The sequence below is a fragment of the Streptosporangium oxazolinicum genome (assembly GCF_039537505.1).
Taxonomy (GTDB): domain Bacteria; phylum Actinomycetota; class Actinomycetes; order Streptosporangiales; family Streptosporangiaceae; genus Streptosporangium; species Streptosporangium oxazolinicum.
On sequence record NZ_BAABAQ010000013.1, the window covers coordinates 226271 to 341613 of the forward strand.

At 71.8% G+C, this 115343-nt stretch carries 98 protein-coding genes and 3 pseudogenes (2 of these 101 running past the window's edge); 52 read left to right on the forward strand and 49 right to left on the reverse strand.

The genetic code is table 11. The features are described 5' to 3' along the window. The 3 genes in view from ABD817_RS30645 to ABD817_RS30655 are tightly spaced (each overlapping or abutting the next) and all read left to right on the forward strand, a layout consistent with a single transcriptional unit that may run on beyond the window. Window positions 1-589 carry the 3' portion of an ABC transporter permease gene (locus ABD817_RS30645; protein WP_344921720.1) on the forward strand. It extends 365 nt beyond the left edge of the window, so the window shows 589 of its 954 coding nt (coding positions 366-954); its start codon lies beyond the left edge, outside the window; the stop codon is at window positions 587-589. Further along, entirely contained in the window at window positions 586-1452 is an 867-nt protein-coding gene (locus tag ABD817_RS30650; RefSeq protein WP_344921721.1) for an ABC transporter permease, read from the forward strand. The genes ABD817_RS30645 and ABD817_RS30650 overlap by 4 nt, the downstream gene beginning before the upstream one ends. Continuing rightward, on the forward strand, window positions 1449-3002 hold the full coding sequence (locus tag ABD817_RS30655; protein ID WP_344921722.1) for an ABC transporter ATP-binding protein: 1554 nt from the start codon (window positions 1449-1451) through the stop codon (window positions 3000-3002). Before ABD817_RS30650 ends, ABD817_RS30655 begins: the two co-directional genes overlap by 4 nt. A gap of 37 nt (window positions 3003-3039) precedes the next feature. On the opposite strand, the gene ABD817_RS30660 is transcribed toward ABD817_RS30655, so the two are convergent. Further along, a complete protein-coding gene (locus tag ABD817_RS30660; protein ID WP_344921724.1) occupies window positions 3040-4680 on the reverse strand; it encodes a (2,3-dihydroxybenzoyl)adenylate synthase in 1641 nt (546 codons plus the stop codon). Window positions 4681-4862: 182 nt separating this feature from the next. Between ABD817_RS30660 and ABD817_RS30665 the strand changes: the two genes are divergently transcribed. The 11 genes from ABD817_RS30665 to ABD817_RS30715 all read left to right on the forward strand — a co-directional run bounded on the left by ABD817_RS30665 (window position 4863) and on the right by ABD817_RS30715 (window position 28547). Beyond that, window positions 4863-11552, forward strand: coding sequence for an amino acid adenylation domain-containing protein (locus ABD817_RS30665; RefSeq protein WP_344921725.1), 6690 nt, complete (start codon window positions 4863-4865; stop codon window positions 11550-11552). After that, window positions 11549-17065, forward strand: coding sequence for an amino acid adenylation domain-containing protein (locus ABD817_RS30670; protein WP_344921726.1), 5517 nt, complete (start codon window positions 11549-11551; stop codon window positions 17063-17065). The genes ABD817_RS30665 and ABD817_RS30670 overlap by 4 nt, the downstream gene beginning before the upstream one ends. Beyond that, the gene (locus ABD817_RS30675) at window positions 17062-18225 is read left to right on the forward strand and encodes a saccharopine dehydrogenase NADP-binding domain-containing protein (RefSeq protein WP_344921727.1); all 1164 of its coding nucleotides are present in this window, start codon (window positions 17062-17064) and stop codon (window positions 18223-18225) included. Before ABD817_RS30670 ends, ABD817_RS30675 begins: the two co-directional genes overlap by 4 nt. Continuing rightward, window positions 18222-20114 carry a Gfo/Idh/MocA family oxidoreductase gene (locus ABD817_RS30680; RefSeq protein ID WP_344921728.1) on the forward strand — a complete coding sequence of 631 codons (1893 nt, stop codon included), beginning with the start codon at window positions 18222-18224 and terminating at the stop codon, window positions 20112-20114. The genes ABD817_RS30675 and ABD817_RS30680 overlap by 4 nt, the downstream gene beginning before the upstream one ends. A gap of 58 nt (window positions 20115-20172) precedes the next feature. Further along, entirely contained in the window at window positions 20173-21423 is a 1251-nt protein-coding gene (locus ABD817_RS30685) for a cytochrome P450 (RefSeq protein ID WP_344921729.1), read from the forward strand. After that, on the forward strand, window positions 21420-22262 hold the full coding sequence (locus ABD817_RS30690; RefSeq protein WP_344921730.1) for a thioesterase II family protein: 843 nt from the start codon (window positions 21420-21422) through the stop codon (window positions 22260-22262). The genes ABD817_RS30685 and ABD817_RS30690 overlap by 4 nt, the downstream gene beginning before the upstream one ends. Window positions 22263-22287: 25 nt before the next feature. Then, the gene (locus ABD817_RS30695; protein WP_344921731.1) at window positions 22288-23016 is read left to right on the forward strand and encodes a class I SAM-dependent methyltransferase; all 729 of its coding nucleotides are present in this window, start codon (window positions 22288-22290) and stop codon (window positions 23014-23016) included. Between the two features lie 74 nt (window positions 23017-23090). Further along, window positions 23091-24866, forward strand: a complete 1776-nt coding sequence (locus tag ABD817_RS30700; RefSeq protein WP_344921733.1) for an ABC transporter ATP-binding protein — start codon at window positions 23091-23093, stop codon at window positions 24864-24866. Next, on the forward strand, window positions 24863-26632 hold the full coding sequence (locus ABD817_RS30705; RefSeq protein ID WP_344921734.1) for an ABC transporter ATP-binding protein: 1770 nt from the start codon (window positions 24863-24865) through the stop codon (window positions 26630-26632). The genes ABD817_RS30700 and ABD817_RS30705 overlap by 4 nt, the downstream gene beginning before the upstream one ends. A 65-nt stretch (window positions 26633-26697) precedes the next feature. Next, window positions 26698-28089 carry a salicylate synthase gene (locus tag ABD817_RS30710; protein WP_344921735.1) on the forward strand — a complete coding sequence of 464 codons (1392 nt, stop codon included), beginning with the start codon at window positions 26698-26700 and terminating at the stop codon, window positions 28087-28089. 155 nt (window positions 28090-28244) lie between these two features. Then, on the forward strand, window positions 28245-28547 hold the full coding sequence (locus ABD817_RS30715; RefSeq protein ID WP_344921736.1) for a hypothetical protein: 303 nt from the start codon (window positions 28245-28247) through the stop codon (window positions 28545-28547). Window positions 28548-28752: 205 nt separating this feature from the next. Here the strand turns inward: ABD817_RS30715 and ABD817_RS30720 are convergent, their stop codons facing one another. Further along, on the reverse strand, window positions 28753-29712 hold the full coding sequence (locus ABD817_RS30720; protein ID WP_344921737.1) for an acyltransferase domain-containing protein: 960 nt from the start codon (window positions 29710-29712) through the stop codon (window positions 28753-28755). A gap of 130 nt (window positions 29713-29842) precedes the next feature. Between ABD817_RS30720 and ABD817_RS30725 the strand changes: the two genes are divergently transcribed. Then, on the forward strand, window positions 29843-30484 hold the full coding sequence (locus ABD817_RS30725) for a TetR/AcrR family transcriptional regulator (RefSeq protein WP_344921738.1): 642 nt from the start codon (window positions 29843-29845) through the stop codon (window positions 30482-30484). A gap of 9 nt (window positions 30485-30493) precedes the next feature. Here ABD817_RS30725 and nhaA read toward each other — a convergent pair whose 3' ends face one another. The 6 genes from nhaA to ABD817_RS30755 all read right to left on the reverse strand — a co-directional run bounded on the left by nhaA (window position 30494) and on the right by ABD817_RS30755 (window position 34889). Then, window positions 30494-32392: a Na+/H+ antiporter NhaA gene (gene nhaA, locus ABD817_RS30730; RefSeq protein ID WP_344921739.1), complete on the reverse strand. Its 1899-nt coding sequence runs from the start codon at window positions 32390-32392 to the stop codon at window positions 30494-30496. Between the two features lie 160 nt (window positions 32393-32552). Continuing rightward, complete coding sequence (locus tag ABD817_RS30735; RefSeq protein ID WP_344921740.1) at window positions 32553-32822, reverse strand: hypothetical protein; 270 nt, start codon at window positions 32820-32822, stop codon at window positions 32553-32555. Between the two features lie 150 nt (window positions 32823-32972). Further along, window positions 32973-33521, reverse strand: coding sequence for an NUDIX domain-containing protein (locus ABD817_RS30740; RefSeq protein WP_344921741.1), 549 nt, complete (start codon window positions 33519-33521; stop codon window positions 32973-32975). Continuing rightward, window positions 33518-33865, reverse strand: a complete 348-nt coding sequence (locus ABD817_RS30745; protein WP_344921742.1) for a DUF952 domain-containing protein — start codon at window positions 33863-33865, stop codon at window positions 33518-33520. Before ABD817_RS30745 ends, ABD817_RS30740 begins: the two co-directional genes overlap by 4 nt. Before the next feature lie 73 nt (window positions 33866-33938). After that, window positions 33939-34499, reverse strand: coding sequence for a GNAT family N-acetyltransferase (locus ABD817_RS30750; protein WP_344921743.1), 561 nt, complete (start codon window positions 34497-34499; stop codon window positions 33939-33941). A gap of 63 nt (window positions 34500-34562) precedes the next feature. Further along, a complete protein-coding gene (locus tag ABD817_RS30755; RefSeq protein WP_344921744.1) occupies window positions 34563-34889 on the reverse strand; it encodes a DMT family transporter in 327 nt (108 codons plus the stop codon). A gap of 141 nt (window positions 34890-35030) precedes the next feature. On the opposite strand from ABD817_RS30755, the gene ABD817_RS30760 reads away from it, so the two are divergent. Continuing rightward, window positions 35031-35993 (forward strand): radical SAM protein, encoded by a 963-nt coding sequence (locus ABD817_RS30760; protein WP_344921745.1) that lies wholly within the window; start codon window positions 35031-35033, stop codon window positions 35991-35993. A 15-nt stretch (window positions 35994-36008) separates the two neighbouring features. On the opposite strand, the gene ABD817_RS30765 is transcribed toward ABD817_RS30760, so the two are convergent. The 3 genes from ABD817_RS30765 to ABD817_RS30775 form a co-directional block, all read right to left on the reverse strand. Continuing rightward, entirely contained in the window at window positions 36009-36608 is a 600-nt protein-coding gene (locus ABD817_RS30765) for a TetR/AcrR family transcriptional regulator (protein WP_344921746.1), read from the reverse strand. Window positions 36609-36830: 222 nt separating this feature from the next. Beyond that, window positions 36831-37523, reverse strand: a complete 693-nt coding sequence (locus tag ABD817_RS30770; RefSeq protein ID WP_344921747.1) for an HAD family hydrolase — start codon at window positions 37521-37523, stop codon at window positions 36831-36833. 174 nt (window positions 37524-37697) lie between these two features. Further along, window positions 37698-38900 carry a L,D-transpeptidase gene (locus ABD817_RS30775; protein ID WP_344921748.1) on the reverse strand — a complete coding sequence of 401 codons (1203 nt, stop codon included), beginning with the start codon at window positions 38898-38900 and terminating at the stop codon, window positions 37698-37700. A 371-nt stretch (window positions 38901-39271) separates the two neighbouring features. Here ABD817_RS30775 and ABD817_RS30780 point away from each other — a divergent pair, with 371 nt between their 5' ends. From ABD817_RS30780 to ABD817_RS30790, 3 genes are read left to right on the forward strand one after another with little or no spacing between them, the layout of a single operon-like run. Next, window positions 39272-40948: a PP2C family protein-serine/threonine phosphatase gene (locus tag ABD817_RS30780; RefSeq protein ID WP_344921749.1), complete on the forward strand. Its 1677-nt coding sequence runs from the start codon at window positions 39272-39274 to the stop codon at window positions 40946-40948. Beyond that, complete coding sequence (locus ABD817_RS30785) at window positions 40945-42075, forward strand: cobalamin B12-binding domain-containing protein (RefSeq protein ID WP_344921750.1); 1131 nt, start codon at window positions 40945-40947, stop codon at window positions 42073-42075. Before ABD817_RS30780 ends, ABD817_RS30785 begins: the two co-directional genes overlap by 4 nt. Before the next feature lie 6 nt (window positions 42076-42081). Then, window positions 42082-42417: an STAS domain-containing protein gene (locus ABD817_RS30790; RefSeq protein ID WP_344921751.1), complete on the forward strand. Its 336-nt coding sequence runs from the start codon at window positions 42082-42084 to the stop codon at window positions 42415-42417. A gap of 64 nt (window positions 42418-42481) precedes the next feature. On the opposite strand, the gene recD2 is transcribed toward ABD817_RS30790, so the two are convergent. Then, window positions 42482-44701, reverse strand: coding sequence for an SF1B family DNA helicase RecD2 (gene recD2, locus ABD817_RS30795; protein WP_344921752.1), 2220 nt, complete (start codon window positions 44699-44701; stop codon window positions 42482-42484). Window positions 44702-45052: 351 nt separating this feature from the next. On the opposite strand from recD2, the gene ABD817_RS30800 reads away from it, so the two are divergent. The 3 genes from ABD817_RS30800 to ABD817_RS30810 all read left to right on the forward strand — a co-directional run bounded on the left by ABD817_RS30800 (window position 45053) and on the right by ABD817_RS30810 (window position 47876). Then, window positions 45053-46042, forward strand: a complete 990-nt coding sequence (locus tag ABD817_RS30800) for a DUF4394 domain-containing protein (protein WP_344921753.1) — start codon at window positions 45053-45055, stop codon at window positions 46040-46042. Window positions 46043-46221: 179 nt separating this feature from the next. Next, entirely contained in the window at window positions 46222-46629 is a 408-nt protein-coding gene (locus ABD817_RS30805; RefSeq protein ID WP_344921836.1) for a YciI family protein, read from the forward strand. 8 nt (window positions 46630-46637) lie between these two features. Beyond that, complete coding sequence (locus ABD817_RS30810) at window positions 46638-47876, forward strand: RNA polymerase sigma factor (RefSeq protein WP_344921754.1); 1239 nt, start codon at window positions 46638-46640, stop codon at window positions 47874-47876. 57 nt (window positions 47877-47933) lie between these two features. Here ABD817_RS30810 and ABD817_RS30815 read toward each other — a convergent pair. Then, window positions 47934-48053, reverse strand: a pseudogene (locus tag ABD817_RS30815) (hypothetical protein); the annotation flags it as partial. Between the two features lie 30 nt (window positions 48054-48083). Beyond that, a complete protein-coding gene (locus ABD817_RS30820) occupies window positions 48084-49304 on the reverse strand; it encodes a cytochrome P450 family protein (RefSeq protein ID WP_344921755.1) in 1221 nt (406 codons plus the stop codon). Between the two features lie 103 nt (window positions 49305-49407). On the opposite strand from ABD817_RS30820, the gene ABD817_RS30825 reads away from it, so the two are divergent. Beyond that, entirely contained in the window at window positions 49408-50544 is a 1137-nt protein-coding gene (locus tag ABD817_RS30825; protein WP_344921837.1) for a TetR/AcrR family transcriptional regulator, read from the forward strand. Between the two features lie 124 nt (window positions 50545-50668). Here ABD817_RS30825 and ABD817_RS30830 read toward each other — a convergent pair whose 3' ends face one another. Continuing rightward, the gene (locus tag ABD817_RS30830; protein ID WP_344921756.1) at window positions 50669-51394 is read right to left on the reverse strand and encodes a phosphonatase-like hydrolase; all 726 of its coding nucleotides are present in this window, start codon (window positions 51392-51394) and stop codon (window positions 50669-50671) included. Then, the gene (locus ABD817_RS30835) at window positions 51385-52152 is read right to left on the reverse strand and encodes a GntR family transcriptional regulator (protein ID WP_344921757.1); all 768 of its coding nucleotides are present in this window, start codon (window positions 52150-52152) and stop codon (window positions 51385-51387) included. The genes ABD817_RS30830 and ABD817_RS30835 overlap by 10 nt, the downstream gene beginning before the upstream one ends. Before the next feature lie 144 nt (window positions 52153-52296). Between ABD817_RS30835 and ABD817_RS30840 the strand changes: the two genes are divergently transcribed. The 3 genes from ABD817_RS30840 (at window position 52297) to ABD817_RS30850 (ending at window position 54734) form a co-directional block, all read left to right on the forward strand. Next, window positions 52297-53436 (forward strand): TIGR03364 family FAD-dependent oxidoreductase, encoded by a 1140-nt coding sequence (locus ABD817_RS30840; protein ID WP_344921758.1) that lies wholly within the window; start codon window positions 52297-52299, stop codon window positions 53434-53436. A gap of 107 nt (window positions 53437-53543) precedes the next feature. Next, window positions 53544-53720, forward strand: coding sequence for a hypothetical protein (locus ABD817_RS30845; protein WP_344921759.1), 177 nt, complete (start codon window positions 53544-53546; stop codon window positions 53718-53720). Between the two features lie 279 nt (window positions 53721-53999). Next, a complete protein-coding gene (locus tag ABD817_RS30850) occupies window positions 54000-54734 on the forward strand; it encodes a sensor histidine kinase (RefSeq protein ID WP_344921760.1) in 735 nt (244 codons plus the stop codon). A 138-nt stretch (window positions 54735-54872) separates the two neighbouring features. On the opposite strand, the gene ABD817_RS30855 is transcribed toward ABD817_RS30850, so the two are convergent. Further along, window positions 54873-55994: an alpha-D-ribose 1-methylphosphonate 5-triphosphate diphosphatase gene (locus tag ABD817_RS30855; RefSeq protein WP_344921761.1), complete on the reverse strand. Its 1122-nt coding sequence runs from the start codon at window positions 55992-55994 to the stop codon at window positions 54873-54875. Between the two features lie 47 nt (window positions 55995-56041). Here ABD817_RS30855 and ABD817_RS30860 point away from each other — a divergent pair, with 47 nt between their 5' ends. Continuing rightward, the gene (locus ABD817_RS30860; RefSeq protein ID WP_344921762.1) at window positions 56042-56761 is read left to right on the forward strand and encodes a GntR family transcriptional regulator; all 720 of its coding nucleotides are present in this window, start codon (window positions 56042-56044) and stop codon (window positions 56759-56761) included. Between the two features lie 5 nt (window positions 56762-56766). On the opposite strand, the gene ABD817_RS30865 is transcribed toward ABD817_RS30860, so the two are convergent. From ABD817_RS30865 to ABD817_RS30885, 5 genes are read right to left on the reverse strand one after another with little or no spacing between them, the layout of a single operon-like run. Then, on the reverse strand, window positions 56767-57831 hold the full coding sequence (locus ABD817_RS30865) for a zinc-binding dehydrogenase (protein ID WP_344921764.1): 1065 nt from the start codon (window positions 57829-57831) through the stop codon (window positions 56767-56769). Next, window positions 57807-59402, reverse strand: a complete 1596-nt coding sequence (gene phnE / locus ABD817_RS30870; protein ID WP_344921765.1) for a phosphonate ABC transporter, permease protein PhnE — start codon at window positions 59400-59402, stop codon at window positions 57807-57809. Before phnE ends, ABD817_RS30865 begins: the two co-directional genes overlap by 25 nt. Then, entirely contained in the window at window positions 59399-60181 is a 783-nt protein-coding gene (gene phnC / locus ABD817_RS30875) for a phosphonate ABC transporter ATP-binding protein (protein WP_344921766.1), read from the reverse strand. The genes phnE and phnC overlap by 4 nt, the downstream gene beginning before the upstream one ends. Then, entirely contained in the window at window positions 60169-61116 is a 948-nt protein-coding gene (locus ABD817_RS30880; protein ID WP_344921767.1) for a phosphate/phosphite/phosphonate ABC transporter substrate-binding protein, read from the reverse strand. Before ABD817_RS30880 ends, phnC begins: the two co-directional genes overlap by 13 nt. 15 nt (window positions 61117-61131) lie before the next feature. Further along, window positions 61132-63351 (reverse strand): alkaline phosphatase family protein, encoded by a 2220-nt coding sequence (locus tag ABD817_RS30885; RefSeq protein ID WP_344921768.1) that lies wholly within the window; start codon window positions 63349-63351, stop codon window positions 61132-61134. A gap of 644 nt (window positions 63352-63995) precedes the next feature. Between ABD817_RS30885 and ABD817_RS30890 the strand changes: the two genes are divergently transcribed. Next, a complete protein-coding gene (locus ABD817_RS30890; protein WP_344921769.1) occupies window positions 63996-64733 on the forward strand; it encodes a sulfite exporter TauE/SafE family protein in 738 nt (245 codons plus the stop codon). 49 nt (window positions 64734-64782) lie between these two features. Here the strand turns inward: ABD817_RS30890 and ABD817_RS30895 are convergent, their stop codons facing one another. After that, window positions 64783-65358 (reverse strand): MerR family transcriptional regulator, encoded by a 576-nt coding sequence (locus ABD817_RS30895; RefSeq protein ID WP_344921771.1) that lies wholly within the window; start codon window positions 65356-65358, stop codon window positions 64783-64785. A gap of 65 nt (window positions 65359-65423) precedes the next feature. Between ABD817_RS30895 and ABD817_RS30900 the strand changes: the two genes are divergently transcribed. Further along, window positions 65424-66875, forward strand: a complete 1452-nt coding sequence (locus tag ABD817_RS30900) for an MFS transporter (RefSeq protein ID WP_344921772.1) — start codon at window positions 65424-65426, stop codon at window positions 66873-66875. A gap of 115 nt (window positions 66876-66990) precedes the next feature. On the opposite strand, the gene ABD817_RS30905 is transcribed toward ABD817_RS30900, so the two are convergent. From ABD817_RS30905 to ABD817_RS30925, 5 genes are all read right to left on the reverse strand, one after another. Further along, on the reverse strand, window positions 66991-67749 hold the full coding sequence (locus ABD817_RS30905; RefSeq protein WP_344921773.1) for a glycosyltransferase family 2 protein: 759 nt from the start codon (window positions 67747-67749) through the stop codon (window positions 66991-66993). Further along, entirely contained in the window at window positions 67746-68372 is a 627-nt protein-coding gene (locus ABD817_RS30910; protein WP_344921774.1) for a class I SAM-dependent DNA methyltransferase, read from the reverse strand. Before ABD817_RS30910 ends, ABD817_RS30905 begins: the two co-directional genes overlap by 4 nt. A gap of 49 nt (window positions 68373-68421) precedes the next feature. Next, window positions 68422-69171 (reverse strand): PIG-L deacetylase family protein, encoded by a 750-nt coding sequence (locus ABD817_RS30915; RefSeq protein WP_344921775.1) that lies wholly within the window; start codon window positions 69169-69171, stop codon window positions 68422-68424. Next, window positions 69168-70166: an acyl-CoA dehydrogenase gene (locus tag ABD817_RS30920; protein ID WP_344921776.1), complete on the reverse strand. Its 999-nt coding sequence runs from the start codon at window positions 70164-70166 to the stop codon at window positions 69168-69170. Before ABD817_RS30920 ends, ABD817_RS30915 begins: the two co-directional genes overlap by 4 nt. A 372-nt stretch (window positions 70167-70538) precedes the next feature. Next, complete coding sequence (locus ABD817_RS30925) at window positions 70539-71435, reverse strand: alpha/beta fold hydrolase (RefSeq protein WP_344921777.1); 897 nt, start codon at window positions 71433-71435, stop codon at window positions 70539-70541. An 87-nt stretch (window positions 71436-71522) separates the two neighbouring features. Between ABD817_RS30925 and ABD817_RS30930 the strand changes: the two genes are divergently transcribed. After that, window positions 71523-73526: an AfsR/SARP family transcriptional regulator gene (locus tag ABD817_RS30930; protein ID WP_344921778.1), complete on the forward strand. Its 2004-nt coding sequence runs from the start codon at window positions 71523-71525 to the stop codon at window positions 73524-73526. Between the two features lie 570 nt (window positions 73527-74096). Here ABD817_RS30930 and ABD817_RS30935 read toward each other — a convergent pair. After that, on the reverse strand, window positions 74097-74519 hold the full coding sequence (locus tag ABD817_RS30935) for a GtrA family protein (RefSeq protein ID WP_344921779.1): 423 nt from the start codon (window positions 74517-74519) through the stop codon (window positions 74097-74099). A gap of 119 nt (window positions 74520-74638) precedes the next feature. On the opposite strand from ABD817_RS30935, the gene ABD817_RS30940 reads away from it, so the two are divergent. Continuing rightward, window positions 74639-76303: a hypothetical protein gene (locus ABD817_RS30940; RefSeq protein ID WP_344921780.1), complete on the forward strand. Its 1665-nt coding sequence runs from the start codon at window positions 74639-74641 to the stop codon at window positions 76301-76303. Window positions 76304-76548: 245 nt separating this feature from the next. On the opposite strand, the gene ABD817_RS30945 is transcribed toward ABD817_RS30940, so the two are convergent. Next, window positions 76549-77424 carry a tyrosine-type recombinase/integrase gene (locus tag ABD817_RS30945; protein WP_344921781.1) on the reverse strand — a complete coding sequence of 292 codons (876 nt, stop codon included), beginning with the start codon at window positions 77422-77424 and terminating at the stop codon, window positions 76549-76551. A 187-nt stretch (window positions 77425-77611) separates the two neighbouring features. On the opposite strand from ABD817_RS30945, the gene ABD817_RS30950 reads away from it, so the two are divergent. After that, window positions 77612-78232, forward strand: coding sequence for a hypothetical protein (locus tag ABD817_RS30950; protein WP_344921782.1), 621 nt, complete (start codon window positions 77612-77614; stop codon window positions 78230-78232). 279 nt (window positions 78233-78511) lie between these two features. On the opposite strand, the gene ABD817_RS30955 is transcribed toward ABD817_RS30950, so the two are convergent. The 4 genes from ABD817_RS30955 to ABD817_RS30970 all read right to left on the reverse strand — a co-directional run bounded on the left by ABD817_RS30955 (window position 78512) and on the right by ABD817_RS30970 (window position 82412). Continuing rightward, entirely contained in the window at window positions 78512-78949 is a 438-nt protein-coding gene (locus ABD817_RS30955; RefSeq protein WP_344921838.1) for a Tn3 family transposase, read from the reverse strand. A gap of 55 nt (window positions 78950-79004) precedes the next feature. Continuing rightward, window positions 79005-79814, reverse strand: coding sequence for a Tn3 family transposase (locus ABD817_RS30960; protein ID WP_344921783.1), 810 nt, complete (start codon window positions 79812-79814; stop codon window positions 79005-79007). 208 nt (window positions 79815-80022) lie between these two features. After that, window positions 80023-81354 (reverse strand): aspartate--tRNA(Asn) ligase, encoded by a 1332-nt coding sequence (aspS, locus tag ABD817_RS30965; protein ID WP_344921784.1) that lies wholly within the window; start codon window positions 81352-81354, stop codon window positions 80023-80025. Window positions 81355-81719: 365 nt separating this feature from the next. After that, complete coding sequence (locus ABD817_RS30970; protein WP_344921785.1) at window positions 81720-82412, reverse strand: TetR/AcrR family transcriptional regulator; 693 nt, start codon at window positions 82410-82412, stop codon at window positions 81720-81722. Between the two features lie 54 nt (window positions 82413-82466). Between ABD817_RS30970 and ABD817_RS30975 the strand changes: the two genes are divergently transcribed. The 3 genes and pseudogenes from ABD817_RS30975 to ABD817_RS39665 all read left to right on the forward strand — a co-directional run. Further along, window positions 82467-83627, forward strand: coding sequence for an FAD-dependent oxidoreductase (locus tag ABD817_RS30975; RefSeq protein ID WP_344921787.1), 1161 nt, complete (start codon window positions 82467-82469; stop codon window positions 83625-83627). A gap of 289 nt (window positions 83628-83916) precedes the next feature. Continuing rightward, on the forward strand, window positions 83917-84444 hold the full coding sequence (locus ABD817_RS30980) for a pyridoxamine 5'-phosphate oxidase family protein (RefSeq protein WP_344921788.1): 528 nt from the start codon (window positions 83917-83919) through the stop codon (window positions 84442-84444). Between the two features lie 65 nt (window positions 84445-84509). Further along, window positions 84510-84737: pseudogene (locus ABD817_RS39665) on the forward strand (hypothetical protein); the annotation flags it as partial. Between the two features lie 21 nt (window positions 84738-84758). On the opposite strand, the gene ABD817_RS30985 reads toward ABD817_RS39665, so the two are convergent. The 5 genes from ABD817_RS30985 to ABD817_RS31005 all read right to left on the reverse strand — a co-directional run bounded on the left by ABD817_RS30985 (window position 84759) and on the right by ABD817_RS31005 (window position 89135). After that, on the reverse strand, window positions 84759-85598 hold the full coding sequence (locus ABD817_RS30985; RefSeq protein ID WP_344921790.1) for an alpha/beta fold hydrolase: 840 nt from the start codon (window positions 85596-85598) through the stop codon (window positions 84759-84761). Between the two features lie 381 nt (window positions 85599-85979). Continuing rightward, a complete protein-coding gene (locus ABD817_RS30990) occupies window positions 85980-86126 on the reverse strand; it encodes a hypothetical protein (protein WP_344921791.1) in 147 nt (48 codons plus the stop codon). Between the two features lie 207 nt (window positions 86127-86333). After that, the gene (locus tag ABD817_RS30995) at window positions 86334-87020 is read right to left on the reverse strand and encodes an SDR family NAD(P)-dependent oxidoreductase (protein ID WP_344921792.1); all 687 of its coding nucleotides are present in this window, start codon (window positions 87018-87020) and stop codon (window positions 86334-86336) included. Between the two features lie 209 nt (window positions 87021-87229). Next, window positions 87230-87622 (reverse strand): ester cyclase, encoded by a 393-nt coding sequence (locus tag ABD817_RS31000; RefSeq protein WP_344921793.1) that lies wholly within the window; start codon window positions 87620-87622, stop codon window positions 87230-87232. 643 nt (window positions 87623-88265) lie between these two features. After that, window positions 88266-89135 (reverse strand): TIGR03619 family F420-dependent LLM class oxidoreductase, encoded by an 870-nt coding sequence (locus ABD817_RS31005; RefSeq protein ID WP_344921794.1) that lies wholly within the window; start codon window positions 89133-89135, stop codon window positions 88266-88268. Window positions 89136-89543: 408 nt separating this feature from the next. Between ABD817_RS31005 and ABD817_RS31010 the strand changes: the two genes are divergently transcribed. Next, a complete protein-coding gene (locus ABD817_RS31010; protein WP_344921795.1) occupies window positions 89544-90899 on the forward strand; it encodes a serine hydrolase domain-containing protein in 1356 nt (451 codons plus the stop codon). Here ABD817_RS31010 and ABD817_RS31015 read toward each other — a convergent pair. Next, window positions 90842-91771, reverse strand: coding sequence for a LysR family transcriptional regulator (locus ABD817_RS31015; protein ID WP_344921796.1), 930 nt, complete (start codon window positions 91769-91771; stop codon window positions 90842-90844). The two genes, ABD817_RS31010 and ABD817_RS31015, sit on opposite strands and share 58 nt — an antisense overlap. Before the next feature lie 77 nt (window positions 91772-91848). Between ABD817_RS31015 and ABD817_RS31020 the strand changes: the two genes are divergently transcribed. From ABD817_RS31020 to rox, 4 genes are all read left to right on the forward strand, one after another. Beyond that, window positions 91849-92553: a CTP synthase C-terminal region-related (seleno)protein gene (locus tag ABD817_RS31020; RefSeq protein WP_344921797.1), complete on the forward strand. Its 705-nt coding sequence runs from the start codon at window positions 91849-91851 to the stop codon at window positions 92551-92553. A 313-nt stretch (window positions 92554-92866) separates the two neighbouring features. Next, complete coding sequence (locus tag ABD817_RS31025; RefSeq protein WP_344921798.1) at window positions 92867-93757, forward strand: cytochrome P450 family protein; 891 nt, start codon at window positions 92867-92869, stop codon at window positions 93755-93757. Continuing rightward, window positions 93754-94569 carry an isocitrate lyase/PEP mutase family protein gene (locus tag ABD817_RS31030; protein ID WP_344921799.1) on the forward strand — a complete coding sequence of 272 codons (816 nt, stop codon included), beginning with the start codon at window positions 93754-93756 and terminating at the stop codon, window positions 94567-94569. The genes ABD817_RS31025 and ABD817_RS31030 overlap by 4 nt, the downstream gene beginning before the upstream one ends. Window positions 94570-94954: 385 nt before the next feature. Continuing rightward, on the forward strand, window positions 94955-96382 hold the full coding sequence (gene rox, locus ABD817_RS31035) for a rifampin monooxygenase (RefSeq protein WP_344921800.1): 1428 nt from the start codon (window positions 94955-94957) through the stop codon (window positions 96380-96382). 122 nt (window positions 96383-96504) lie between these two features. Here the strand turns inward: rox and chrA are convergent, their stop codons facing one another. Next, window positions 96505-97629 carry a chromate efflux transporter gene (gene chrA, locus ABD817_RS31040; RefSeq protein ID WP_344921801.1) on the reverse strand — a complete coding sequence of 375 codons (1125 nt, stop codon included), beginning with the start codon at window positions 97627-97629 and terminating at the stop codon, window positions 96505-96507. 465 nt (window positions 97630-98094) lie between these two features. On the opposite strand from chrA, the gene ABD817_RS31045 reads away from it, so the two are divergent. From ABD817_RS31045 to ABD817_RS31060, 4 genes and pseudogenes are all read left to right on the forward strand, one after another. Next, window positions 98095-98421 carry a PadR family transcriptional regulator gene (locus ABD817_RS31045; RefSeq protein WP_344921802.1) on the forward strand — a complete coding sequence of 109 codons (327 nt, stop codon included), beginning with the start codon at window positions 98095-98097 and terminating at the stop codon, window positions 98419-98421. Then, window positions 98418-98774: a DUF1048 domain-containing protein gene (locus ABD817_RS31050; RefSeq protein WP_344921803.1), complete on the forward strand. Its 357-nt coding sequence runs from the start codon at window positions 98418-98420 to the stop codon at window positions 98772-98774. Before ABD817_RS31045 ends, ABD817_RS31050 begins: the two co-directional genes overlap by 4 nt. Before the next feature lies 1 nt (window position 98775). After that, window positions 98776-99102 (forward strand): DUF1048 domain-containing protein, encoded by a 327-nt coding sequence (locus ABD817_RS31055; RefSeq protein WP_344921804.1) that lies wholly within the window; start codon window positions 98776-98778, stop codon window positions 99100-99102. Window positions 99103-99144: 42 nt separating this feature from the next. Further along, window positions 99145-99279: pseudogene (locus ABD817_RS31060) on the forward strand (VOC family protein); the annotation flags it as partial. 163 nt (window positions 99280-99442) lie between these two features. Here the strand turns inward: ABD817_RS31060 and ABD817_RS31065 are convergent. Further along, entirely contained in the window at window positions 99443-100378 is a 936-nt protein-coding gene (locus tag ABD817_RS31065) for a LysR family transcriptional regulator (protein ID WP_344921805.1), read from the reverse strand. A 132-nt stretch (window positions 100379-100510) separates the two neighbouring features. Here ABD817_RS31065 and ABD817_RS31070 point away from each other — a divergent pair, with 132 nt between their 5' ends. The 7 genes from ABD817_RS31070 to ABD817_RS31100 all read left to right on the forward strand — a co-directional run bounded on the left by ABD817_RS31070 (window position 100511) and on the right by ABD817_RS31100 (window position 106248). Further along, a complete protein-coding gene (locus ABD817_RS31070; protein ID WP_344921806.1) occupies window positions 100511-101749 on the forward strand; it encodes an MFS transporter in 1239 nt (412 codons plus the stop codon). Next, window positions 101746-102456, forward strand: a complete 711-nt coding sequence (locus tag ABD817_RS31075; protein ID WP_344921807.1) for a cysteine hydrolase family protein — start codon at window positions 101746-101748, stop codon at window positions 102454-102456. Before ABD817_RS31070 ends, ABD817_RS31075 begins: the two co-directional genes overlap by 4 nt. A 267-nt stretch (window positions 102457-102723) precedes the next feature. Further along, window positions 102724-103059 carry a PadR family transcriptional regulator gene (locus tag ABD817_RS31080; RefSeq protein ID WP_344921808.1) on the forward strand — a complete coding sequence of 112 codons (336 nt, stop codon included), beginning with the start codon at window positions 102724-102726 and terminating at the stop codon, window positions 103057-103059. Continuing rightward, window positions 103056-103469 carry a DUF1048 domain-containing protein gene (locus tag ABD817_RS31085; RefSeq protein WP_344921809.1) on the forward strand — a complete coding sequence of 138 codons (414 nt, stop codon included), beginning with the start codon at window positions 103056-103058 and terminating at the stop codon, window positions 103467-103469. Before ABD817_RS31080 ends, ABD817_RS31085 begins: the two co-directional genes overlap by 4 nt. Next, complete coding sequence (locus ABD817_RS31090; RefSeq protein WP_344921810.1) at window positions 103466-104233, forward strand: ABC transporter ATP-binding protein; 768 nt, start codon at window positions 103466-103468, stop codon at window positions 104231-104233. Before ABD817_RS31085 ends, ABD817_RS31090 begins: the two co-directional genes overlap by 4 nt. 9 nt (window positions 104234-104242) lie before the next feature. Beyond that, entirely contained in the window at window positions 104243-105004 is a 762-nt protein-coding gene (locus ABD817_RS31095) for an ABC transporter permease (protein WP_344921811.1), read from the forward strand. A gap of 35 nt (window positions 105005-105039) precedes the next feature. Beyond that, complete coding sequence (locus tag ABD817_RS31100) at window positions 105040-106248, forward strand: cytochrome P450 (protein ID WP_344921812.1); 1209 nt, start codon at window positions 105040-105042, stop codon at window positions 106246-106248. 129 nt (window positions 106249-106377) lie between these two features. Here ABD817_RS31100 and ABD817_RS31105 read toward each other — a convergent pair whose 3' ends face one another. The 4 genes from ABD817_RS31105 to ABD817_RS31120 all read right to left on the reverse strand — a co-directional run bounded on the left by ABD817_RS31105 (window position 106378) and on the right by ABD817_RS31120 (window position 110899). After that, window positions 106378-106686, reverse strand: a complete 309-nt coding sequence (locus tag ABD817_RS31105; RefSeq protein ID WP_425583426.1) for an Rv3488 family transcriptional regulator — start codon at window positions 106684-106686, stop codon at window positions 106378-106380. 677 nt (window positions 106687-107363) lie between these two features. Beyond that, complete coding sequence (locus ABD817_RS31110) at window positions 107364-108527, reverse strand: coiled-coil domain-containing protein (RefSeq protein WP_344921814.1); 1164 nt, start codon at window positions 108525-108527, stop codon at window positions 107364-107366. A 595-nt stretch (window positions 108528-109122) separates the two neighbouring features. Continuing rightward, the gene (locus tag ABD817_RS31115; protein WP_344921815.1) at window positions 109123-110145 is read right to left on the reverse strand and encodes a site-specific integrase; all 1023 of its coding nucleotides are present in this window, start codon (window positions 110143-110145) and stop codon (window positions 109123-109125) included. Window positions 110146-110557: 412 nt separating this feature from the next. Further along, the gene (locus ABD817_RS31120) at window positions 110558-110899 is read right to left on the reverse strand and encodes a hypothetical protein (protein WP_344921816.1); all 342 of its coding nucleotides are present in this window, start codon (window positions 110897-110899) and stop codon (window positions 110558-110560) included. Window positions 110900-111144: 245 nt separating this feature from the next. Between ABD817_RS31120 and ABD817_RS31125 the strand changes: the two genes are divergently transcribed. Beyond that, complete coding sequence (locus ABD817_RS31125) at window positions 111145-111651, forward strand: helix-turn-helix domain-containing protein (RefSeq protein ID WP_344921817.1); 507 nt, start codon at window positions 111145-111147, stop codon at window positions 111649-111651. A 266-nt stretch (window positions 111652-111917) separates the two neighbouring features. Here the strand turns inward: ABD817_RS31125 and ABD817_RS31130 are convergent, their stop codons facing one another. The 3 genes from ABD817_RS31130 to ABD817_RS31140 form a co-directional block, all read right to left on the reverse strand. Then, window positions 111918-112214: a DUF6355 family natural product biosynthesis protein gene (locus ABD817_RS31130; protein ID WP_344921818.1), complete on the reverse strand. Its 297-nt coding sequence runs from the start codon at window positions 112212-112214 to the stop codon at window positions 111918-111920. Between the two features lie 230 nt (window positions 112215-112444). Continuing rightward, a complete protein-coding gene (locus tag ABD817_RS31135; RefSeq protein WP_344921819.1) occupies window positions 112445-114196 on the reverse strand; it encodes an ABC transporter ATP-binding protein in 1752 nt (583 codons plus the stop codon). After that, window positions 114193-115343: the 3' portion of an ABC transporter transmembrane domain-containing protein gene (locus ABD817_RS31140; RefSeq protein WP_344921820.1), read on the reverse strand. 610 nt of this gene lie beyond the right edge of the window; only the last 1151 of its 1761 coding nucleotides appear in the window; its start codon lies off the right edge, out of view; it ends in the stop codon at window positions 114193-114195. Before ABD817_RS31140 ends, ABD817_RS31135 begins: the two co-directional genes overlap by 4 nt.

A 115343-nucleotide genomic window follows, 5' to 3' on the forward strand; every position in this document is an offset into this window, starting at 1 on the left:
CGGGCTGCGGGCGGGCGGCATCACCGACCGTCTGGTCTCCTTTGCCGCCCAGGGGGCGGCGGGGATACCGGAGTTCGTGTCGGCGGCGCTGCTGATCGCCGTGCTGTCGGTGTGGCTGGAGCTGCTGCCGAGGGTCTCCCTGGTGCCGTTGGGCGGCACCCCGCTGCAGGCTCCGGCAGGCCTGGTGCTGCCGGTGCTCACCCTCACCGCGGTCGCCCTGGCCACGGCCACCCGGCTGATTCGCGTCTCGGTGGCGGACGTGGCGGCTTCCCCGTATGTGGAGACGGCCCGGCTCAACGGGGTGCGTGGCCCGCGCCTGGCGCTGCGTCATGTGCTGCCCAACGCCGCCGGTCCGGCCGTGCAGGCCCTCACGCTCATCACCGGTGTGCTGGTCGGCGGGGCCGTGGTCGTGGAGAGCGTCTTCGACTATCCCGGGATCGGCCGTGAGCTCCAGCAGGCCGTCGCGGCCAGGGATGTCCCGATGGTGCAGGGCATCGCCACGGTTCTGGCCGCGGTGATGCTGCTGATCCTGCTGCTGGGCGACATCTGCGGGCGGCTGCTCGATCCGGTGGGCGGGGATCGGCGATGACGGGAGTCCTGGCGCGGGAGGGGCGGTTGCGGTTTCGGGCGGGTGGCTCTCCCGTACGGCCGCGCCGCCGATGGCTGCCGTTACTGGCCGGGGCCGGGATGTTGGTCGTGGTCGCGGTCGGGGTGTGCGGGCCGCTGCTCGCCCCCTACAGCCCGACCGAACGGCTGGGGCTGCCTTTTCAGGTGCCGGACGGCACCCATCGGCTGGGGACCGATGTTCTGGGCCGGGACGTGCTGAGCCGGGTGCTGTGCGGCGGACAGGTGATCGTCCTCACCGGGGTTGGCGCGACGCTGGTCGCCGGGGCCGCGGGGATGGTCGCGGGCGTGCTGGCGGGGCTCGCGCCCCGCCGCGTCGGTGATCTCGTGCTGCGGTTCGTGGACGCTGTGGCGGTGTTTCCCGCGTTGCTGCTCGTTCTCGTGCTGGCGGCCGGTTTTCCCGGTAGTGATCTGGCGGTCGTGGCCGCCGTCGCCCTGGCCACCGCTCCGTTCTCGGTGCGTGTGCTGCGCGCGGCCACCCGGCGGGTCGTCGTCACCGGCTACGCCGAGGCCGCCTATGCCCGTGGTGACAGCAGGTGGGCCGTGCTGGGCCACGACGTCCTGCCCAACATCGCCGGACCGGCACTGGCGGACGCGGCCCTGCGGCTGGTCGCCTCCATCCATCTCACCGCTACCGCCGGTTTCCTCGGTCTCGGCCGCGGCGCGCCGGCCCCGAACTGGGGACGCATGATCAACGAGAACATACCCGGCGCCTCCTTGACGGTCGCGCCTTTTGTGGCGCCCACCGTGCTGATCGTGCTGCTGTCGGTCTGCGTCGGGCTGCTGGCCGACTGGTTCGCCGACGCGGTCTGCGGGCAGCGGCGGTGAACGCCACCGAGGAGCTGCTCCGCGTCACGGGGCTGACGCTGGGGCCGGTCGGTGGCGGTCCTCCCGTGCTGCGGGAGGCGACGCTGGCCCTCGGCTCCGGGCGGGTGCTGGGGGTGGTCGGACGGTCCGGCTCCGGCAAGAGCAGTCTGGCGCTGAGCCTGCTCGGCCACGTGCGTCCCGGTCTGGAGCGGCGCTCCGGCACGGTGGAGGTGGCCGGTCTCGATCCGTTCGACCGGGCGGCGGCCCGCCGGTTGCGGGGCCGGGTGGTGGCGTACCTGGGGCAGGATCCGGCGGCCTGCCTCAACCCCGCGCTGCGGATCGGTACCCAGGTCGCCGAGGCGGTACGGCTGCGCTCTTCCGGACGCTCCGACGTCGCCGGGCAGGTCCGGTCGCTGCTGGAGTCGGTGCGGCTGCCGGCTGACAGGGCGTTCCTGCGGCGTCGTCCCCATCAGGTCTCCGGGGGGCAGGCGCAGCGGGTGGCCCTCGCCGCCGCCCTGGCCGGTGGCCCGCGGCTGCTGGTCCTGGACGAGCCGACGGGCAGCCTGGACACCGTGCTGGCCCACCAGATGCGTGAGCTGCTGACCGCACTGATGCGAGACGGCGACCGCGCGGCGGTGCTGGTCAGTCATGACCCGGACTGGGTCGCCGCGTTGGCGGACGAGGTGATCCGGCTGCGGGACGGGCGGGTCATCGCCTCAGGTTCGCCGCGGGCGGTGCTGCCCAAGGCGCACGCCACCGCGCCCGCCGGTCGCGGGGATGGCGGCGTCGCCCGGACGGCCGACGCCGGGAGCCGGGGTGAGCTGCGGGTGTGCGACCTGTCGGCCGCGCACGGCCGAGGCGTCGTCCTGCACGGGGTTTCGCTGACCGTTCCCGCCGGTACGTGCATGGCCGTGGTGGGGCCGTCCGGTTCGGGTAAGACCACCCTCGCCCGCTGTCTGGTGGGCCTGCACCGCGTGGTGCGGGGCACGGCCGGTTGGAGGGACGGCTCCGGCGGGCCGCCGGGCGGCTCGGGGCGCGCTCGTGCGGTGCAGCTGGTGGCTCAGGACTCCCGGGGGGCACTCAATCCGCGCGAGTCGGTGCGCACCGCGCTGACCCGACCGCTGACCGGTTTGCGGGGAATGTCGGCTGATGAGGCTGCCGTCGAAGCCAGGCGGATACTCGGGCTGGTCGGCCTGGCACCGGTGATGCTGTCACGCCGGCCAGGGGAGTTGTCCGGGGGTGAGCGCCAGCGGGTCAACCTGGCGCGAGCCCTGGCCGGCGCGCCACGGGTGCTGGTCTGTGATGAGATCACCTCGGCGCTGGACCCGGAGATCGGGGCCGGCGTCCTGGAGTCGCTGACCGCGCTGCGCCGGAGCCTGGGGCTGACGGTATTGCTGGTGACCCACGATCTGACCGAGGTGGCGCGGTACGCGGATCAGGTTGTCGTCCTGGACGGCGGGCGGGTGGTCGAGTCGGGTCCAGCGGGCCGGGTGCTGACCTGGCCGCGGCACCCGGTGACACGGGAGTTGGTCGGCCGCTCCCCCACGGGCCCGGCGCGCGACCCGGTGTAGGCGCGTGAGGGGACAGGGGCTTCCCCTCACGGCCCTGTCATGTGGGTGCGAGTGTTCCGGCCAGGAGCTTCTTGTCGATCTTTCCGACCGGGGTCAGCGGCATGGCCGTGATTCCCACCACCTGGTCGGGTGCCTTGTAGCGCGCCAGTCCTCGTTCCTGGAGGAAGAGGGCCAGCTCCCGTGTCCCCGGGGCCGGCCCGGCGCAGACCAGGAACGCCACCGACCGCTCGCCCCACGTCTCGTCGGGAACGCCCACCAGTGCCGCCTGCGTGATGAGCGGGTGGGTGAGCAGGTGCTCCTCCACCTCCGGTGCCGCGATCTTCTCACCGCCTCGGTTGATCTGGTCCTTGATCCGTCCGACGACGACCAGGTGGCCCGAGGGAAGGCGGCGTACCAGGTCCCCGCTGCGGTAGAAGCCGTCGGGGGTGAAGGCGACGCGGTTGTGTTCTGGGGCGCGGTAGTAGCCGCGCGGGGTGTAGGGGCCCCGGGTGAGTAGTTCGCCGGGCAGACCGTCGGCGACGGGCCGGCCGTCGGGGCCGACGATGAGGACTTCGTCGTCCGGGGAGATCGGGCGCCCCTGGGAGGTGCAGATGAGATCTTCGGGGTCGTCCAGACGGGTGAGACAGATCAGTCCCTCGGCCATGCCGAAGACCTGCTGGAGCGTCACCTCCAGGGCGGGGCCGAGCCTGCGGGCGACGTCGTCGGCGAGCCGCGCACCCCCGACCTGGAGCACGGTGAGGCTGTCGAGGTCTGCCGCGCGGCGGGCTCCTTCGTCCATCCAGTGCGGGACCAGGGGCGGGCTGAGCGAGGTGATGCTCACGCGCTCGCGCTCGATCAGCGTGAAGGCGGTCTGCGGGCTCGGATCGGGTGAGACGACGACGGTGCCGCCCGCGGCCAGGGTGCCCAGTACGCCGGGGCAGGCGAAGGTGAAGTTGAAGGCGATCGGCAAAACCGCGAGATAGACCGAATGCTCGTCGAGCCCGCAGATCTCGGCGGCGGCACGGGCGTTGTAGGCGTAGTCGTCGTGGGTGCGCGGGATGAGTTTGGGCAGGCCGGTGGTGCCGCCGGAGTGCAGCAGCAGGGCCAGGTCGGCGGCGTCGGGATCCTCCTGGCCACTTTCGAGGGGTAAGGGTGCGGCGTCGGCCCTCAGGTCCTCGAAACGGGTGAAGTCCCGGTGCGCGCCGGGGTCGCCGAGCACTATCACGTGGCGCAGTGGGCCGCTTCCCGTTTGGTCGGTGAGGATGTGGCGCAGCAGCCCGCGGTGGTCGAAGCGGGCGTGCCGGTCGGGGATGACGCAGGCCACCGCGCCCGAGATGCGAATCAGGTGGCCGATCTCGGCGCGGCGGTGGCCCGGCATGGCGTGGACGGGCACCGCGCCGAGGCGCTGGAGGGCGAACCAGAGCTGGACGAACTCCGCGCGGTTGGGCAGCTGCACCACGACGCGGTCGCCCTTGCGCAGGCCCAGGTGTCGCAGTCCGCGCGCGAGCCGGTCGGCTTCGGCGTCGAGGTCGGCGTAGGTCCAGCGGCGCTCGCCGTCGACGAGCGCGGTTCGCCGCGGGTGCCGAGCGGCCCAGTCACGAAGGTGCGCGCCGAACGTCCGGCCGCTCCAGTGGCCGGCGCGGCGGTAGCGCTCCGCGTCGGGGCGCGGCCAGAGCGGGTGGGTCTGGGGCTGGGTCATGGCGATCTCCTCCGTTGTCTTCCGGTGGGAGTGGCATCTGTCTCGTTCATCCGTTTAGGATGCGCGTGTAGAAATGATAATCATTTCTACTATATTGCTGCATCGCCACGCCTTTCACCGACGCGACGCCACGGGCGGGCACCACGAACGTCCGAGAGCCCACACCGGAGGGAAACCCACCCTTGAGTGACGAACACTCCGTCCCAGAACAGATGCCGCCCCCCGCGCAGCCGCCTTCGCAAGCACCGGCGTTCGCGCCCGACGACGTACGTGAGGTGGTCGCTCAGGCATTGGGGATACCGGCGGACGAGATCGACCAGGAGCGTGACCTGTTCGAGCTCGGTCTCGACTCCCTCACCGTGATGAGACTCGCCGGCCAGTGGCGCCGCCACGGTGTCGCCGTCACCTTCCACGACCTGGTCCAGGACCCGGTGCTCGACTCCTGGAGCGTCCTGCTGACGCAAAAAGCGCGGCAGACCCCCCTCGACGTCCCCTCCCCGCCCCCGGACCCCGGTCACGAGGAGGAGGCGCCGTTCGCGCTGGCGACGATGCAGCACGCTTACTGGATCGGCCGCCAGGACGGCCAGCCGCTGGGCGGCGTCGCCGCCCACTTCTACGTTGAACTCGACGGCGAGGGAGTGGATCCGGTACGGCTCGGCCGCGCGCTGCGCGCTCTGACCGGGCGGCACGGCATGCTGCGGGCCCGCTTCGACGACGAGGGCCGCCAGCGCTACGGCGCGCCCGGCACCGGCCTGGTCGTCCACGACCTGCGCGAACTGCCCGCCGAGGAGGCCAGCGCCACGCTGGAGACGTTGCGCGAACGCCACACCCACGGCCACCTCGACATCGCGGCGGGCGAGGTCTTCCGGGTCTGCCTGTGCCTGCTGCCCGGCGGGCGCACCCGGCTCCAGCTCGACCTGGACATGATGGCCGGCGACGCGGTGAGCCTGCGCGTCCTGCTCACCGACCTGCGCCGGCTGTACGAGCGCCCCGAGGTGTCACTGCCCGCCCTTGGCCTCGACTACGGCCGCTACCTCGCCGAACACGCCCGGCGTCGCGGCGCCGAACGCGAGCGGGCCGCCCGGTGGTGGCGCGACCGGCTCCCCGATCTTCCCCGGGCGCCCCGGCTGCCCACGACGGTGGACCCGCTGCGGCCGGTGTCGGCTGCCGACACCGCGCTCACCCACTCCAGGCGCCTGCACCACTGGCTGGACCCGGACGCCAAGGCCGCCCTCCTGTCCCAGGCACGGCTGCACGCCATCACCCCCGCCGCCGCCCTGGCCACCGCGTTCGCCGAGGTCATCGCCGCCTGGAGCGACACCCACCGCTTCCTGCTCAACCTTCCGCTGTTCGACCGGGAGATGATCACTGCCGATGTCGCCGGTCTCGTCGGCGACTTCAGCGGCTCCGTCCTGCTCGACGCGGACATGAGCGCCCCGCTGCCCTTCGCCGAGCAGGCCCGGCGGCTGCAGGACGGCCTGCGGGCGGGGGTCGCCCACGGCGCGTACGGCGGCGTCGAGGTGTTGCGCGACCTGTCGCGCCTGGACGGCGCCCCCGTCCTGGCGCCGGTCGTCTACACCAGCGCCATCGGGCTGGGCGAGATCTTCGCGCCGGACGTCCAGGCGACCTTCGGCCGCCCGGTGTGGATCATCTCCCAGGGGCCCCAGGTCTTCCTGGACGCCCAGGTCACCGAACTCGACGGCGGGCTCCTGCTCAACTGGGACGTCCGTGACGGCGTGCTCGCGCCCGGCGTGCCGGAGGCGGCCTTCGACGCCTACCGCCGCCTGGTCACCGACCTTCTCACCACCTCACAGGCCTGGCTGCGGCCCGTCGGGCCGCTGCTGGCCGCCGACCGGCTTGCGGCCCGCGCCGTCGCCGCCCTGCCCCCGTCCCCGCCCTCCGGCCACGCCCTGCACACGCGTTTCTTCGCCCTCGCCGACGAGCGGCCCGGCCGCGTCGCCGTCGTCGCCGAGGACGGCTCCACGCTGACCTACGGCGATCTCGCCCTGGTGGCGCGCAAGGTGGCGACCCTGTTGCGAGGGCACGGTGTGCGGGAGGGCGACACCGTGGCGATCACCCTGCCCAAGGGCGCCGGCCAGATCGCCGCCGTCCTCGGGGTGCTCGCCGCGGGAGCCGCTTACGCGCCCGTCGGGGTGGAGCAGCCCGCCGTCCGGCGCGCCCGCATCCACGCCCTGGCCGGCGCGGCCGTCGTGCTCACCGACGACGCGCACGCCCACCTGTGCGCCGACCTGCCCGGGGTGAGCGTGCTGCGCCTGGCCGACGCCGAGGGGCTGGCCCCCGGGCCCGTCGCCCACCCCGCAGGCGACAGCACCGCGTACCTGCTGTTCACCTCCGGCTCGACCGGGTCGCCCAAGGGGGTGGAGGTCTGCCACCGCGCGATCGTCAACACCGTCGACGCGATCGGGGATCAGTTCGGTGTCGGGCCCGGCGACCGCACGCTGGCGATCTCCGCCCTGGACTTCGATCTGGCCACCTACGACATCTTCGCCCCGCTGTCGGCCGGCGGGCAGGTGGTCGTCGTCGGCCAGGAGCACCGGCGCGACGCCCACCACTGGGCCCACCTGGTCCGCGAGCACGACGTCAGCGTCCTCCAGTGCGTGCCCGCGCTGCTGGACCTGCTCATGGCGGCCGGCGGGGACGGCGGGCTCGGCGACGCGCTGCGCCTGGTCCTGCTCGGCGGCGACTGGGTCGGGCTCGACCAGCCCGCCCGGCTGCGCGCCCTCGTCCCGGGCTGCCGTTTCGTGGCCCTGGGCGGCATGACGGAGGCCGCCGTGCACTCCACCGTCTTCGAGGTCGGCGAGGTCGATCCGGCGTGGAAGTCCATCCCCTACGGCGTGCCGCTGCGCAACACGCGGGCCCGCGTCGTGGACGGCCGTGGACGCGACCGCCCCGACCAGGTGCCCGGCGAGCTGTGGATCGGCGGGCCGAGCGTCGCCACCGGCTACCGCGGCGACCCCGAGCGCACCGCGTCCCGGTTCGTCGAGCACGACGGCGAGCGCTGGTACCGCAGTGGCGATGTGGCCCGCTACCGGCCGGACGGCGTGTTGGAGTTCCTCGGCCGCGCCGACCACCAGGTGAAGATCGGCGGGCACCGTATCGAACTCGGCGAGGTCGAAGCGGCCCTGGAGGAGCACCCGGAGGTGCTGCACGCGGTGGCCACCGTACTGGAGAGCCCGGTGCGCCGCCTCGCGGCGGCCGTCTCCCCCGCATCGCCCGAGGGCGGCGCCCTCCTGGACCTCGACGCCCTGCGCAGCCGGGCGGCCGAACGGCTGCCCGCCTACATGCTTCCCGAGCACATCCTGGTCATGGACACGATGCCGCTCACCTCCAACGGCAAACTCGACCGGGCGGCCGTGCGGCACCTGCTGACGGCCTCCGCACGTGAGCGTCCCGTGGCGGCCGAACCCCCGTCCGGGCCGGTGGAGAGCGTGGTCGCGGGTGTGTGGGCCGAGCTCCTCGGGGTGGGTGAGGTGAGCCGCGGCGACGGCTTCTTCGCACTCGGCGGCGACTCGCTCATCGCGACCCGCGTGATCGGCCGGCTGCGCGCCGCCGGCATCGGCGGGGCCCGGGTGGCCGCGCTCTTCGCCCACCCGGTCCTGCGGGAATTCTGCGCGCCGCTGACCCTTCTGGCCGAGGTCCCCGGCCCGGACGCCGCACCGGCTCCCATCCTTACGGCCGACCCCGGCCGCGCCCACGAGCCCTTCGCGCTCACCGACGTCCAGGCCGCCTACCACACCGGACGCGACCCCGGCTTCACCCTCGGCGGCGTCGGAACCTGGCACTACAGCGAGTTCGACGGCGCCGACGTCGACCTGGGACGGCTGGAGCGGGCCTGGCAGGCCCTCATCCGGCGGCACGCCATGCTGCGCGCCGTCGTGGAAGAGGGCACACAGCGGGTACTGGAAAGCGTCGCACCGTACCGGATCGACTGCCGGGAAACCGACGAGGCCGGAGCCGACCAGGCCCTGGCCGCCCTGCGCGAGCGGATGTCGCACCAGGTCCGCGACCCCGGCCGCTGGCCGCTCTTCGACCTCGCGGCGGTGCGCTACCCCGGCCCCGCCGGATCGGTCCGCACCAGGCTCGCCGTCGGCCTGGACTACCTCGTCCTGGACGCGTTGTCGATCACCACCCTGTACGCCGAGCTCAACGCCCTCTACGCCGACCCCGGCGCCTCGCTGCCGGCGATCGAGCTGTCGTTTCGCGACTACCTCACCCAGCTGCCGGCCGACCCCCGTTCTGCCGAACGGGCCCGCGCCCACTGGCGGGCGCGGCTGGAGGAACTGCCGCCCGTCCCCGCCCTGCCCCTGGAGCGGGATCCGGCGCTGCTGGAAAGGCCCCGGTTCACCCGCAGGCAGCTGCGCCTGGACGCCGCCGCCTGGCGCACCGTCAAGGAGCGCGCCGCCGGGCACGGCCTGACGCCCTCCACCGTGCTGCTCGCCGTCTACGGGGAGGTCCTGGCGACCTGGAGCGGAACCGACGCCCTCACCCTCACCCTCACCCTGTTCAACCGGCGGGAGGCGCACCCGCACGTCCACCGCGTCCTGGGCGACTTCACCTCCCTGTCGCTGGCCGCCTACCGCCGCTCCGGCGACGGCTGGCTGCCGGCCGCCGCCGCGCTACAGCGGCGGCAGGCCGAGGACCTCGACCACCAGGACGTGCCGATCGCCTGGCTGCTGCGGGAGTTCGCCCGCCGCAGCGGCACCCTCGACGCCGCAGCGCCGGTGGTGTTCACCAGCGCGCTCGGCGTCGGCGACGCCGCACTGTCCGACCCGGCCTCGGGCTTCCCGCCCAAGGTGTGGGGAATCTCCCAGTCCCCCCAGGTCATCCTGGACAACCAGGTCACCGAGGAATCCGGCGAGCTCATCGTCACCTGGGACGCGGTGGAGGAACTGTTCAGCGACGGCGTCCTCGACGCCATGTTCGACGCCCACACCCGGCTGATCCACCACCTGGCCGACGGCGACTGGAGCGCGCCGATCCCGGACCCGCTACCGGCCGCGCAGCGGCGTCGGCGTGTGGAGGTGGCGCTGGAGGAGGAGGGCGACCCCGTCATTCCCCGGCCGCTGCACGAGGCGTTCTTCGAACGCGCCGCCGCCGAACCGGACCGGACGGCGCTGGTCACCTGCGAGGGCGGCACCATCGGCTACGGCGCGCTCGCCGACGGGGCGCTGCGTGTCGCCGCCGCCCTGCTGGAGCGCGGCGTACGGCCAGAAGACCTCGTCGCGGTCAGCCTGCCCAAGGGGCCCGAGCAGATCACGGCCGTGCTGGGGGTGCTGGCCGCGGGCGCCGCCTACGTCCCGATCGGCCTGGACCAGCCCGCCGCCCGCCGCGACCGGATACGGGCGGCCGCGGGAATCGGCCTGACCCTCGGTGAACGATCCGAACCGCCGCAAGCCGGGGCGCACCAGGTGATGTCCCTTCGGGAGGCGCTGAGCCACGAACCGCTGGAGCGAGCACGTCACGCGCCGGTCGAGGCACTCGCCTACGTGATCTTCACGTCCGGGTCGACGGGCGAGCCCAAGGGAGTGAAGATCTCCCACGCCGCGGCCTGGAACACCGTCGCCGACATCGGGGCGCGCCACGACATCGGCCCCGGCGACCGCGTGTTCGCCCTGTCCGCACTCGACTTCGACCTGTCGGTCTACGACATCTTCGGGCTGCTGTCGGCCGGTGGGTCACTGCTGCTGCCCGCCGACGAACTGCGGCACGAACCCGAGCGCTGGCCCGAGCTCGTGCGCCGTCACGAGGTGACGGTGTGGAACACCGTGCCGGCGCTTTTGGACCTGCTCCTGGACGCGGCGGAGCACGCCGCGGCCGACAGCGGAGCACTGCGGGGGTTGCGCGTCGCGCTGGTCTCCGGCGACTGGATCGGCCTGGACCTGCCGGGCCGGTTGCGGGCCCTCACCGTAGGGCCCTGCCGGTTCGTCGCCATGGGCGGCGCCACCGAGGCGTCGGTGTGGTCCAACACCCTCACCGTCGAGAAGGTGGACCCCGGCTGGGCGTCCATCCCCTACGGGCGCCCGCTGACCGGTCAGCGCTACCGCGTCGTCGACGGTTTCGGCCGCGACTGCCCCGACTGGACACCCGGCGAGCTGTGGATCGGCGGCGCCGGGCTGGCCATGGGATACCTGGGCGATCCACGGCGCACCGCGGAGAAGTTCCCCACCCACGACGGGCAGCGCTGGTACCGTACCGGCGACCTGGGCCGCTACCGCTCGGACGGGCTCCTGGAGTTCCTCGGCCGGCTGGACACCCAGCTGAAGATCGCCGGGCATCGCATCGAGGCCGGCGAGGTCGAGGCGGCCATCGAATCCCACCCCGACATCTTCCGGGCCGCCGTGGTGGCCGTGGGAGAGCGCACCGCCCGGCGGCTGGTCGCCTTCGCCGTCCCCCGCGAGCTGCCCGGCGGCTCCCCCACCGGCCCTGACGCGCCAGGACTGTCGGAGCGGCTTCATCGCCGGCTCGGTGAGCGCCTGGCCGCCTACGCCGTCCCCTCCCGGGTGCTGCTGCTTCCCGCGCTGCCGCTGACCGCCAACGGCAAGGTCGACCGCGCCGCGCTGGCCCTGCTGGCCGCCCAAGGCACCTCCCCGGCCGGCGAGCCGCCCCGGGGAGAGGTGGAGACCGCGCTGGCCGAGCTGTGGGAGGCCCAGCTGCCCGGTTCGGCGCCGGACCGCGACGCCGGCTTCTTCACCGCCGGCGGGGACAGCCTGTCGGCGATCCGCCTGGTGTCGGCGATCGAACGCCGTTTCGGGGCCGGTATCACGATCCGCACCCTCCTGGCCGCACCGACCATCGCCGCGCTCGCCGCGAAGATCACCGCCGCGGCCGACATCGAAATCGGAGAACTGTGAACATCACCGAACTGCTGGCCCGATACGCACGTGACGGCGTGGTCCTGTGGGCCCAGGACGGGCACCTGCGCTTCCGGGCCCCCACGGGTTTTCTCACCGACGAGCGGCGCGCCGAGCTGCGCGCCCACAAGGACGCGATCCTGCGCCACCTGGCCGACTCGGCCGATGAGCAGGAGGGCCGTCCCCTGCAGCACGACGAGGAAGGCCGCCACGACCCCTTCCCCCTGACCGGCATACAGGCCGCCTACCTGATCGGCCGGGCCGACGCCTACGCCTACGGCGGTGTCGCCTGCCACGCCTACGTCGAGCTGGACTACCCCGACCTCGACACCGGCCGCGTCGCCGCCGCCTGGCAGCACCTGATCGAACGGCACGACATGCTGCGCGCGGTCGTCCACACCGACGGATACCAGCGGGTGCTGCCGAAGACCCCCAAGCTGCGCGTCACCGACACCGACACCACCGACCCGGCGCGGGCCGAGGCCGCCCTGAACGACGCCCGCGCCAGGATGTCGCTACGCCGGGGGCCCACCGACCGCTGGCCGCTGTTCGACGCGCACATCACCCGGGCCCCCGGGCGGGCCGTGCTGCACCTGTCGTTCGACATGCTCACCGTCGACCACGCCAGCCTGCGCCTCCTGCTGGCCGAGTTCCACCACCTGTACCGCGGCGGCGGCGTACCGGCCCCGCTGGGCATCACCTTCCGGGACTACGTCCTGGCCCGGCGGGCCCTGACCGACACCCCCGCCTACCTGCGGGATCGGGAGTACTGGACGGCGCGGCTGCGGGAGCTGCCGCCCCCGCCGGAGCTGCCGAGAGCCGAACCCTGGGCCGCTCCCGAAGACCCCGGCGACGGTGACGTCCGGTTCCGCCGCCTGGAGCGGTTGCTGCCGGAAGCGGCCAGGCGGCGGCTGAGCGAGCGCGCCAGGCGGCGTGGGCTGACCGTCTCGACGGTGCTGCTCACCGCGTACGCCGAGATCGTCGGCCGCTGGTCGCGCGCCGCGCGCTTCACCCTCAACGTGCCGACCGTGGACCGCCCGGCGCTGCACGAGGACATCGGCCGCCTCGTCGGTGACTTCACCACGGTGGAACTGCTCGCCGTGGACCTGAGCGCACCGGCCTCCTTCACCGGCCGGGTCAAGGAGATCGGCGCCCAGCTGCTGGAGGACCTGCGCCACCCGCTGTTCACCGGCTCGGAGGTACTGGCCGAGCTCTCACGCCGGGCCGGAGCCCCCGTGCTGATGCCGGTCGTCTTCACCAGCGCCCTGGGCGGCGCCGGAACGCCGGACGGCATCCCGCCGGAGGTCTCCTACGCCCTCACCCAGACCCCGCAGGTGTGGCTGGACTGCCAGGTCATGGAGCGGGGCGAGAGGCTGGTCACGTCCTGGGACGTCCGCGAGGGCGCCCTGCCCGACGGCGTCGCCGAGGACATGTTCGGCGCCTACGCAGCGCTGGTCGAACTGCTGGCGGCCGACGGCGACGACGCCGAGGACGCCTGGGAGCGGCCGGCCCGCGTCGAACTGCCCGCGGCGCAGACGGCCCGCCGCGTCGAGGTCAACGCGACGCGGGGCCCGTTGCCGGAGGAACTGCTTCACGAGCCGGTCCTGGCCCGCGCCCTGGCCACCCCCGAAGCGGTCGCGGTGCGCTCCCCCGAGCGCACCCTGACCTACCGCCAGCTGCTCGGGCGAGCGGCGCGGGTGGCCGATCTGCTGGTCGCGGCCGGGTTGCGCCCGGCCGAACCGGTCGCCGTCTGGATGGACAAGGGCTGGGAGCAGGTCGTCGCCGTGCTGGGCACGCTGCTGGCCGGTGGCGCCTACCTGCCCGTCGACACCGCGCAGCCCCCGGCCCGCCGCGACGCGATCCTCGCCGACGCCGCCGTCCGTACCGTGCTGACCCAGTCCTGGCTGGCGGAGATCGACGATCTGCCCGGCGGCGTGTCGGCCGTCGTGGTGGACCGGCTGCCCGAAGCGGACACCCCCGACGCCGTCCCGGCGCGGCGCGCCGCCCCCGACGATCTGGCCTACGTCATCTACACCTCCGGCTCCACCGGCACCCCCAAGGGGGTGATGATCAGCCACCGGGCCGCCCTCAACACGGTCCAGGACATCAACCACCGCTACGCCGTCACCGACGGCGACCGTGTCCTCGGCATCGCCTCGCTGGGCTTCGACCTGTCGGTCTACGACATCTTCGGCCCGCTGTCGGCGGGCGGCGTGCTGGTGCTGCCCGAGGCCGGGCGCCGCGGCGACCCCTCGCACTGGGCCGACCTCATCTCCACCTGCGGCGTCACGGTGTGGAACTCGGTGCCCGGCCAGTTGCAGATGCTCTGCGACTGGCTGCGCTCGGAACCCCCCGGCCCGCACAGCACACTGCGGCTGGCCCTGCTGTCGGGCGACTGGATCCCGGTCACCCTGCCCGGCGAGGCGCGGACGATCCTGCCCGGCCTGGAGGTCATCTCCCTGGGCGGCGCCACCGAGGGCTCCATCTGGTCGATCGCGCACCCGATCGGCGCGGTGGACACCGCCCGGCCCAGCATCCCCTACGGCCGTCCGCTGACCAACCAGCGTTTCGCCGTGCTCGACCACGCCCTGCGGCCCCGGCCCGACTGGGTCGCCGGTGAGCTCCACATCGGCGGGGCCGGAGTGGCCATGGGCTACTTCGGCGACCAGGCCCGCACCGCGGAGCGTTTCATCACCGACCCGGCCACCGGTGAGCGGATCTACCGCACCGGCGACCTGGGCCGCTACCTGCCCGACGGGGACATCGAGTTCCTCGGCCGCGAGGACGCCCAGGTGAAGATCCGCGGCTACCGGGTGGAACTCGCCGAGATCGAGGCCGCCGTGCAGGCCCACCCCTCGGTCGGCGCGGGGGCCGTCCTGGTCGACGACTCCGCCTCGGGCGGGCGCCGCCTGGCCGCGTTCGTCGAAACCGCGCACCACGGGTCCGGCGAACCCGCACCCCCGTCCGCCGCCCGCGCACGCCAGGCCGCGGCGCACGCCGTAGGCGAGGCCTCCGCGCGGATCGACGCCGAACGGCTGACCGCCTTCCTCGACGCCCTCGACGAGGTCGCGCTCTCGGTGATGAGCCGGGTGCTCACCGGCGCCGGGCTGTTCGCCGGCAGCGCCGGGCACAGCGCCGAGGAGATCTACGCCGCGCTGCGCTCCACCCCGCGTCACCGCCATGTCCTGCGCCGCTGGCTGCGCGCGCTCACCGGCCGGGGCCGCCTGGGGTACGAGGAGGCCACCGCGACCTTCGGCGGGCTGCGCCCGGTCTCCGTAGCCGACCTGGAGCACACCTGGCGGCACGCCACCGCGCTGGAGCGGGAGGTCGGCTGGAGCAGCTCGCTGCTCGAGGTCATGCGCACCTGCGCCGAGCGGCTGCCCGACCTCATCTCCGGCGACCTCGACATCCGCGCGCTGCTCTTTCCCGGGGCGAGCGTGGAGGCGGCCGACGCCGCCTACCGCGACAACCTGGCCATCCGCCACCTCAACCAGGCCCTCGTGGCCGCCGTACGGGAGATCGCCGCCGGTCATGCGGGCGAGGAGCGGCTGCGCGTGCTGGAGGTCGGCGGCGGTGTCGGCGGCACGACCGGCGAACTGGTGGCGGCCCTGGCCGAATACGGCGTGGACTACGTGTTCAGCGACCCGTCGGCGTTCTTCCTCAACGAGGCGCGCGAGCGCTTCGCCGACCACCCCTGGGTGCGCCACGAACGCCTCGACGTGGACGACGACCCGCGCGGGCAGGGGTTTCTCCCCAACTCCTTCGACGTCGTGGTGTGCGCCAACACCCTGCACGCCACCTCCGACACCGAGGCCGCGCTCGCCCGGCTTCGTGAGCTGCTGGTACCCGGCGGCCACCTGATGTTCGTGGAGAACACCCGCGACGACCACTACCCGCTGCTGGTGTCCATGGAGTTCCTGGAGGTCGCCGGACGCGCCTGGAGCGACCACCGGGCGCACAACGGGCAGTCCTTCCTCACCCGGCCGCAGTGGCTGGACCTGCTGGACCGGCACGAAGCGGTCGACGTCCTCTCCCTTCCGGAGGCGGGCGACCCGCTGGCCGCCACCGGCCAGGAACTCTTCCTCGCCCGCCTGAAGGCCGACCGCGCCCACGTCACGGCGGGCGAGCTGACACGCGAGGTGTCCACCCGGCTGCCCGAGTACATGGTTCCGTCGCTGTGGCAGATCGTCGACGCCCTGCCCCGCACGGCCAACGGCAAGACCGACCGTAACCTGCTGCGCTCCTGGCTGCCCCGCGAGAGCACGCAGACGGCTCCGGCCGCCGACGAGCGGCCGATGGACGAGTTGGAGAGCAGGCTCGCCGAGCTGTGGGCGGGGTTGCTGGCCGTGGAGCACGTCGGGCGCAGCGACGACTTCTTCGCCCTGGGCGGAGACTCCCTGCTGGTGGCCCGCATGGTCGGCCGGCTGCGGGAGCGGATCGCACAGGCCGCCGACCTGGAGTGGGAGGTCGTGCTGCGGCACATGCTGCGGCGCCCCACGGTGGCCGGTCTGGCCGCCTTCCTGCGCGGCCTCACCGGCGAGTCGCCGGCCGACCGGCCCGGCGCGCCGGTCGATCCCGTCATCCACCTGCACGGCGCCCGCTCGGTGGACGAGCCCACCACCGTCCTCGTCCACGCCGGAACCGGGACGATCATGCCGTACCGGGCGCTGGTCACCGAGATCAGGCGGCGCTCCCCCGGGGTCGCCGACGTCGTAGGCCTGGAGGTCCCCGGCCTCGATGGCTATCTGGCCGCCCCGCCCGAAGGGCTCATCGAACAGCTCGCGGCCGGCTACGCCCGCGCGCTGACCGCGGGCGGCGAAAGGCGTTTCCACGTCGTGGGGTACTGCCTTGGCGGTCTGATCGCCACCGAGGTGGCCCGTAACCTGACCGAGTCCGGCGCCCGGGTGGAGAGCCTGACGGTGATCAGCAGCCACAGCCCGAGGTTCCGCCTCGACGACGAACTGCTGTCGGAGTACTCCTTCGCGGTGATGATGGGCATCGACCCGGCCGACCTGGGCTTCCCCGGCGACCAGTACCGGGTGGCGGCCGCCACCGACGCCGTACTGGCCGGCAGCCCCGGCGTGCTGCCCGACGGCGGGCTCGCCGCCCTCACCGGCGAGTACGCCGACGTCGCCGCCTGCTTCCGTAACCTGGCCACCCTCCCGCGTGCCACGCGCATCGCCCGGATGTGCGAGGCGGTCCCCGCCTCGGCCGGCGACTACGAACCGGACCACATGACCCGGCTGTTCTCCGCCTACCGCCAGAGCGTCTTCGCCATCACCCGCTACAGCGCCGAACCCTACGCCGGCGACATCACCTTCCTGCGGCACGACGGCGCCTACCCCTTCCCCGGCAGCAAGGCCGCCGTCACCGAGTACTGGCAGGAACTCACCCTGGGCGACCTGGAGATCGTCGACATCGGCGGCGACCACTTCAGCTGCCTGTCGGCCGAGCACGCCCCCGCGGTGCTGAAGGTCCTCGCCGAACTGACCGACGGCGCGGTGACCCGATGAGCGGCACGCGCGTCATCGGGGTACTGGGCGCCTCCGGCGCGGTGGGCCGGGCCGCGGTCCGCGAGCTGCGCGACCTCGGCCACGGCGCGCTGCGCCTGGGCGGGCGCCGGACGGACGCGCTGCGGGCCGTGGCCGGCCAGGAACTCGCCGGTGGCGGCGACGTCGTCCGGGCCGACGCCGCCGACGCCGCGAGCCTGGCCGCCTTCGTGCGAGGATGCGACGTCGTCCTCAACTGCGCCGGCCCGACCTACCGGCTCAGGGCCACCGTGGCCTCGGCCGCGCTGGCCGCCGGAGCGCACTGCGTCGACGTGGCCGGTGACGACCCGGCCGCGGAGGACCTGCTCGCCGACGGCGACCCGGCCCGCGAGGGCCGGACCGTGATCCTGTCGGCGGGAGCGCTGCCCGGCCTGTCGGCCATCCTGCCGCGCTGGCTCGCCCGCCAGGACCTGGACGGCGTACTGGACGGCGTATCGGCGCTGACCGCTCACTGCGGCGGCCTGGAGCCCTGCTCCCCGACCGTGGCCGTCGACCTGATGCTCTCCCTCACCGCAGGCGGCGCGAACGGCGCCGCCTACGGGGAACCGCTGGCCGCCGTCCGCGGCGGGCGCCGAACCTCCCGGGCGCTGCGGGCCGTCGAGGACGCCGAGATCCCCGGCTTTCCCGGCCGGGTGGCCGTGCAACCCTTCCTCAGCGGCGAGAGCGAACGCCTGGCCACGCTTCTCGGGCTGGAGCGGGTGGACTGGTTCAACGTCCACCCCGGCCCGCAGGTACGCGCCCTGCTGAACCTGTTGCCGGGCCGCCTCGCCGCAGGAGCCGACCTCGGCGAACTCGCCACCCGGCTGATCCTGGCCGCCGACCTCGACCTGGCCGGGCGCACGCCCTACTACGTGCTCGGCTTCCAGCTGACCGGCACCTCGGCCGGCCGGCCCGCGCGGCGCCGGCTGACGGTACGCACCGCCAGCAGTTACCGGCTCACCGCCGCCGTCGGGGCACTGGCCGTGGACGCGATCGTGAGGGCGAGCGTCCCGCCCGGCGTGCACTTCGCCTGCGACGTGCTCGACCCCGGCACCGTCGTCGACCGGCTCCGCGGCGGCGGGGCCGTCGAACGGTTCGAGCTGTCCGAATCCGCCGGCGAGCCGGTCGAGGAGGGCGTCCTGTGAACGAGCGAGCCCCGCTGCGGGTGGTCGTCTGCGGCACCAACTTCGGCCGCTTCTACGCCGAAGCCGTCCTGGCCCACCCCGGCTACACCCTGGCCGCGATCCTCAGCCGCGGCTCCGCGGCCTCCCGCGCCTACGCGCGAGGTCTCGGCGTCCCTTGTTACACCGAGGTCGACCGGCTGCCGGGCGACATCGACGCGGCGTGCGTCGTGGTCGGCTCGTCGATATCCGGAGGAGAGGGGACCGCGCTGGCCAAGGCCCTGATACGTCGCGGGATCCACGTCCTTCAGGAACACCCCGTCCATCTGGACGAGCTGACCGAGTGCCTGAAACTCGCCCGCCGCCACGGCGTGCAGTACCGGCTCAACACGCACTACCCGCATGTCGAGCCGGTGCGCGCGTTCATCCGGGCCGCCCGCAGGCTCACCGCCCGCCAGAAGCCGCTGTTCCTCGACGCCGCCACCCCCGTCCACCTGATGCACCCGATGGTGGACATCCTCGGACGGGCACTCGGCTCGCTGCGCCCCTGGCGCTTCACCGGCCCCCTGGCCCTGCCCGAGGAGGTCGGCACGCAGCCGTTCCGCCTCCTGCAGGGGGTGCTCGGCGGGGTGGCGCTGACCGTGCGGGTCCACCACCAGCTCGACCCCGCCGACCGCGACAACCACGCCCTGCACTGGCACCGGGTGTCACTGGGCACCGAGGGCGGGGTCCTCACCCTGGCCGACACCCACGGGCCGCTGCTGTGGAGCCCGCGCCTGCACGTCAACCGCGACGACGACCGCCGGTTCGTGCTCGACGGGCCGGGCACCGGCGACCTCGACCTCACGACGACCTCGGTCGCCGGCGGCACCGGGACGTTCCGCGAGGTGTTTTCCAGATTGTGGCCCCGGGCCGTCGGCCGCGCGCTCGACGAACTGCGAGCGGCCGTGACCGACGGCGAGGACGTGCTGCGGGCGGCGCAGTACGACCTGACGGTGTGCCGTATCTGGTCCGACCTGGCCGCCCGGCTCGGGCCGCCGGAGATCGTCCGGCCTCCCGCGCCACGCCCCCTTCCGGTCGGCGAGGTGTTCCCCGCCCGGTCGGTCCCGGCCGGAGGAGCGGGACCGATCCCCGGATCCGGCTCCCCGTCCGGCCCCCCTCTCGCGGGCACCGAGGCGGCGCTCGCGTACACGCCGTCGGCCGAGTTCTTCGATCTCGTCGCCACCGGGCACACCGCCGGCGCGAGCGCTCCCGCCGTCGCGCGGGCACTGGCCGGTACGGACCTCTCGTACGGGCCGGTGCTCGACATCGGGGCCGGTACCGGCCTGCTGACCGAGGCCGTCGCCCGAGCCCGGCCCGATGCGGAGATCCTCGCCTGCGAACCGGCCGTCGGCATGCGGGCCGTCCTGACCAGCCGCGTCTTCAGCGACCCGTACCTGCGCCCCAGGGTGACGATCACCGCTGACGCCGCGCCGGAGCTGGAACTGCCCGACCGCGTCAGCGCCGTCCTGCTGTGCGGCGTACTCGGCCACCTGGACGCCGGGCAACGCCGGCGGCTGTGGGAGCGCCTACTGCCGCGCCTGTCCCCGAAGGGCGTCGTCATCGTCGAACTCATGGGGATGGAAAGCCCCCTCGTCCTTCCCGAAGCCCGGATGGCCACCGCCCGAGCCGGTCACCACCGCTACGAATGGTGGTTCTCCGGCGCCCCCGACCGAGACGACCCCGCCACGATGCGGCTGCACACCACCTGGCGGGTGTACCGGGACGAGGAGGACGTCCCGCTGCGCCTGGTGCACGACTCCTACCGGTGGATTCCCTTCGGGCTGCGGCAGGTGGCCGAGGAGTCCGGGCTGCGCCTGCGGCCGCTGCCCACCCGGCCCGGCGCGCCGCCGCTGGCCGAGCTCACCCGGTAGCCGGTCGCGACCTCCCCTGACCCTTTCCTCCCTGCTCGCCGACGACGAAGGACGACCGATGAATCCGCCCACGCCTTCCAGCGTGCCCGTGCCCGTTTCCGCCCCCGCGCCGGACGCCTCCCGTCCGCGGGACTTCCCCATCCGCCGGGGCTGCCCCTTCTCGGCCCCCGAGGAGTACACCCGCCTGCGCGCCCTCGAACCCGTCGCCCGGGTCACCCTGCCCACCGGGCGGGAAGCCTGGGTGGTCTCCCGCTACGAGGACGTCCGCGAACTGCTCGCCGACCCGCGGATCAGCGCCGACATCCGCCGCCCCAACTTCCCCGCCCTCGGTGAGGGCGAGCAGGAGATCGGGGCCCGGCTGCGCCCCTTCATCCGCACCGACGCCCCCGAGCACACCCGCTACCGCCGGATGCTGCTGCCGGAGTTCACCGTCCGCCGGATCCGCGCCATGCGGCCCGCCGTGCAGACCATCGTGGACGGTCTTCTGGACTCCATGCTCGCGGCCGAGGCACCCGTCGACTTCGTCCCCCTGTACGCCAACGCCGTCTCCACCTCCGTGATCTGCGAACTGCTCGGCATCCCCGCGGAGAACCTGGAGTTCTTCCGCGACGTCACCCGTATCTCCGGCTCCCGCCACAGCAGCGCCGAGCAGGTCGCCGAGGCACTGGGCGGACTGTTCGCCCTGATCTCCGACCTGGTGGCCCAGCGGCAGGAACAACCGGGCGACGACCTGCTGTCCAGACTCGTCGTCGGCCACCTGCGGACCGGCGACATCACCCTGCCCGAACTGCTGTCCACCGTGGGCATCACCATCAACGCCGGACGCGAGACCAGCACGAACATGATCGCTCTGAGCACGCTGCTGCTCCTGCAGCGGCCCGATCTGATGGAGGAACTGCGAGCCGACCCCTCCCTGATGCCGGCCGCCGTCAACGAGTTCCTGCGAGTGATGTCGATCGCCGACTCCATCCCGCTGCGGGTCGCCGCCCAGGACATCGAGATCTCCGGCACGGTGATCCCCGCCGACGACGGCGTCATCGCCCTGCTCGCCGGCGCCGACCACGACCCCGAGCAGTTCCCCGACCCCGGCCGGATCGATTTTCGCCGCCCGGACAACCACCACGTCGCCTTCGGCTACGGCGTCCACCAGTGCATCGGCCAGCACCTGGCCCGGCTGGAGCTTGAGGTCGCCCTCGAGACACTGATCCGCCGCGTACCGACGCTGCGCCTGGCGGTCCCGGACGAGGAGATCGACTTCAAGCACGACTCGGCCACCTTCGGCATCGAGCGGCTGCCGGTGACGTGGTGAGCACCCATCCGCCCGCTTCGTGGACGGGCACGGGAACCCACCGGGCGCCGCGGCGTCTGGGCCCGTGGATCCGGTGCTGGAGCCCGCGACCGGCGGCCCGGCTCCGGCTGATCTGCCTGCCGCACGCCGGGGGCGGCGCCGGTTTCTACCGCCCCTGGGCGGCCCTGCTGCCGCCGGAGGTCGAGCTGTGGGCCATCCAGTACCCGGGCAGGGAGGACCGCTTCGAAGACCCCATGGTGGACCGGATGGACGAGCTGGTCACAGCCGTCACCGACGCCCTGGTGCCGTCGCTCGACCGCCCCTACGCCCTGTTCGGTCACAGCATGGGCTCGGCCGTCGCCTGGGAGGTGGCCCACGACCTGCGGCGCCGCGAGGCGCTCGGCCCGCGGCGGCTGTTCGTCTCCGGCCGCGAGGCCCCGGGCACCGCCACCGTCGGTGAGGTCCACCGGCACAGCGACGACCTCCTGTGCCGGGAACTGCGACGGCTCGGCGGCACCGGCGACGAGGTGCTCACCGATCCCGACCTGCGCCCGGTGGTGCTCGGCTGCGTGCGCAACGACTACCGCCTCATCGAGACCTACCGCCCGATCTCCCGGCCCCCGCTGCGCTGCCCGATCGAGGTGTTCACCGGCGCGGACGATCCGGAGCTGACCCCGCGAAGCGGTCGCGACCGAGCCGGCGGATGGGCCGATCTCACCACCGCTCGCACCCAGGTCCACACCTTTCCCGGCGACCACTTCTACCTCGCTCCACGACGCCAGGAGGTCGTCACGGCGGTGCTTCGCCGTCTGGACCCGTCACTGGCCATGGGCGCTCACCGGTGGCCCAGCACCCCTTGACCATCCGCCCGACCAGGAGAACCCCATGATCGACTACTACGCGCCCTCGGCCGAGTTCTACGAGATGGTCGCCACCCGCCACACCGCCAGCAGCGGACCACCGCTCGCCCGTGTCCTGGCCGGCGTCGACGTCTCCCACGGCCCCGTACTGGAGATCGGCGCCGGCACCGGCCGGATCACCGAGGTCATCGCCGCCGCGCTGCCGCAGGCGGAGATCATCGCCGCCGAGCCCTCCGCCACCATGCGGGCCGTCCTCACCTCCCGGATCGCCCGGGAGGCGGACCTGCGCCGCCGCGTCACCGTCGTCGACGGCTCGGCGCAAGACCTCCAGCTTCCCGAACGGCTCTCCGCGGTAGTGATCTTCGGCGTGGCCGGGCATCTCACCGCCACCGAACGCCGCGCCCTGTGGCGACGGCTCCGCGACCGGCTGCCCGACGGCGGTCTCATCGTCGTCGAGCTGATGGGGGTCTCCGCCCCCCGCGTCATCCCACCGGTGATGTCCCTTCGCGAGACCATCGGCCGCCAGACCTACGAGTGGTGGATCGGCGGCGAGCCCGCCCAGGGCGACGCCATGCGATTCACCACCACCTGGAAGGTCCTGCGAGACGGCCGCACCGTCCGCGAGGTCACCGACGGCTACGACTGGCACACCTTCGACGTCGCCCGGCTCGCCCGCGAGGCGGGCATGACGAGCCGCCGCGTCACCGAGGCCGGCGGCCAGGCCATCCCCGAAATCGGAGTCCTCGTCAAATGACCCCGTCCACCTCACGCCGAGACCCGCGGCCACCCAGCGCCGCCCCGGGCCCGGCCCCGTCGGATGCTCCGAGGGTGCCGCCGTTGCGCGGCATCCTGCGCCAGGTCCGGGGCCGCCTCGCCCTGGCCGTCGCCCTGCAGGCCGCCGGCGCGCTGGCCGGAGTCGTCCCCTTCATCGCCGTCGCCCGCATCGCCGTCCACCTCACCGACGGCTCCCCCGCCCTCGGTGAGGAGCTGTGGCCGCTGGTCACCCTCGCGTGCCTGTCCGGTCTCGCGGCCCTGCTTCTCGGCTCCGCCGCCGGGCTGGTCAGCCATCTCGCCGACAACGACCTGCAGCTCGCGTTGCGCCGCCGGCTGGCCGGGCACACCGGCCGCCTGCCGCTGGGATGGATCACCTCCAAGGGGGCGGGAGAGATCAAACGCGCCGTCCAGGACGACGTGCACGCGCTGCACACGCTCGTCGCCCACACCCTCCTCGATGTCACCGCCGTCCTCACCGCCCCGCTTCTCGCGCTGGCCTACCTGTTCACGCTCGACTGGCGGCTCGCGCTGCTCAGCGCGCTGCCCCTGGCCCTGGGCGCCTACCTGTTCAGCCGGGCGATGGCCGGAGCGGCGGCGCGGATGGCCGAGTACGGGGCGGCCCTGGGCCGGATCTCCTCGGCCGCCGTGGAGTTCTCCAACGGCATCGCCGTCGTGAAGACCTTCGGCCGAAGCCGTCAGGTCCACGAACGCTTCCTGGCCGCCACCGACGGCTTCTCCGACTTCTTCACCTCCTGGGTCCGCACCACGCTGGTCACCTCCACCGCGGCTCTGCTCGTCGTCTCCCCGGCCGTCGTCCTGCTCCTGCTCGTCGTGGTGGGAGCCGTGTTCGTCACCGGCGGATGGACGAGCGCCGCCGACCTCGTGCCGTTCGTCCTGCTCGGACCGGCCGTCGCCGCCCCCATGGGCGTGGTCGGCCCCCGGATCCAGCAGATCCGGGCCGGTCAGGCCGCCGCCACCCGCATCTCCGCGCTGCTCGACACCCCGCTCCTGCCGTCAAGCGCGACACCCGCCGTCCCCCGGGGCTCCCGCGTCTCGATGCGCGAGGTGTCCTTCTCCTACGACGGCCGTACCGACGTCCTGAGCGGCATCGACCTCGACCTGGAACCCGGCACCGTCACCGCGCTCGTCGGCCCCTCCGGATCGGGTAAGTCCACCCTCGCCGCACTGCTTCCGCGTTTCCACGACGTCACGGCGGGCGCCGTCACCATCGGTGGCGCCGACGTCCGCGACATACCCGCCGCCGACCTCTACCGCCATGTCGGCTTCGTCTTGCAGGACGTGCGGCTGCTGCGGGCCTCGGTCGCCGACAACATCCGCCTCGGCCGCCCCTCGGCCGGTGACGACCAGGTCGAACGGGCCGCCCGCGCCGCCCAGATCCACGACCGGATCACCGAACTGCCCGCCGGTTACGCCACCGAGGTCACCACCGGCGTCTCCTTCTCCGGTGGCGAACGGCAACGCCTGTCCATCGCCCGCGCCCTGCTCGCCGACGCCCCCGTCCTCGTCCTGGACGAGGCCACCGCGTACGCCGACCCCTACTGCGAGGCGCTGATCCAGGACGCGCTGTCCACCCTGGCCGCCGGTCGCACGCTGCTGGTCATCGCCCACCGGCTGGCGACCGTCCGTCACGCCGATCGGATCGTGGTGCTCGACGGCGGGCGGATCGTCGAACAGGGCAACCACGTGGACCTGCTGGCCGCCGAAGGCCGCTACGCCCGGCTGTGGAGAGCCCAGGAGGCGGCCCAGGCCGGCACGACCTCGACCGTTCACGACAGCCCCGCCGCCTCCCCGGAGAGGACCTCACGATGATCCGTCGTCTCTACCGTGTCCTCGGACCCGAGGGAGCCGGTTTCCTGAACCGTCTCCTCGTCGTACTGGCGGGCGCCGCCATCCTCCAGGGTCTCGCCTTCACCCTGCTGGTGCCGGTGCTGCGTACCCTGCTCGGCGAGAGACCGGGCGAGGTGTGGCCGTGGCTCGCCGCCCTGACGGTCTGCTCACTGGCCTACGCCGCCCTCCAGGCCGTCGCGGTGAGCAGCGGCTTCACCGTCGGCTCCCGGCTCTCGCGGGTGCTGCACCGGCGACTCGCCGACCGCGCCCTCGACCTGCCCATCGGCTGGTTCACCCCCGCGCGGGCCGCCGAACTCAGCCGCCTGGCCGGCCAGAACGTCATCCAGGTGATGAACACACCGGCGCACCTGCTGCGCCCGCTGACCGGCTCGGTGCTCACCCCGCTCACCATCGTGGCCGCCACCTTCCTCTTCGACGGCCGGGTCGCGCTCGTGCTGCTGCTGTGCGCGCCGGTGCTGGTGGCGGTACACCTGTGGAGCACCTCCGTGATGAGCGGGCTGGACCGGGGACGTGACGCAGCGATCGGCGAATCGGCCGACCGCGTCCTGGAGTTCGCGCAGAACCAGCCGGTCCTGCGCGCCTTCGGCCGGACCGTCGACGGCTACGGGGCACTCGACGACGCCCTGGTGGCGCAGTCGCGTGCCGATCGCCGGCTGATTCGCCGCGGCGTGCCGGGCCTGGTGTCCTTCGCCTTCGCCACCCGCACGGTCTTCGCCCTCCTGCTGGCCCTGGGAGTCTCCTGGACCCTGGGCGGCTCCATGGACGCACCCACCCTGCTGGCCCTGCTGGTGCTCGTCGGCCGGCTCACCGACAGCCTGTCCGGCGCGGCCGACCTGGGCGCCGGGATGCGGATCGCCCGCAACGGCCTGGACCGGCTGGACGCCGTCCTCGGCCGTCAACCGTTCCCGCGACCGGCCGAACCCCGGCTGCCGCGCGGAGCCGACGTGGAGTTCGACGCGGTCGGCTTCGGCTACCGGCACGAGAGCGTGGGCGACTCCGCCTCCCGCACCGATCCGGAGACCGAACTGCTCCGCGACGTGAGCTTCCGCATCCCCGAACGCAGCATGACCGCTCTCATCGGGCCCTCCGGCGCCGGCAAGACCACCGTCGCCCGGCTGCTGGCCCGCTTCTGGGACACCACCACCGGCACGGTCCGCATCGGAGGGGTCGACGTCCGCGACATCACCTCCGAGGACCTGGCCGCGACCGTCTCGATCGTCTTCCAGGACGTCTACCTCTTCGAGGGCACGATCGAGGACAACGTCCGCGTCGGTGATCCGGACGCCGATGAGGAGAAACTACGCCGCGCCGCGGTCATGGCCGGGCTGGACCGGGTGGTGGAGGAACTGCCCGACGGCTGGGCCACCCGGGTCGGCGAGGGCGGCACCGCCCTGTCCGGCGGGCAGCGCCAGCGTGTCTCCATCGCCCGCGCCCTGCTCAAGGACGCGCCGATCCTCATCCTGGACGAGGCCACCGCCGCCCTCGACCAGGAGAACGAGGCCGTGCTGACGTCCACGGTCCAGGCGCTGGCCGCCGACAAGACGCTGCTCGTCATCACCCACCGTCTCGCCACCGTGCTCGCCGCCGACCAGGTCCTCGTCATGGAGAACGGGCGCATCACCGAACGCGGCACGCACGCCCACCTCGTCGCCACCGGCGGCACCTACGCCGACTTCTGGCGACAGCGCACGAGCGCCAACGGCTGGCGGCTGGAAGTGGCCCCGTGACCTCGGCGGCGCCGACCGGCGCGTCCGCCGAAGCCCGACAACCCCGTACGGCAAGGAGCACACCGATGACCGCCAGGCGATCCGGACCGTGGAGCGACTGGGCGCGGGCCGTACCCGCCCTCACCCGCACGGCCCTGTTCGACGCCCCCGACGACCCGGCCCGCGCGGCCGTGCGTCTCGCCAGAGCCGGCCTCGGCGAGCAGTACGCCGTCTACGAGCACGACGGGGTCTGGTATTTCGCGGCGGGTTCCGCCGTCACGCTCACCGCGGACGCGACCGAGGTCGTCGCCCGCGCCGGTGGGCGCGCGTGGAGCGCGGCCACCGAAGGCCGGCCCCTGGACAGGGTCGCCGAAGCGCTCACGGCACTCGGCGACGGCGGTGCGGTAACCCGTCACCTGTACGGGTGGGCCGCCTTCGAACTCGCCCACCTGCTGCACGGTGATCCGGCCGCCGCGGGAACGCAACCGCTCCTGTCGTTCCTGGTTCCCTGCGTGGAGGTCGCCCTCAGCCCGGGAAAGGCCGAACTGCGGGCCGTGGACGAGGCCTGGGCCGCGAAGGTCACGGCCCTGCTCCAGGGCCCGGACGATCTCGTCGCGGCCGATGCGACGGCCGTGGCGGATGCCGAACGCCTCGTCGCCTCCGGCGCGTCCGCCTACCGTCACGCCGTCGCCCGCGGCGTCGCCGACATCCAGGCGGGCCTCCTGGAAAAGGCCGTCCTGTCGCGGGTCGTCGTGCTGCCCGAGGGGGAGAGGCCCGACTTCGCCGCCTCCTACCTCGCCGGGCGCCGGGCCAACACCCCCGCGCGCTCCTTCCTGCTGGACCTCGGCGGCCGGCGAGCCTCGGGCTTCAGCCCGGAGACCGTCGTCGAGGTGGAGGCCAACGGCCGGATCCGCACCCAGCCGCTCGCGGGCACCCGGGCCCTGGGGCCCGACCCCGCCGAGAACGACCGCCTGCGCGAGGAGCTTCGCACCGACCCCAAGGAGGTGCACGAGCACGCGATCTCGGTACGGCTGGCCGCCGAGGAGATGGAGACGATCTGCCGGCCCGGCTCGGTGGTGATCGAGGAGTTCATGACGGTCAAGGCACGCGGCTCGGTACAGCATCTCGCCTCCCGGGTCGCCGGGCGGTTGCGCGAGGATCTCGGCCCCTGGCCGGCGTTCGCGGCGCTCTTCCCGGCGGTCACCGTCACCGGCGTCCCCAAAAACGCCGCCCTGGCGGCTCTGAGCCGCCACGAGATCGAACCCCGGGGGCTTTACGGCGGGGCGGTGTTCCGGGCGGGAACCGACGGCTCGCTGGACGCGGCACTGGTCCTGCGGACGCTGTTCGCGCAAGGAGAGCGCGCCTGGCTCCGTGCCGGGGCGGGCGTCATGCGGCAGTCCACCCCGGAACGCGAATACGAGGAGACGTGCGAGAAGCTACGAAGCGTCGTCCCGCATATGCGCTTCCACCAAACGTGAGGGAGCGATGAGGGCGGTGATATAAGAAAACACAAAAATAGAACAGCCGTCGGCAATGATTGTCCAGATCGAATCTCCGTGCGCTCCCGGGCTTCGGCAGCCAAATCCCCTTGGGTATTGTTCGGTATTGGCACCACAATTCAGCAGGGGGAATCATGTCTGTCTCAACCGAGCACCGCCCGCACGCCGGACACGACCACCGGCACGGTGAGGGGTGCGGCCACCCGGCGATCCCGCACAACGGCCACGTCGACTACGTTCACGACGGGCACCTGCACCGAACCCACGATGACCATACCGACGAGTGCGACTCGGCCACCCACGTCGAGCACACCGGGCATGATCACCAGCACGGTGAGGGCTGCGGCCACGTGGCGATCCCGCACGACGGCCACGTCGACTACGTTCACGACGGTCATCGCCACGCCGCTCACGAGGGGCACTGGGACGACCACTGACGCGCGGGCGAGTGTCGCGATGACCGCGGAATCCGCAAAAGCACAGCCGGGTTTCCCTAATGGCCGGGAAAGCGCCATAAAAACCCGGCTAATGCTATCTTTGAGTAGATTCACCGACGAGCGGGTAACGGAAATGCGGGATTCGCCCGCGCGGTGGTAGACCGTCGTCGTGGCGCGTGGAGATCTCACCGACTCCGCACAGGCCCTAGATCGGGAAGTGGCCACGGCGGATGTGCCAGTGGCGGCCGGCCTTCAGGTGGTCGACGATCGCACGCTGGAGCACGGTGCGGCGCGGCAGCCGGTCGAGCGGTGTGGTCAGGGTGCGGAACACGAACCGCAGCACCTCGACGTCGGCGTCCAGCCCTTCCGGCTCCTGGTAGGGCTCCAGCTCGAATCTCCGCTGGAACCGGGCGATGTTGGAGTCTTCGGGTAGATACTCCAGCAGCTGCGGGTCGAGCAGCCACGAGCCGCAGGAGAACGCCGTGTAGTGCTCGCCGGGAAAATGGCGGGGGAAGAACGCGCGGGCCTCGTCGAGCGAGGCCGCGACCGCCTCCGGGGTCATCGGACCCGACTCGGGGATGTGCAGGTCGATGGTGGTGCCGCCGCGGTGGTGCTGCAGCCGTCCCAGCTCGTACAGGGCGCCGCGCGCGTGCAGCGTCAGCCAGCTCTGCATGACCGGCCAGCCCTCGCGGCGCATCCGCCGGTCGATCGCGAGGTTGCGGCCCAGGTCGCCGAGGGTCGCCCAGGTCACGGTGCCGGCGATGCCGTGGTCGCGGTGGTAGCCCGTGACGACGTCGGCCAGGGCGAGGTAGGCGTACACGTAGAGATGCCGCCAGGCGGGGCCTCGTTCGCGGGGGAGCTCCGGGCCGGGCGGCAGCCAGCCGTGGCCCCCGAGGTCGGCGCGGACCAGGGCGATCGAGCGGTCGAGCAGCCAGCGCAGCTGTGGCGTCCAGTGCGGGGAGCCGGGATCGGGCCAGCCCGCCATGATCTCGGCGGCGTCGTCCGGCCGTACCGCGAGCCGGTCGAGGATCGCGGGCGCGTCGGCCTTGGCGGGCAGCGGGGCCGACGGCCGGTCGCCGGCGAGCCGGTGTACGCGGTCGACCTCCTCGACGGGGACCCCGAGCCGGGCGGCGATGTCGTCCAGGTCCACGTCGTCCAGGTCCACGCGGACGATCCTACCGGCCGGTGGGGTCGCCTCCCCCGGTCTGCCACGACGGCCGGTGGGGCGCTCAAAGCTATGTACGCTGTGTACATATGTGTGGTCGTGCCGTGCGCGCGTTCCAAGGAGGTTGATCGTGACGCATCCCAGCCCGCCCGCCCATCCGCCGGTCCGGCGCGGGCGGGGGCGCCGCCCGGCCGACCAGGTGCGCCGGGAGGTCCTGCGGGCGGCCGGTGAGCTCCTGCTGGCCGAGGGCATGGCCGGTTTCACCGTCGAGAAGGTCGCCGCCCTGGCGGGGGCAAGCCGGGTCACGCTGCACAAGTGGTGGCCCTCCAAGGGGGCGTTGGCGCTGGAGGGCTACTACGGTGTGGTCGGCCCCGCTCTGGCCTTCGCCGACACCGGGGACATCGCCGCCGATCTCACCGCGCAGCTGAAGGCGTTCGTCCGCCTGATGCGCGACACCCGGGCCGGGATCGTGGTGCCACAGCTCATCGGCCAGGCCCAGACCGATCCCGATCTGGCGGCTGTTTACCGGGAGCGCTACTCGGGGCCGCGCCGCGCCCTGGCCGTGCGGGCTCTGGAGCGGGCCGCGCAGCGGGGGCAGTTGCGGGAGGGCCTGGATCCGGAGGTGGTCGTCGACCAGCTGTGGGGTGCCTGCTACCACCGGCTCCTGGTCCCCGACCGGCCGCTGACCGAGGAGTTCGCCGAGGCCCTGGTCGCCAACCTGCTGGGCGGCATCGGCCGCCCCGCTCCCCCGCCGGGTCCAGCGGGCGGGTGAAGGGGCGGCCTACCCCTGCCGGTGGTCCAGGCCGGCGCGGGCGCGGGCCGAGCGGATCGCCGACGAGAGGCTGTCGAGGTCGAAGGCGCCGTGGTGGCGCCGCCCGTTGACGAAGAACGTTGGGGTGCCGGCCACGCCGCTGACGTCGGCGGAGTCGACGTCCTCGGCGATCCGGGCGGTGGTGGCCTGGTCGTGGAGGTCGGCGCGGAAACGGCCGACGTCCAGGCCGAGGTCGCGGGCGTGGTCGATGAGGTCGGGGGGACGCAGGCGATCCTGGTGGGCGAGCAGGCGGTCGTGCATCTGCCAGAACGCTCCCTGGGCGGCGGCGGCCTCACCGGCCTGGGCGGCGAGCTGGGCGAAGGGGTGGACGTCGGTGAGCGGCAGGTGTCTCCAGACGTAGCGGACGTCGCCGAGGTCGGCCAGGAGGCGGCGTACGACCGGTTCTGCCTGGCCGCAGTAGGGACATTCGAAGTCGCCGTACTCGATGACGGTCACCGGCGCGTCGGCGGGGCCGCGCAGGTGGTCGCGGTCGGGGTCGACGGGGGCGGCGAGGTCGACGATGGTGTCGGCGGTGCCCAGCAGGGCGCGGATGCGCAGCCGTACCGGGAGTAGCGTGGTGGCGCGGGCGACGGCCCAGGTGATGACGGGCGCGCACAGGGCGGCGGCGAGGATGGCGAACTTGGCCTGCTGGAGCTGGGGGCCGTCGAAGGCGAGGGTGGCGATCAGCAGGGAGACGGTGAAGCCGATACCGGCGATCGCGCCCCCGGCCGTGACGGCGGCCCAGCCGACCGGCGGGCGCACGCGGCCCCGGCTGAGCAGGGTGACCAGCCAGGAGGAGGCGATGATCCCGGCGGGTTTGCCGACCGTGTAGGCCAGCAGGATGCCCAGGGTGATCGGGGAGGCCAGGGCCTGGGCCAGGAAGCCGCCGCCGAGGGTTATCCCGGCGTTCGACAGGGCGAACAGGGGGACGACGACGTAGCTCGCCCAGGGGTGGTAGAGCTGTTGCAGCCGTTCGTTGGGGGAGATCGCCGAGGTGAGGCCGCCCTGGGCCGAGCGGGCCAGGGCGGGGGTGGGTTGTTCGCGAAAGAGGCGGAACAGGTCGGTGGCGCGTTCCAGGTCGCCGCGTGAGGCCGGGGAGGCGTAGGTCAGCAGTCCCATCGCCAGGCCGATGATGACCGGTTCGACGCCGGAGCGCAGCAGGGCGACCCAGGCCGCGGCGCCCAGCAGGGCGTAGACGGATCCGTGGCGTACGCCGAGGGCGCGGACCGTGAGGATCACGATGAAGACGGCCACCGCGGTCAGGAGCGGCAGTGGTGTGACGTGCTCGCTGTAGAAGATCGCGATGACCGCCAGAGCGAGCAGGTCGTCGACGACGGTGACGGTGAGCAGGTAGGTGCGCAGGCGGGCGGGCAGGTGGGATCCGAACAGGGCGAGCATGCCGAGGGCGAACGCGGTGTCGGTGGACATCGCGGCACCCCAGCCGTGGGCGGCCGGGGTGCCCGCGTTGAAGCCGAGATAGATCACGACGGGGACGATCATGCCGCCGGCGCCGGCGGCGAGGGGCAGGGCGAGCCGTCTTCGGTCGCGCAACTCCCCCATGTCGAACTCGCGGCGGGCTTCGAGTCCCACGACGAAGAAGAAGAACGTCATCAGGCCGGTGTTGACCCACTGGCGCAGGTCCTGGGAGACGCCGAAGCCCCCGGCGGTGATGGACAGGGGGGTGCGCCAGAACTGCTCGTAGGTGGCGGGGGCGGCGTTGGCCCAGGCCAGGGCGGTCAGGATCGCGGCGAGCAGGATGATGGCGCTGCCGGTCTCGGTGCGCAGGAAGGCGCGCAGCGGGGTGGTGGAGGTCGGTGCCCACACGGTCCGCGCGGGTGGCGGGGTGCTTTCCCGGTGGCGCGCCGTCATCGCCGGGTTCTCGTCGGGCGCATGGTGGTTCTTCCCCCTGGTGCCTGCTGGTGCCCGCCGGTCGCGCGTCGCGCGGGGCCCGCGGGTGGGGGGTGTGGTGGTCGTGCTCGCCGGGATCGTCCCCAGGGTACCGAAGGGTTCGTGCTGGCGTGGGAGGAGGTCAGGGTGGGGGCGCCGGCCGAAGCTTTCTGACGAAACGGGCGGCGGTGCGGTGGCTCATACCGGTTTCGCCGCGGACCAGGAAGACGGCCTGGTCGAACTGGCCGGAGGCTTTGAGTTCCAGGAGCCGCTCGACGAGTTCGGGGCCGACTCCCCCGCCGACCAGGGCGTTTCTGGGGCGTTGTGCCGCTCGTACCGCGAAGATGATCAGGGCGATGATCGCCGCCACGATGACCGCCGTCAGCAGGAGGATGACGAGCAGGTTCGACATGGGCTGAGCGTACCGCCGCGAGGCCGTCATGTGGGGGGTGAGATCACCGGATTTAACGGCGATGTGGTGATTCGGGGCCCTGTCGGCGCTGGGGAGTACGCGGGGCCGCTCTTTCAGGGGCTCAGGTTTGAGGGGCTCAGGTTTGAGGGTTCAGGCCGCGCCGCGCAGCAGGAGCATGGCGTAGGCGGCGATCGAGTTGCTGTCGGTGATGGTGCCGCGCAGGATCATCTGTTCCAGGTCGGCGCGGGTGACCCAGTCCTGGCGCATGTCCTGTTCGGTGTGCTCGCGCTCGTGGGCGCCGGCGGTCAGGCCGGTGGCGAGGAAGATGTCGTAGTTCTGGCCCGTGGTGCCGTGCGCGTTGTCCAGGCGTCCCAGGTGGGTCATCGAGGTGGCGCGCAGGCCGGTTTCCTGGGCCAGCTCGGTATGGGCGGTGAATACGGGTGAGGGGCTGTCCTCGACCCCGCCCTGGGGGAAGCTCCAGGTGCGCCGCCCCACCGGGTAGCGGTATTCCTCCACGAGGTGGAAACCGTCGTTCTCCATGGGGATGACGATGGCGAAGTCGGGCACGTCCACGACGCCGTAGATGCCGTGTGAGCCGTCGGGACGCTCGATGCGGTCCTCGCGCACGCTGATCCACGGGTTGGTGTAGACGACCATGGAGTCGAGGGTGCGTATCGTCGGTCCGGACACGTCGGTCATGGGCGGAGCCTATCGACGGGGCCGGTGCCGGGCGGGGTGAACGGCAGGGCGGAGGTCACCGCGGTGATCGGCAGGGGGCCGTAGATGTGCGGGAAGGCCCCGGGGGCGTCGTCACCGGCCTCCATGCGGACGTCGAGGCCGGTGGGGTCGACGCTGAGCAGTACGAGGGGGTCGGCGACGTCGCGGTAGAAGCGCTCCACGACGCCGCGCAGCTGCTCGTGGTCGGCGCAGGCGTGGATGAAACCGACCTCGTCGAGGGTGCGGCCGATGGTGGAGACGCGGTACTCCCCCGCTTGGCGGGCGCTCTCCCAGTCGGAGGCCAGGGCCAGGTGCAGAATGGTCATCGCAGACATGGTGCCCTCTGCGTGCCCGTCGTTCAACCGGGGCCCGCCGCGACAGGGGTGGCGGGGGGCGGGTTCAGGGGCGGGCGTGCCATTCGCGGCGCAGGATGGCGTAGACGATCTCGCTGGTCCACTCGCCCTTGACGATCTCGTTGTCGAGGAAGTGGGCCTCGCGGCGCATGCCGAGTTTCTCCAGCACCCGGGCCGAGGCCTCGTTGCGGGCGTCCAGGCGTCCGATGACGCGGTGCAGGTCCAGGCCGTCGAAGCCGAGTTCCAGTACGGCCCGGGTGGCCTCGGTGGCGTATCCCCTGCCGTGGTGGTCGGGGTGGAACACGTAGCCGATCTCGCCACTGCGGTGTGCGCGGCTGTGCCAGATGAGCAGGACGTCGCCGAGCAGCTCGCCGGTGGCGGCCAGTTCCACCGCCAGGGTGAGGGCTTGGCCCTCCTCCAGCAGCGCCGTCTCGGTGATCTTTCTTTTCAGTGCCTCGCGGGTCTGCTCGCGGTCGCGTGGCTCCCAGTACAGGTAGCGGGTGACCTGGGGCAGGCGGTGGATGGCGTGCAGGGCGTCGAGGTCGTCGGGGGTGTAGGGGCGCAGGATCAGGCGGTTGGTCCGGATGGGGTAGGAAGGCTTCAGCACCCGGCCAGGGTAGGGCAGCGGGCGAGTGGCGGGCGAGGCGTTTATCCGGGGGCCGCAGGGGGGTCAGTGGGGGCTCGCGGCCAGGTTGAGCACGACGACGCCGCCGATGATCAGGGCGATGCCCGCGATCTTGGCGAAGCTGATCGTCTCGCCGAGGAAGAGCACGCCGATGGCGGCGATGAGGGCGGTTCCGGCCCCGGCCCAGACCGCGTACGCGGTGCCGACCTCCATCTGCAGCTTGAGTGCCTGTGCCAGCAGGACGAAGGCGGCGACGTAGCCGGCGACGACGAGGACCGACCAGCCCTTGTGGGCGAAGCCGTCGCTGAGTTTGAGGGCGGTGGTCGCCACGATCTCGGCGATGATCGCCCCGGCCAGGATCAACCACGCCATGAATAACTCCACTCCCCCAAAAATCTGTACGAACATACCATTTCATGTCGGTCGCCGATGGGCGGGCCGGGGGCAGGAGCGTCTGGCGCCACGACCTGCCCGGCTTGCGGGCGGTGTCGAAAGCGTGTTCCACTGAGCCGTATGCGATGGGACGCGCCTCCCCTGCTCGCCGCGCCGCCCGACGCCAGGCCGCGGATCGAGCGCTCCGCGCTGACCAGGGTTCACGGGGCCCTGACCTGTTACGAGGTGCAGGCGCGCTCCGCGCTGGACCGCCTCCCCGAGGGCTGGGCGGTGAGCCCCTACCGGGGGTGTGCCCAGGCCTGCCGTTACTGCTCGGTGCGCCGGAGCCATCGCCACCTGGGGCTGGACGCCGGAGGCGACTTCGAGTCGCGGATCGTGGTGCGGACCAACATCGTGCGGCGGCTGCGCGCGGAGCTGGGCTCGCGCTGGGACGGCGAGCACGTCACCGTGGGGGTGGGGGGCGACTGCTACCAGGGGGTGGAGGAGGTCTACCGGCTGATGCCGGGCCTGGTGGCGGCGTTGCGCGAGGCCGGGGCGCCGTTCACCGTCCACACCAAGAGCCGGTTGATCCTGCGCGACGCCGAGCTGCTGGCCGCTACTCCGGGGGCCGGGGTGGTGGTGTCGATCGCGTTCGTCGACGACCGGATCCGCCGTACGGTGGAGCCCGGGGCCCCCAGCGCGCAAAAACGCCTGGAGCTGGTGGCGGAGCTGAACGAGCGGGGGGTGGCGTGCGGGGTGGCGATGGCGCCGATCCTGCCGCTGCTGACCGACTCCCCCGACCAGCTCGCGGCCACCGTGCGGCGCGTCGCCGACGCCGGGGCCGTCAGCTGCGTCCCGCAGGTGCTGCGCCTGCCCCCCGGCGCGCGCGAGTGGTATCTCGCCTGGCTGAATGAGCACCATCCGGCGCTCGGGCCCCGCTACGCCGAGCTGTACGGCAGGGGCGCCGACGCCGACCCCGAGTACGTGCGCCGCCTGACCGGCCAGGTCCTGCAGCTGGCCGCCCGCTACGGGATGGGGCCGACGCGGCCCGAGCAGCCCCTGCCGCTGGCGTTGCCCCGGCAGGCCCAGCTCACCCTCCTGTGAGGATCCACTCCCGCTTCAGGGGCCGAAAGCCCTGAGGGTCACGTCGACGAGTGAGTCGGCGTATGTGGCGCTCAGCGGACCGCTGCGGTGCAGCCACCGCTGGAAGAGGGGGGCGTAGAGCACTTCGAGGACCAGGTCGAGGTCGGCGTCGGCGTCGAGCTGGCCGGCGTCCTGGGCGCTGCGCAGGCGTGCCTTCTTCGCCGCTTCCAGCGGCTGGACCAGCTTCTCGCGGTACTCGGCCGCCAGTGCGGCGTCGTTGGAGATCTCGGTGTTGAGGGCCCGGATCAGCCGGTCGAAGGACGGGTCGGCGAACTCCTCCGCCGTGGCACGCATGACGAGCTTGAGGTCCGCCTCAAGGTCTCCGGTGTCCGGCAGCGCGACCGACTGCCCGTCCGTGTCCTCACTCAGGGCCAGGAGGGCGGCGAAGACGATCGCGCTCTTCGACGGCCACCGCCGGTAGATCGTCTGCTTGCCGACACCGGCACGGGCGGCGATGGCCTCGACGGTGACCTTCTCGTACGCCTCCTCCGCGACCAGGGCGCGGGTGGCCGCGAGGATCGCCTGCCGGGACCGTTCCTTGCGCCGGGAGTGGTCCGGCCCCTTCTCGTTGGGCATGCGCCCACCCTACCCCTGAAGTGAAACGAGACGCCCCGTATTGATTAGTGGGGGGCGACGCCCTGGGCTCAAAACGAATCGAGACGAACCGCTTTATTTACTGAGAGTGAGGCGCCGTGGCGAACGCGAGAGTCTGGCTCATCACCGGCGCGTCCCGCGGCCTGGGCACGGCTGACCGGGCCCGCGGAGCACGTCAGGGCCGGACAGGACCTGCCGGGGCGCTCAGAAGTGGTCCAGCAGCTCGGGGAAACTGCGCAGTCGAAGCACCCGCTCGTCGTCGGGGTCGAGGTCGCTCTGCTCCAGCGCCCAGGTGTGGTCGTTGGGGATGAAGACGGCGTTCATCCCCGCCTGCCGGGCGGGGAGGATGTCCGACTTCGGGGAGTTGCCGATCATCCAGGTCGTCGCGGGCGTCAGCGCGTGCTCGCGGGCCAGCCACCGGTAGACGCCGACGTCCTTCTCCATCACGATGTGCACGTCGCGGAAGTGGTGGGCCAGCTGTGAGACCTCCAGCTTGCGCCGCTGCTCGTCCAGGTTGCCCTTGGTGAGCAGGAGCAGCTCGTGGCGCTCACCGAGGGCGGTGAGCGTCTCGGTGACGCCCGCGACCAGCTCCACCCGGTGCTCGACGAGGGCCAGGACCAGCTCGTCGATGCGGCGGCGCTCGGCCGCGGTCGCCGGGCGCTCGCGCAGCCGCTCGAAGCACTCGCCGAGGCTGCGCAGGAACATCGCGCTGCCGTAGCCGTGGGTGACGGCGTTGGCCGCCTGGATGTCGTCGAGGATGGCGCGGACCTGGGTCCGCTCCAGGGTCGGATGCGCCAGCCAGTCGAAGAAGTCCTCGACGACCCGCTCGAACAGCACGTTGTTCTCCCACAGCGTGTCGTCGGCGTCGAAGATGAGCACCTGCGCCCGGAGTCTCACCCGGTCCTCCCCCGAGAACGTTCGTCCACCGGCGGGGCCGGTCGCCGCCGCCGCGTGTCCGTCGCACACGCTACCGCGCCCGCCCGGCCGGGCGCCGCCGGTTTTCCGCCGCCTCGACATCACCCGCCCCCGGGCCGGGGACGGGTGATGTCGAGGCCTCAACGGGCCGGGTGCTCAGGCCAGGGCGCTGCCCTTGCGCCATTCCTTGAACGACAGCTGCCAAAAGCCCCAGCCGTTGTTCCACTCCATCTCGCGGTCGGTGCCCCTGATGGTGATCACGTCGCCGCGCTGGACCTGGTTGTAGAACCATTTGGCCTGGTCGGGGCGGGAGTTGATGCACCCGTGACTGACGTTCTGGCGTCCCTGGGCCCACACGTTGTTCAGCGCGTGCACGTACTCGCCGCTGTTGGAGAACCGCACCGCGTGGTTGATCATCAGGTCGTAGTAGCCGGGGTCGCCCTTCTTGCGGCCCGGGGAGATCATGCGCTCGGGGTTGGCCTTGCCCATCGCCAGGTGGACGCCGCTGGTGGTGGTGTACTCGCGGGTGCTGGCGTTGCCGGCGCTGATCAGCATGGTCTGCACGACCTTGCCGTCCCGTTTGACGATCATCTTGTGCTTGCGGGTGTCGATCGTGGAGATCTGGGCCGCGCCGATCTGGATGACCTTGGTCATGTCCTTGACGCCGTACATGTCCTTGCCGCCCTGCACGCCTTTGAGGCGGGCGGTGAAGGTCACCTTCTGGTGGGGCTGCCAGAACTTCGCGGTCCGGTAGATCACGGTCGTGTCGTTGATCCACCGCCATGCGCCCTGGGCCGGCTTTTCCGCCGTGACCTTCAGGGCCTTCTCCACCCCGGCCTTGTTGGCGATCTGCTGGTTGAAGGTGACGATGATCGGCGCCCCCACGCCGACCTTCTCCCCCTTGATCGCCGGGGTCACGTCCGCCACCTCGAGCTCGTGCTTGGGCTTGAGCGTCCTGAAGGAACTGCTCGCGGTCGTGCCGTCCACCGCCCGTGCCGACACGGTGTAGTCGCTGGCCGGTTTCATCGGCGTGGTGGAGATCCATTTGGTGCGTTCGGCGTCGAAGTCGCCCTCCAGCGCCTGGCCGCCGCTTTCCACGGTGACCTCCTCCAGCGCGCCGCTGGAGGCCGCGACGACGACCTTCTTGTCCGGTCGCACGGTCTTGCTGCCCTCGGCGGGGCTGATCTTTATCTGCGACGCGGCCGGCGTGCTGGCGGCGGCGGCGCCCGATCCGGCGCCGGGACCGGCGGGAGCCTTCGGGTCCGCCCCCCCGGAGCAGGCGGTGACCAGCACCGCCGCGGTCGCCAGGGACAGGCCGGCCAGCGGCGTCCTGAGGCGTCGGCGTTCCACGATCAGCACAATTTCTCTCCCCCACTACAGCAAACTGCTCTTAAAACACTAATAGGAGATGCATGGTGACTGAACATGGTTGCGACCGGTTTGATAACGTTTCGGACTCTTCGTAAAGTCAGAAAAATGCCAACCGAGAGTCAAAAAAAGACAAAACGCCCACGTCGCGGGCCCCGGTCCGAAAGAGCCGCCGCGCGGGACGGACGGGGGCACGGGCACCGGCGGGCCGCGAGCCGTCGCGCCCCGGCCGCATCAAGAGCCCCCGCCGGGGCATGAAGCGGTGAGACCCCCTGGCGCCGCGTACCCGATCCCACCTGGCCCGCCCGGCCGCGGCCGGAGGATAATCTGATCGACCCCTCTCCACACGGAAGCCCTGGGTGATGACGAGACCTCCCCCCCTGCACGACCTCGGCCACGGGCCCACCACCGCCCCCGGCCTCGGCACCGGCCGTGACACCGGTGATGAGCGCGGCGTGCCGCGGGCACCGGGCGAGGAGCTGTTGCGCGCCATCGTGGAGGCCAGCGGCGAGGGGGTCGTGCTGTGCGACACCGACGACGTCGTGGTGATGGTGAACGCCGCCGCCGCCGAGATGGCCCCCGAGATCGTCCCCGGCCGCCCGCTGCGCTCGGGAGCGGCCGCACCCCTGTTCGAGGGCGAGGGTCCCGAGGGCGAGAGCCACGAGAACGACCACCGGCGGCGCCGGATCCGGGTGCGCCGCGAGGTCTTCGGCCTCACCCACCGGGCCTGGTACCTGCGTGACGTCACCGCCGAATCCGCCAGGACCGACGCGCTGCTGGCCGAGCGCCGGCGCACCGACTTCCTCATCGAGGCCGGCCGCAGGCTGTCGGCCTCGCTCAACATGCGCCGCTGCGCCCGCACCGCGATCGAACTGGCCATCCCCTTCCTGGCCGACGCCGCCATGGTCGTGCTGCCGCCCACGGGGCGCCGCCACGCCGGCTGGCTCCGCCTGACCAGCGCCGACCGCTCCCTGCAGGAGGGCAGCGTCGCCGTCGCCGACACCGCGCAGGTGCCCGGCCTGGCCGAGGCGCTGGCCGGTTTCCCGCCCGTGCCCAGCCGCTGGCTGGACCCGGGCCAGGTGCCCGGCTGGCTGCTGCCCGACAGGTTCGGGGCGGCCGGGCACCTAATCGTCACCCCGCTGCCCGGCAACGGGGTGCCCGCCGGGGCGCTCGTGCTCGCCCGCCACGAGGATGCCCCGCCCTTCGACGAGGACGTCGAGACCCTGGTGCGGATCTTCGCCGCCCGAGCCGGGGCCGCCATCTCCGCCGCCGCCCTCTACCAGGAGCAGAGCGCCACCAACGCGATCCTCAGCAACGACCTGCTGCCCCCGCCGCTGCCCGCCCTGGCCGGCCTGGAGCTGGCCGGATCCCTGCGCGCCGCCCGCCACGCCGGGCTCATCGGCGGTGACTTCTACGACGTCTACCTGCCCGGTGCGAACAGGACGGGCGAGCCGCTGGTGGTCCTGGGCGACGTCTGCGGCAAGGGCGCCCGCGCCGCCGTCCTGGCCGGGCACATCCGCCACTGCCTGCGCACACTGCTGCTGCTGGAGGAGCGCCCCGAACGGCTGGTGGCCCTGCTCAACCGCTCCCTGCGAGGCTCACCCGCGCCCAACTCCTACGCCACCCTCGTGCTCGGCACGCTCGATGCCGCCCCGGACGGGCACGTACGCGTGAACCTGGCGGTCGCCGGGCACCCGGCGCCGCTGATCCTGCGCCTGGACGGCACCGTGCAGGAGAGCACCGCCCACGGCTCCATGCTCGGCGCGTTCGCCGACACCGTCCTGACCCCCGCCGACGTCGACCTGGCCCCCGGTGAGGTGTGCCTGCTCTACAGCGACGGCATCACCGAGGCCTTCGGCGGCCCCACCGGCAAGGAGATGTACGGCACCCACCGGCTGAAGGCCGCCCTGGCCGACTGCGCGGGCATGCCGGTCGAGGCGCTGGTCGAGCGGCTGGAGCAGATCAGCACCGACTGGCTGGGCGGCGACGTCCAAGACGACCGGGCACTGCTGGCGGTGCGGGCGAGGCCGGCCCGATGAGCGCGCCGCACATCACGCCGGACATCGAAGACATCGAAGACATCGAAGACATCGAAGACATCGAAGACACAGCGGGCACGAAAGAGGCGGACGCGCTCCCGGCGGAGGCCGCCGGCCGCTACCTGGAGCACATCGGGCGGGCCGACGAGTTCGCCGCCATCGACCTGGTGCTCGGCCTGCTGGAGGAGGGCGTGGACGCCGAGCGGCTGCTGCTGGAGCTCATCGCCCCCGCCCAGCGGCGCGTCGGCGAGCTGTGGGCGGCCAACGAGTGGTCCGTGGCCCGCGAGCACGGCGCCACCGCCGTCAGCGAGCGCGCCGTCGCCGCGATCGCCGCCCGCGTCCGGCCCGAGCCCACCCGCGGGCGCCTCACCGTCGCCTGCACCGACGGTGAGTACCACGCGCTGCCCACCCGCCTGCTGGCCGAGGTCCTGCGCCTGCGCGGCTGGCGGATCGACTTCCTGGGCGCCAGCGTGCCCGGCCCGCACCTGATCACCCACCTGCACCAGAGCGGGCCCGACGCGGTCGCGCTGGGCTGCGCGCTGGCCACCCGCCTGCCCCGGGCGCACGCCACGCTCGCCGCCTGCCAGGCCGTCGGCGTGCCGGTGATAGCCGGTGGGGCCGGTTTCGGCGCCGACGGCCGCCACGCCCGGCTGCTGGGCGCCGACGCCTGGGCGCCCACCGCCGACGTCGCGGCCGACCGTCTGGAGCGCGGCGACCTGACCGGCCCGCCCCGCCCGGCCGACGCGCCGGCCCACCTCGCCGACGAGGAGTACACCCACCTGACGCGCCGGCGCACCGAGCTGCTGCCCCGGGCGATGGAGGCCCTGGCCCGCGTCTACCCGCCGATGGCGGCCTACGACCTCCACCAGCTCGACGCCACCGCCGCCGACCTGGGCCACCTGCTCGACTTCCTGGCCACGGCCCTGTACGTCGACGACGCGCCGGTCTTCACCGGCTTCGTCGGCTGGACCCGCGCCGTGCTCGCGGCACGCGGCGTCCCCGCCCAGGCCCTGGCGGTGGGATTGCGCGTTTTCCACGACGAGCTGCGAGACTTCCCCCGTGCCCGCCACATGCTGGACCAGGGGATCGAGGCGGCCCCCGTCCCCGGCACCGATCAGGAGACCTGACGATTGATGTTCGACAAGACCCCGTTCCGTGTCGAGGTGCGCGTCACCGCCCCGGAGACCACCCTGCTCGTCCTCAGCGGTGACCTCGACTACGACACGGCCCCCGAGCTCTCCGGCTTCACGCGGGAGCTGCTGTCCGGGCAGGTGCGCAACCTCGACCTGGACCTGTCGGGCCTGGAGTTCATCGACTCCTCGGGGGTGGCCGCCCTGATCAACGTCTACAACTCCACCGGTGAGCACGACATCACCATGCGGATCGTCGCCCTCACCCCCTATCTGCGCCACCTGCTACGGGTGACCGCCCTCGACCGGGTCTTCAGGCTCCCCCAGGAGCAGGAGTGAGCGCCGCCTCGGCGCGGTGGCCGGGGTCGTTTCGGCGGGCGCCGATCGGAGTCGCGGGGGGTTCTCAGCGGTCGCGCAGGCGGTGGGTGAGGCTGGTGTGGCGGCGCCCGGCCCCCCGGGTGCGTACCGCCTGGGCCAGCGCGCGGCGCGAGCCGACGATGACGACGAGCTTCTTGGCCCGGGTGATCGCGGTGTAGAGCAGGTTGCGCTGCAGCATCATCCACGCGCTGGTGGACAGCGGGATGACCACCGCCGGATACTCGCTGCCCTGGGAACGGTGGATCGACACCGCGTAGGCGTGGGCCAGCTCGTCCAGCTCGTCGAAGGCGTACTCGACGTTCTCGTCCTCGTCGGTCAGCACGGTCAGCTTGTGGTCGTCGGGCCTGATGTCGACCACCATGCCCACGGTGCCGTTGAACACCCCCGCCGCGCCCTTCTCGTAGTTGTTGCGCAGCTGGGTGACCTTGTCGCCGACCCGGAAGATCCGCCCGCCGTAGCGGCGCTCGGGCATGCCCTCCCGGGAGGGGGTCAGCGCCTCCTGCAGCGCGTTGTTGAGGTTGCCGGCCCCCGCCGGACCCCGGTGCATCGGCGACAGGACCTGTATGTCGCGGCGCGGGTCGAGACCGAACTTGCGCGGGATGCGGTTGGCGACCACGTCCACGGTGAGTGCCGCGATCTCCTCGGGCTCCTCGCAGGGAAACAGGAAGAAGTCGGTCATGCCCTCCAGCGCCGGGTGCAGGCCGGTGTTGACCCGGTGGGCGTTGACGACCACCCCCGACTCCTGCGCCTGGCGGAAGATGTGGGTCAGCCGCACCCGGGGGATCTCCTCCTCGGCGGCCAGCAGGTCCCGCAGCACCTCGCCCGCGCCGACCGAGGGCAGCTGGTCGACGTCTCCGACGAAGAGCAGGTGCGTGCCCGGGGCGATCGCCTTGACCAGCTTGTTGGCCAGCAGCAGGTCCAGCATCGAGGCCTCGTCGACCACGACCAGGTCGGCGTCCAGGGGGTTGTCGCGGTCGAAGGTGGCGTCCCCGCCGGGACGCAGCTGCAGCAGCCGGTGCACGGTGGTGGCCTCGTGGCCGGTCAGCTCCGCCAGGCGCTTGGCCGCCCTGCCGGTGGGCGCGGCCAGGATCACCTTGGCCTTCTTGGCGCGGGCCAGGGTGACGATGGAGCGCACGGTGAAGCTCTTTCCGCAGCCGGGGCCGCCGGTCAGCACCGCGACCTTCTCCGTCAGCGCCAGCCGCACCGAGTGGGCCTGCTCCTCGGCGAGCTCGGCGCCGGTCCTGGTGCGCAGCCATTTCAGCGCCGCGTCCCAGTCGACGGAGGCGAAGGCGCCCAGCCGGTCGTGCTCGCAGGCCAGCAGGGAGCGCAACGCCCCGGCCAGCGACAGCTCGGCGCGGTGGAAGGGCACCAGGTAGACCGCCGGGACGCTGCCGTCGCCGACGGGGACCTCCTCGCGGACCACGCCCTCCTCGGCGACCAGCTCCTCCAGGCACCGCGCGGTCAGCTCGGCGGGAACCTCCAGGATCTTCACCGCGTCGCCGACGAGGTTGGGGGCCGGCAGGTAGCAGTGGCCGTCGTCGGCGGCCTGCGACAGGGTGTAGCGCAGGCCCGCCTTGACGCGCTCGGGGCTGTCGTGCGGGATGCCCACGGCCTGGGCGATGGTGTCGGCGGTCTTGAAGCCGATGCCCCACACGTCGTCGGCCAGCCGGTACGGCTCGCTCTTGACGACCGTGATGGACTTGTCGCCGTACTGCTTGAAGATGCGGACCGCGATCGAGGTGGACACGCCGACCCCCTGCAGGAAGATCATCACCTCTTTGATGATCTTCTGTTCCTCCCAGGCGACGCCGATCATCTTGGTCCGCTTGGGACCGAGGCCGGGGACCTCCACCAGCCGCTCGGGGGTGGTCTCGATGACCTCCAGGGTGTCGACGCCGAAGTGGTCGACGATCCGCTCGGCCATCTTCGGCCCGATGCCCTTGATCAGCCCGGAGCCCAGATAGCGGCGGATGCCCTGGATGGTGGCGGGCAGCACGGTGGCGTAGGACCACACCTCGAACTGCTTGCCGTACTTGGGGTGGGAGGCCCAGCGCCCGGTCAGCCGCAGCGACTCGCCGGGCTGGGCACCCAGCAGCGGCCCGACCACGGTCAGCAGGTCGGCGCCGGAACGGTCGGTGGCCACCCGGGCGATGGTGTAGCCCGTCTCCTCGTTCGCGTACGTTATACGTTCGAGAACGGCCGAGATCGAGACGCCAGAAACCCCGCGTTGTTGCTCCGGCTGCACGCCACCTCCTTCGCGCTGGACCCGCTCGCGCAAGTGTAGGACAGCCGCCGAAGCTCCGAAGGCGCGTGTTTCCCTCGTCTTCCGTCGTCTTTGGGAGGGTATCGCGGGACCGTGGTGGTTCCCGCCGCGGCCGGTGGACCCGGGGAACGCGGGGGCGGGGTTTCGCGGGTTTCGCCGGGCTCCGTCCGGGTGCGGGCGGGGCGGATCGCCGGCCGATCCCAGACACGCCGGTGACGCGCCGCCCTTTCACGGGCCATGTCGTCGCGGTGTGTGATGAAGTCTCTGCGATCTGTGACGGCCCCGTCGTCGAGGAGGCGGGGGCCGTGGCATCCGACCGCGAAGGAGAGGCACATGCGAAGGACACTCATCGCCGCCGTGGCGGCGCTGAGCACGGTGGCGGGCGCGGTGGCGGGCAGCGCGCCCGCGATGGCCGGGCGCAGGCCCGGCATCGACGTCATCGGGCTCACCGGCGACCAGCGCCTGGTGGGTTTCGAGATCCGCTCCCCCGGCCGCACCCGCGACCTCGGCAGGGTCCGCGGGCTCGCCGGCGACACCGCGCTCGTCGGCATCGACTACCGCGTGCGCGACGGCAAGCTGTACGGCGTCGGGAACCGGGGCGGTGTCTACACGCTCGGCGGGCCGGCCAGGGCGGTCAAGGTCTCGCAGCTGACCGTGCCGCTGAGCGGGACCGACTTCGGCGTCGACTTCAACCCCGCCGCGGACCGGCTGCGCGTGATCAGCGACACCGGGCAGAATTTGCGCCACAACCTCGACGACCCGGCGGGCACCCCGGCCGCGGGACGGACCGTGGCCGACGGGCCGCTGACCGGCCCGCAGGCCCGCTCACAGGCCGCTCCACCGGTCACTGCATCGGCCGGTCCGCAGACCGATCCGTCGAGCGCTTCACAGGCCGGCTCGCTGACCGGCCTGCTGACCGGCCCGTCCCCGACCCCGGCCCCGGCCGTCGCGGAAGCGGTCGCGACCGGCGTCTCGGGCGCCGGGTACACCAACAACGACCTCAGCCCGGCCACCGCCACGACGCTCTTCGACGTGGACACCACGGCCGGCCGGGTGCTCTTGCAGTCCCCCGCCAACGCGGGCACGCTGGCGGCGACCGGCAACCTACGGGTGGCCGCGACCGGCGCGGCGGGCTTCGACATCCACAGCTCGCTGCGCAACGGCGTCACCGTCTCCAACAGCGCCTTCGCCGCGCTGAGGGTCGGCGGGCGCTACGGGTTCTACGGCATCAACCTGCTCACCGGCGCCGTCAACTACGACTACGGCCTCTTCCCCGCCAACCGGCAGGTGCGCGACATCGCCATCCGGCTCGACCGTGGCTGAGACCGGCCGCGGGCATCCGGGCAGGGAACATTGAATAGCCTGGGGCACCGGCGCGAGCGGATGACGTTTTCTCCGATCCGCTCGCGGGCGGATGTCCGGTACGGGCCGTCGGCCCCGACGTCTCCGGTGCCGGGCGCCACGGCGGCGCCGGCGGAGAAGGAGAGAGAACCGTGAAGTACATGATCCTGATGTACGGCTCGCAGCGGGACTACGACGCCATGTCGGGCGACGCCGCGGACCACCCGGAGCTGTCCCCGCAGGACTTCGCGCCGATGCACGAGTTCATGCGGGCGTTCGGCGAGGACCTGGAGAGGTCCGGCGAGTTCGTCGAGACGCGGGGCCTGGCCGCTCCGGTCCACACCCGCAGGGTGGGGGTCAAGGACGGTGTCGCGGTGGTGACGGACGGGCCGTACGCCGAGACCCAGGAGGTCCTGGCCGGATACTGGATCGTGGAGTGTGAGAGCTTCGACCGGGCGACCGAGATCGCCGCCCGGCTGGCGAAGTGCCCCGCCCCCGAGCAGATCGCCGCGAACTCCTACGCCGACGTACGGCCGGTGGAGGAGTTCCGGGGCGAGCCGGTGATCTGATCGCCGCCGTGCCCGAGACCGAGGTCGAGGACCTGCTGCGCCGGCTGGCGCCGCAGGTCCTCGGCGCGGTGGTACGACGCTACGGGCACTTCGACACCGCTGACGACGCGACGCAGGAGGCGCTCCTCGCCGCCGCCACGCGGTGGCCGAAGGACGGCCTGCCGGACAACCCGCTGGGCTGGCTGATCACGGTCGCCGCGCGCAGGCTGACCGACCTGCTGCGCGCCGAGCAGGCGCGCCGGCGCCGCGAGGACACCGTCGCCCGATGGACGCCGCCCGGCCAGTGGTCGGCGCCCGCCGCCGAGTCCGACGACACGCTCGTCCTGCTGTTCATGTGCTGTCACCCCTCGCTGTCGCCGGCCTCGCAGATCGCCCTCACCCTGCGGGCGGTCGGCGGCCTGACCACCGCGGAGATCGCGCGGGCGTTCCTCGTGCCGGAGGCGACCATGACCCGGCGCATCACCCGGGCCAAGCGCAGCGTCAAGGACAGCGGCGTCCCCTTCGCCGTCCCTTCGCCGCCCGAGCGCGACGGACGGCTCGGCGCGGTGCTGCACGTGCTCTACCTGATCTTCAACGAGGGGTACGCCAGCACCTCGGGGCCGGACCTGCAGCGTGTCGAGCTGTCGGCGGAGGCGATCCGGCTGACCCGGACGCTCCACCGGCTGCTGCCCGGCGACGGCGAGGTGACGGGACTGCTCGCGCTGATGGTGCTCACCGACGCGCGCCGCCCGGCGCGCACCGGGCCGGACGGCTCCCTGATCCCGATGGCCGAGCAGGACCGGAGCCGGTGGGACGCCGCCGCCGTCGCCGAGGGCGTGGCGCTCATCACCGACGCGCTCCCCCGGGGGCCGGCCGGCCCGTACCAGCTCCAGGCGGCGATCGCCGCGGTCCACGACGAGGCGCCGAGCGCCGAGGCGACCGACTGGCCGCAGATCATCGCGTTGTACGAGCTGCTGATGCGGATCTCCGACAACCCGATGGTGGCGCTGAACCACGTCGTCGCGGTGGCGATGGCCCGCGGCCCGCATGCCGGGCTCGACCTGCTCGATCCGCTCGCGGCCGACGGGCGGATCGCCGGTGACCACCGGCTGCACGCGGTCCGCGCGCACCTGCTGGAGATGGCCGGTGACCAGGTGGCGGCGCGTGACTGCTACCGGGAGGCGGCCCGGCGCGCGACCGGCCTCCCGCAGCGGCGCTACCTCCACGCCAGGGCGGCACGCCTGGCGGACGGGCAAGCCGGACCCTGAGGAGTCGCGAGGGCCGGAGGACTCGCTGAACTCCCTGGCGATGAGCTCGTCACAGATGTAGGTACCACCGTGCCCCGCGATGAGCCTCATCACCTGCTTCTGGCCCTTCCCGCGGAACGCGCACCTCAGCGGGTCACCACATTCACCGGTGCGTGTCGTGGGGAAACGCCTCCTCAGCGGTCGTACGGGGCGGGAGGCCGGGAGGGGTCAGGAGAGGGTCACGAGCAGTGACGCCAGGCGCCAGGTGCCCGGGTCGGGGGCGCGCCCGGCGTTCCCCGGGGCCATGGCCAGGGCCGGGAAGCGGCGCAGCAGTTCCGTGAGCGCGACCTCGGTCTGTACGCGGGCCAGCGAGGCGCCGAGGCAGAAGTGCGGCCCGTGGGCGAAGCCGAGGTGTCCGGCCGCCCCGGTGCTCCGGCCCAGGTCGAGCAGGTCGGGGGCGGCGAACGCGCGCGGGTCGCGGTTGGCGGCGGCGATCGCGGCGGTGACGGGCTCGCCCTTGCGGACCAGCGTGCCGTGCAGCTCGACGTCCTCGCGCGCGTAGCGGGGGATCGACAGCAGCGTCGGGCCGCCCCAGCGCGTCAGCTCCTCGACGGCGCGTGGCATGAGCCCGGCGTCCTCGCGCAGCGCGGCGGCCTGGCCGGGGTGGGTGAGCAGGACCTCCACGGCGTTGGCGATGAGGTTCGTGGGCGTCTGCCCCGCCAGGACCAGGTGCCAGACCATGGTGACCAGCTCGGTGTCGCTGAGCCGGTCGCCGTCGTCGGCCTGGGCGCGGATGAGGTCCGACAGCAGGTCGTCACCGGGTTCGGCGCGCCGGCGCGCGACCGCCGCCTTGGCGCCCTCCATGATGGCCGGGATGGCCTCGGCGAACTCCTTGCCCATGCTCCCCACGACGGTGGCGCCGTACTCGCGCCAGCGCGGGCGGTCGGCGCCGGGGATGCCGACCAGCTCGCAGATGACGTCCATCGGCAGCGGCCGGGCGAAGTGCCCCAGCAGGTCCACCACGCCGTGCTCGGCGCGGTCGGGCAGGCCGTCCAGCAGGGCGCCGACGATCGGCTCGATCCTCGGCCGGAACTCGGCGGCGCGGCGGGCGCTGAAGGCGGGCGCCACCAGCCGGCGCAGCCGCAGGTGCTCGGGCCCGTTCATCTCGCTCATGGTCCGCATGTAGGGCAGGCAGTCCTCGGGCACGTCGGGCCGCATGAAGCTGCCGGCGTTGATCTCGAACCGCGGATCGCTCAGCATCGCCCTGGCGTCCTCGTGCCGGGTGAGAGCCAGCATCGGGCCGAAGCCGGGGGCCACCAGCCGCGCCAGCGGCGAGAGCTCCCTGACGCGCCCGTACGCGGCGAAGGGGTCGCGCAGCACCTCGGCGTCGGTGAGGTGGATCTCGGGGACCTCGGGAGCGCCGCTCACGTCCTGGTCGACAGCCGTCATGAATCCTCCAGAATTTCAGATGTTCTAAACAGATGCTCTTATCATCTGAGTGGTCACGGTATCTTGGATCACGATGGACGGCAACGTCGCGACGAGGAGGACGATGGGCCGGCTCAGCAGAGCGCAGTTGCAGGAACACAACCGCGCCAAGGTGCTGGCCGCGGCCGTGGAGGAGTTCGCCGAGCGCGGTTTCCGCGACGCCAAGATCGACGCCATCGCCGAGCGCGCCGGGCTCACCCGCGGCGCGGTCTACTCCAACTTCCCCGGCAAGCGGGCCCTGTACCTCACGGTCCTGGCCGACCTCGCCGAGCGCGCCGAGCCGCCAAATCCGGAGCCGAGCCTCACCCCCCGCGAGGCGCTCGCCTCGCTCGCCCGCGCCTGGCTGGCCCGCCTCCCCCTGACCACCGACGAGCGCTACGGCCTGGCCAGGATCGGGATGGACCTGATGCCCGAGATCCTCGCCGACGAACGGATCCGGCTGCCGTTCGCGCAACTGATGAAGCTCGACGCGATCCTGCTCGGGCTCGCCCTGGAGCGCCTGCGCCCACCCGCCACGGCCGACGGCCGCCTGGTACGCGTGGCCGAGGCCGCGCTCACCACCCTGCACGGCGCGAACCAGATGGCCGCCGCCGCCCCCGGCTTCACCGATCCCTTCACCATCGTCAGCGCCTGCGAGCGACTCGCCGACCTCGACCTCGACGACAGGTGGCCGTCCACGCCCTGGATCCCGCGGGCGCGACCCGCCGACGAGCCGTGGTCCCCGCCGCCGGCGCTGGACGCTGTGCGCGGCGAGCCCGCCCGGCTCACCGGCGACGGCGTGGTGGCGATCCTCGGGCTGCACCGGCTCGAAGCCGCCGAGGAGGCGGTACGGGCCGCACCGGCGGGTGCCACGATAACCGCCGTCCTGGTCACCGGTGACCCTGGCGAGCTGGCACCACTGGCGCGGCTGGCCGTCGCCGACCTCTGCGGCTGCCTGCGCCAGGCCTTCCCGCCCTCGGCGTGGCCGCGTCTGCAGGTGGTGCTCGACCCCTCGGGCACTCTCGCCGCGGCGGCCGGTGTCCTGGCCGTCAGCGACGCGACCGAGGCCGCCGTCCGCGTGGAGGCGGGCCGGATCGTCGTACGCGCCGACGGCCGTGGCGCGTGCCACACGGCCGCCTCGTCGCGGACGGCGGCCTCGGCGGAGGGTAAGACGGAGAGCGGGCGGCCCGCGCCGATGCGGCCTTCGGCGCCGGGACGCTGAGGACCGGGTGCCGCCATACCTGTTCTGACCTGGGACAGTCTCGCGGAGCAATCGAACAACCAACAGGGTAGGAAAGGAAGAGGAGCGGCTCACGCCGCTCCTCTTCTGCTTCCGGCCGGGGTTCCTACAGCAGCGACGGGAGGCTGGCCACGGATTCCAGCAGGTGGGTGTGGCGGTGGCCGCCCAGATCGGCCGCGCCGGCCGCGCCGGTGAGGACGCCGACGACGAAGCCCGCTCCCGCGTTACGGCCCGCGGCGAGGTCGTTCGGGGTGTCGCCGGCGACGAGGACCCGGCCGACCTCGGTGACACGTACGAGTTCCATGGCGCGGAAGACGAGGTAGGGCGCGGGGCGGCTGAGCGGGACGTCGTCGTTGGCGACGAGGCCGTCGACGGTCTCCCCCACGGTCCAGCCCAGGGCGTCGAGGATGGATTCGGCGATGTCGCGGGAGTAGCCGGTCTGCAGGACGACCTTGACGCCCGCCGCGCGCAGCTCGCCGATGGCCTCGGCGGCACCGGGGATCGCCGTCGGCGGCGTCGCGGCGTAGGCGGCGGTCAGGCGTTCGACGAAACCGGCGTAGACCTCGGCCACCGTCTCCGCGGGGGCCGAGCCGTCGAGGTCGGTGAGCAGGCCCGCGATGGCCTCGTCCTTGCTCGTGCCGGTCCAGCGGTGCAGCACGTCGCCGGGGACGGGCCGTCCCAGGCGCGCTTCGACGGCCTCGGCCACCGCCCGGTAGACGGCGCCGCCTTCCTGCACGGTGGTGCCGGCCATGTCGAGCGCCGCGAGCTCGAAGACGGGCGGTCGCTTCTCTTCGGCTCCGCCGGGCACGGGGGGCGCTGCTATCACGGCCATGGGTTTCCTCCGGGGTCGAACATGTCACGGACGACGGCGAGTCGCTGTGTCCGGGCGTTGGCGATGGTGAAGGTCACGCGGTCGGGGCGGTACCGGTCGTCGGCGTACTCCACGGGACGGCCTTCGCGGGTCGTGGCGGTGCGGCGCTCGCGCAGCAGCGGGCCGCCCGCCTCGATCTCCAGCAGGACGGCGTCGGCGGCGGGCGCCGAGATGGCGTCGATCGTGTGGGTGGCCGTCGCGAGATCCGCGCCCCGGGCGGTCAGGCCGGTGTAGATGGATCCGGCGTCGAGGTCGAACTGGAACAGCAGCATGCCGAGGTCGAGAACGAACGAGCTGCGCTCCAGCATGACGGGCCGGTCGTCGATCAGGCGCAGGCGCAGCACGTCCACGACGTGGTCACCCGGGTCCAGGCCGAGTGCGGCGGCCGTCGCCTCGGAGGCCCCGCGGCGGGCGATCTCCAAGGTGCGCTGGCCGGGACGGTGGCCCAGTTGCTCGGCCCACGCGGTGAATGACAGGAAGGTCTCGAACGGCTGGCCCATCGGCGCGCACCGGACCACCGGCGACTGGCCCTGGCGGCCCTCGATGAGGCCCTCGTTGCGCAGCGCCGCCAGCGCCTGCCGGACCGTCCCCCGGGAGGTGTTGAACTCCTCGACGAGCTGAGCCTCGGACGGCAGCGGCCCGCCGACGGACAGGGTGCCCGCGACGATCCGGTCGCGCAGGGTCCCGGCGATCTTGGCGTGCATGGATTCCGGCGACATGAGCTGACCATACAAGTGCCAGTGCGGCGAGTGTCAATCGGTCGAGATTTCCATATATTTCCAGGTGAACAGTGTCTTAATTTGTCTATACAAGCTCCTCCGCTCGATTGACGGGCGGCGCTCTCCGGGGAGAGCCTTCTCGTCGTGACCCGCCTCCCGGAGCCGACAGCGCTCCCTGTTTCCCCGGTCGACCTCCTCGTGGTCGGCGCGGGCGTCGTCGGCCTCGCCCACGCCGTCGAAGCGGTCCTGCGCGGCCTGTCGGTCGTCGTCGTGGAACGCGACGCGTTCGCGGTGGGCGCCTCGGTGCGCAACTTCGGGCACATCTGCACGACCGCACAGGACGGGCTCGCGCTCACCTACGCCCTCGCGGCCCGGGAACGCTGGCTGTGGCTCGCCGGGGAGGCCGGGTTCACCGCGCTGGAATGCGGGACCACGGTGGTCGCCCGCAGGCCTGACGAGATGGCCGTCCTGGCGGAGTTCGCCGCCGCTCGCGGGGCCGAGCAGGCGGTGCTGCTGGACCGCTCGGGTGTGGCCGCGCACCTGCCCGCGCACGATCCCGAGATCGTGGGCGGCGCCTACCTGCCGCTCGACCTGCGGGTCGACCCGAGGGAGGCGATCCCGGCCCTGGCCGCCTGGCTGGCCGCGCGGGGTGTGCCGATCCTGTGGCGGACCAACGTGCTGTCGGTCGAGCCCGGCCTGGCCCGTACCGCCCGGGGTGATGTGCGCGCCGCCCGGACCGTCATCGCGGTCGGGCACGACGTCGACCGGCTCCTGCCGGAGGTCGCCGACGACGCCGGACTGACCCGGTGCCGTCTGCAGATGCTGCAGGTCGCCGCGCCCGGTGGCGTGCGGGTGGGACCGGGCGTGCTGACCGGGCTCTCCCTGCTGCGCTACGCCGGGTTCGCCTCCCTCCCGGCGGCCGAACCCGTCCGCGACCGGATCGGGCAGGAGGCGCCGGAACTCATCGACGCCGCTGTCAACCTGATGTTCACCCAGCGCCCCGACGGCGACCTCGTCCTCGGCGACACCCACCACTACGCGCCGACCCACGAGCCGTTCGACGACGAGAGGCTCGCCGAGCTCGTCCTGCGCGAGGGGGCCCGGCTGCTCGGCGTCCCCGAACTGCACGTACGCAAGCGCTGGCGGGGCGTGTACGCCTCGGCCGGCACCGACTTCCTCGACCGGGAGGTGGCCGACGGCGTCCGCGTCGTCTCCGTCACCTCCGGCATCGGGATGACGACGGCCCACGGGCTGGCCGCCGCCGTCCTCGACTCCCTCACCTGACCTCACCCTCTTCACCTCGACAAGGAACCCCTCACAGGCGCTGCTCGCGCTGACGTACGGCAAGGTCGACGCGGCCGAGATCAACACTCCGCAGCGAGTCCACCGCCGTGGCGGCGGTGCTGCACCAGCCGGAACTGGCCCGCCACCACGCCGACCGGATCGTCGGGCTGCGCGACGGCCGGACCGTCTTCTCCGGCCCGGCCGGTGAGATTCCCCAGGAGCAGATCTCGGCCCTGTACGTGGCGGACGAACCCGCCGGCACCGTCCTTACTCCGTCTATGTGAGATATGGCCGGTCGACGGCAACCGTGAGACACGGTGGAGTCGAATTACCGGATGGCAGAGGTTTTACGCTCTCCGCAGAGAGATCTCCGAGCCGGAGCGATCATCCAGATGGGCAAGACGTCGGCCGAGCGTCGCCGGGTCCTGGACGCCATGCCGATGCGGACTCGAACGCAAGATTTCGATCACCCGCAACAGGTCAAGAGCGGGAGAAACAAGGACATGACGGATCTACGAGAATGCGTCAGAGAGCTGGACAAACTTGAAGACACCATAACCGGTATGCGGTGCCGGCTGAGCCGGGAGATCCGCCGGCAGCGCCGGTTCGCCGCCGACGCCTCCCACGAGCTGCGTACTCCCATCGCGGGCCTGCGCGTCTCTCTCGAAGAGGCCGCGCGCCACCCCAAGGACACCGACCTGGAGAACCTCCTCTCGCACGCGTTGAGCAACGTCGACCGGTTGCAGGCGATCGTGACCGACCTGTTCGTTCTCGCAGAGCTGGAGGCGAGCACGAGCATCGGCGAATACAAGACGGTCGACCTGGCCAAGATCATTCAGGGGCAGGTCTACCGGCGGAAGGACAAACACAAGATCAGCCTGCGGTGCCGGCCCGGAATCCTGGTGGAGGCCGCTCCAGAGAAGATCAGCCGAATGCTCGCCGAGTTGCTCGACAACGCCCAGCGCCACGCCGAACACCTCGTGGAGGTCGAACTCACCCACGATTCCCGTCACGCCGTCCTGACCGTCGCCGACGACGGACGAGGCATCCCCGAAGCCGACAGGCAGCGCGTCTTCGACCGGTTCATCCGGCTGGACGAGGCCCGCTCACGCGATCTCGGCGGCACCGGCCTGGGCTTGACGATCGCCCACGACATAGCCACAGCCCACGCTGGCACGATCCACGTCGAGGACTCCACGCTGGGCGGCGCCTGCTTCGTCGTCCAGCTGCCCCTGGCCGACCCGGCCGTACCCACATCCTCGATCGGCGTATCGAGCAACGGCCGTCGCGGCGGCTGACCAACCTGCTCGCGATCTCTCTTTCAAAGCCGTCTCGACAGCCGGATCAGAAGGGATACTCAGCCGCGTCGGGGAGTTCGATGTCTGCGAAGGGGTGCGGGCCGGCGGGCGGGTGGGACGACGCCGTCGGCGGGGCTGTCAGAAGCCGAAGGCCGGTTCTCCCGCGATCCACGTCTGGGTGGCGACGGGGAGGCCGGCCTTTCGCGTGACGGCGACGAGGTCGGCGCGCGCTCCGGGCCGCAGCACGCCCCGGTCGGTCAGCCCGGCGGCGCGGGCCGGGCCCGCGGTGGCCAGGCCGACGGAGGTGGCCAGGTCGCACAGCCCGGCGTCGGCGAGGCAGTAGATCGCGCCGAGCAGGCTGGGCGGGTGGTAGTCGGAGGTGAGCGCGCCCAGGTGCCCGGCCGCCAGGGTGTCGCGCGCGGACAGGTTGCCCGCGACGTGGCTGCCGCCGCGCATCGCGTTGGGCGCGCCCATCACCACGGTCAGGCCGAGCTCGTGGGCGCGGTGCGCGGCCCCGGCGGTGACGGGAAACTCGGCGATCACGGCGCCCAGGGCGTGCGCCTGCGCGGCGCGGCCGGGGGTGTCGTCGTCGTGGGAGGCGAGGGCGAGGCCGTACGCCACGGCCAGGGCGGCCAGGTCCTTTCTGGTGGCGTCGGTGTGCGGCTGGCGCGCGCGGCGTCCGGCCAGCAGAGCGTCGAGATCGGGTTCACCGGTGCCGGCGTAGTAGGCGCGCCAGTCGGCCTCGCGCCGGAACTGGCCCTGGCCGGGAGTGTGGTCCATGTACGACAACATCCCGGCGCGCGGTAGCGCGGCCAGTTCGGCGACGACGTCCAGGCGGCGCATCGTGGCCTCGACGCGCAGGTGGGTGCGGTGGTCGGCGCGCAGTCCCCCGGCGGCGGCGACGATCGCGGCGGCCTCGGCGGCCTCGTCCAGGGTGCGGCCCGCCGTGGTGTCGTCCTGGAGGGCGAGGCAGGTGAAGTGGGTGGTGATCCCCCACGACACGACCTCGGTGTCGAGCATGACAAGGGCCTGGCCGAGCGGGAAGCGCGCCGACGGGCGCGGCCGGGCGCGCTGGTACCAGCAGTCGGAGTGGAGGTCGACGAGGCCGGGCAGCAGGTCGTGGTCGCCCAGATCGGTGACGGGGCCGCCCGGCGGCTCGGCCGTCACCGAGGTGATGACGCCGTCCTCGACGCGCACGTGGCCGGGTGACAGCTCCGCCTCACCGGTGAGGACGCGGCGGGCGCGCAACGTGAAGGTCATGTCGGTGCCCTTTCGCTGGGTCGGGGCCGTGGTCCATCATCGGGACCGTGGCCGTGACGAGATACCGGGACATCGCCGAGCAGCTCGTCGGCGAGATCGCGGGGCTGCCCGCAGGCACCCGGATCGAGGGGGAATACGAGATCGCCGCCCGGTTCGGCGTGGGCCGCGCGGCGGCCCGCGCCGCCCTGCAGGAGCTGGAGCGCCGCATGCTGGTGCGCCGCGTGCAGGGGCTGGGCACCTTCACCTCGCGCCGCATCGACTACCGCATCTCCCCCGCCGAGGCGCCCTCGTGGAGCCGCATGGTGCGGGCGTCGGGGGCGGTGCCGCGTACCGTCGTGCGCTCGTGTTCGGTCGTGCCGATGCCCGCCGAGGTGGCCGCCCTGCTCAAGATGCCCGAGGGCGTGCCCTGTCACCGGCTGCACCGGCGGTCGTTCACCGATGACGTGCCCGCCGCGTACGGAACCGAGTGGGTACCGGTGTCGGTGGTGCCGGAGCTGGCGCAGGCGCTTCGCTCGTTCGACTCGCTGGACGTGATCCTTCGCGGCAGCACCGGCGCGCTCCCGCGACGGGCCTGGACCCGGGCGAGCATGGCCCCGATCGACCCGGAGGTGGCCGCCGAGCTGGGCAGCCGCACGGGCGACCCGGCGTGGCTCGTGGAGAGCCTCAACGACGACGCCGGTTCCGGGCGGCTGCTTTGCTTCACTCAGCGGTGGATGCGCGCGGACGCCGTACGGGTGCTGCTGGAGACGGGGCCGCCGCCCGGCTGACTCTCTCACGGGGCGACCGAGGCGCGCGGGGCGCGGCCGGGGCCCGCGCCGAGGGCCGACGCGGTGGCCGACAGCGGCACCGGCTCCGCGACGAGGTCGCCCCACGGGCGGGTGGCGGCGGTGCGGGCCAGGAAGGTGATCGCGTCGGCCAGGTGGTGCGACTCGTAGTTGTGCACGCCGGTGACGGTCAGCCAGTTGCGCACCACGCGCTCGGGGTCGACGGCGACGGCCGGCCCCGGGGCCACCGACCCGGCCAGAACCAGCACGCCGCCGACGTCGAGGGCGGCCAGGCCGCTCGCCACCGCCCCGGCGGCCCCGGAGAACTCCAGCGCCACGTCAGCGGTCGGAGGCGGCTCGTCGGGGGTGCCGGCGCGGGTCGCGCCGAACGCGGCGGCCAGACGCAGCCGGTCGGCGTCCAGGTCGACGGCGGTGATCTCGGCGGCACCGGCCTCGGCGGCCATGGCCATGGCGGTCAGGCCGAGCATGCCCGCGCCACTGACCAGCACCCGCCGCCCGGTCAGCGGCCCGGCCGCGGCGATCGCGGCGGCCATCACGGCGGCGACGGTCGCGGTCGCGCACCCGGCGGGCGCGGCCACCGCGTCGGGCAACTCCCGGGGGGCCGCCACGATCGGCATGCCCGTCGGCAGATGGACGTGGGTGGCGTAGCAGCCGAACAGCTCGCCGCCCTCGTACGGCTCGTGGCCGATCTTGCGGGCCCGGCGGCACTTGGCGGCGCGCCCGGCGCGGCAGCGGTCGCAGTCGCCGCAGCTCACGACGACGCCCCATACGACGCGGTCGCCGAGAACCAGCGGCTCCCCCGCCACGGTGACCGCACCCGGCCCGGCGGCGACGACCTCCCCGACGCCCTCGTGGCCGAGCACCCCGGGCGCGGGCCCGGGACGGCGGCCCGACACGGTGTGCAGGTCGCTGCCGCACACGGTCGCGAGCCGTACGCGGACCAGCGTCTCGCCGGGGCCCGGCTCGGGCAGCGGCACTCGCCGCTCCTCGAAGCCGGCGCCGCCGGTCCACACCTGGACCCGCGCCGTCACAGGACCTGTGCCCTGACCCATCCCGAGAACCTTTCCACGAGGAGCACGACGCCGAAAACGATCAGCACGATCGCGCCCGCGAATTCAAAGTTGAGAGTACGGATCGCCTCAAACAGCAGGAAACCCACCCCGCCCGCTCCGACGATGCCGAGGATCGTCGAGGTGCGGATGTTGACGTCCAGCAGATAGAGCGACGAGCCGATGACCGCCGGGGTGGCCTGCGGCACGACGGCCGCCAGCAACCGCTGCCACCACCCGCCGCCCACGGCCCTGATCGCCTCCGCCGGCCCCGGGTCGATCTCCTCGGCGGCGTCGGCGACGAGCTTGCCCAGGAACCCGATCGACCCGACGGCGAGCGCGCTCGCCCCCGCCAGCGGCCCGAGTCCGAGCGCGGCGACGAACACCACGGCGAGCACCAGTTCCGGGATCGCGCGCACGCCGAGGACGACCGCCCGCGCGGCCCAGTAGATCGTGGGGTTCGGGGCCACGTTGCGGGCGGCCAGCAGGCCGAGCGGCACCGACAGCACCACCCCGGCGGCGGTCGCCACCACGCCGATCGCCAGCGTCTCGGCGATGGCGGCGGCCAGTTCCCAGCCGAGCAGGGTGAAGTCGGGCGGCAGCAGCCGTCCGGCGACCTCGACGACGTCGCCGAACTTCGTCCACAGCTCCCGGGGGTCGATGTCCAGGCGCACCACGGCGTACCCGACGGCGACGGCGAGCAGTGCCGCGACCGCGGCACGGGTCGCGCGCCCGGCCGACCACGGGGCGGTGACCCGCACCGGGTCGCGCGGCGCGGCGGGCCCGGAGGCGGGGTCGAGCAGCACCCGGCGCAGCCCGATCGACAGCAGCTCCATCGCGGCGATGACCAGCAAGATCACCCCGACGATGCCCAGCGCCTTGTCGTAGACGAGACCGCGCAGCGCGTCTTGGAGGGCGAAGCCGATGCCGCCCGCGCCGACGAAGCCGAGCACCACGGAGGTGCGCAGGTTGATGTCCACCCGGTAGACGAACATGGCGATCCACGAGGGCACGACCTGCGGCAGCACGCCCGCCACCCGTTCCCTGACGGGCCCGGCGCCGGTGCTGCGGATCGCCTCACGCGGCCCCGGATCGCTCTGCTCGATCGCGTCGGCGAACACCTTGCCGAGCATGCCGATCGAGTGCAGCCCCAGCGCGAGCACGCCCGGCAGCACGCCGATGCCGAGCGCCCGTACCAGCAGTACGGCGAACACCAGGTCGGGCACCGCCCGGAAGAAGGTGATCACGGCCCGCGCGACGCCGTGGACGACCCGGTTCGGCGTGGTGTTGGCCGCCGCCAAGAACGCCAGCGGCACCGAGAGCACCGTGGCCAGGACGGTGCCCAGCAGCGCGATGAGCAGCGTGTCGAGCGCCAGGCCGGCCACCCGCCCCAGGTCGGGGATGGCCGGCGGCCACATCCGCGCCAGCAGCCCGGACACCGCCGAGGCCCCATCGGTCAGCGCCTCGAACGTGGCGTCGATGTGCAGCGCGGCGGCGACCGTGGCGACGACGGCGGCTGCGGCGGCGACGCGCAGCCGCAGCCGTTCCCGCGTCAGCGGCGGGGTGATCGTCATACGGGTTCCACCCTGCGGTAGACGTCCATGACGTCGGCGCGGTCCATTCCGGCGGCGGGCCGGTCGAGCACCTTGCGGCCCTGGTTGAGGCCGACCAGGCGGTGCGCCCAGCCGAGCGCCAGGTCCACCTGGTGCAGCGTGCACACGACCGTCAGGCCCTCCTCGGCGCAGACGCGCACCAGCAGATCCATCACCGATCCGGCGTTCTCCGGGTCGAGCGAGGCGACCGGCTCGTCGGCCAGCAGCACCCGGGGCCGCTGCATGAGCGTGCGCGCGATGGCCACCCGCTGCTGCTGGCCGCCCGACAGGGTGCCGGCCCGCTGGAAGGCCCGGTCGGCGAGCCCGACCCGGTCCAAGCAGGCCAGCGCCTCACGGCGCAGATTCTGTCCGTACGAACGGACGCCGTAGCGGGGCAGGCGCAGGCGGCCGAGCGCGCCGGTGAGCACGTTCTCCACGCAGGAGAGGCGGCCGACGAGGTTGAACGCCTGGAACACGAACCCCACCTGGGTCCGCAACCGCCGCAGCTCCGCCTCGGGGGCGGCGTGCACGCGCGTGCCGAGGACCTCCACCTCGCCCGCCGACACCGGATGCAGGCCGTTCAGGCAGCGCAGCAGTGTCGACTTGCCCGAGCCCGACAGGCCGAGCAGCACGACGAACTCGCCCGGTGCGACGCTCAGCGACACGTCGTCCACGGCGACCAGGTCGCCGAAACGCCGGGTGAGCCCGCGGACGGCGATCACGTCCGCGGGCTCCTCCGGCGTGACGGTCAGCCCTTGCACTTGTCCGACTTCGTGACGGCGCAGACCTCGCGCACCCCGTCGTAGTCGGCGTCGGCGGCCGGGACGACCCCCCAGGCGTCCTCGTCGGTGATCAGGCACTCGCCCTCGCACAGCCGCTGCGACAGCAGGTGGTCGGCGTTCGCCTTCTTCGTCATCACCTGGGTGAGCGTGGCCAGCGCGGCCGGGCCGAGGTCGGTGCGCGCGGCGAACAGCGAACCGGCGATGGTCTCGGACTTCCACACCTGCTTCAGGTCGCCGGCTTTCAGCTCGCCCTTCTCCGGCAGCGTCTTGTCGACCATCGACTCCATCGCGAAGCCGGCCTCGCAGTCGCCGTTCTTGATGGCCAGCGCCGAGGCGTCGTGGCCGCCCGCGTATACGGGCTTGAGGCCCGCCGTCAGGTCGGCCTCGACCGACGACTTGATCACGCCGGCGCTGATCAGGCCCGCCGACGGGTAGAGGAAGCCGCTGGTGGAGCCCGGGTCGACGAAGCAGACGCTTTTGCCGGCGAAATCCTTCAGGTCGTTGATCGCGGTGTTGGAGCCCTGGGTGAGCCCGTAGGAGTGGTATCCGGCGGGCTGCCCCTTGGCGGCGGTCACCGCGCCGAGCGGCTGGATCTTCGCGCCGTTGGTGGTGGCGATGACGTACGCGAACGGGCCGAAGAAGGCGATGTCGACGTTGCCGGCGATCATGCCCTCGACGACGCCCGCGTAGTCGCTGGCCTGCTTGAACTCGACCGTCGCGCCGGTCTCCTTCTCCAGCAGCTTGATCAGCGGTTCGTAGCCGGCCTTGAGGTCGGTGGAGTTCTCGGCCGGGATGGCGGCCAGGACGAGCGTTTCGGGCATGCCCTCGGCCCGGGAGGTGGCGTCGGACGCGCCGCACGCGGCCGTCAGCGCCAGCAGGGCGCCCACGGCGAGGGAGGTACGCAGCAATGACATGGTGGTTCGCTTTCCTTATGGTGTGGTCACGCCGATGGCGGGTTCGTCGACGGCCCAGTAGAAGTTGTTGGCGCCGTCGTGGAGTCGCCAGCCGGCACGGACGCGGGTCACCCCGGCGGGCGCGGTGGCGGTGAACGACTCGCGGCGGCTCATCTCGAAGGCGTCGCCGGTCGCGGCGTCGCGCGACCACAACACCTGCTGGGCGCCGGTGTCGTAGCGCAGGACGAGCTGCGCTTTCTGCGGGTCGGCGGTCCGGTCGACCTGGCGGTAGTGGCTGGTGTAGGCCACCGTCACCCGGCCGCCGGGCTGGACGTCGCGCCACGGGGACAGCAGCGTCGAGTCCATTCGCAGGCCGTTCGCGACGGGTGAGCCCTTGTCGTCCCACTCGTCGGGGTCGGCGACGGCGATGACGTCCCGGCCCCGGACGAACGACTCGCGGCCCTGGTCGGTGTTGCTCGTCGTCCAGAACGGGCCCGTCATGAACGACCAGCCCCGATACTCCGTCACGCCCGAACCGGCGGGGGTCCGCTCGTCGATCTGCCAGCCGGACGGGGTCGTCTTCGTCCAGCCGAGCAGGCCGCCGGGCTTTGCGGGCTCGTCCACGACACCCTGGAGAGACACCGTGTCGAACGGGTCGGCGGACGGGGTGCCGATGGGGACGCCGTCCAGGCCCCAGGCGGGGTTGGGCGTGACGTCCAGGTGCCGCAGCACCGTCGGCGCGACGTCGACCTGCCGCCACTCCCGCTTCGGCGTGGCGGGCACGTCGCCGCCGCTGGCCAGCAGCACGGTCTGGCGGGTGGTGAACTCGTTGCCACCGTGGCCGGAGCCGGAGAAGCCGTGGTCGGAGGTGAAGACGAACAGCCAGTTCTCCCGCGCGTACGCGGGCCGTGCGCGCACCGCGTCGACGACCTCCCCCACCTGGGCATCCAGGGTCTGCAGCGCGGTCGTGTAGGTGGCGCTGTCGGAGCCCTGCCCGTGCCCGGCGGCGTCGGGACCGTGCAGGTAGAGGAACGTCAGGTCGGGGTCGCGGGTGGCCAGCGACTGCTTCACCGCGTCGACCGAGCGCCGGTCGGAGGCGGTCGGCCCGCCGGTCGTGGTCTGCTGGATCTTCACGTCGGGGTTGCCGAGCACGTAGGTGTTCAGCGGCGCCCAATCGGCGATGGAGAACGTGGCCAACGCCGGGCGCGCCTGCTCCAGCCGGGTGATCACGCTGGGGTAGGTCGCCAGGTCGTGCCCGGCGAAGCCGTTGTCGCGCACCCTGTGCTTGTCCGGCCAGACGCCCGTCAGCACGTTGGCGTGCCCGGGACCGGACAGCGTCGCCGCCATCTCGGTGCCCTGCAGGTACGTCGGCCCCCACTGCCCGGCCGCGGCGAGCGCGTCGAGGCGGGGGGTGGCGGCGGCCCGCAGCTTGTCCCAGCGCACGCCGTCGGCGTCGATGATCATGACCTTGCGGGCGCTGGTCCCCGGCGGGATCGGCGGCCCCGGGAGCGGGTCGGTCGCGCCAGCGGGCCGGGTGTCGGTCAGCGACACGTCGTCGACCGCCCAGTACCAGTCGTTCTGCGCCTGCTCGACGACCCAGCTCACCTTCACCGTCGAGGCGCCCGCCGGGACGGCCACCCGCTGGCTCAGGTACTCGTTCTCCTTCGGGTACGTCGCGCCCGACACGATCGAGGGAAGGTTCGTGGAGTCCCACTGGAACAACCGGGTGCGCGGGCCGCCGTCGAACGACACCTCCAGCGCGGCCACCTGTCCCTCGGTCTGCCGGTAGGCGGAGGCGAAGTTGACGTACACGCCGCTCTTGCCGGACACGTTCCACGCCGGAGAGGTCAGCGTGCTGGCGAACGGCTGGGCACCCGGCCGGACGCCCAGGTCGTCCCACTCGTCGTTGTCGGCCACGGCGATCACGCCGGACCCGCGCGCGAAGTTCTCCCGCCCCTGGCCACTCTGCGTCGCCCGCCAGAACTGGGGCGTCGTGAAGCTCCAGCCGCGCCACTCCTCGGCGCCGAGCCCGGCCATCCCGGCGACGTTGGTGACGCTCCAGCCGGAGGGGGTGGTGTGGGTGAAGCCGAGCAGGGAGGCGGGGATACCGGTCTCGTGGACCCTCGGGGACAAGATCCCGGCGAGTCCGTCGAAGTTCTCCGCCGCGAGGGTGGCGGCGGAGGCGGGCTGGATGATGAGGGCGGGCGATGCCAAGAGGGCGGCGGCCGCGAGGCTGAGGCCGATACGTCGTCTCACAAGCGGTAAGCCTGTGACCTGCGACCATCACCGGATGAGGCATCCGGTGACGGGAGGGTGAACAGCGGCGCGCGGTCCCGGCCCATTGTCCGGACAACCGGCTCCGCCCGCCCTCACGGGCGGAGCCGGAAGCCGTTCGTCAGGACGCGAGCAGGCGCGGTTCGGAGAGCCGGCCCTCGGGCCAGGCGGTGTCGCGCTGCCGTCGTTGCCGCTCGAGATGGCGATCGTCTGGGTGCGGGCCGGCCGGCCCGGCGGCAGGGTCGGCTCGGCCTGGCGGAGCTTGACCAGGGCGCCCAGGTCGACGGTGTGGTTCTGCGGGAAGGCGTCGCCGGGGCTTTCCCAGTACGTCGCGGTGTTACCGGGCGATCGGCGTGCCGTCTCCTGGCCAGTGCCAGATGGGAAGGCGTGAGGGCGGCTTCATGTCACGGCGGATCCGGATGACCGGTGAGGCCACCAACGTTCCAGGTCAGAGCGGTTTGGCGGCCGGTGGCACGTTCGTCGACGGCACCCCGGGACAGGGGCGGTGAAGCCGCTCCGGTTTCCCGTCCGGAGGTTCGGGCGCCCGGCCAGGGGATTCGTCGGCTGACGCATCATGTACGGTCATCTGTGACTTCATCTCCCGTTTCCTCCCACCGGCGAGGCTGATGCCCTCCCTTGACGCCGCCCAGTGGGTGATCCTGCTGGCCGCCCTGTTCCTGGTGGGCTTCTCCAAGACCGGCGTCTCCGGAACGGGGACGGTGGCGATCGCCCTGTTCGCGCTCGTGCTGCCGACCAAGGAGTCCACGGGGACGCTGCTGCCGCTCCTGCTCGTCGGTGACGTGGTCGCCGTGGCCTCCTACCGGCGTCACGCCGAATGGCCGAGGCTGGTCAGGTTGTTCCCGTGGGTCGCCCTGGGCGTGGTCGCCGGGGCGGTGGTGGTGCGCTGGGTCGACGACGGGCAGATGAGACGGCTCATCGGGGCGATCCTGCTGGTGATCATCGCCGTGCACCTGTGGAACCGGCGCCGGGAGCCGGAGGACTCGCTCGCCCACCGCCGCCCGGTGGCCGCCCTCGCGGGTGTCTTCGCGGGCTTCGCCACCATGACGGCGAACGCGGCCGGTCCCATCATGGCCGTCTACTTCCTGGCGGCGGGCCTGCCGATACTGGGCTTCCTGGGCACCAGCGCCTGGTTCTTCCTGACGATCAACGCCTTCAAGGTGCCGTTCAGCGTCGCGCTGGGCCTGATCACCCCCGCCGGCCTCGTCTTCGCCGCGCTGGGCGCCCCGGCGGTCCTCGCCGGGGCCGCGACCGGACGCGTCGTCATCGGCCACATCGACCGCACGCTCTTCGAGCGGATCACGCTGGGACTCACGCTGCTGGCCGCGGTGCGCCTGCTGCTGTGAGGCGCCTCTGCGGCGGCCGGCCGTCACGACCGCGGGTCGAGCGTCGCGGTCAGGCCGGACGGGGCGGTCCACCGGCGCGGACGTGGCCATCTCCCCGCAGATCACCGTCCACAACGCCGGCATCGCCGCCGGGTCCCTGGCCGGTGGCCTCGTCCTGGAAGGGGCGGCGAGCGGCGCGGACGCCCTCCCCCGGACCGCCCTCCCCCTCGTCACCGCCGCCCTGGTCATCGTCGCCGTGGCCCGCCGCCACGCCTTCCCCGGCCGCCGTCCCGCGTGAGGCCGCCTCGATCACCTCGTCCAGGACGTCCCGGGAGCGGATCACGTCGGCGATCATCCGATTGACGCGATCTCGTTCCGCGGTCAGCTCGGTGACCAGCCGAGGGGTGGCGATCTCGGACGGGCCGCCGTCGGCGTCGCGCATGCAGGGAAGCAGCTGCGCGATCTTCGCGCTGTGCAGTCCCGCGGCGAATAGCTCCTGGATGCGGATGACCCGGTCGACCGAGCTACCCGGATAATCGCGATGGCCGCCGGGGGTGCGCTCGGCCGCCAGCAGCCCCTGCTCCTCGTAGTAGCGCAGCGACCGCTCGCTCACCCCGGTGCGCCGGGCCAGTTCGCCGATCCGCATTCTCCGCCTCACCCGCCGATCCGTGACTTGAATCTGACATTGATGGCACCTTTTACCGTACCGGCATGACGGACACCTCCACGAGCGCCTCCCGCCGGCCTCGCCGCGCGGGACCGGCCCTGGCCCTGCTGGCATTCGCCCAGTTCATCATCGCCGCCGACTACAACATCGTCTACGTCGCGCTGCCCGAGATCGGCCGGGAACTGGACTTCTCCGGCCAGGCCCTGCAGTGGGTGGTCAGCGCGTACGCGGTCGCGTTCGGCGGCTTCATGCTGCTGGGCGGGCGGGCCGCGGACCTGCTCGGGCGGCGCCGCGTGTTCGTCTCGGCCCTCGTCCTGTACGCCGTCTCGTCGCTGGCGGGCGGGCTCGCCGAGAGCCCAGGGCCGCTGATCGGGGTGCGCGCCGCGCAGGGGCTGGGCGCGGCGCTGCTGTTTCCCGCCACCCTGTCCCTGATCGGCACCACCTTCGCCGAGGGGCCCGAGCGTAACCGCGCGCTCGCGGTGTGGGCCGCCATGGGAGGCGGCGGCCTGGCCGGAGGGGCGCTGCTCGGCGGGGTGCTGACCGACCTCTTCGGATGGGAGTCGGTCTTCCACGTCTTCGTGCTGCTGGCCGGCGCCGCCCTGCTGGCGGCGTTCCCCCTGCTGCCCGCCGACCTCCCGGCCGGCCGCCCCTTCGGCGCGGGCCGGGAGGCCGCCGCGCGGGAACGCCGCTTCGACCTACCCGGAGCGCTGACCGCGACCGCCGGGATCACGCTGCTGGTCCTCGTCCTGGCGCAGGGCCCCGAGTGGGGCTGGACCTCCTCGCCGGTCCTCGCCGCCTTCGGTCTCGGCCTCGCGCTGCTCGCGGTGTTCGCCGTGATCGAAGCGCGCAGCCGTGACCCGCTGATGCCCCCGCGCATGTTCGCCAACCGGAGCCTGGTCGCGGCCATGGCGATCACGGCGGTGTTCGGGGCGGGCCTTGGGGCCCAGTACTACCTGCTCACCGTCTACCTCCAGGACGTCCTCGGCTACGACCCCCTGCGGACGGGACTGGCGTACCTGCCGCTGACGCTGCTCAACATCGCCGGCACCAAGGTCGCCGAGCGTCTGATCACCCGTGCGGGCATGCGCGCCGCCCTGTCCACCGGCCTGCTGACCGGTGCGGCCGGCATGGTCCTGCTGGCCCTGACCCTTTCCCCGTACGCCCCGTTCGCCGCCGTGCTGCCCGGCGTCATGGTGACCGGTTTCGGGATGGGCGTCGTCTGGACCTCGATGTGGATCGCCGCGGGCAACGGCGTCGCGGCGGGCGAGCAGGGCGTCGCGTCCGGGATGGCGTCCGTGACCCACCAGAGCGGGCTGGCGGCCGGCACCGCCCTCATGGTGTTCGTCGTCAACACCGGAACCGGCGGCCTGGACGGCGACGCGCTGCGCCGGGAACTCACCGGTGGCCTGAGCGCGGCATACTATCTGGCCGCCGGTGTGAGCGTTCTCGGCGTCCTGGTCACCGGCGTCGCCCTCGGCCGAGGACGACGCCGGTGACCAGGACCCCCGGCCGGCTCCCGCGCGAGCACGGTGCCACCCCGGCCGACGGCGAACCGCCGGTGCGGGCGACCTGACGGCACCGGGGTACCGGCGGTACCGGCGGCCCTGACGTTCAGCGCGGCCGTCCCGGCGTCCGGGGCGTGGAAAAGGCGGTGTCGCGGTCGAGCCGGGCGAGGAAGTGGCCGAAGCCGCCCGGCGCCCGGGGGTCGCGGCGCGCCGAGGTCACCACGGTCACGCCGGTGGTACGCAGGACCCGCCGACCGGCCGATTCCAGCGCCCGGACCAGGGCGTCGTCCTCACCGGTCGCCAGCGCGCCGAACCCCCCGGCCGCCAGGTAGGCGGCGGCGGTGACACCGAGGTTGGCGCCGTGCACGTGCGGATGCCACCGCCCGCCGCCGCCCGTCTCCGCCGAGGGCGTCCTCGTACCGGCGGCGTACCCCTCGGTGTAGGCGGCCTGGCAGCGCGGCGGGTAGCCCGACCAGTCGGTGACCATCACGGTGCCGACGACGGCCTCCCACCCCTGGGAGGCGTACCTGAGCTGGCGGCCGAGCCAGCAGGGCGGGACCAGGGTGTCGGCGTCGGTGGTGGCGATCCAGACGGTGGCCGGGTCCAGGGCGCGGGTCCGCCGCAGGAGCACCCGCGTGCCCGCGAGCCGCGCCTGCCCGACGTTGGTCATGGTGCCCTCGACGACGGTCGCCCCGGCCCGCGCGGCCAGGGACGCCGTACGGTCGGCGCACGTGTCGGCGACGACGATCAGGTGGACCGCGACGCCGGGGAGCATGCGTCCGGCCAGGTTCACCGAGGCCAGGCAGGCGGGCAGCAGTCTCTCCTCGTCGCGGGCGGGCACCACGACCCCGACGGCCTGGATCACACGAGTCCCTCGGTCTCGGCCACCGAGGGGGCCGCAGGGCCGCGCAGGTAGACCTCGGCGAGGAAGTCCGGTTCGCGGTGGTCGACGAGGCGGGTCAGCCCGGTACGTTCGGCGAGGGCGCGGTGCACCTCCTCGCCGCCGCGCGGATACTCCGCGACGGGGTGCCGCCAGTGCACCGCGAGCAGGGTGCCCCCGGGGCTCAGCGCGCCGACCGCCAGGCCGAGCATCCGCTCCAGGTCCGCGCCGCCGAAGTAGTAGAGCACCTCCGACAGTACGACGAGGTCGAACGCCCCCTCGTGCTCGGGCCACTCGGCGGGCAGGACGCGCCGCTGCACCCGCGTCCCGGGGTGACCGGCGGTGCGTTCGGCGGCCGCCGTGACCGCGACGGAGGACAGGTCGCAGGCCAGCAGGCGGTCGCAGCGCGGGGCGAGCAGGGCGGTGAACACCCCGATGGAGCAGCCGGCCTCGAAGGCGTTGCGGTAGCGGCGCGCGGGCAGCAGCGCGGCGCTGATGGCGTACTTGCGTTCCTCGTACCAGCGGGAGGTGAATCCCCACGGGTCGGGTGAGGCCGAGTACATGTTCTCGAAGTACTCCGGCCCGAGCGTCGCCGGACGGGTCGTCATCGGATACCTCCAGCGTGGGGTCCCCCGGGCTGTGGCCGAGGGGAGGACGTCAACGGAAAAGCACCTCGTGGTCGCGGGTGAAGTGGGCGACGACGCCGGGGGGCAGCACGGCCTCCAGACCGGCGTCGCGGGGTTCCAGCTGGCTGGCGAAACAGTCGATGGCCGCTCGCTTGCGGGCCAGGACCGCCGGTGGCAGGGGGATCCGCAGCGCCCGGTCCCAGGGCAGCCGCATGTCGCCGGGCCTGGCCCAGTGCCAGGCCCAGATCGGATAGAAGTAGGGGCGCAGCCCTGCCGAGGCCGCGGCCCGGCCGGCGGCCTCGTGGTCGGAGTGCACGTCCGCCTCCCACGGGGCCAGGCACACCTCGAACCCGGCGGACGCCTTCTTCAGCGCCGGGGCGAGCTCGCCCTCGCGGTCGGCCAGCCCCGTGTCGGGCATGCCCAGCCGTACGATCTCGACGTCGCCGGCCCCCAGGGCCTCCAGCGCGGCCCCGGTCTCCCCCACTCGCCGCGCCACCAGCGCCGCCACGTCGGCGATTCCCGGATGGGAGGCCTCGCCGTCGGTGACGGCGACCAGGCGCAACCGTACGCCCGAGGCCGCCAGCAGTGACAGCAGCCCGCCGAGTCCCAGCACCTCGTCGTCGGGATGGGCGGCGATCACCACCGCGCTGCGCCAGCCGCCGTACGCGAGCGCCGGGAGGGCGCCGAGCCCCGGCCAGGCGCGCCACTCGGCCTCGGAGGTTCCCGGGGCGTCGATGGCGTTGGGGGCGGGATCGGCCTCGCCGGTCCGTTCGGCGCTCACCAGCCGGCTCCCTGCTCGGCGACCAGGGCACCCAGCGCGGCGAGGTCGCGTTCGGCGTGATGCTGGCGCAGGTAGACCGTGAGATCGGCGACCCGGCGCCCGTGCGCGGCGTCGTGGCCGAGCGGCCCGGCGCCCAGGGCCCTTCCCACCCGTCCCATGACGTCGGTGGCCACGGCCTCCACCAGCGCTTTCAGACGCAGGGACCGCGCTCTTCCCGCGTTCTTGAGGTCGTGGGGGTCGGCGTCGATCTCGTCGGCCGCCTCCTCCAGGGCCGCTCTGGCGGTCCGCAGCGCCACGTCGACCGCGCCCAGGTGGGCCAGGGCGTGCGGGCCGACGTCCCGCTCGGCCGCGGCGGCCAGCAACGTCTCGGCCACGCCTCTGGCTCCTCCGTACCAGCACGCGGCGACGCCCGCGCCGCCCTGGTGGAAACCGGGCCTTCTCACGTAGCCGTCCACCGGTCCCACCGGTTCGGCGGGAACGCCGAGAACCTCGTCGAACCGGACGTCCAGGGTGTCGCTCGCCGCCATTCCCGTCGCCGGCCAGCTGCCGTCCACCGGCCGCAGGCCCGCGCCGGGAACGGCCGACACGGCGAACAGCCGGGGACCGTCCGCCGTCTCCGCGGTCACCAGGGCGTGGGTGCACACCCGCGCCCCCGAGCAGTACCGCTTGGTTCCGAACAACCGCCACCCTCCGGCCTCGGGTCGCGCCAGGAGGGCCGGGCCGGGAGGCTGCGCCGCCCACACCCCCCACCGGCTGCCGGTGGGGGGTGCGGGACCGCCGAGTTCGGCCAGGATCGCGACGGCGTCGGTGTGCCCCTCGCACAGTCGCGCCAGCGACAGATCCCGCCGGGCCAGCGCGCTCAACGCCTCCCAGCGCCGCCTGGTCCGCCCGGTGCCGGGCAGCGGAAGATCCAGCCGCCCCGACTCCACCTCGGCGACGAACTCTCTTTCGATCTCACCGCGCCAGGTGGCGCCGTCCTGCCGTTCCCCGTCCATGAACGGGGGCCTACCCTGCCGGGAACGTTCATATCGTCGCTGGTAAAAGGGTTGATTCTGCTCCAACAAAATCTTCGGTGGACCTGGGCGGACCTCCGTAATCGGAAACATCCTGGGCATCATGTACAACCGGCATTACCTGGATGTCCTCCACTCGATGGGAAAGGTCCGACCTGCCTTTCCCATGGAGGGACATGTGGTGGAACGCTCAGCCGTGGGCGCGCAGAGCGGCGATCACCCAGCCGAAGGCCGGAATGACCGAGGGGCCGGGTCCGGCGCGGGGCGGCCGACGCCGACCGCCCCGCTCGCCGGTTCCCACCGCGCCGGACGGCGGAACACCGGCCGGTCGTTCAGCGGTCGTTCGGCGGTCGTTCAGCGCGAGAGCAGGTCCCGCAGGGCCTTGGCGACGTCGGCGGGGGCTTCCTCGGCCATGAAGTGACCGCAGGTGACGGGGATGTGCCGCAGGTCGGGTGCCCAGGCGCTCCACAGTGCCACCGCGTCGAAGCCGAGGGCGGCGCCCCAGTCCTGCTGGAGCACGGTGACCGGCATCCGCAGCCGGTTGCCGGCGTCCCGGTCGGCCCGGTCGTGGACGACGTCGATACCGGCGGAGGCGCGGTAGTCGGCCACGATCGAGGTGACGGCCGCGCGGGAGGCCTCCAGGTAGGCGGTGCGGACATCGGCGGGGATCGCCCGCGAATCGTTGGTCCAGATGTCCAGGAAGTGCCCGAAGAAGGCGTCGGAACTGGCGGCGATCATCTTCTCGGGCAGGCCGGGAGGCTGGGCCATCAGGTAGAGGTGGAAGCCGACGGCGGCGCTGACGCCGTGCATCACCTCCCACATGTCCAGCGTGGGCAGCACGTCCAGGCAAGCCAGGTGGGTGATCGTCTCGGGGTGGTCCAGACCGGCGCGGACGGCGACCAGGGCGCCGCGGTCGTGCCCGGCCAGTGCGAAGCGCTCATGCCCCAGCGCGCGGGCCAGGGCGACGATGTCGGCGGCCATGGTGCGCTTGGCGTAGGTGGTGCCGTCGGTCTCGGCCGGTTTGTCGCTGGCGCCGTAGCCGCGCAGGTCGGGGCAGATCACGGTGTGGTCGGCCACCAGGTCGGCGGCGACGTGCCGCCACATCAGGTGGGTCTGGGGAAACCCGTGCAGCAGCACGATCGGACTGCCCGTCCCCGCGACGGCCACGTTCAGGGACACGCCGTCGGCGACGGGGACGCGCCGGTAGTCGAATCCGGCGATGACAGGTGCCGTGGTCGCGTTCTTTTCCATGGGTGACAGCCTGCCGGGCGTGAATGAGCATCCGGTCAGCGCGCTACCGTGGCCAGGGGTGATGTCCTGGGAAGGGGCGGTCAAGGGGTGCGGGTCGTGTTCGGGGTGCTGGGGCCGGTGACGGCCTGGGAGGCCGCCGGGGGCGCGATCGCTCTCAAGGGGCCGCGGCACCGCGAGGTGCTGGCCCGGCTGATCGCCGCCCGCCGCCGCGTCGTCCCGATCACCGGTCTGGTCGAGGACCTGTGGGACGATCCACCCCCTGGCGCGGTGGGCGCGGTGCGCACCTTCGTGGCCGCGTTGCGCCGTGCGCTGGAACCCGAGCGCCCTCCCCGGACCCCGTCCCGGCTGCTGGTCACCGAGGGGCCGGGGTACGCGCTGCGCGCGGAGCCGGGCGCGGTGGACGCCTGGCGCTTCGAACGGGTGGTCTCGGCCGCCGCGACGCTGCCTGCCCAGGACGGGCTCGCCCAGCTGACCGAGGCGCTGGGGTGGTGGCGCGGGCCCGCCTACGCCGAGTTCGCCGGCCGGTCCTGGGCCGGTACGGAGCGCGCCCGCCTGGCCGAGATCCGCTCGCACGCCGTCGAGCGTCAGGCCGAGATCCGGCTCGCCCTCGGCCTGGCCGCCGAGGCGGTGCCGGACCTGGACGCGCACGTGGCCGAGCACCCCTGGCGCGAGGACGCCTGGCGGCTGCTGGCGCTCGCGCTGTATCGCACCGGCCGCCAGGGCGACGCGCTCGCCGTCCTGCGCCGGGCACGAACGACGCTGCTCCAGCAGTTGGGGGTGGATCCGGGCCCGCCCCTCCGCCGCCTGGAGACCGACATCCTCCACCACGCCGATCACCTCGACCTCGCATCCGGCCCCGGCGGGGCGGCGGCCCGGGTATGGGCGCAGACGGCCGCCGTCTACGACCGCACCGTGACCTCCGGTGCCCGAGCCCGGCTGGAGTCGGCGGTGGGCCTGCTGCGCGGCCTCGCGGTGACCGGAGGCGCCGGTCTGGAGGCCGCCCGCCGGCACCGCCTGGCGGCCATCGCCGCCGCCGAGGAACTGGGTGACGCGGAACTGACCGCCCGGGTGATCGGCGCCTACGACGTCCCGGCGATCTGGACCCGCTCCGACGACCCCTCGCAGGCGGCGCGCGTCGTGGCGGCGGCCGAACGCGCCCTGGCCGCCATCTCGCCCGATGCGCACGAGGTGGCGCGGGCCGGTCTGCTGGCCACGATCGCCCTGGAGTCGCGCGGCACCCGCTCGGCGCGCGGCCCGCAGGCCGCCCGCCAGGCTGAGGAGATCGCCCGCCGCCTGGACGATCCCGCGCTGCTGGCGTTCGCCCTCAACGGCGTGTTCATGCAGACCTTCCACCGCGCCGGCCTGGCCCCGCGCCGCGACGAGATCGGCGCCGAGCTGGTCGCCCTGTCCGCCCGGCACGGCCTGGCGACCTTCCAGATACTCGGGCACCTCATCCGCGTCCAGGCCCGCGCCGCGCTCGCCGACTTCCCCGAGGCCGACCGGCACGCGGCCGCAGCGGACCGGCTGGCCGAACGCCACGAGCGGCCGCTGGTGGACGTGTTCACTCGGTGGTACCGGGCACTGCGGCTCACCGAGGCCGGGCGGGCACCAGTGGCCGAGGCCGAGGCGGCCTACCGGGACGCCGCCGCGCGGCTGGACGGCGCCGGTATGCCCGGCCTGGAGCGCGGCCTGTTGCCGCTCGCGTCGCTGTGCCTGCGCCTGCGGCACGCGCTGCCCATCCCCGTCGGCGAGCACATCGGCTGGGGCCCCTACGAGCCATGGGCCCGTCCCCTGGTGCTGCTGGCCCGAGATCGCCCCGCCGAGGCTGCCGAGGCGCTGCGCGAGGTCCCCGACCCGCCTCGCGACCTGCTGTTCGAGGCGCTGTGGTGCCTGGCCGCGCGGGCCGCGATCGCCGTCGGCGACCGGCCGATGATGGAACGCGCGTACGGCGAGCTCGCTCCCGCGGCGGGCGAGCTGGCCGGAGCGGGCAGCGGCCTGCTCACCCTGGGGCCGGTCTCCCGATACCTCGGCGACCTCGCCGACGCCCTCGCACACCACGACACCGCGGCCCGCCCCCGCCGGTCGCGGTGAACCCGGCCCGGCCTCCGGCGCCGGGAGACGCCACGCGCCTTCGGCACCGGGGGACGCCACGCCGTGAGGTGCAGACGGCGACCGGCGCGTGCCGCACCTCACCCGTCCCGTCGAGCGCCACGCCGCCGAGACGGCCGGGGGTCCCCGTAGCAAACAGCGGAAATCCAACGAATATGGCTCTGATCTGCGGTTAGTGAGTTCGGTGTGGTGAGGCGAGGATGCCGGTGATCTCGGCGACGGCCTCGCTGCCTGGGCGGGTGTAGCGCATGGCGGTGCGGGGGGTTCTTGTGCCGGGTCTTGCCCATGATGAGCTGCAGCGGTACTTCAGCTTCGCCGAGGTGGGTGGCGGCGCTGTGGCGCAATTGGTGCAGATCGAGCCCGGCGTACTTCTCCAGCAGGACACGGGCGCGGTCGTAGCCGAGGCGGGCGCGGCCGGTGTGCGGGCAGATGTCGGGGTGCCGTTAACCAGCGTGTCATGGGCCGCCAAACCTGGAGATCGAAGGTCGATCATCAAGGCGAGAGCGAACAGGCAAAGGGAGCGACGGGACGTTTCGGCGGATACTGGGGCGCTCAGCGACCCGGTGCGAGGCCGGGCTCGTGGGGCGTAGCAGCGGCATGAAGCAGTCCGTCCGCCGAAACGGCTTCTGGATTCGCCGTCATCAAGCCGCCTCGTCCGTGGAGTCGGGAGCGGGAGCCGATCGCACGCTGCCGGACTGAGGGCTTCTCGTCGGGGAAGACCCACTTCCTGAGCGCCCAGAAGCAGAAGATCATGGCGATCAGCGTGCCGACGATCTGTGCGCTTATGAAGTCGGCGATCTCCTGGGTCACCACGCTCACGTCCGGGGTCTCCAGGCCGACGCCACTGACCAGGAAGAACAGCGCCGCCTCGTGACGGCGCTCGCGGCCGCCCCTGGTCCGGAACGACCCAGGGCCCCGACCAGGCCAGAGTTTCGCCCGGGCGTTCCTCAAGGGGCAGCCGCACAAGGCGGCCATCGCGACCACCCTGGTTAAGGACCGCATTCAGAAACTCGGCGACTGGCCCTTCACAGCAATGGCGCAACATGCGAATATATGTTCGAAGAACGAAGATCGTCTTTCGGAACGGAGTGTATGTGCGTCCTTCAGCCTCTGAACGCATCAGCCGATTAGTCGCCTCGGCCGGGTCTCTGCTCCTGGCGGCGAGCCTGCTCGCCGTCCCAGCCCCCGCTGCGGCCGCCGATCTCGTCGCCGACCTCGGGGTCGCGGGCATGGGCGGGGACCTGGTGGCCGGCCACGGCAAGGTCTTCGTCGCCGCCGACGACCGGATCGTGGTCACGCACCTCGACGGCGAGGCCGTCACCACGATCGGCGGCCTGTCCGGAGTCACCGCCCTGTCCGCGCCGGACGGCGCCAGGAAGGTGTACGCGACGCTGAGCGGCACGCATGAGGTGATCGAGATCGACACCGCCACAGTCGCCGTCACCCGGCGCATCGATCTGTCCGCCTATCCGTGCCCGTCCACGCTGGCGCAGGCCCACAACCGGTTGTGGATCGGGTACGGTTGCGGCGGGGCGGGTGAAGGAGGGGTCGTCGCGCTCGAGGTGCGGGCCACCCCCATCCTCGCCAAGGTCGGGCCGGCCACGACCAGGCCTCCGCTGGTCGCGGTCGCCGGCGCCTTCCTCGCCGTGTCGGAACCGGGAGTCAGCCCCGCCACCGTCAGGCTGTACGACGTCAACCGCGATCCGGGCAACCCGCTCGGCGAGATCCTCGGCGACGCAAACGGGCTGCCGCCCCTGGAGGACCTGGCCCTCGCCTACCAAGGGTCGGCGGTGCTGCCGGTGCCGTCCGGCACCCACCGCTTCGACGCCTGGGACACCACGACCTTCGACCGGGCCCAGGCCTACGACGAGAAGGGGCCGGCCGGGCACGACCTGGCCGCCACCGTCGCGGCCAGCGAGAACGGCTACTACGTCGTGGGCGGCTGGAACTCCGCCTTGGGTGACGCGGCGGAGCTCGTGGTCTACGACGCGACCACGAGAGAGGTGATTTATACGGCCGGCCACCAGGGAAAGGCGCTGGTGCCGGGCAGCATCGGCTTTTACGGCATCTACACCTTCGCGGTACTGAAGGAGCCCGGCACCGGGCGTATGCACCTATGGCGGCTGCCGTCCGCGCCCTACCACTCCTCGGCCCTGACCCTGACGGCGCCCGCCGAGGCAAACGCGCTCAAGCCGCTGACCATCAGCGGACGGCTCAGGCTCAGCACCGGGGCGACCCCCGGCGTGCAGACGCTGGAACTGTACAGCTGGCTCCCCGACGGCACCGACCGGCCCTTCCGGGAGGTCACCACAGCGGCGGACGGGACCTACGAGTTCACCGACATCCCACCAGGTATCGGGGCGTTCAGGTATCGCCTGTCCTGGCCGGGCAACTCCTGGTACTACGGGGCCTACGCGACGGCGACCGTCACGGTGGCCAGGTACGAACCGGCGCTCACCGTGACCGGGCCCGCGACGGGCGCAGTCGGCGAGCTGCTTGAGTTCAGCGGTTCCTTCGCCGCCGAGGGCGTCGTCTACCCGCGCACGACGGTCACCGTCAGCCGCAGGGCCGTCGCGCCGGACGGCACCGTCACCACCAAGGGTCAGAAGCTGGCCGCCACCACCGACGGGACGTTCGCCTTCACCGACACGCCGGCCACGGCCGGGAAGCACACCTACACGGTCACGCTGGTCGGGAGCTCGACCGTCAAGGGAACGAGCACCAATCACGTGGTCACCGTCGTCGAGCCAGCGGGATAGCGTCCCAGGGAGCCGGGGCCTACCTCTCGTAGGCCCCGGCGATGCTGGCCGCGCGGCGGCGCGCAGGGACTCCACCAGGCAGAGCAGCTCGCGGGCGCGCCACACGGACAGTACGATGCCCAGCGCAGCGACGGGCCGCCCGACCGTGACGGCCCGGAACTCCTATAGCTCCGGCGAGCCGCCACTCAGTTGATCAGTGGGTACGGCGGCGGGGCGCCAGAACCTCGGTGACCTTGGCGATGGCTTCAGTGCCGGGTTTGACGTAGCGCATGGCGGTGCGGGGGGTTCTTGTGCCGGGTCTTGCCCATGATGAGCTGCAGCGGTACTTCGGCTTCGCCGAGGTGGGTGGCGGCACTGTGGCGCAGTTGGTGCAGATCGAGCCCGGCGTAGGTGTCGAGCAGGACACGGGCGCGGTCGTAGCCGAGGCGGGCGCGGCCGGTGTGGGGGCAGATGTCGGCGGCCGCCGGACGGCGGGCGGGGACCGGGCGGCGTTCGGACAGGAACAGCGGACCGTGCGTGCGCGTGCTGCGGTCCGGGAGCCGGGGCAGCAGGTGGGCGGTGCCACGGTCCCAGTACACCCACTCGATGACGCCGCCTTTAGAGCGGACGGGGGCGCGCCGGTGCTCCAGGTCGAGGTCCTCGACGTTCAGCGCCAGGATCTCGGCGGCGCAGGCGGCGGTCTCGTACAGCATCCGCCAGAGCGCCTTCTCCCGCAACGGGATGTCGCGGCGCGACAGCAGTCGGTCGATGGTGGTCTTGGCGACGGCGCGGGTCTCGTCGGCGCTCTCCTTGCGGCGTTCGGCGTCGGCCGGGACCGACGGCGCTGCCCAATGTTTCTTGGTCTGACACCAGAGCAGCCAGGAGGTGGCGGCGGCGCGGTTGCGGTTCCAGGTCGCCGGCGCGCATCGGCCCCACAACTCGGTGAGCGCGACGCCGATCTCGGCGACGTCGGCGAACGGCCGGTCGCGGCCGAGCAGTGCGGTGACGCGGTCGATGGCCGAGGCGTAGGAGCGGTGGGTGTGGGGGTTGGCGGTGCGCGGGGTGGCCAGGAAGGCGTCGGCGGCCGCGGCGAGGCTGACGCCTCCACCGCGAAGGGCGGTGACCTTCGGCGCGGCGCTCATGCTGGCCGCCGGGCGGCGGTCGCTGCACAGACCTGGGCGATGTACCGGATAACGTGCCGGAGTCGTGCACCGTCCCGGCGAAGGGTTCTCCTGATCACCGCTTCGCCATGATCGCTCATGTACGGAATAATAGATCATTATCCCGTACGTGAGATCGGATCGGCGACGAGGGGATGAGCGCGGCCAGATGAGCTTCGGCAACTTCGTCCGCAAGGCGCGCGATACCACCTTGCCCCACCAGCGACGGCTATCCGCGCTTCGCTCCTGCGTGCAGCTCTACCGGCCGATCGGCTTCGAGGCGACCTTGAGTTTCCTGCGCGCCAAAGCTGGGCCGTTCCGCACCGATGAGGCCGCCCTCTTGCGAGCCTTGGCCGTGCTGGAAGCCAGTCGTTCGGCCTGGCAGGAGGAGAAGCTGGCCTACGCGGTTGCTCGACGCGAGGCCAAGCAGCGCGGTCAGCGCAGCCCTCGCCCGGACGACATCAACCCCTACACCCCGACCCACTGGTACGGCGCGCGCCGAGAAGCAGCACTCCATACCGTGTCCTTTTGGTACCAGCGACGGCTCGCGGTCCTGATCACCGACGACGACAAGCCCTCACAGCACCTCCGTGAATGCGTGCAGACGTGCCTCGATACGGACGGTCACCTCCCAACCGAGCAGCGTCGACTGCTGGCCGAGTGCATCAACCAGCTCACCGCCTGCCTCCAACCAGCACTCTGGCACGGCGACCAGGTTGCGTACCTCCGCACCCGCGACCTGCTGACCGTGGCCCGGCACCTTGAGGCCGCCACTGCAGCGGAAGGCTGAATCGTCGGTGAGTGCCTGAACGCTGCCGTGCCAGGGCCGTTCTCCGACAATGACGTCGAGTTCCCGACCTACATGGGGATCGAGTGCGACCGCCTCGTGGAGATCGCTGACTCATGGCCGACCGTCGCCAATGCAGAGGAGGTAGACGAGGTAGTCAACAGCGTGATCGTCAATCTGCTCGGCTACCCGCACGGCCGGATGCAGCGGTGGACTGAGTTCATCTCCGCCTCACCTGAGAAAGCCCGCGACCTGGGGACCGATGGCGGGCCCGGTCTACGGTCAGGGGTTGAGCAGGAACGTCGTGCCTGCCTCGTTGACGAGGGTGGGGCGCAGTGGCCGCCATCCATCATCAAGTTCGGCGGTCTCGCCTTCGATGTCGACCTCGATGAATCCGAAGAAGTTGATGTTCTCGCGGTGGCCGGGTGCGATGAACGACAGCAGTTCGTCGGGAACCTCGCGGCCTTGAGCGCGCAGCTCGGTGATGCCTTTTCCGTAGTACTCGGTCGTCCAGGTGATGACGGCGTTGGTGAGGATGGTGAGGCACCAGGACTGCTCGGTCTGGTCGGTCAGGTGCGGCCGGACAATCGTGCCTTGCTGGGCGTAGTGCAGGTCCCGGCGCAGCGCGTGCAAACTCTCGCCCTTGTTGAGCTGCCGGGAGATCTTCCGCCGGTACACCGGATCCGACAAATACCGGGCGGCGTGGATGGTTCTGCGGATGCGCCCCCCACTCCTTGATCGCCGCGGCGAGGGTGTTCTGCCGGGATGCCGACGATCACTTTCCGACTACCAGCGACGCGGTCGCCTCACCGAACTTCAGGGATCCGGCCATCCGCAGCATGTCGTCCCAGGTGCCGCGGATCAGGTCCTCGTTCCACCGGTCGGCCAGCAAAGGTCCGGCGTGCGGGTAGAGGGCGTTGGTGGCGGTTGGGCTGTCGACCCGCAGCATCGTGATCTTCCCAAGGTCTCGGATCCGCGGGGTGAGCGCCTTGCCGACCAGGTCGAACAATCCGAAGTTGACGAGCGTGGCGCCGTGGGTGTCGGTGGCGTGCTCGTGGATCGGCAGGTCGGTCTCGTTGCCGAGCAGCTCGTCCAGGGTGTAGTTGGCCTCGCGGGTGGTGGGGATGATCTGCTTGGTGCTGTAGGTCGACCACTGGTCGGACACGTGGGTGTAGGTCGACAGGACTTTCCCGCCGTGGATGTTCATGTCCCGGCCGGTGAGGCTCTTGCCGCGGATGGGGAAGCGCTGGCCGTCGGAGGAGGACATGGTGCCTCCGCCGAATTTCTTGGCCAGCTCCAGCTGGTAGTGGTGGTTGACCAGCACCGTGTTGGCCTCGCGCAACGTCTCCTCGCGCACGTACCACTCCTGGGTCCAGGCGAGGGTGTCGTAGGAGACGCCGCAGGCCTCCGACATGCGGGTCAGCCCGAGGTTGGTGGCCCCGGCGATAAGTACCGCGAGGATGTTGCGGCGGGTCTCCATCGACAGGTTGATCTTCCGGCCGCCGGCATGGGTGAAGCGGTCCAGGAACTTCGTGCGGACGTCCAGCTCGATCAGCAGCGAGGCGATCGGGAACACACGAACCATGACGAACCGTAGTTGAGGAGATCAACAACCGTCCCGAAAACCCGACTAACCGCAGCTCAGACTTATATCCGTTGGATTTCCGCTGTTTGCTACGGGGACCCCGGCCGTCGCGCCGTCGAGGCGCCCCCCGCGCGTCGCGAAGCAGGCGCCGCGCCGAGGGGACGCGGCCCGTTCCGGCGAGGTCCGGAGCGGGCCGCGTCCGCGGGCGTCACGGGGTCAGGCGGTGAAGGTCACGGGGGAACAAGGTGGCGCGGCGGATGTTGTCGGCCCCGGTCAGCCGGGTGGTCCACCGCTCCAGGCCGAGGGCGAAACCACCGTGCGGGGGCATCCCGTGCCGGAAGGCGGCGAGGTAGCCCGCGTACGGCTCGGGTGATTCGCCGCGGGCGGCCAGGGCCGCGAGGTAGTCCTCGTGGCGGTGCAGGCGCTGGCCGCCGGTGACGAGCTCCAGGCCGCGAAAGAGCAGGTCGAAGCTGTTGGAGTACTCCGCTCTGCCGGGCTCGGGGTGGGTGTAGAAGGGGCGTTTGACCATCGGGTAGCCGGTGACGAACAGGAACTCGCTGCCGTACTCGCGCAGTGCCCATCGCGACAGCCAGCGTTCGTGGGCCGGTGCGAGGTCCGGCTCACCTCGGGGGTCCTCGCCGGTGTGGGCGGCCAGGAGCTCCTGGGCCCGGGTGAAGTGGATCTCCGGGATCCGTTCCGGGATGTTGGGCAGTTCGACGTCCAGCAGCGCGCACTCCTCACCGGCGTGCCGTTCGACGGCGGCCGTCATGCCCGCGAGCACCTCGCGCAGCACGGCCATCACCTCCCGGTGGTCGGTGACGAAACCGAGCTCGGCGTCCAGCGAGGTGTACTGGGCCAGGTGCCGCGCGGTGTCGTGGGGCTCGGCGCGGAAGACCGGGCCGGTCTCGTAGACGCGCTCGAAGACGCCGACCATGGCCTGCTTGAAGAACTGCGGCGACTGGGCCAGGTAGGCGCGGGTGCCGAACCAGTCGATCCCGAAGACGTTGGCGCCGGACTCGGTGGCCGAGGCCACCACCTTGGGCGTGTGGATCTCGGTGAAGCCGAGCGCGTCCAGCGTCGTACGGAAACCCGCCACCGAGACCGCGGAGATGGCGTGGGGTGCCCGCAGCAGCGGGTGCCGCAGGGCGACCGGGGCGTGGTCGAGGATGGTCGGCAGGGTGGCCGCCACCGAGGGCCGGTAGAGGTCGAACGGCGGGGCCTCGGCCGGCCCCGACAGGGCGGTCACCGCCGGGGAGGTCACCTCGGCTCCGCCGGGGGCCTGGGGGTTGGCGGTCACGATCCCGGTGATCTGCAGGACGGTCTCTTCGGGGTGGCCACCGGCCGCGGCCATGGCCTCGGGGTCGGTGACCACGGCCTGGACGAGGCCGGAGCGGTCCCGCAGGACGAGGAAGACCACGGATTTCAGGGTCCGCCTGCGGTGCAGCCAGCCCTGGACGGTCACCTGCCGGCCTATACGCCGCGGAAGCTCCGCGGCCAGAACCCGGTGGGTGGATGAAACGGTTGCGGATGAGGAGATCATCACAAACCTCTGGTCAGTGAGTGGTGATCCCTTGGGAGTGCGGGCGAGAAGGGAACTCGCGGTGCCACCGCACTTTCACCGCCGTGACGACGGCGGCCTCGATGGGCCCGGTGACGGGGGCCGGCCGGCGGGGCATTGGGCGCGGGCGCCGTTTCTCCCCGCACTCGGGAGGGTCTTCGTCACCGGGGACAGGTCCGCCTTCGCAGCTGCCGGCGGCTCTCTCCTGCCTGCCCTGGTCCCGTGACTACTCGTCTCCGTCAATGCGTTGCCGGAAGGATACGCGTGCGCCGCCGCGCATCGCAATGATCGACACCACCTGGCGGGGTCATGCGGTGGGCAGGGATATCACCTGGCGATCCTGAGTGTCACGCCGGAGGCTGGGCGAGTTTGACGGCTACGGCGTCGAGGACCCAGTCCAGGCCGGTCGTGAAGGACGTCTCGGCGTCCACCTCCGTGCCGTCGTGCACGGCCCTGGCCATCGCGGGGAAGCGGCCGGTGGCCAGCATCCTGCTCACATGTGGGCCGTGGGCGCGCTGCCAGTCGAGCTTGGACAGGCCCGTGGCGCGCTCGGCGCGCAGGTTCGCGATCTCGCGCCTGATCGCGCCGGTGATGTAGGCGCTGACGGTCTCCACGGCGCGCATGACGGTGTCGAGGTCGGTGAGGCCGTCGAGGGCGGCCAGCGTGCCCTCTGTCACGGCGAAGGCGTTCGGGCCCAGGCTCGGGCGGCCGCCGAGCAGGTCGGCCAGCCATTCGTGACGGAGGGCGGCCTGCCTGGTGCGGTGGGCGCGGACGCGCAGCACCTCCCGCCAGTCGCCGGGCTGCTCCGCGGGGAGGATCTCGGCGTGGACCTCGTCCACCATGAGGTCGAACAGCTCTTCCTTGGTGGAGATGTATCCGTACAGTCGCATGGGGCCGGCATCGAGCCGGGCGGCGACCTTGCGCAATGACACCGCCTCCAGGCCGCCCTCGTCGGCCAGCGCGATGGCGGTGGCGACGATTCGCTCGCGGTCGAGCGGGGCGGGGCGAGTCGGCGGCTCCGGACGGTCCCACACGGTCATGGGTTACATCGTACTCTTGCGATACACCGTATTTTCTAAATACAGTGTATCGACATGAGACATCGTATCGCCGTGATCGGGGGCGGCCTCGCCGGCCTCACCTTCGCCCGCGTCCTGCACCGCCACGGTCACCCCGTCACCGTCCTCGAACGCGACCCCTCCCCCGACGCCCGGCCCCCGGGCGGCACGCTGGACCTGCACGAGAAGCTGGGCCAGCTCGCGCTGGACAAGGCGGGGCTGCTGGCGCGGTTCCAGGCGCTCTCCCGTCCCGAAGGGCAGGCCATGCGCATCCTGGCCACGGACGGGACCGTCCTGCGCGACTGGCAATCCCGTCCGGACGAGTCGGCCAATCCCGAGATCGACCGCGGGCAACTCCGCGACCTGCTGCTCGGGCCCCTGGACGTCCAGTGGGGGCGGGGCGCGACGGAGGTGGTGCCGGGGACCCGGGACGGCGTGCTGGTGCGATTCGCGGACGGGCGACAGGAGACGTTCGACCTCGTGATCGGTGCGGACGGCGCCTGGTCCCGGGTCCGCCCGGCGCTCTCGCCCGCGACGCCGCACTACACCGGCGTCACCTTGATCGAGACCTCCCTGGATGACGTCGACACCCGCCACCCCGGCCTCGCCCGGCTGATCGGCGACGGTTCCATGGCCGTGTACGGAGTGAACCGCGCCCTCGTCGCCCAGCGCAACAGCGGCGGCCACGTCAAGGTGTACGCCCAGTTCCGCGCGCCGCTGGACTGGCACACGGACCTGGACCGGCACATGGGCCTGAACCGGCGCGCGGGCCTGGACCTGGCCGACGCCGAGGCCGTGCGATCAAGCCTGCTGGCCCTGTTCGACGGCTGGGCCGCTCCCGTCCTCGACCTCCTCCGCCACGGCACCGCTTTCGTGCACCGCCCCCTCTACGCCCTGCCCGTCTCCCACACCTGGGCCCACGTCCCCGGGGTGACGCTACTGGGCGACGCCGCCCACCTGATGCCCCCGTTGGGGGTGGGCGCGAACCTTGCGATGCTGGAAGGCGCCGAACTCGCCGAGTCCGTCGCTGCCGCCCCCGGCCCCGGCGATCTGGACGAGGTCGTCCACGCCTTCGAGGAACAGATGTGGGCACGGGCCGGCGGGTGGGCGAAGATCACGACGGCCGGTCTGGAACGCCTCGTGAGCCCGGACCCCGCCGAAGCCCTCGCCCTCTTCGATGAAGTTCAGCCATCCTGACCGCCGGAGGCGAGAGCCCGGCGGCACCCCGGACCGGCGTCGGTCCGATGAAGCCGGGAGGGGTGGGGTGGCGCCGGGAACCGTACGAGAGCTCCCCGAGCACCGAGCCTCCGGCGGCGAAGAAGATCTCGTACGCCTCCGAGACCGGCGTCCTGGCGGGGTTTGTTGAACGGATGAAAAAAACATGACACAAGGCGTCGGGTTTTGGGGCGATCGTGGGTTCATCGGTCGGCGCCGATGTGGGTGCGGACCGGGGTCTCACGAATAAACAAGGATGGACAAGACCTCAATGCGCGAAACGCCCGAGGAGCTCAAGGAGCTTCAGGCTCTCCTCGAAACCTCCCTTTCCCGCTCCACCTCCCACCTCCGCTCGATCGTCACCGAGAACACCCTGACCGCCGAGCAGGTCACCCGGATCCTGACCGGCATGTGCACCCTCGCCCTGTCCACCGTGACGGCGAAGGGCGAGCCGCGGATCAGTGGTGTGGACGGGCACTTCCTGCACGGTACGTGGCTCTTCGGCACGGCGCGCGACGCCGCCAAGGCCCGCCATCTCGCCGCCCGCCCCGCCGTCAGCGCCGCGCACCTGCGCGGGGAGGATCTGGGCGTGTTCACGCACGGCACGGTGGAGATCCTCAACCCCCGGCACGGCGAGCCGTCCGCGGACTGGCCGTACCTGCGCACCTACCTCAAGGACTTCTACGGCGACGACTCCTTCGACTGGGACAACGACGTGGTCTACTACCGGCTGCGTCCGCACTGGATGACCGCCTACGCCCCCGGCGCCGACAAGCTCATCGCGGAGTCCCGGCCCTGATCCGCGTCACGGGCCACGTCGAGACCGGCCACGTGCCGGGAGATCCGACGAGCGGCCACCGCGTAGTGGCGTGGTCGGTTCGTTCGGCATGGGCGGGGTGCCTGTCCGCCCATGTTCCGCTGTGTTGCGAGCGGTCGGGGGAACACGCGTTCGTACCGGCGCTCGCCGAGAAGCGGGGGGTGGACCTCGGCCGGCCGTGGCGGTCGCTGCCCGAGAAGTCCCGTCACTGTGTGCTGTACGGCACGGGTGAGGAGAAGGTCGAAGCGACCGTCGACATGTCGAACAGGAAGGAGACGGTCTTGGTGACCTACACCTCAGGCCCGGAGGAACCCGGCGATCGGCTCGGCCTGGCCGAAGATGGCGTGACCGGTCTCGGGGAGCAGGATCACGGTCGAGCGCGGGACGTACTCACGGACGCGTCGGGCGGTCTGGTGGGAGTCGAACATGGCGTCATGGCCACCGACGATGACGAGTACGGGCATGGTGAGGCCGCGCAACGCCTCGTCGGGGAATACCGGCAGCTTCTCCCCGCGCGGGTTGAAGTGCGTGAACGTCAGGACGACGGCGTCGAGCGCCTGCCGGTCCCTCTTCTCGTCCAGTCCCGCGACGGCCATCGCCGACTCGCGCAGTCCATCGCGCCGGAAGGGGCGGGTCAGCAGGGCCTTGAAGATCCAGCCGATCTTCTGCCGTCCCACGCCACCGGGGCACATCAGGGCCAGGCGGGTCACTCGTCCTGGACGGCGGATGGCGTAGTCCAGGGCCGTCCAGCCACCGAGGGACGTGCCGACGAACGCGGCGTCGGTGATCCCGAGCCCTTCCAGTACGTCGTCCAGCCAGAGGGATACGGCGTCGGAGTCCAGGGCGGGGCGCGAGGGCGCGCTCAGGCCCGGCTCGCCGACGAGGTCGACGGCGTAGGTGCGGAAGTGCTGAGACCAGGTGGCGATATCTCCTCGCCACATCGACGCGTTCGCGCCCGAGCCGTGCAGCAGTACCAGGGGCGGCGCGTCCCGCGGGCCGGAGGCGAGGACGAAGGTCTCGCCCTCGCGAGTCGGCACCCGTACGTGCTCGGCGGGAACCGGCCAGGCGTCCAGCACCTGCCGGTAGTGGTCGCGGAGCTCGCGTTCACCGGCCTCGGACTTGTAGATCATGGTCATGACGACTGCACCCCCAGTCGCGCGTCGAGCGCGTCGAGATGTGGAACGAACCACACGTGGCCGGATCCGTTCGGCTCGCCGACGAGCGCACGGAGTGGAACCGGCCGCCAGATATGAGATGTCACCGACGGCCTTCTGCGTGAGCTCGCTCGCGAAACAGGAGCCCAGCGAGAAAAACCGCTTTTCAGGCAGGCCGTGGGCACCGTCACCACGTCCTGTTCCGGCACGGGCGTTGGGGCCACTTCCTTGGCCACCAGTGAAAACCTTGTCACCGTGTCAAGGTCAAGCGGGGTCACGCCGCGAGATCACCAGATATCTTCGGCGGCCTTCGGGCAGAGGACCGAATCGGAGGGGCCGCCGCGACCGCCGTCGGCGCGGGAATCACAGCACCCCGGCGTCCACTTCCACATCGTGGCCGGTGGAGATCGTCCGGTTCGGCGATATCCTGGCCGCCGAGCGCATCAAGATCATCACGGCAACGTGGTTCGTTCCGGCCGTGGAAAAGCGCTCAGACAGCTCGGCAAGCACCTGTTCGAACCGCGGGACGACACCACGTTTCGGATGTCGCGTGTTCCTTGGTGGCACGCCGACCGATGAGGCCCCTCGGTCGCGCGTCTTCTCACCGTCGTCGACGACTCACACGCCTGTGGCGTGAAGGTCGTGTCGCTCACCGAGGACTCCGAAATCGAGGGGCGGCGCGACCGCGCCACCCCTCGGCCGTCCCCCTTGCGCGGGCTACCAGTGCAGCTCCCCGTCTTCGTCCTGGAGGGTTCCTGTCGGGCCGTCCGCGTCAAGAGTCGCCAGACGCACGACAATTCTGGCGCTCTCCTCCGGTGACCTTCCGATTCCGAAGGCCGCGGTCATATCGGTGGCGGTGGTGCCGGGCTCGACCGCGTTGAACTTGATGCCCGGCTGGGACTTGGCGTACTGGACCGTAAGCATGGTGGCCGCTGACTTGGACGCCGAGTAAAGCGCGAGCGGCAGGTTGAACTCCGGCCGCTCGGGGTTGTTCACCGCCCAGAACGACCCGGCGCTGCTCGAAACGGTGACCACGGTGGGGTTGGAGGATTTGCGCAGCAGGGGAAGTGCCGCCTCCGTGACGCGCACGATTCCCACCGCGTTGGTGTTGAAGACGTGCAGAGCCGTGGGACCGTCGATGACTCCGTCACCGAGGATGCCCGCGTTGTGCACCAGGACGTCGAGCCCGCCCTCGGCCGAACCGATCGTCGCCAGCGCGTTGCTCACCGACGCGTCGTCGGTCACATCGAGCTGTACGAATCGTGCGCCAAGCGCCGCCGCGGCCTTCTCACCTCGCTCGACGTCACGCGCACCGATGTAGACGACGTGCCCCAGCTCCAGAAGCTGTTTGGCTGTCTCGAAACCGATGCCCTTGTTGGCCCCGGTGATCAGTGTGACGGTCATGTCTCTCCTCGCGAAATATGTGGCCCGAGTGGGCCGTTAAGCGCGCCGTGTGCGGCTACTCGCCTGGACCAGAGCCCCGGTGACGGCCACCACCGCGCTCGACTGCGCCTGGCGCCGCGCCTCGCACCGCCCTTCGGACATCTGCGGGCGTCCCCAACCCGGCGCGGCGTCAGGACTGTTCTTCGAGTCGCCGACGCTGGTCCCGCAGGTCAGCCGGTCAGCTGCCGGAGCAGTTCGCCGGCGTCGTGCAGGGCCGTCATGTGCACGAACCGCCCGTCGCGGACCTGGTAGATGGCGTATTCGACGATCTCGAACGAGGCGCCGGTGGGAGCCACACCGAGCCACTCCTTCACCGGAGTGCCGGTGTTGACCAGACGCGCGGCCAGACGGTCACCGTCGAAGAGCAGTTCCTTGAGCTCCCAGTGCAGGTCCGGAACCGCGTCCACGTCGGCCTTCTGAACCGCGATGAGGTCGTCCCGGGTGGCCGGCTCACCGTTCAACGTGGTCCGGTCGTTGATGAACCGGTCCATGCCGTCGAACTTGTGGGCGTTGAGATCCTCGATATAACGCAGGTAGAACGCGCGCAGATCACTGTCAGACATCAGATAACCCTTCTGTATGGCAGCCCCGAATGGAGGCTCCAATCGGACGTCGACAAGACACGACGCCCTTCACGACCTCGCCGTGCCGGCCATCGCCGAAGCGAATGTCTCTGGCTCTTACGTCCTGTTCCGATCGACGTGGAAACACTTCCGCTCCGCCGCACACACCACGCCCCGGTGAGAGGAAAGAGAGGCGAAACGAGCGACACGACGCCCACGAGCCGGTTCGTGGACATCCGCACGGTCAGGCGCCACGTTCGCCGAGTTCGGTCTTGCGCCGACCGGTGACGAACACGCCGGCCGTACGGCACCGGCCAGGCCGATCCCGGTGCCGCCCCCGGCGACGAGGGCGGCCTGGCCCTCAAGCAGTCCCACGGGAATCAGCCTCCGTCGAATTCCGCATCGATCGCTGCAGAACTGGACTGTAGCAGTTCTGTATCGATCGATGCAAAAGAGGTGGAGACCGGGCGGCGCCGCCCAACCGGCCGGCCACGGGGACCCCGCGCCCTGCCGATCTTCTGGGAGCAGGACCAGCGTGACGGGCATCTCCCCACCAGCGTGTCCGCGACCTTCGGCCCTTCGGCCGGTCCTCATCCCCCGCTGAACGCCGGGTGGACATCGGCCGCGAGCGGACCGGCACCCTCTAGCGAGGGAAGCGCTCAAGGAGGCCGAATCGCTGGGCGAACGCCGACAGTTCCTCGCGTTGCCGGTCCGGTTCGGTGGCGGCGGTGTTCACGACGATGCGGGTCACTCCTCGCGCGGCGAGTTCCTCGACCCGCTCGACGGGCATGTCGATCGACCCGAAGCGGGTGTACTCCAGCGCCTCCGGGTCGCGGCCGGCCTCGGCGGCGCTCGACCGGACGAGCTCCCACTGAACGGCCTGCTCGTCCGGGGCGAGCGCACCGCCGGGGAAGTAGCCGTCGCCGCGCCGCCCGGCCCGGCGCGCGGCCGCCCGGCTCGATCCCCCGATGTGGATCGGCAGCCGCGTGACCTCGTAGGGCTTGGGGAAACTGCACAGGTTGTCGAAGGAGAAGAACTCCCCGGCGAAGCTGACGCCGTCCTCGCCACCGGCCCAGAGCAGTCGGAGCACGTCGATCGCCTCGTCGGCGCGGCGGCCGCGGGTGGCGAAGTCGACCCCCACCGCCTGGGCCTCCCCCGGCAGGGTGCCGAGCCCCGCGGTCAGCAGCCGCATCCTGCCCTTGGAGAGCAGGTCGATGGTGGCCAGGCGCTTGGCAAGGATCACCGGATGGTGGTACGGCAGCAGTAACACACCGGTGCCGAGCAGGATCCGCTCCGTGGCCGCGGCGACGAAACTCAGGCAGTCGAGCGGATCGACGTACGGCAGTGACGGCGGCATCTCGTACGGCCCCACCATGGCGCCCGGATACAGCGCGATGTGCTCGGGCAGGTACAGCGACTCGAAGCCACACTCCTCCGCAAGCCGGGCAAAGGCCATGATCCGGTCAGGGGCAACCCCGTAATAGGGCGTGCTGTAGCTGATTCCGAACTTCATCGCCATTCCTTCGGTCCGCTCGTGCCATGGACCCACGGTGTGTGGGTGTTCGTGCCGGAGATCGGCTACCGGCCCATCCGGCACCGCGATGCTAGAACCTTGTCACTGGCGTCAAGGCAACACGCGCTCGATCCCACCGGCAGGGCCCAAAGCGGGACGTATCCACCATGCGGACTGGCTGGTGCGGTGTTCCCCCACGTTCACCGGGTTCGACGTGGTCGCGGAGCCGGATCGACCCCGCCGTGCTCGACATCTGACCCCCGTTCCGGATCAGGCGGTCCACCGCCCGATCCGGAACGGCGTCCCCTGCGTCTCCCGGCTCGTACGGCACTAACCTGGGGGCACTTTTCGCATTGAGTCTCGTGCTGGGTCTCGTGTTGGGTTTCGTATCGGATGAGGAGCCATTTGATGTCGCCGGTTCTGGAGAGTACGGCTCGCGCGCTGCTGCGCAGGATCGCGGTCGAGCAGGCCCAGGGGCGCCTGCCCTCGCTGACCGCCGCGGTGGTGCGCGACGGGGAGCTCGCCTGGTTCGGCGCGCGGGGCCGGGTGGAGGGGGCCACCCCCACCTCCGGCACCCAGTACCGCATCGGCTCGATCACCAAGAGCCTGGTCGCCGTCGTGGTGATGCGCCTGCGCGACGAGGGGAAGGTCGACCTGCTCGACCCGGTTGCCAAGCACATCCCCGACCTGCGGGTCGGGGAGATGACCGTCGCCCAGTTGCTGTCACACACCTCGGGGTTGAGCGCCGAGTCCCCGGGCCCGTGGTGGGAGCGGGCCGAGGGCATGCCGGCCGCCGAACTCGTCGCCGCGCTCGGGCCCGAGGCGGCCAAGCATCGGCCGGGACGCCGCTACCACTACTCCAACGTGGGCTTCGCCCTGCTGGGCGAGCTGGTGGCCCGGCACCGCGGCGTGAGCTGGGCACAGGCCGTGCACGAGGAGATCCTGCTGCCACTGGGCATGCGCGACACCACCCCCCGGCCGCGCGCGCCGCACGCCACGGGCTACGCCGTGCACCCGTGGGCGGACGTGTTGCTGCCCGAACCCGAGCACGACGCGGTCGCCATGGCCCCGGCCGGGCAGCTGTGGTCCACCCCCGCCGACCTCGCCCGGTGGGCGGCGTTCGTGGCCGGAGACACCGGGGGCGTGCTCGCTCCGGACACCGTGGCGGAGATGCGCGAACCGGCGATCGTCGACGACGGCGACGCCTGGACCGGCGGGTACGGCCTGGGCCTGCAGCTGGCCCGCACGGGCGGTCGCCGCCTGGCCGGTCACACCGGCTCCATGCCGGGCTTCCTGGCCACGGTGTGGGTCGACCCCTCCGACAAGGTCGGCGTGCTGTTCACCGCCAACTCCACCTCGGGCGTCAGCCGCAACCTGCCGACCGACCTGCTGGCGATCCTCGACCAGCACGAGCCGCGCCTGCCCGAGGAGTGGACGCCCGTCGCCGACACCGCGGGCCTGCTGGAGCTCACCGGCCCGTGGTACTGGGGGCCCAGCGTGTACGCGCTGCGGCTGCTGCCCGACGGCGGCGTCTCCCTCAACCCGGTCGGCGGCGCGGGACGGGCCTCGCGGTTCACCGCCCAGGCCGACGGGACCTGGCTGGGGCTGGACGGCTACTACGCGGGCGAGACCCTGCGGGTGGTCCGCAGGCCGGACGGCTCCCTCAGCCACCTGGACCTCAACACCTTCGTCTTCACCCGCACCCCCTACGACCCGGAGGCGGACGTGCCCGGCGGGGTGGACGAGGGCGGCTGGCGCAGCTGAGCGGCGAGCGTGGCGGCCGGGCCCGCCGCCTCGGCGTACAGGACCTCCACCCGGTGCACCACACGCGGTGAGCTCAGCGGCACCCCCGCCGCCATCGTGCCCGCCATCGTGCCCACCGCCTCCGCCGCCACGGACGCGGGCAGCAGGACCAGCCCGTGCCCGGCGGCGACCAGGTTCAGCACCGTGCGTACGTCCTCGCCGTCGTAGCCGAACGCGGTGCGAAACCCGCCTCCGCCGGCCAGCTCGCGCAGCCGCTCCACCGGTACGGCGACCGGCGCCCGCAACCACAGGGCGTCGGTCAGATCAGTGAGGTCCAGGCTGCGCCGGTACGAGAGCGGGTGGCCGGAGTGCAGGACCACCACCAGCTCCTCCTCGGCGATCCCGAAGCCCGACAGCGGTCCCACGTCGGGGAGCCGCAGCGGGTCGCTGGGGGCGGCGATCCCGTCGACCAGGCCGAGGTGGGCCGCGCCCGAGGCGACCTCCCCGGCGACGCGCTCGCGGGCGACGGTGCGCAGCCCGACCCGTGTCCCGCCGAGGGCGCCCGGCGACAGGCTCCGTACGATCGCCGGGGCGCAGGCCAGTGCGGAGGCGGCCACCGCCAGCCGCCCGGCCGGTCCCGCGGCGGCGCGCAGCACGTCCGCGCGGGCGGCCCGGTGGCGCAGCAGCAGCGGCCCGGCGTGTTCCAGCAGGCGCTCCCCCGCCGGGGTGGGCGCCACCGGGCGGCGGTGCAGCAGTGCCAGCCCCAGATCGGTCTCCAGCGCGGCGATCTGCTGCGAGACCGCCGACTGGGTGTAGCCGAGCTCGGTGGCGGCGTCGGAGAAGGATCGCCGGTCGGCGACGGTGACGAACGTGCGCAGCAGGTGCGGGTCCACGGTGCATCAGTATCGCTTATCGATCCACCAGGAATCATCGTTGGCGCTTACCCGGTCGCCGGGGCCAGGATCGGGGCATGACCACCGCGAGAATCGCCCTGGTGGGCGACAAGTCACCGTCCGTCCGGTCCCACAACCGCATCCCCGTACTCCTGGAGGCGCTGCGCGAGCGCGACGGGCTGGTGCTGGACGCCTACTGGATCCCCACCACCGAGGCCACCGCCCTTGAGGGGTTCGACGGAATCTGGATGGTGCCCGGCAGCCCGTACCGCAGCGAGAACGGCGCGGTGGGCGCCGCCCGCACCGCCCGCGAGCACGGCATCCCGTTCCTGGGCACCTGCGGAGGCTTCCAGCACACCCTGCTGGAGTATGCGCGCAACGTCCTGGGCCTGTCCGTCGCGCACGCCGAGAACGACCCGGGCGCGGAGGACTTCCTGCTGCTGCCGTTGGCGTGCTCGCTGGCGGGCCACGAGGACGCCGTCCGGCTGACGCCGGGATCACTGGCCGAGAGGATCGTCGGCGCCGAGAGGACCGTGGAGAGATACTCCTGCGCCTTCGGGCTCAACGCCGACTACGTGCCCGTGCTGGAGGCGGGCGGGCTGCGCTTCACCGGCCACGACGAGGCCGGGCTGGTACGGGTCCTGGAACTGCCGGGCCATCCGTTCTTCCTGGCCACCCTCTTCCAGCCGGAGCTGGCCGGGGATGGCAGCCGCCCGCACCCGGTCATCGCCGCCTTCGCCTCGGCCTGCGTCACCCGCGCCACCTCGCCCGCGCGAGCGTGATCGCTTCTGGGAGGCCGAGAAGGGAAACCCACCGGCGCGGTTGGACACGGATGGTTGGACACGGATGGTTGGACACGGATGGTTGGACACGGATGGTTGGACACGGATGGTTGGACACGGATGGTTGGACACGGACGCTTCGGCGGGTGCCGAAGCGTCCGGCGTCTAGTCTTCTGGGGATCGCCGAGCCGCAGGACGCGTACCGTCACGGTCCCCCGCGGAGACCGGGACGCTCCCGCGCCCGCTCCTTCAGCCTTCGTCCTTCCCCTTTCGCCCTTCGCCCTGGGGGGAGGTCCCACCTCAAGGAGAACCGATGACGTTCGATCCGCTGGTCGTGAGCCGCCCCGCCGAGATACGGGCCGTGCTGGCCGACCCCCGCTTCACCGTCGATCCCGTACCGCGCCCGCCGTTCGCCCTGACCGTGGCGTGGCTGCGCGGAGCGGTCGGCCGCTTCGCCGAGGGGTCCGTACACGCCGAGCGCCGGGCCGCGGGCACGGCGGTGCTGGCCGGGCTGGATCCGGGCGCGCTGCGCGCCGAGGCGTCCCGGCTCGCCTCGCGGGACACCGGCCCTCCCCCCTGTCCCCCGGAACTCTGTTCCCCGGAACTGGTTCCGGTGCTGGTCCTCGCCGTCGCGCTGGGCGTACGGGCCGAAGACGGGCCGGGGGCCGTGGAGGCCGTCGCGGCGATCGCCCCGGCCTACCTGCCGGGGCCCGGAACAGGGCCCGGCGAGACGGATGTCGCCACGGCAGACGAAGGGCTCGTACGGCTCTCGCGCCTGCTGGGCGACCCGGCTCCGGAGCGGCTGGCCGTGGTGGCGGGGCTGCTCGCCCAGGCGTACGCTCCCACGGTCGCCCTGGTCCGCGGCGCCCTGGCCGCCTTCGCGGCGGAGTCGGCGGAGTTGGCGGAGTCGGCAGGGGCGGCGGGGTCGGCGGGGTCGTGCACGGCCGGAGCGCGGACGGTGGAGGAACTGCTGGACGAGACACTGCGCCACGACCCTCCGGTCCGGACGCTGCGCCGCAGGGCGCCCGATGGCGAAAGGACCGTGGTGCTCGACGTCGCGGCGGCCGGCCGGGATCCGGAGGCGCCCCGTGACGCGGGAGGCGAACCGGAGTATCTGACGTTCGGGGCGGGACCGCGCGCCTGTCCGGGCAGGCAGGTCGCGCTCGCGCTGGCGGCCGGGACGATCGAGGCGGTGACCCGGTGACGTTCGCGCGGTTCAGGGCGCTGCACCACGCGGACGAGCCGCTGCTGCTTCCCTGCGCGTGGGATCACGCCTCCGCGGTGGCCCTGGCGCAGGCGGGGTTCACCGCGATCGGGACGACGAGCCTGGGGGTGGCCGCCGCGCCGGGCAAGCCGGACGCCGGGCGGGCGACGCGGGAGGAGACACTGGCACTGGCACGGACGATCACGGGGCTGGGGATCCCGGTGACGGTGGACATCGAGGCGGGGTTCGCCGAGGAGCCCGAGCGGGTCGCCGACCTGGTGGCGGAGCTGGCGGGGCTGGGAGTCGCGGGGATCAACCTCGAAGACGGGCGCGGTACCCGCCTGGCCGACGTCCCGGCGCAGACGGAACTGGTCGCGGTGGTCAAGCGACGGGTTCCTGAGGTGTTCCTCAACGCGCGTACCGACGCGTTCTGGCTGGGCCTGCCCGATGCCCGTGCTCTGGCGCTGGAAAGGGCCCGCGCGTACGGCGGGGCGGGGGCCGATGGGATCTTCGTGCCGGGCGCGAGCGCCGAGCGGGACATCGAGGCGCTGGTGGCCGGGGCCGGGGTGCCGCTGAACGTGCTCGTCCAGCCCGGCGTGCCGGTGCGAAAGCTGGCCGCGCTGGGGGTGGCCCGCCTCAGTTACGGGTCGCTGCTGTTCCGGGCGGCGTTGCGCGCGGCCGTCACCACGGCGCTGGCGGTGGCCCGGGACGAACCGGTCACCGGTGACGTGCCCTCCTACGAGGAGGTCGAGGCGCTGCACCGATACGGCAGGCGCGCCGGGGAGGGCACACCCGGAACGAGTCGCCACTGACGTCCGTCCACGGCGGTCGGCCAGGCTTCCGGGGGGATCGAGCGCGGTGGTGCCGTGCCGGGGGCGCGTCAGCGGATGACGAAACCAGGCGACAAAAGGCGAAGGCAAGGAGGTTATCCACTCCCTGCCACTTTCAAGGTATAGCGCACCGGGGGGCTTGCGGCAAGACCCGGGGCGTGCTGCAGAATCGTCGGCCGAGGCCAGAACCTGCGGAAATAAGAGGTTCGCGAAGCACGTGGTCCTTTGTCGATCGGCGTATGGATCACGCGGCACGTCGAACCGCCGTCGGGGCTCACGGCGCGAAGGCGCGGAGAGGCGGGTGTGCCCGCCGCCTGGCCGCACGGAGCCGCTGGCCGAAAGGCAATCTTGTCGAATGGGGGGTTTCATGATCGACGTGATCATCGCCGGTGGCGGACCGACCGGCCTGATGCTGGCCGCCGAGTTGCGGCTGCACGGCGTGCACGCGCTCATCCTGGAGAAGGAGACGGAGCCGGCCGAGCATATCCGCGCGCTCGGTCTGCACATACGCAGCATCGAGGTGATGGACCAGCGCGGCCTGCTGGAGCGGTTCCTCGCGCTCGGCAAGCAGTTCGCGGTCGGTGGTTTCTTCGCCGGCATCACCAAGTCGTGGCCCGACCGGCTGGACACCGCGCACCCGTACATCCTCGGCATCCCGCAGACCATCACCGAGCGCCTGCTGACCGAGCACGCCACCGAGCTCGGCGCCGAGATCCGGCGCGGCCGCGAGCTGGTCGGGCTGAGCCAGGACGAGCACGGGGTGACCGTCGAGCTTGCCGACGGCACACGGCTGCGCTCGCGCTACCTCGTCGGCTGTGACGGCGGCCGCAGCACGGTGCGCAAGCTGCTCGGCGTCGGCTTCCCCGGCGAGCCCACCAGGGTCGAGACGCTGCTGGGAGAGATGGAGCTGACCGAGGATCCGGCGACGATCGCCGCCGTCGTCGCGGACATCCGCAAGACCCAGCTGCGGTTCGGCGCCGGTCTCCTCAGGGACGAGGTGTACCGCATCGTCGTACCCGCCGAAGGGGTGGCCGAGGACCGCACGATCCCGCCGACCCTTGAGGAGTTCAGGCGGCAGCTGCGGGCGACCGCGGGTACCGACTTCGGCGCGCACTCGCCGCGCTGGCTGTCCCGGTTCGGTGACGCCACCCGGCTGGCCGAACGCTATCGGACCGGCCGGGTGCTGCTGGCCGGCGACGCGGCACACATCCACCCGCCGGTCGGCGGGCAGGGGCTCAACCTCGGCATCCAGGACGCGTTCAACCTCGGCTGGAAACTGGCCGCCGAGGTCGGCGGCTGGGCGCCGGAGGGGCTGCTGGACAGCTACCACGCCGAACGGCACCCGGTGGCCGCCGACGTGCTGGACAACACCCGCGCGCAGATAGAGCTGATGTCCCTCGAACCCGGCCCCCGGGCGGTGCGCCGGCTGGTGTCGGAACTGATGGACTTCGAGGAGGTGAACCGGCATCTGATCGAGAAGATCACCGCGATCGGGGTGCGCTACGACTTCGGCGAGGGGCACGAGCTGCTCGGCCGGCGGATGCGGGACGTGGAGCTGAAGCAGGGTCGCCTCTACGAGCTGATGCGCGGTGGCCGCGGACTGCTGCTCGACCGGACCGGCCGGCTCTCGGTGGCGGGCTGGGCGGATCGGGTCGACCACGTCGTCGACGGCGGCGAGGAACTGGACGCGCCCGCGATGCTGCTGCGGCCGGACGGCCACGTGGCGTGGGTCGGTGAGGACCAGCGGGAGCTGCTCGACCGGCTGCCCAGGTGGTTCGGCGCCGCCGTCGGCTGAGCGCGGTCGCGGCCCGTGCCGGCACGGGGTGGCGGTGATCTCGATCTTGAGACCGTACCAAGCCCCAGCGAAGTCACCCGCCTCCTGTTCCGGAGACGGTGACCTGGTGGCCCCGCGGTCTTTCAGGTGATCAGGGCGTGCGCCAGGCCGATGGCGGCACCGGCGGCGATGTACCACGCGTTGTTGAGCCTGGTCGTCCACAACAGCACCAGGGTGACCACCGCGATGGCCACGGTGAGGGGGTCGATGACGGCCGTCACGCCGAGTTGGTAGGACACCCCGGCCATGAGGGCCAGGGCGGCGGCGTTGAGACCGTCCAGCAGGGCGGAGGTCCAGTGGCCGGCGCGGAGCCTGTCGGTGAGCTTGGTGAGCAGGCCGACGAACAGGAAGGAGGGCAGGAAGACGGCCACGGTGGCCAGGAAGGCGCCGATGGGCCCGGCGACGAGGTAACCGATGAAGGTCGCGGTGGTGAAGACGGGGCCGGGGGTGACCTGGCCGATGGAGACGGCGTCGATGAGCTGCTGGTTGGTGATCCAGCCGAGGCGCTCCACGAAGTCGCCGCGCAGGAAGGCCAGGAGCACGTACCCGCTGCCGTACAGGACGGAGCCGATTTTCAGCGTGGTCAGGAACAGCTGGGTGAGCTGGGCCCCGCTCGGGTCGGGGAAGAGCGGTGACCCACCGGTCACCTGACCGATCAGGGGTAGGGCGAGCAGGCCCTGGATCCGGCCGGGGCTCAGTCGGCGGGCCAGTTTGGGGGCGGCGGCCAGCAGCGCACCGGCGGCCAGGACCAGCAGTTCGTTGACCCCGAGAAGGTATGCGGTGATGGCGGCGACGGCCAGTGCGGCGAGCCAGATGTTCTTGATCGCGGTACGGAGCAGGCCGAACAGCGCGTGCACGATGATCGCGATCACGGCGGGGACGACGCCGTACAGGATGCCCTCGACCTCTGGCGTGCCGCCGTAGGTGACATAGGCCCAGGCCAGGCCGGTCACCATGAGCGCGGCCGGGAGGATGAAGCACACTCCGGCGACGATCAGGCCGCGCCATCGGGCCCGGTCGTACCCCAGGTGGATGGCCAGTTCGGTGGAGTTGGGGCCGGGGATGAGGTTGGTGGCGCCCATCAGGTCGACGAAGCGCTGGTCGCCGACCCAGCCGCGGCGGCGCACCAGTTCGTCACGCATCATCGCGGTGTGCGCGGCCGGACCTCCGAAGGCGATGAGGCCCAGCTTGAGGAAGACCAGCGTCACCTCACGCAGACGGCGGCGGTCCGCCGCCGTCCTCGGGCCGCGCTCTGCCGGGCCGTCAGGCCGCGGGTCACGCTCTGCTGGGCCGTCAGGCCGCCCAAGCTGTTCCTGGCTCACGGTGGTCCCTCCGGGACGGCCCCTTTCGAGGGCCGATATCGACAGACGATAGCAGTGGGGATTCACCGCGAACGGGCCGGGTTGACTCCACCGTCCAGCTCAATACGGCCCTGCTAGGCCCGTTCGTTCACCACGCTCACCAGATGACGTGCGGCCGGGCCGATCCGGATCCCGGCTTCCTTCGGCCATGCCGTCAGCGTGAAGGTCTCCCCGTTCAAGCTCCCGGCTGTCTGGCGGCCCTTGTTGCCCAGCGCGCTTCAGCATTCGAATCGTTTCCCGGTTCACTACTTCGTGATACCGTGTAGTGGTACTCGGTAGTACGAAGTACCAAGAGACCGAAGAGAGCCCACGTTGGACGACCTGACGGAGATGCTGAAGGGCACGCTTGAGGGCTGCGTGCTCGAAATCATCGGCGGCGAGGAGACCTATGGGTACGCCATCACGCGTCGGCTGCACGAACTCGGCTTCGCCGACGTCGTCGAGGGGACGGTTTACACCATCCTGCTGCGACTGGAGAAGAACGGGCTCGTCCAGGTGACGAAACGACCGTCCGGGCTGGGCCCGCCGCGCAAGTTCTATGCGCTCAACGACGCGGGACGCGACGAACTCGCGATGTTCTGGGCGAAATGGGAGTACATCACATCGCGGATCGACAAGCTCAAGGAGGGCGGGAGATGAACTTCTGGGAGACCGTGACAGGCAGCGATCTCACCAGGGAATGGAAGGCGTTCGAAGCTCGGGCCGCTGCATTGCCGGCCGACCATCGGGCGGCGTGGGAAGAGATCAAGGTTCATCTTTCTCCGTACTCGGACTTCACAGGTCGAAACCTGATGCCGATTCTCGACGGTGCCCTGGGACTGCTCGAAGAGACGGCGTCCGAGGGGCAGAGCATCCACGAGGTGCTGGGTGACGACATCGGGGGCTTCTGCGCGGCGCTGGCCGGTGGAGAAGGGGCCCGGAGCTACCGCGACCGGTGGCGCGAGCAGTTGAACAGGAACGTCGCGAGGAAACTGGGCCGGTTGGGAGGCTGACGTGGGCATCCACGACATCGTTGAGGGCAAGAAGCAGTGGCGGGCGCACGTGGCGCGGGTCAAGGCACTCCCGCCGGACTATCGGATCGTCTACAAGGAGATTCAGAGGTACCTCTTCAAGGTTGGACCGATCGACCTGCTCGACGGGTCCTTGCTCTCAGGGATCATCGACTTCTTCGAAGAGGGCGTCGCTGCCGGTAAGGGAGTCCTGGAACTCATCGGCGATGACGTCGCCGCCTTCTGCGACGACCTGATCAAGGACTCGCGCACCTACGCGGACATCTATCAGGGGTCGATCAGCGGGAAACCGGGCACGGCCGAGAAGTAACCCCCGTCGGCCGGTGCCGCGAAAAGCGGACCACGCGGACCGTTGGGTGAGGAGCGCCTGGCGGCCCTTGAGGCCGAATGCGCGCGGCTGATCCCGCTCGGCGCGGTACGCGTGCGACTCCTGCCTGCCGATGAGGTGAACGAGTCGTGCCTGGTCATGCAAGACGTTGAGGGCAACGAGTTCTGCCTCGACCGAGTGGCGGGCAGGAGCTCGGCTGCGTCACTCCCCTTCGCCGACCTCGAACCTCTCCGCCACACTCACATCGCGAGACCTACCTGGTGGCCGGGGACACGTTCGGGAGCGGAGAGCCGGCCACGACGGTCGCGGACGCGGCGGCGGTTCAGCGCGGAATCACCCAGCCCGGCGCCCAGATCCCGGCGGCGTCGTGGCCGGCCGCTGTGGCGGCGAGGTGAGCGCGGAGGGTGGCCAGCGCCGGGTGGGGGTTGTCGCGGCGCCACAGGAGCGAGTGCGGGTAGACGGGTGTCGGATCGGTCACCGGGATGCGGCGTAAGCCGTGGTCGGCGGGCCAGACCAGGCGGGTCCGCTCGCCCATGAAGGTGGCCAGGGCCGGGGTGTCGGCGATGGTGTCGAGGAGCGCGTCGGAGCCGAAGTTGGGGCCGGTCGCCTCAAGGGTGAGGCCGAACTCGGCGACGAGGTCGTCGTAGTAGGCGGCCCACTCGGTACCGGGGACGATGCCGGGCATCCAGATCCGGTGCCCGGCGAGCTGGGCGACGGTCACCGACCGGGCACCGGCCAGCGCGTGGGCCGGCCCGGTGAGGAGCTGGAGCGCCTCGTCGAGCACCCGGACGGACTCGATGTCCTCGGGAAGGGGCCGACCGGGCACGGCGACGGCACGGAAGGACGCGTCGATCGCACCGGACCGAATGGCGTCGAGGGCCGTCTCGATGTCGAACAACATCACCACGTCGAGCTCGATCTCGGGGTGCGCGCGATGGAAACCGCGCATCAGACCCGACGCCGCGAGGCGTGAGGCGATCACGTCGACGCGCAGCGGACGGCTGCCGGGAAGCACGGACGCGACAGCACGCTCGGCCGCGCGCAGCAGCTCGCGCGCGTGGGGCAGGAACGCCTGCCCGTCGATGGTGAGGCGGGCCCCGCGCGCGGTGCGGATGAACAGCCGCACGCCGAGGTCCTTCTCCAGCCCGGCGACGCGCTTGGAGACGGCCTGCTGGGTGATCGACAGATCCGCGGCGGCGTCCTGGAACCGGCCGGTGCCGACGACGGCGACGAACGTGCGCACAGCATCGAGATCCACACCGACCGACCTTAGAACACAACCAGGAGTTGTGCGTACTCGGTCATCCGGTTGTTTGACCCGCCCATCGGCGGCGCGCTTTGATCTCTCGAATCAACGGATGGTTGTTTCCTGGAGATAGCGGAGTACACGTTGGGAAGGTCGCTGGGGCGACGGTTCAGGTGGTTCTGGGCCGCGTACGCGGTCAGCGCGTTCGGCACATGGCTCGCGTTCGACGCGTTCGCCCTGATCGCTATTCTCGCCCTGGACGCGGGGCCCGCCGAGGTGTCGACGCTGGCCGCCGCGGGACTCGCGATCGGGGCGGTGGTCGCGGTGCCGCTCGGGCCGTGGGTGGAGTTCCGGCGCAAACGGCCGGTGATGATCGGGATGGACCTGGTCCGGTTCGCGGCGCTGATGAGCGTCCCCGCCGCCTACGTGCTCGGCCGGCTGAGCTTCGCTCAACTCCTGGTTGTGGCGGTCGTTGTCGGCGCGGCCGACATCGCCTTCACCGCCGCGAGCGGAGCATGTCTGAAGGCGCTCGTCCGGCCGGAGGACCTGCTCGTCGCGAACGGGCGGTTCGAGGCCACGACCTGGACCGCCACCGCGCTCGGGCCGCCGCTCGGTACCGCCGCGATCGGGCTGGTGGGCCCGGTGGCGAGCGTGGCGGCCAACGCGGCCAGCTTCCTCCTCTCGGCCGCGGGGATCCGCGCCATCGGCGGGCGGGAGCCGCATCCCGCGCGAAGCGCCACACCGTCCCGGCCCAGAGCCGCCGACCTGCTGGAGGGGTGGCGGTACATTCTCGCCGGCCCGGTGCTGCGCCCGCTGTTCTTCAACACCGTCCTGGTCAACGGCCTGATCATGGCGGCCTCGCCGTTGCTCGCCGTTCTCATGCTCGGCGACCTCGGGTTCACACCCTGGCAGTACGGCCTCGCCTTCGGCGTCCCCTGCGTCGGCGGCCTCATCGGCTCGCGACTGGCCCGCCCGCTCCTCGCACGGTACGGACAGCACAGGGTCATGCTCGTCGCCGGGACGCTGCGCGCGTGCTGGCCACTCGGGCTGACCTTCGTCGGCCCCGGCCCCACCGGGCTCTTCCTCGTCATCGCCGTCGAACTCGGGCTGATCACCTGCGTGGGCGTGTTCAACCCGGTATTCGCCACCTACCGGCTCCAGCAGCTCCCGCCGGACCGGATCGCCCGCACCCTGTCCGCCTGGTCGATCACCGGTAAAGCCACCGTCGCGGCCATGACCGGCGTGTGGGGCCTGCTGGCCGGCCTCACCGGCCCCCGCATCGCGATCGCGATCGCCGGTCTCCTGCTTCTGGCGACCCCGTTCCTCCTCCCCCGGCACAAGAACGCCGACCAGGCGCCATCGGAAAGGCGAACACCCGCATGAGCACCACTCCCCCACTCGACCCCGCGCACACCGTCCTGCTCGTCATGGACTTTCAGCCCGCGATCCTCGCGCTGCTCCCGGAGCGCGACAGGGAAGCCCTGCTGGGACGCATGGAAAAGGTCATCGCCGACGTTCGCGCCGGGGGCGGCGCCGTCGCCTATGTCCGGGTCGGCTTCACCGAGGCCGACTGGGCCGCGATCCCGCCCGCCAACAGGTCTTTCGCGCCGATCGCCCAGCACCGCCTCATGCACCACGCGGATCCTGACACCGCCATCCACGAACGTCTCGCTCCCCAGGACGGAGACATCGTCGTGCGTAAGATCCGTCACGGAGGCCTGTCCACCACCGACCTCGATCAGCGGCTGCGCGAACGCGGCATCACCACTCTGATCATCGCGGGCGTCAGCACCAGCGGCGTCGTCCTGTCCACCGTCCTCGACGCGGCCGACCGCGACTACCGGCTCCACGTCCTGGCCGACGGCGTCGCCGACCCGGACCCCGAAGCGCACGACGTCCTGCTCCACCAGGTCTTTCCCTCCCGGGCACACGTCCTCGAAACCGCCGAGGTGCACACCCTCCTGCGGGCTGACCGACACCGGCCGCGTCCGCCCGGCGTGGCGCGGCCCGCGACTCCCGAGGATGTCTCCAGCCCTCAAGGCGGCGGGGCCGCGCGCGGTGACGGGCGAGCGGATCGTTCTCGGCGGTGATCGGGCGGCGACATCGTCGCCAAGGCGGACGTACTGACCAAGGGCGGCCAGGTGGCGGTAGCGGCTCCTGACCCGAAGGCGGCGGTTTACCGAATCGAGCCTGCCTGACCAGGCGAAACACTCTCGACGCTGGAAATTTCATTGTCACCGGGCTCCCACAGGCCGCCCGCCCCGCACCCTAGCTATTCGGTGTTGCTAAGTACGAGTAGTCAGTGTTACTTTGTACCGGTAGTCAGCAACACCGAGTAGCTGAAAGGGAGGCGTCCCGTGGGCAAGCTCGTGACGGAGATGCTCAAGGGAACGCTTGAGGGCATCGTCCTGGCGATCCTGTCCAGCCGGCCCGCGTACGGCTACGAGATCACGGCGCGGCTGCGGAACCAGGGCTTCTCCGACATCGCCGAAGGCACCGTCTACGCGCTGCTGGTCAGGATCGAGCAGCGCGGCCTGGTCGACGTGGAGAAGGTCCCGTCGGAGAAGGGGCCGCCGCGCAAGGTGTACTCCCTCAACGACCAGGGACGGGAGTACCTCGAAGAGTTCTGGCGAACCTGGAGCTTCCTGGCCGGACGGCTCGAACAGCTCCGTAAGGGAGGCGAGTGGACATGACGACGGGATCGAACGAGTCGAAGAGCCGCTACCTGCGGTACCTGGAGATCGTCACCGGATCGCTGGAGGAGAAGAAGCGCTACCGGCGCTACAAGGCACGCGTCAAGCGGCTGCCCGACAACTACCGCATCGCGGTCGAAGCCCTGGAGCGCTACCTGATGCACTTCGGGCCGGCCGACGGCGCCGGCGCGATGGAGATGTACGAGGACCTCGCCGACCTGTTCGAGCAGAGCGCGGCCGACGCCACCCCGATCCGCGACCTCTTCGGCGACGACCCCATCGAGTTCGCCGAGACGTTCATGGCCAACTACCCCCTCGGCCAGTACCGGGCCCGCGAACGCCACCGCTTCGCCAGCGCCGTCGCCCGTGCCGCGGGCGACACCACCCCACCACAAGGCAGGACAGTGTGACGACGACCCGGCAGGCCCCGGCGATCCAGGTGCACGGCCTGGAGAAGTCGTACAAGGAGCTACGCGTGCTGCGCGGCGTGGACTTCGAGGTGGCGCGGGGCACCATCTTCGCCCTGCTCGGTTCCAACGGGGCGGGCAAGACCACGGCTGTGAAGATCCTGTCCACGCTGCTCAAGGCCGACGCGGGCACCGCCCGCGTCAACGGCTTCGACGTCGCCACGCGGGCTGCGGACGTGCGCGAGTCGATCAGCCTCACCGGGCAGTTCGCCGCCGTGGACGAGATCCTCAGCGGGCGGGAGAACCTCGTGCTGGTCGCCCGGCTGAGGCACCTCAAGAACCCGGGCAAGATCGCCGACGACCTGCTGGAGCGGTTCTCGCTGACCGGCGCGGGCGCGCGGAGGGCGGCGACGTATTCGGGAGGCATGCGCCGCCGCCTCGACATCGCGATGAGCCTGATCGGCGATCCGCCGGTCATCTTCCTCGACGAGCCGACGACCGGGCTCGACCCCCAGGCGCGCATCGAGGTGTGGCAGGCCGTCAGGGAGCTCGCCGACCGGGGCACAACGGTGCTGCTCACCACGCAGTACCTGGACGAGGCCGAACAACTCGCCGACCGGATCGCGATCCTCCACGAGGGCCGGATCATCGTCAACGGCACCCTGGCCGAGCTCAGGCGACTGCTCCCGCCCGCCAAGGTCGAATACGTCGAGAAGCAGCCGACGCTCGAGGACGTCTTCCTCACCCTCGTCGGCACGAAGGCATAGGGAACAACGATGAGCAAGCATTTCCTCGGCGACACCACCGTCCTGCTGGGACGATCCCTGCGCCACATCACACGCAGCCCGGACACCATCATCACGACCGCGATCATGCCGATCGCGATGATGCTGATGTTCGTCTACGTGTTCGGCGGCGCGATCAGAACAGGGTCGGGCTCATATGTGAACTACATGCTGCCCGGCATCCTGCTCATCACGGTCGCCTCGGGCATCGCCTACACCGCGTACCGGCTGTTCATGGACATGAAGGGCGGCATCTTCGAGCGCTTCCAGTCGATGCCGACCGCGCGGTCGTCGGTGCTGTGGGCGCACGTGCTGACCTCGCTGATCGCCAACCTGATCTCGCTCGGGGTCGTGATGCTCGTCGCCCTGCTCATGGGCTTCCGCTCGGGGGCGGGAGTGCTGGCATGGTTGTCGGTGGCGGGCATCCTGATCCTGTTCACCCTGGCGTTGACCTGGATCGCCGTCATCCCCGGCCTGTCCGCCAAGACCATGGAGGGCGCGAGCGCGTTCTCCTACCCGCTCATCTTCCTGCCCTTCCTCAGCTCGGCGTTCGTGCCCACCGACACCATGCCCGGCCCGGTGCGCGCCTTCGCCGAACACCAGCCGGTGACCTCCATCGTCAACGCCGTCCGCGCCCTGTTCGCCGAGCAGCCGGTCGGCACCGACATCTGGGTCGCCCTCGCCTGGTGCGCCGGCATCCTCGTCGTCGCGTACGTCTTCGCGATGAGGACCTACCGCCGCAAGATCTCCTAGATAGGCCGTGTGCCCGCACATCGAAAGGAAAGGTCATGAACGATTTCGTCCACACCCTCACGGCGATGCCCACGGCGCGTCAGGCCGGCTGCCCCTTCGACCCGCCCAAGGAGCTGATCGAGGCCCGCGAGCACGGCCCGATCAGCCGCTTCCCCTTCCCCAGCGGTCACCAGGGCTGGCTGGTCACCGGATACGACCTGGTCCGGTCGGTCCTGGCCGACTCACGGTTCAGCTCCCGCAGGGAGCTGATGCTCCAGCACCCGCTGATCGACTACGGCGACATCGAGGTCCCGCCGGCGCCGCCCGGCGAGTTCCTGCTGATGGACGAGCCGCAGCACAGCCGCTACCGCAAACCCCTGGCGGGCAGGTTCACCGTCCGGCGGATGCGGCTGCTGACCGAGCGCGTCGAGCAGGTCACCGCCGACCACCTGGACGCCATGGAGAAGGCCGGCCCGGCGGCCGACCTGGTGACCGCGTTCGCCAAGCCCATCCCCGCCATCGTGATCTGCGAGCTGCTGGGCGTGCCGTACGAGGACCGGGGCCGCTTCCAGGAGAACATCGACATGTTCCTCGGCGGAGAAGCCGGCGACGAGGAACTGCTCGCGGCCTACACCGCGACCCAGGAGTACCTCGCCGAGCTGGTGGCCGCCAAGCGCGCCAACCCCACCGACGACGTGCTCAGCGACCTGCTCGACAGCGACCTGACCGACGAGGAGCTGAAGGGCATGGCCCTGCTCCTGCTGTCGGCCGGGTTCGACACCACCGCCAACATGCTGGCGCTGGGCACCTTCGCCCTCCTGCAGAACCCGGAGCAATTGGCCGCGCTGCGCGCCGACCCCACGCTCGCCGACCAGGCGGTGGAGGAACTGCTGCGTTACCTGAGCATCGCCAAGCAGTTCCACCGGGTCGCGCTGGAAGACGTCGAGCTGGGCGGCCAGACCATCGAGGCCGGCACGACGGTCATCCTGTCCCTCAACACCGCCAACCGCGACCCCGAACGCTTCCCCGCCCCCCACAGGCTCGACCTGCGCCGGCGGGACGGCGGCCACCTGGCCTTCAGCCACGGCATCCACCAGTGCCTGGGCCAGCAGCTCGCCCGCGTCGAGATGCGGGTCGCCTTCCCCGCGCTGTTCGACCGCTTCCCCACGCTGCGCCTCGCCGTACCCGCCGCGGAGGTCGGCCTGCGCCCGGAGACAGCGGACATCTACGGGGTGAAGAGCCTCCCGGTCACCTGGGACGCGTAACCACTCTCGCGCGAACACTCTCCTGTGCCCCGGTGACACCGACCCGGGCGGGGGCCGGGTCGAGGGACATCGGAGCGAGGGTTCGGCGCCGCGTTGTTCGAGCGCACCAGCCGACACCACGCTCAGGGCTCAGGCGGTTTCCGGTGGGCGGTGCGCCTCGGGGAGCACCTCGCGCGCCAACTCCCGCAACGCCTTTCGGTCCTCTGCCAGCGCCGCCGTGCCCGCCTCGGTGGCCCGGTAGATCCGCCGTACTCTGCCCTCGACCACCTCCTGCCGCGAGGACAGCAACCCGTCGGCCTCCAGCCGGTGCAGTGTCGGATAGAGCGTGCCGGGACTGATGGCATAGCCGTGCCGTTTGAGCTCCTCGGTCATCCACGCTCCGTGAATGTCCTGCTCGGCAGCGTGGTGCAGGATGTGCAGCCGCACCGCCCCACGCATGAACTCGCGCATCCTTCCGCACCCCGTCCTGACTGGCCGTCGGCCCCAGTTTATGACGATACCGATATCGGCCGCCGATGCCAGGCTAGTCCCGCTTTCTCACAGGCAATGACGCCATCCTGGGGTGTCGTTGAATCCTGGCCACGCTCATCGGACAACGCTGTCGGAAGCCAACCGGACTGACCGGCCTGACTGGGCTGCGGCGCTCGACCAGCACGACGTCGAGCCAGGCGCCGCGGTGGCGGCCGATGCGCTCGCGGGTGCCGATCGCCCGGAATCCGGCCCGAGCGTGCGGGGCGAGGCTCGCGACGTTCTTCCTCCAGCACGGTCCAGTGCTCGACGAGCTCGTCGATGTTCAACGAGGGGAGTGTCATGTCCCCTCATCGCCCCAGATCGTTTCGCGTTACCTCCGCACAGATCATCGGAGTTTGCGGCTCCTGACACGATTCTCAATGGCACCCCAACCAGGGCGAATGCCCGCTGTCACCGGATCGTCGTCAAGGTCGCGTTCGTAGCGCCAACATCCGGACCGATCTCCCGAAGGCCAACAGCGACTCGGCCGGGTCCCCGGTGATGACCGCCGAGCCGCTCCCCCACGCCCGCGACCCGCTGACCGCGCGGCCCTGCCGACCCCGTCAGTCCTGCCGGACCTGCCGGATCGGCAGGATCGGCAGGGTTCAGTTGGGCTCAGCCCGCAGCTCCGCGGTGATCGCGCGTTCCCTGAGCTGGGCGGACTCGGCGCGCAGTGCCTCCATCTGGTCGCGCAGATCCGACAGGCGCATCTGTTCCATGGCCAGCCGCATGCGCGCCTCGTCACGTTCGGCGAGCGCCTCGGCAGCCTTGGCCGCCGCGCGCTCCCCCGCCTCGGCGATCTTCTCGGCGGCCCGTTCCTCGGCTTTGGCCACCCGGCGCGCCGCCCGCTTCTCCAGCTCGGCCGCCTGCTTGTCCACTCGTTCCGCCCGCGTGCGGGCCTCGGCCGCCTCAGCCAGAGCCTGAGCGCGCGCGGTCGCCTCGGCGTCGGCGCGCGCCAGCGCCCGGTCCCGTTCCGCTTCGGCCGCGTCGGCGCGCGCCGACGCGGCCGAAGCGGAACGCTCGGCCTGACCCCTGGCCTCCTGAGCGCTTCTGGTCTCCTTCAGCGCCCGGTCCCGCTCGGTGCGTGCCTGCTCTGCCTGCTCCTGGTCGTGGACGGCCCGCGCTCCGGCCCGGCGCGCCTCGGTCTCGGCGGCCTCCACCCGCTCGGCCATCTCCCGCAGCGCCGCGTCCCGGGCCGCCTCGGCCCGCTGGGCCCTGCGGGTGGCCTCCTGCTCGGCCTGCCTGGCCCGGCGTTCGGTGCTGGCCGCCTCGTGCAACGCGGCCAGTGCCTGCTCCCTGGCGGTCTCCGCGTCGGCCAGCGCGGTGTCGCGTTCGGCGTTGGCCTCCGCCACGCGGCCTGCCATCGCGTCCCGCTCGCGCCGGGCGTGCTCGGAAGCCTCCCGTGCCAGCCGTACCTGCTCGAAGGCCTGTTCCCGTTCGGTGCGCGCGATCGCCACCCGGGTGTGCGCCTCGGCCTGCACCGCGCTCACCTTGGCCTCCACCCCCGCCGGGCTCAGCTCCTCCGACAACACCTGCGCCAGCGGGGCGATCGCCGCGATCATCCCTTTCTCCATGCGCTCGTAGAATTCCTCGGCCCTGGCCAGCGCCCCTTCGAGCCCCGGCGTCGCCCGCCGCATCTCGCGCTCGCGCTTGGCCACCGCCTGGCAGTCTCCCTGCGCGCAGTACGCCCTCGGCCGCCCACGCCCGGGCCGCTGCTCGATCGGCGTCCCACAGTGTTTGCACGGTGTCATCGCACCCGGCTCCCGCATGACAGGAGCCTAGCATCCCTGATTTTCCAGAAATTAAAAATCAACAAACAAGATCTGTTGCGTCTTGTCCTGGCTACGGTAACTACCGGGAATGGAAATTCCCGCAAGTTGCTGGCCGAGCGAACGAGTGGGCGTCTGCTGCTGTCCCGTTGTCCCGTCTCACTCAATCTGAGGCAGTCTCACTCAACCTGAGGTATCCGGTGTTTTGTCTCACCTATCTGAGGCATGATCATCGTGGGCTCGACTGCGCCGTTGACCTCACATGACGGTCTAAATACCCAGCTCAGAGGGGTTTTGGGCGACGAGGGCAACCGGATCGTTAGCCAAATCGAAGCGCGACTTCCGTAGAGGCGCTGCCTGAAGGTCCGTTAGGCCTCGTAGCCAGCTCTGCGGTCGAACAAGAAATCGCATCCTTCTACATCGAGTCGAGACTCGTCTCATTCAACCTGAGGCATCTGGTGTTTTGTCTCAACCTATCTGAGGCATGATCGTCGTTTTTGCTTCGCGGTGAGCAACCTGTGTAGAGGCATCAGTGCTGCTCAGAGCGTTGTCACTGGGTCGATCTGTGCTGATATTGCACGGTTTCAAGGTGGGTTCACAGGCCGACGTTGCGCATGGCGTTGTCGCGCCAGCGGTCGACGGCGCGGATGTAGCGCAGCACGACCGGGGAGGCGGGGGCCCAGCGGCCGTGCTTGGCGATGACGGAGACGGGAACGCCTGCGGCGTAGGCGACGGTGGCGCCACCCGCGCGCAGGCTGTGCGCGGTGAAGGTCGCCGCGCCAGGGACGGCGGCGCGGACGGCGAGGTCGCGGACGATGACGTTGACGGCGTCGGCGCCGAGGCGGGGGCCGAGGTTGCCGTGGCGGTCAATGCGGCGCAGCAGCCGCCCGGAAGTCTCCCCTGCCTCGCCGAGCACGGCGGTCCAGTCCCTCCAGACAGCCACCGGATCGGTCAAGGGATGGCTGCCGCGCGGGATGGCGATGGTCTCCCCCCGGCTGTCCTTGTCGGTTTTGGAGGTCCGGATGGTGATCTCCAGCCCATCGGGAGCTTCGCGGACGTCGTCGCAGGTCAAGGCGACAAGCTCAGAGCGACGCCCCATCAGGGCCAAGCCCAGCACCAGCAGCAGCCGGTCGCGCAGACCGATACGGGTGCTTAGATCACATGCGCTGACCATGGCGCGCAGCGCGTCGATGCCCACGGGCGGGGCCTCGCGCTGGCCGCGGGTGCCGACCTCGGCGCGAGCGCATTTGTAGGCGCGTAGCGCCAGGCGGGCGGCGTCGGTGAGGGGCTGGTTGGTGTAGCCGGCCAAGCGGTGCATGGAACGCACGCACGCGATGGCCTGCTCGATGCTCGCTGGAGCCCACTCGGCGGCGCATAGCGTCTCGACGTACTCGGCCAGCGTGTGACCGGTGGCGGGCAGCTCGACCCGGCCGCGTTCGGCGCACCAGGTGGAGAAAGCGGCCCATTGCCGCTCATAGGCGCGCCGGGTGTTGGGGGGAACACCGTCGGCGATGCGGGAGCGGGCCTGGTCGCTGAGCGCGTAGTCCGCCGCGGTGTAGCGCCCCTCACGGGGAGAGGCGGCCGGGGGCCACCGGCCCCCCGTTCTCCATGCGAACAATCTGTCCGGTGAGCGGCTCCTCGCGGTGCCCGTTATGCGTCATTCGGCAGCCTCCGGAGGCCTCGTTCGGAGGGCCGTTCTGACCCGTGATAAGTGATGTTATCGCGGGTCAGCCTCAACTCGCTCCGCTCTCAAGTTTTCATTTTTTCGCGTACGAAAATCAATCGTTCGCGAACGGTACGCTAATAATCTCGCCGAATGATAGACGGCTCTTCCTGCGCGCCCGAACACCCCGTGAACCTCGACATGAGCAGCGACACCTCCGAAACCGTTCTGGATGCGTCAACCGGCCGGAGCCTTCCAGCCGCAGTAGCCACCGCAGCGGCGTCTGGCCCTGTATTGCGAGGACGCCTGCCGAGCCGCCACGCACCGCGCCCGCGCCGCCGCCCACACCCCGCCGGTCACCGAAGCACTACGGCGAACCGGTGCGTGGAGCGGCGACCTGTTGAGCGCAGGTGAGCGGTGAACGGCTCAACTGGCCGCTTTCACCGAAGCGCTCAGCACCGCGACCACCGGCGCCCTCACCCAGATCGACGCCGCCGAACAAGCAGCCGAAGAAGCCCGCGCTGCCGCGGCCGCCGCCGAACAACGCGCCACCGAACACATCGCCGCCGCCGAACGGCGCGCCACTGCCGCCCAAGACAATGCCGCGGCCACGATCGCCGCGGGTGAGAAGGCCATCCAGAAGGCCGCCGTGGCGCAACAACGCGCCGAGGAGTCCGAACGCGCGGCTTGGCGTGCGGCCGGCGAGCACGAATCCGAACTGCGGCGGCCACCTTGGCGGTCGCCAACTCAACCGCCTCCAGCGCGGCGACCAGGCGTTCGCGCTCTTCCGAAACCGGGGCGGCCTCGCCGATGCGAACCCGCCTCATCCAACCTCCCCAGCGTTGAGGGGCACCACCTTGACCGGCGCGTCCCGTTCTGATCAACATGTCTAGCTGTCCGAGGTTGTGCGGGACACCGTACGGCCAGCTCAGAGCGTCACCGAAGGAGCGCCATATGACCTCCACACCGCCACCGTCACCGGCCGGGGCCACCGACACTGCCACCTTCATGGCCGAGTTGCGGCGTCTGAAGACACGGTCGGGACTGAGCTTCCGGCAACTGGACCGGCGAGCCGCCGCAGGGGGTGACACGCTGCCCTACTCCACCGCGTCGACCATGCTCGGCAAGGACCGTCTACCGCGCGAAGAGCTGCTCATCGCGTTCGTCAAGGCATGCGGCTTGGACGGTGACGACCTGCAAGCCTGGCGGGCCTCCTACGCGCAGATCGCGCATGGTCCAGCCGCCGCATCGTCCACGCCCGCCCAGGAACCCTCCGTCACCAAATCGGGCGCACAACCGCCGCCGCGCTTTTTCCGCCTCTTCCGGCGCAGGGTGATCATTGCTGTGGCGGCGTTGTCCCTCGCGCTCATGGGTGGGGCAGGTCTCGCCCTCGGCTTGGATGGCATCTCCGAGACCGAAGTAGAGGTGCTCATCGACCCTCAAGGCGTACCGCAGAAGTGAATTCCACGCTGGCGGGATAGTGGGTTGGACAGGTAGGTATGAGATCCCCGGGATGGTGTGACTTCTGGGGATCTTCACGAGTTGTCGAGGGACGCCTCGGATCTTGAACTCGGCCGCGGAATTCACACCACTCCACGGGACGCACCGTTAGGGCGTCGTCGCACCAAAGAAGCCTGATCAGCTCGAAGCCGGAATGATCTACCGTGAGGACGTGTCGGGTGACACGAGGCACTTGTCGGCACCTCGTGTCACCGCAGGGTCCTAAATCAGCACAGAACGCCCTTGTACCAGGCGTCGTAAGGCTCGGGGTGTTTGCCGAGATAGGTCTCGCCCGGGCTAACGCACAAGTCGTAGTCGGGCAGTGCTGCCCGTTCGACACGGATGAGGACGTTGACGTTGGAGTTGCAGTGGTTGTACCAGGCGCTGTTCGTGAGGGATGAGACGTAAAAGCCGCAGGGTCCGGCTGCGCTGCTGGAGGTTCCATCGCCCGCGTACGCCGGCGCCGTGGCCAGGGCCAGAGCGGTTAACGTCCCGCCAATCACCTTGAGGATCTTCGTGCGCATAGTGCTCTTCATCCCTTCGTGGTGCAACTGGTTCTTGCGGTGGGCACCACGTTGACCGGCGCGTCCCGTTCTGATCAATACGTCTGCTGTCCGAGGTTGTGCGGGACACCGTACGGCCGGCTCTGAACCGCGCCGGGATTGCTGGAGGCTCTGATGTACCCCGGCTTTCGTGGAGTCGCTTCGGGCGTGAGCGGCGGACTGCGGCGAATCCTGGCCTGGTCGTGCTGTTGTCACTGAGCGGCCTCCCAGGCCGTCCACAACCCGGCGTACACACCACCGGCATCAACCAGCTCTCCGTGGGTGCCGGTCTCGATGATCCGGCCGTGCTCCATCACCATGATCCGGTCGCAGGTTGCCGCTTGGGAGAGACGGTGCGCGACTATGACCGCGGTGCGCCCGGCGAGGACAGCATCAGCGGCGCGGTCGAGCTGTCCGGCGTAGGTGGAGCCGGCCTCGGCGGTCGCTTCGTCGAGGATCACCAGATCAGCGTCGGTGAGCAGCAGGCGGGCGAGGGCGAGCTGCTGCGCCTGCGCGTCGGTGAGCGGGTGTCCGCCGACACCCAGCAGGGTGTGCAACCGGTCGGGGAGGACATCGAGGATCGATGCGGCGCCGGTGGCTTCCAGCGCTGTACGGAGGTCGCGGTCGGTGGCCCCGGGTGCGGCGAGGGTGAGGTTGTCGCGCAGGGTGCCCGCGAAGATGTGGACCTCCTGGGTGATCATTGCGGTACGGCTGGGGCGAGTCACCCTTCCGGCCTCGGGTAGGTGGGTGCCGGCGACCACGCCGGCGAGCGTGGTCTTGCCTGCCCCGGACACGCCGACGACGGCCACGCGCTGACCGGAGGGGATGTCGAGGGTGATGTCGTCGAGCACCCGTGGCCCCTCGCCGTAACGGAACGAGACCTTGTCGAGCTGTACGGCGGTGCTCGCGGCCTGCGCCGGGACATCCGACGAGCTGAACGGAATCGTGACGACCCCGATCATGCGGCTCAGCGATGCGAGGGCGGACTGGAGGGTGTCGATGACCAGCAGCAGCTGGTTGACCGGTCCGAGCAGGCGTAGCACGAGCAGCATGGCGGTGGTGGCGCCGCCGATGGTCGACGCGTCGTGGTCGATGAGGACGAAGCCGACGACGAGTACGGCGGCCAGGCTCAGGCACTCCCCGAGGTTGAGCCTGGCATTGAGCATGCTCAGCACGGTGCGCGCGCGTAGCGACTGCCCCGCGACGCGCCAGGAGTCCATCATCACAGCCCGGTGTCGTTGCTCGGCGATCCCGAAGCCGAGCACGGTGGCGTAGCCGCGCTGGGACTCGAGGATCTGCTGGGCACGCGCGCTCATCGCCGTGCGCTCGGCGCGGTAGACCCCTGGTCCGATGCGCAGGTACCACCGCACGGCCAGCACGTAGACCGGCAGCACGACGGCGAAGGCGACCGCGTAGGGCCACTCCAGTGCCGCGAGCCCGCCCAGCGACACGACGATGGTGAAGGCGGCGACGGTGAGCACCGGGATCACGGCGGGGGCGGCGTCGGCGACCGCGGTGACGTCGTCGCTGGACCGCGAGATGAGGTCTCCGGTGCCGGCGCGCTCGACGAGGTGCTGTGGGAGCGTCATCGCGTGGCCCACGAGCTGCTCGCGCAGCGCGGCGAGGATGGAGTGGTAGACGCGGGTGGCGAGCACGATCGTCAGCGCGGTGCCCGCAGCACCGAGGACTGCCGAGAGCGCCATGACGGCCGTGACCGTCAGCACTGTGGCGAGGTCCGCGGTGCCGGCCTGCACGCGGTCGACGAGGAATCCGATCGCCCCGGGAGCGATCAGGCCGACGCCGGTGCTGACGACCCCCAGCACCCCGGTCGCGGCGAGCCGGAGCCGGTACCCGTGGCTGAGCCGCCACATCTCCCTGACCGTCTCGCGGCCGCTCGCGACCGGCAGGCCGGGCGGCCCGGCATCGGAAGCCGCGGTCTCGGGCACGGCGGAGGTGCCGCTCACCGCGTCGTCCTTGAGGGCGCGGGTACGTCGTCGGGCAGTTCGACGACGCGGTCGCAGGCGGCGAGCAGCGCCGGGGTCGAGGTGATCAGCAGCGTCGAGCGGCCTGCCCGGACACCGCGCAGCCGACCTGCGATCGTGTGCTCGGTGACCGAGTCGACCGCGGTGGTCGGGTCGTGCAGCACGAGCACCGGCGCGTCGCTCGCCAGGGCGCGGGCGAGCGCGACCCGCTGGCGCTGGCCGCCCGAGAGCCGGTTGCCGCCCTCGCCGACCGGGACGTCGAGGTCGGCCGCGAAGTCGTCGCAAGCGGCGGCTCGCACCGCGGCGTCCACCCGTCCGGGCGCGCCCGCGATCACGGTGACGTTGTCGCGGAGGGTGCCGCTGAACAGCGTGGCGCGGTGCGGCGCGACGGTGACCCGGGAGCGGTACTCGACCGGGGACAGCTCCCGCGCCGCGATCCCGTCGAGCCGCGCCTCGACCCCTCCCCTGGCCCGCGGGTCCAGCAGCGCCTCGACGACACGGGCGGCGGTCCGGTCGTCGGCGCGCACGCCTACGAGCTCGCCGGGCTCGACCCGGATCGTCACGCTGGGCCCGGAGACGCTCGGCACGACCACATCGAGCTCCGGCAGCGCGGTGACCTCCCGCCGGGTCGCGTCATCGGGCCCAGCCGTCGACGTGGCGTCGTCCCGCAGCATGTCGAGGACACGCGCGGACGAGGCGCGGGCGCCGGCGAGGTTGGGGATGGACGTGCTCGCGATCGCCTGGATCTGCGGCAGCAGTGCCTGGGTGAGGCCGACGGCGGTGATCAGCCCGCCGATGCTGAGCTGTCCGTCCACGGCGAACCAGCCCGCCAGCCCCATCACCGCGGCGACGAACGTGCCGCTGACCACGCCCGAGCCCACAAGGAACCTCCCCAGCAGGCCCGCGTTGCGCCTTGCGCCGGCAAGGGTCTCCTGGCTTGCCCGCCGGTACCGGCTGGTCGCCTCGGCCTCGGCACGCACCCCCTTGATCACCCGATAGCCGGCGACCAGGTCCGTGGCCTGTCCGACCGTGGAGGCCAGCAATTCCTGGTACTCGCGGGTGTCCCGGGAGAGCCGCTCACTGAGCACGCCCATCGACCAGACCGCGACCGGCGCCCCGAACAGCACCA

Bases quoted from the DNA above. Each gene is read 5' to 3' on its own strand.
- ABD817_RS30825 (WP_344921837.1), top strand. From the start codon at position 49,408: ATGGGCCGGCTCAGCAGAGCGCAGTTGCAGGAACACAACCGCGCCAAG.
- ABD817_RS30705 (WP_344921734.1), top strand. From the start codon at position 24,863: ATGATCCGTCGTCTCTACCGTGTCCTCGGACCCGAGGGAGCCGGTTTC.
- nhaA (WP_344921739.1), bottom strand. From the start codon at position 32,392: ATGACGGCGCGCCACCGGGAAAGCACCCCGCCACCCGCGCGGACCGTG.
- ABD817_RS30975 (WP_344921787.1), top strand. From the start codon at position 82,467: ATGAGACATCGTATCGCCGTGATCGGGGGCGGCCTCGCCGGCCTCACC.
- ABD817_RS30890 (WP_344921769.1), top strand. From the start codon at position 63,996: ATGCCCTCCCTTGACGCCGCCCAGTGGGTGATCCTGCTGGCCGCCCTG.
- ABD817_RS30800 (WP_344921753.1), top strand. From the start codon at position 45,053: ATGCGAAGGACACTCATCGCCGCCGTGGCGGCGCTGAGCACGGTGGCG.
- ABD817_RS30755 (WP_344921744.1), bottom strand. From the start codon at position 34,889: ATGGCGTGGTTGATCCTGGCCGGGGCGATCATCGCCGAGATCGTGGCG.
- ABD817_RS30935 (WP_344921779.1), bottom strand. From the start codon at position 74,519: ATGGCCGCCTTGTGCGGCTGCCCCTTGAGGAACGCCCGGGCGAAACTC.
- ABD817_RS30835 (WP_344921757.1), bottom strand. From the start codon at position 52,152: ATGTCGCCGGAATCCATGCACGCCAAGATCGCCGGGACCCTGCGCGAC.
- ABD817_RS30695 (WP_344921731.1), top strand. From the start codon at position 22,288: ATGATCGACTACTACGCGCCCTCGGCCGAGTTCTACGAGATGGTCGCC.
- ABD817_RS30950 (WP_344921782.1), top strand. From the start codon at position 77,612: ATGAGCTTCGGCAACTTCGTCCGCAAGGCGCGCGATACCACCTTGCCC.
- ABD817_RS30895 (WP_344921771.1), bottom strand. From the start codon at position 65,358: ATGCGGATCGGCGAACTGGCCCGGCGCACCGGGGTGAGCGAGCGGTCG.
- ABD817_RS30960 (WP_344921783.1), bottom strand. From the start codon at position 79,814: ATGGTTCGTGTGTTCCCGATCGCCTCGCTGCTGATCGAGCTGGACGTC.
- ABD817_RS30735 (WP_344921740.1), bottom strand. From the start codon at position 32,822: ATGTCGAACCTGCTCGTCATCCTCCTGCTGACGGCGGTCATCGTGGCG.
- ABD817_RS31050 (WP_344921803.1), top strand. From the start codon at position 98,418: ATGAACTTCTGGGAGACCGTGACAGGCAGCGATCTCACCAGGGAATGG.
- ABD817_RS31130 (WP_344921818.1), bottom strand. From the start codon at position 112,214: ATGCGCACGAAGATCCTCAAGGTGATTGGCGGGACGTTAACCGCTCTG.
- ABD817_RS31110 (WP_344921814.1), bottom strand. From the start codon at position 108,527: ATGCGGGAGCCGGGTGCGATGACACCGTGCAAACACTGTGGGACGCCG.
- ABD817_RS30765 (WP_344921746.1), bottom strand. From the start codon at position 36,608: ATGCCCAACGAGAAGGGGCCGGACCACTCCCGGCGCAAGGAACGGTCC.
- ABD817_RS30710 (WP_344921735.1), top strand. From the start codon at position 26,698: ATGACCGCCAGGCGATCCGGACCGTGGAGCGACTGGGCGCGGGCCGTA.
- ABD817_RS31100 (WP_344921812.1), top strand. From the start codon at position 105,040: ATGAACGATTTCGTCCACACCCTCACGGCGATGCCCACGGCGCGTCAG.
- ABD817_RS30970 (WP_344921785.1), bottom strand. From the start codon at position 82,412: ATGACCGTGTGGGACCGTCCGGAGCCGCCGACTCGCCCCGCCCCGCTC.
- ABD817_RS31010 (WP_344921795.1), top strand. From the start codon at position 89,544: ATGTCGCCGGTTCTGGAGAGTACGGCTCGCGCGCTGCTGCGCAGGATC.
- ABD817_RS30685 (WP_344921729.1), top strand. From the start codon at position 20,173: ATGAATCCGCCCACGCCTTCCAGCGTGCCCGTGCCCGTTTCCGCCCCC.
- ABD817_RS30820 (WP_344921755.1), bottom strand. From the start codon at position 49,304: ATGACGGCTGTCGACCAGGACGTGAGCGGCGCTCCCGAGGTCCCCGAG.
- ABD817_RS31025 (WP_344921798.1), top strand. From the start codon at position 92,867: ATGACGTTCGATCCGCTGGTCGTGAGCCGCCCCGCCGAGATACGGGCC.
- ABD817_RS30980 (WP_344921788.1), top strand. From the start codon at position 83,917: ATGCGCGAAACGCCCGAGGAGCTCAAGGAGCTTCAGGCTCTCCTCGAA.
- ABD817_RS30715 (WP_344921736.1), top strand. From the start codon at position 28,245: ATGTCTGTCTCAACCGAGCACCGCCCGCACGCCGGACACGACCACCGG.
- ABD817_RS30650 (WP_344921721.1), top strand. From the start codon at position 586: ATGACGGGAGTCCTGGCGCGGGAGGGGCGGTTGCGGTTTCGGGCGGGT.
- ABD817_RS30900 (WP_344921772.1), top strand. From the start codon at position 65,424: ATGACGGACACCTCCACGAGCGCCTCCCGCCGGCCTCGCCGCGCGGGA.
- ABD817_RS30865 (WP_344921764.1), bottom strand. From the start codon at position 57,831: ATGGGTCAGGGCACAGGTCCTGTGACGGCGCGGGTCCAGGTGTGGACC.
- ABD817_RS30785 (WP_344921750.1), top strand. From the start codon at position 40,945: ATGAGCGCGCCGCACATCACGCCGGACATCGAAGACATCGAAGACATC.
- ABD817_RS30830 (WP_344921756.1), bottom strand. From the start codon at position 51,394: ATGGCCGTGATAGCAGCGCCCCCCGTGCCCGGCGGAGCCGAAGAGAAG.
- ABD817_RS30790 (WP_344921751.1), top strand. From the start codon at position 42,082: ATGTTCGACAAGACCCCGTTCCGTGTCGAGGTGCGCGTCACCGCCCCG.
- ABD817_RS30660 (WP_344921724.1), bottom strand. From the start codon at position 4,680: ATGACCCAGCCCCAGACCCACCCGCTCTGGCCGCGCCCCGACGCGGAG.
- ABD817_RS30760 (WP_344921745.1), top strand. From the start codon at position 35,031: ATGCGATGGGACGCGCCTCCCCTGCTCGCCGCGCCGCCCGACGCCAGG.
- ABD817_RS30945 (WP_344921781.1), bottom strand. From the start codon at position 77,424: ATGAGCGCCGCGCCGAAGGTCACCGCCCTTCGCGGTGGAGGCGTCAGC.
- ABD817_RS30805 (WP_344921836.1), top strand. From the start codon at position 46,222: ATGATCCTGATGTACGGCTCGCAGCGGGACTACGACGCCATGTCGGGC.
- phnE (WP_344921765.1), bottom strand. From the start codon at position 59,402: ATGACGATCACCCCGCCGCTGACGCGGGAACGGCTGCGGCTGCGCGTC.
- ABD817_RS30850 (WP_344921760.1), top strand. From the start codon at position 54,000: ATGCGGTGCCGGCTGAGCCGGGAGATCCGCCGGCAGCGCCGGTTCGCC.
- ABD817_RS31020 (WP_344921797.1), top strand. From the start codon at position 91,849: ATGACCACCGCGAGAATCGCCCTGGTGGGCGACAAGTCACCGTCCGTC.
- ABD817_RS30995 (WP_344921792.1), bottom strand. From the start codon at position 87,020: ATGACCGTCACACTGATCACCGGGGCCAACAAGGGCATCGGTTTCGAG.
- ABD817_RS30910 (WP_344921774.1), bottom strand. From the start codon at position 68,372: ATGACGACCCGTCCGGCGACGCTCGGGCCGGAGTACTTCGAGAACATG.
- ABD817_RS31085 (WP_344921809.1), top strand. From the start codon at position 103,056: ATGACGACGGGATCGAACGAGTCGAAGAGCCGCTACCTGCGGTACCTG.
- ABD817_RS30920 (WP_344921776.1), bottom strand. From the start codon at position 70,166: ATGGACGGGGAACGGCAGGACGGCGCCACCTGGCGCGGTGAGATCGAA.
- ABD817_RS31105 (WP_425583426.1), bottom strand. From the start codon at position 106,686: ATGCGTGGGGCGGTGCGGCTGCACATCCTGCACCACGCTGCCGAGCAG.
- ABD817_RS30780 (WP_344921749.1), top strand. From the start codon at position 39,272: ATGACGAGACCTCCCCCCCTGCACGACCTCGGCCACGGGCCCACCACC.
- ABD817_RS31005 (WP_344921794.1), bottom strand. From the start codon at position 89,135: ATGAAGTTCGGAATCAGCTACAGCACGCCCTATTACGGGGTTGCCCCT.
- ABD817_RS30675 (WP_344921727.1), top strand. From the start codon at position 17,062: ATGAGCGGCACGCGCGTCATCGGGGTACTGGGCGCCTCCGGCGCGGTG.
- ABD817_RS30740 (WP_344921741.1), bottom strand. From the start codon at position 33,521: ATGACCGACGTGTCCGGACCGACGATACGCACCCTCGACTCCATGGTC.
- ABD817_RS30855 (WP_344921761.1), bottom strand. From the start codon at position 55,994: ATGACCTTCACGTTGCGCGCCCGCCGCGTCCTCACCGGTGAGGCGGAG.
- rox (WP_344921800.1), top strand. From the start codon at position 94,955: ATGATCGACGTGATCATCGCCGGTGGCGGACCGACCGGCCTGATGCTG.
- ABD817_RS31125 (WP_344921817.1), top strand. From the start codon at position 111,145: ATGACCTCCACACCGCCACCGTCACCGGCCGGGGCCACCGACACTGCC.
- ABD817_RS30985 (WP_344921790.1), bottom strand. From the start codon at position 85,598: ATGACCATGATCTACAAGTCCGAGGCCGGTGAACGCGAGCTCCGCGAC.
- ABD817_RS31075 (WP_344921807.1), top strand. From the start codon at position 101,746: ATGAGCACCACTCCCCCACTCGACCCCGCGCACACCGTCCTGCTCGTC.
- aspS (WP_344921784.1), bottom strand. From the start codon at position 81,354: ATGATCTCCTCATCCGCAACCGTTTCATCCACCCACCGGGTTCTGGCC.
- ABD817_RS30925 (WP_344921777.1), bottom strand. From the start codon at position 71,435: ATGGAAAAGAACGCGACCACGGCACCTGTCATCGCCGGATTCGACTAC.
- ABD817_RS31095 (WP_344921811.1), top strand. From the start codon at position 104,243: ATGAGCAAGCATTTCCTCGGCGACACCACCGTCCTGCTGGGACGATCC.
- ABD817_RS31000 (WP_344921793.1), bottom strand. From the start codon at position 87,622: ATGTCTGACAGTGATCTGCGCGCGTTCTACCTGCGTTATATCGAGGAT.
- ABD817_RS30880 (WP_344921767.1), bottom strand. From the start codon at position 61,116: ATGTCATTGCTGCGTACCTCCCTCGCCGTGGGCGCCCTGCTGGCGCTG.
- ABD817_RS30745 (WP_344921742.1), bottom strand. From the start codon at position 33,865: ATGACCATTCTGCACCTGGCCCTGGCCTCCGACTGGGAGAGCGCCCGC.